General features: G+C 72.2%; 108 protein-coding genes and 2 pseudogenes (1 of these 110 only partly in view). 61 read left to right on the plus strand and 49 right to left on the minus strand.

The genetic code is table 11. The features are described from left to right. The 4 genes in view from ABD978_RS17810 to plsX are tightly spaced (each overlapping or abutting the next) and all read left to right on the plus strand, a layout consistent with a single transcriptional unit that may run on beyond the window. Positions 1-21 carry the 3' portion of a DUF998 domain-containing protein gene (locus tag ABD978_RS17810; RefSeq protein WP_345354975.1) on the plus strand. 738 nt of this gene lie to the left of the window's left edge, so 21 of the gene's 759 nt are visible here — the last part of the coding sequence; its start codon lies off the left edge, out of view; its stop codon occupies positions 19-21. Next, on the plus strand, positions 18-866 hold the full coding sequence (locus ABD978_RS17815; protein WP_345354978.1) for an alpha/beta fold hydrolase: 849 nt from the start codon (positions 18-20) through the stop codon (positions 864-866). The genes ABD978_RS17810 and ABD978_RS17815 overlap by 4 nt, the downstream gene beginning before the upstream one ends. After that, on the plus strand, positions 863-1,225 hold the full coding sequence (locus ABD978_RS17820; protein ID WP_345354981.1) for a hypothetical protein: 363 nt from the start codon (positions 863-865) through the stop codon (positions 1,223-1,225). The genes ABD978_RS17815 and ABD978_RS17820 overlap by 4 nt, the downstream gene beginning before the upstream one ends. Then, a complete protein-coding gene (plsX, locus tag ABD978_RS17825) occupies positions 1,222-2,400 on the plus strand; it encodes a phosphate acyltransferase PlsX (RefSeq protein WP_345354984.1) in 1,179 nt (392 codons plus the stop codon). The genes ABD978_RS17820 and plsX overlap by 4 nt, the downstream gene beginning before the upstream one ends. Before the next feature lie 165 nt (positions 2,401-2,565). Here plsX and ABD978_RS17830 read toward each other — a convergent pair whose 3' ends face one another. Beyond that, entirely contained in the window at positions 2,566-3,717 is a 1,152-nt protein-coding gene (locus tag ABD978_RS17830) for a saccharopine dehydrogenase family protein (RefSeq protein WP_345354986.1), read from the minus strand. A gap of 207 nt (positions 3,718-3,924) precedes the next feature. Here ABD978_RS17830 and argS point away from each other — a divergent pair, with 207 nt between their 5' ends. From argS to ABD978_RS17845, 3 genes are all read left to right on the plus strand, one after another. Then, a complete protein-coding gene (argS, locus tag ABD978_RS17835; RefSeq protein WP_345354989.1) occupies positions 3,925-5,661 on the plus strand; it encodes an arginine--tRNA ligase in 1,737 nt (578 codons plus the stop codon). A gap of 97 nt (positions 5,662-5,758) precedes the next feature. Further along, positions 5,759-7,309, plus strand: a complete 1,551-nt coding sequence (locus ABD978_RS17840; protein WP_345354992.1) for a hypothetical protein — start codon at positions 5,759-5,761, stop codon at positions 7,307-7,309. Positions 7,310-7,359: 50 nt separating this feature from the next. Further along, positions 7,360-8,832: a glutamate-cysteine ligase family protein gene (locus ABD978_RS17845; RefSeq protein WP_345354995.1), complete on the plus strand. Its 1,473-nt coding sequence runs from the start codon at positions 7,360-7,362 to the stop codon at positions 8,830-8,832. A 4-nt stretch (positions 8,833-8,836) separates the two neighbouring features. Here the strand turns inward: ABD978_RS17845 and ABD978_RS17850 are convergent, their stop codons facing one another. Continuing rightward, complete coding sequence (locus ABD978_RS17850) at positions 8,837-9,082, minus strand: DUF2630 family protein (protein ID WP_345354998.1); 246 nt, start codon at positions 9,080-9,082, stop codon at positions 8,837-8,839. Positions 9,083-9,227: 145 nt separating this feature from the next. Between ABD978_RS17850 and ABD978_RS17855 the strand changes: the two genes are divergently transcribed. After that, the gene (locus ABD978_RS17855) at positions 9,228-9,617 is read left to right on the plus strand and encodes a hypothetical protein (RefSeq protein ID WP_345355001.1); all 390 of its coding nucleotides are present in this window, start codon (positions 9,228-9,230) and stop codon (positions 9,615-9,617) included. Positions 9,618-9,742: 125 nt separating this feature from the next. Here the strand turns inward: ABD978_RS17855 and ABD978_RS17860 are convergent, their stop codons facing one another. Then, positions 9,743-10,063: a hypothetical protein gene (locus ABD978_RS17860; RefSeq protein WP_345355004.1), complete on the minus strand. Its 321-nt coding sequence runs from the start codon at positions 10,061-10,063 to the stop codon at positions 9,743-9,745. Positions 10,064-10,163: 100 nt separating this feature from the next. Between ABD978_RS17860 and ABD978_RS17865 the strand changes: the two genes are divergently transcribed. From ABD978_RS17865 to ABD978_RS17880, 4 genes are all read left to right on the plus strand, one after another. Next, entirely contained in the window at positions 10,164-11,195 is a 1,032-nt protein-coding gene (locus ABD978_RS17865; protein ID WP_345355007.1) for a CaiB/BaiF CoA transferase family protein, read from the plus strand. 112 nt (positions 11,196-11,307) lie between these two features. Continuing rightward, positions 11,308-14,184 (plus strand): helix-turn-helix transcriptional regulator, encoded by a 2,877-nt coding sequence (locus tag ABD978_RS17870; RefSeq protein ID WP_345355010.1) that lies wholly within the window; start codon positions 11,308-11,310, stop codon positions 14,182-14,184. Between the two features lie 146 nt (positions 14,185-14,330). Then, positions 14,331-14,480, plus strand: coding sequence for a hypothetical protein (locus tag ABD978_RS17875; RefSeq protein ID WP_345355013.1), 150 nt, complete (start codon positions 14,331-14,333; stop codon positions 14,478-14,480). A gap of 9 nt (positions 14,481-14,489) precedes the next feature. Beyond that, positions 14,490-17,384, plus strand: a complete 2,895-nt coding sequence (locus tag ABD978_RS17880) for an ATP-binding protein (protein WP_345355016.1) — start codon at positions 14,490-14,492, stop codon at positions 17,382-17,384. A gap of 42 nt (positions 17,385-17,426) precedes the next feature. Here ABD978_RS17880 and ABD978_RS43905 read toward each other — a convergent pair whose 3' ends face one another. Then, entirely contained in the window at positions 17,427-17,525 is a 99-nt protein-coding gene (locus tag ABD978_RS43905) for a DUF397 domain-containing protein (protein ID WP_425550734.1), read from the minus strand. Between the two features lie 24 nt (positions 17,526-17,549). Next, positions 17,550-18,398, minus strand: coding sequence for a helix-turn-helix domain-containing protein (locus ABD978_RS17885; RefSeq protein ID WP_345355019.1), 849 nt, complete (start codon positions 18,396-18,398; stop codon positions 17,550-17,552). A gap of 178 nt (positions 18,399-18,576) precedes the next feature. Between ABD978_RS17885 and ABD978_RS17890 the strand changes: the two genes are divergently transcribed. Further along, the gene (locus tag ABD978_RS17890; RefSeq protein WP_345355022.1) at positions 18,577-19,071 is read left to right on the plus strand and encodes an ATP-binding protein; all 495 of its coding nucleotides are present in this window, start codon (positions 18,577-18,579) and stop codon (positions 19,069-19,071) included. Between the two features lie 154 nt (positions 19,072-19,225). Here ABD978_RS17890 and ABD978_RS17895 read toward each other — a convergent pair whose 3' ends face one another. Together ABD978_RS17895 and ABD978_RS17900 are read right to left on the minus strand one after the other, a co-directional pair. After that, the gene (locus ABD978_RS17895; RefSeq protein WP_345355025.1) at positions 19,226-19,534 is read right to left on the minus strand and encodes a winged helix-turn-helix domain-containing protein; all 309 of its coding nucleotides are present in this window, start codon (positions 19,532-19,534) and stop codon (positions 19,226-19,228) included. After that, positions 19,531-19,992, minus strand: a complete 462-nt coding sequence (locus tag ABD978_RS17900; RefSeq protein WP_345355028.1) for a hypothetical protein — start codon at positions 19,990-19,992, stop codon at positions 19,531-19,533. The genes ABD978_RS17895 and ABD978_RS17900 overlap by 4 nt, the downstream gene beginning before the upstream one ends. Before the next feature lie 217 nt (positions 19,993-20,209). On the opposite strand from ABD978_RS17900, the gene ABD978_RS17905 reads away from it, so the two are divergent. Beyond that, positions 20,210-20,863: a Uma2 family endonuclease gene (locus ABD978_RS17905; protein ID WP_345355031.1), complete on the plus strand. Its 654-nt coding sequence runs from the start codon at positions 20,210-20,212 to the stop codon at positions 20,861-20,863. 66 nt (positions 20,864-20,929) lie between these two features. Here ABD978_RS17905 and ABD978_RS17910 read toward each other — a convergent pair whose 3' ends face one another. Further along, the gene (locus ABD978_RS17910; protein ID WP_345355034.1) at positions 20,930-21,730 is read right to left on the minus strand and encodes a class I SAM-dependent methyltransferase; all 801 of its coding nucleotides are present in this window, start codon (positions 21,728-21,730) and stop codon (positions 20,930-20,932) included. Positions 21,731-21,990: 260 nt separating this feature from the next. Further along, on the minus strand, positions 21,991-22,737 hold the full coding sequence (locus tag ABD978_RS17915) for an IclR family transcriptional regulator (protein ID WP_345355037.1): 747 nt from the start codon (positions 22,735-22,737) through the stop codon (positions 21,991-21,993). Between the two features lie 163 nt (positions 22,738-22,900). Between ABD978_RS17915 and ABD978_RS17920 the strand changes: the two genes are divergently transcribed. The 8 genes from ABD978_RS17920 to ABD978_RS17955 all read left to right on the plus strand — a co-directional run bounded on the left by ABD978_RS17920 (position 22,901) and on the right by ABD978_RS17955 (position 36,718). Further along, a complete protein-coding gene (locus ABD978_RS17920; RefSeq protein WP_345355040.1) occupies positions 22,901-23,383 on the plus strand; it encodes a hypothetical protein in 483 nt (160 codons plus the stop codon). A gap of 217 nt (positions 23,384-23,600) precedes the next feature. Then, positions 23,601-24,287, plus strand: coding sequence for a response regulator transcription factor (locus ABD978_RS17925; RefSeq protein ID WP_345355043.1), 687 nt, complete (start codon positions 23,601-23,603; stop codon positions 24,285-24,287). A gap of 25 nt (positions 24,288-24,312) precedes the next feature. After that, positions 24,313-25,686, plus strand: a complete 1,374-nt coding sequence (locus ABD978_RS17930; protein WP_345355046.1) for a sensor histidine kinase — start codon at positions 24,313-24,315, stop codon at positions 25,684-25,686. Positions 25,687-25,721: 35 nt separating this feature from the next. After that, positions 25,722-27,608, plus strand: coding sequence for an acyl-CoA dehydrogenase family protein (locus ABD978_RS17935; RefSeq protein WP_345355049.1), 1,887 nt, complete (start codon positions 25,722-25,724; stop codon positions 27,606-27,608). A gap of 153 nt (positions 27,609-27,761) precedes the next feature. Further along, entirely contained in the window at positions 27,762-28,307 is a 546-nt protein-coding gene (locus ABD978_RS17940; RefSeq protein WP_345355052.1) for an RNA polymerase sigma factor, read from the plus strand. Then, a complete protein-coding gene (locus ABD978_RS17945; RefSeq protein ID WP_345355055.1) occupies positions 28,300-29,391 on the plus strand; it encodes a CU044_5270 family protein in 1,092 nt (363 codons plus the stop codon). The genes ABD978_RS17940 and ABD978_RS17945 overlap by 8 nt, the downstream gene beginning before the upstream one ends. A 122-nt stretch (positions 29,392-29,513) precedes the next feature. After that, the gene (locus tag ABD978_RS17950; RefSeq protein ID WP_345355058.1) at positions 29,514-35,252 is read left to right on the plus strand and encodes a hypothetical protein; all 5,739 of its coding nucleotides are present in this window, start codon (positions 29,514-29,516) and stop codon (positions 35,250-35,252) included. Continuing rightward, positions 35,249-36,718, plus strand: coding sequence for a hypothetical protein (locus tag ABD978_RS17955; protein ID WP_345355061.1), 1,470 nt, complete (start codon positions 35,249-35,251; stop codon positions 36,716-36,718). The genes ABD978_RS17950 and ABD978_RS17955 overlap by 4 nt, the downstream gene beginning before the upstream one ends. Positions 36,719-36,755: 37 nt before the next feature. Here the strand turns inward: ABD978_RS17955 and ABD978_RS17960 are convergent, their stop codons facing one another. Further along, on the minus strand, positions 36,756-37,586 hold the full coding sequence (locus ABD978_RS17960) for an alpha/beta fold hydrolase (protein ID WP_345355064.1): 831 nt from the start codon (positions 37,584-37,586) through the stop codon (positions 36,756-36,758). 49 nt (positions 37,587-37,635) lie between these two features. Between ABD978_RS17960 and ABD978_RS17965 the strand changes: the two genes are divergently transcribed. Together ABD978_RS17965 and ABD978_RS43910 are read left to right on the plus strand one after the other, a co-directional pair. Next, positions 37,636-38,217, plus strand: coding sequence for a CGNR zinc finger domain-containing protein (locus ABD978_RS17965; protein ID WP_345355067.1), 582 nt, complete (start codon positions 37,636-37,638; stop codon positions 38,215-38,217). A 38-nt stretch (positions 38,218-38,255) separates the two neighbouring features. Further along, positions 38,256-39,205: pseudogene (locus ABD978_RS43910) on the plus strand (DUF6891 domain-containing protein). A gap of 25 nt (positions 39,206-39,230) precedes the next feature. Here the strand turns inward: ABD978_RS43910 and ABD978_RS17980 are convergent. After that, entirely contained in the window at positions 39,231-39,584 is a 354-nt protein-coding gene (locus ABD978_RS17980) for a MerR family transcriptional regulator (protein ID WP_345355076.1), read from the minus strand. Positions 39,585-39,783: 199 nt separating this feature from the next. Between ABD978_RS17980 and ABD978_RS17985 the strand changes: the two genes are divergently transcribed. Further along, positions 39,784-40,254 (plus strand): hypothetical protein, encoded by a 471-nt coding sequence (locus ABD978_RS17985; protein ID WP_345355079.1) that lies wholly within the window; start codon positions 39,784-39,786, stop codon positions 40,252-40,254. 63 nt (positions 40,255-40,317) lie between these two features. On the opposite strand, the gene ABD978_RS17990 is transcribed toward ABD978_RS17985, so the two are convergent. Continuing rightward, positions 40,318-41,463 (minus strand): acetyl-CoA C-acetyltransferase, encoded by a 1,146-nt coding sequence (locus tag ABD978_RS17990; RefSeq protein ID WP_345355082.1) that lies wholly within the window; start codon positions 41,461-41,463, stop codon positions 40,318-40,320. Between the two features lie 250 nt (positions 41,464-41,713). On the opposite strand from ABD978_RS17990, the gene soxR reads away from it, so the two are divergent. Then, positions 41,714-42,229: a redox-sensitive transcriptional activator SoxR gene (gene soxR, locus ABD978_RS17995; RefSeq protein WP_345355085.1), complete on the plus strand. Its 516-nt coding sequence runs from the start codon at positions 41,714-41,716 to the stop codon at positions 42,227-42,229. On the opposite strand, the gene ABD978_RS18000 is transcribed toward soxR, so the two are convergent. Next, entirely contained in the window at positions 42,217-42,594 is a 378-nt protein-coding gene (locus ABD978_RS18000; RefSeq protein WP_345355088.1) for an ArsR/SmtB family transcription factor, read from the minus strand. The genes soxR and ABD978_RS18000 overlap by 13 nt on opposite strands. Before the next feature lie 62 nt (positions 42,595-42,656). Between ABD978_RS18000 and ABD978_RS18005 the strand changes: the two genes are divergently transcribed. The 3 genes from ABD978_RS18005 to ABD978_RS18015 all read left to right on the plus strand — a co-directional run bounded on the left by ABD978_RS18005 (position 42,657) and on the right by ABD978_RS18015 (position 45,670). Continuing rightward, the gene (locus ABD978_RS18005) at positions 42,657-43,646 is read left to right on the plus strand and encodes a quinone oxidoreductase family protein (RefSeq protein ID WP_345355091.1); all 990 of its coding nucleotides are present in this window, start codon (positions 42,657-42,659) and stop codon (positions 43,644-43,646) included. 65 nt (positions 43,647-43,711) lie between these two features. Then, the gene (locus ABD978_RS18010; RefSeq protein WP_345355094.1) at positions 43,712-44,944 is read left to right on the plus strand and encodes an MFS transporter; all 1,233 of its coding nucleotides are present in this window, start codon (positions 43,712-43,714) and stop codon (positions 44,942-44,944) included. Between the two features lie 477 nt (positions 44,945-45,421). Beyond that, positions 45,422-45,670, plus strand: a complete 249-nt coding sequence (locus tag ABD978_RS18015) for a hypothetical protein (RefSeq protein WP_345355097.1) — start codon at positions 45,422-45,424, stop codon at positions 45,668-45,670. Between the two features lie 49 nt (positions 45,671-45,719). Here the strand turns inward: ABD978_RS18015 and ABD978_RS18020 are convergent, their stop codons facing one another. Beyond that, the gene (locus ABD978_RS18020) at positions 45,720-46,286 is read right to left on the minus strand and encodes a DUF4142 domain-containing protein (protein ID WP_345355100.1); all 567 of its coding nucleotides are present in this window, start codon (positions 46,284-46,286) and stop codon (positions 45,720-45,722) included. Positions 46,287-46,420: 134 nt separating this feature from the next. Between ABD978_RS18020 and ABD978_RS18025 the strand changes: the two genes are divergently transcribed. Together ABD978_RS18025 and ABD978_RS18030 are read left to right on the plus strand one after the other, a co-directional pair. Next, on the plus strand, positions 46,421-46,591 hold the full coding sequence (locus ABD978_RS18025; protein ID WP_345355103.1) for a hypothetical protein: 171 nt from the start codon (positions 46,421-46,423) through the stop codon (positions 46,589-46,591). A 73-nt stretch (positions 46,592-46,664) separates the two neighbouring features. Next, positions 46,665-47,300: a class I SAM-dependent methyltransferase gene (locus ABD978_RS18030; RefSeq protein WP_345355106.1), complete on the plus strand. Its 636-nt coding sequence runs from the start codon at positions 46,665-46,667 to the stop codon at positions 47,298-47,300. On the opposite strand, the gene ABD978_RS18035 is transcribed toward ABD978_RS18030, so the two are convergent. After that, positions 47,260-48,261, minus strand: coding sequence for a zinc-dependent alcohol dehydrogenase family protein (locus tag ABD978_RS18035; protein ID WP_345355109.1), 1,002 nt, complete (start codon positions 48,259-48,261; stop codon positions 47,260-47,262). The genes ABD978_RS18030 and ABD978_RS18035 overlap by 41 nt on opposite strands. Before the next feature lie 160 nt (positions 48,262-48,421). Here ABD978_RS18035 and ABD978_RS18040 point away from each other — a divergent pair, with 160 nt between their 5' ends. The 3 genes from ABD978_RS18040 to ABD978_RS18050 all read left to right on the plus strand — a co-directional run bounded on the left by ABD978_RS18040 (position 48,422) and on the right by ABD978_RS18050 (position 50,745). Then, positions 48,422-48,898, plus strand: a complete 477-nt coding sequence (locus tag ABD978_RS18040; protein ID WP_345355112.1) for a VOC family protein — start codon at positions 48,422-48,424, stop codon at positions 48,896-48,898. A 103-nt stretch (positions 48,899-49,001) separates the two neighbouring features. Continuing rightward, on the plus strand, positions 49,002-49,559 hold the full coding sequence (locus tag ABD978_RS18045) for an RNA polymerase sigma factor (RefSeq protein ID WP_345355115.1): 558 nt from the start codon (positions 49,002-49,004) through the stop codon (positions 49,557-49,559). Continuing rightward, positions 49,552-50,745, plus strand: coding sequence for a hypothetical protein (locus ABD978_RS18050; RefSeq protein ID WP_345355118.1), 1,194 nt, complete (start codon positions 49,552-49,554; stop codon positions 50,743-50,745). Before ABD978_RS18045 ends, ABD978_RS18050 begins: the two co-directional genes overlap by 8 nt. Before the next feature lie 56 nt (positions 50,746-50,801). Here the strand turns inward: ABD978_RS18050 and ABD978_RS18055 are convergent, their stop codons facing one another. Next, on the minus strand, positions 50,802-53,030 hold the full coding sequence (locus ABD978_RS18055; RefSeq protein ID WP_345355121.1) for a SpoIIE family protein phosphatase: 2,229 nt from the start codon (positions 53,028-53,030) through the stop codon (positions 50,802-50,804). Positions 53,031-53,129: 99 nt separating this feature from the next. Then, positions 53,130-53,843 (minus strand): iron-dependent transcriptional repressor DtxR, encoded by a 714-nt coding sequence (locus ABD978_RS18060; protein ID WP_345355124.1) that lies wholly within the window; start codon positions 53,841-53,843, stop codon positions 53,130-53,132. 163 nt (positions 53,844-54,006) lie between these two features. Between ABD978_RS18060 and ABD978_RS18065 the strand changes: the two genes are divergently transcribed. Continuing rightward, a complete protein-coding gene (locus tag ABD978_RS18065; RefSeq protein ID WP_345355127.1) occupies positions 54,007-54,654 on the plus strand; it encodes a UdgX family uracil-DNA binding protein in 648 nt (215 codons plus the stop codon). Positions 54,655-54,821: 167 nt separating this feature from the next. Here ABD978_RS18065 and ABD978_RS18070 read toward each other — a convergent pair whose 3' ends face one another. From ABD978_RS18070 to pdxH, 3 genes are all read right to left on the minus strand, one after another. Further along, positions 54,822-56,093, minus strand: a complete 1,272-nt coding sequence (locus tag ABD978_RS18070) for an FG-GAP and VCBS repeat-containing protein (RefSeq protein WP_345355130.1) — start codon at positions 56,091-56,093, stop codon at positions 54,822-54,824. A 199-nt stretch (positions 56,094-56,292) separates the two neighbouring features. Continuing rightward, on the minus strand, positions 56,293-57,615 hold the full coding sequence (locus ABD978_RS18075) for an MFS transporter (protein ID WP_345355133.1): 1,323 nt from the start codon (positions 57,613-57,615) through the stop codon (positions 56,293-56,295). Next, on the minus strand, positions 57,612-58,268 hold the full coding sequence (pdxH, locus tag ABD978_RS18080; RefSeq protein WP_345355136.1) for a pyridoxamine 5'-phosphate oxidase: 657 nt from the start codon (positions 58,266-58,268) through the stop codon (positions 57,612-57,614). Before pdxH ends, ABD978_RS18075 begins: the two co-directional genes overlap by 4 nt. Before the next feature lie 175 nt (positions 58,269-58,443). Between pdxH and ABD978_RS18085 the strand changes: the two genes are divergently transcribed. From ABD978_RS18085 to ABD978_RS18100, 4 genes are all read left to right on the plus strand, one after another. Continuing rightward, positions 58,444-59,550, plus strand: coding sequence for a citrate synthase 2 (locus ABD978_RS18085; RefSeq protein WP_345355139.1), 1,107 nt, complete (start codon positions 58,444-58,446; stop codon positions 59,548-59,550). A 73-nt stretch (positions 59,551-59,623) separates the two neighbouring features. After that, positions 59,624-59,905, plus strand: coding sequence for a hypothetical protein (locus tag ABD978_RS18090; protein WP_345355142.1), 282 nt, complete (start codon positions 59,624-59,626; stop codon positions 59,903-59,905). An 85-nt stretch (positions 59,906-59,990) separates the two neighbouring features. Then, on the plus strand, positions 59,991-61,097 hold the full coding sequence (serC, locus tag ABD978_RS18095) for a phosphoserine transaminase (RefSeq protein WP_345355144.1): 1,107 nt from the start codon (positions 59,991-59,993) through the stop codon (positions 61,095-61,097). Positions 61,098-61,131: 34 nt separating this feature from the next. Continuing rightward, positions 61,132-61,743: a hypothetical protein gene (locus tag ABD978_RS18100; protein WP_345355147.1), complete on the plus strand. Its 612-nt coding sequence runs from the start codon at positions 61,132-61,134 to the stop codon at positions 61,741-61,743. A 7-nt stretch (positions 61,744-61,750) separates the two neighbouring features. Here ABD978_RS18100 and ABD978_RS18105 read toward each other — a convergent pair whose 3' ends face one another. Together ABD978_RS18105 and ABD978_RS18110 are read right to left on the minus strand one after the other, a co-directional pair. Further along, entirely contained in the window at positions 61,751-63,196 is a 1,446-nt protein-coding gene (locus ABD978_RS18105) for an ATP-binding protein (RefSeq protein ID WP_345355150.1), read from the minus strand. 180 nt (positions 63,197-63,376) lie between these two features. After that, on the minus strand, positions 63,377-64,741 hold the full coding sequence (locus ABD978_RS18110) for an NsdA family TPR-like regulatory protein (RefSeq protein WP_345355153.1): 1,365 nt from the start codon (positions 64,739-64,741) through the stop codon (positions 63,377-63,379). Positions 64,742-64,875: 134 nt separating this feature from the next. Here ABD978_RS18110 and ABD978_RS18115 point away from each other — a divergent pair, with 134 nt between their 5' ends. Continuing rightward, positions 64,876-65,268, plus strand: coding sequence for a hypothetical protein (locus ABD978_RS18115; protein ID WP_345355156.1), 393 nt, complete (start codon positions 64,876-64,878; stop codon positions 65,266-65,268). Beyond that, the gene (locus ABD978_RS18120) at positions 65,265-65,750 is read left to right on the plus strand and encodes a winged helix-turn-helix domain-containing protein (RefSeq protein WP_345355159.1); all 486 of its coding nucleotides are present in this window, start codon (positions 65,265-65,267) and stop codon (positions 65,748-65,750) included. Before ABD978_RS18115 ends, ABD978_RS18120 begins: the two co-directional genes overlap by 4 nt. Positions 65,751-65,853: 103 nt before the next feature. Here the strand turns inward: ABD978_RS18120 and ABD978_RS18125 are convergent, their stop codons facing one another. From ABD978_RS18125 to ABD978_RS18145, 5 genes are all read right to left on the minus strand, one after another. After that, positions 65,854-67,032, minus strand: coding sequence for a CU044_5270 family protein (locus ABD978_RS18125; protein ID WP_345355162.1), 1,179 nt, complete (start codon positions 67,030-67,032; stop codon positions 65,854-65,856). Continuing rightward, complete coding sequence (locus ABD978_RS18130; protein WP_345355165.1) at positions 67,032-67,565, minus strand: RNA polymerase sigma factor; 534 nt, start codon at positions 67,563-67,565, stop codon at positions 67,032-67,034. The genes ABD978_RS18125 and ABD978_RS18130 overlap by 1 nt, the downstream gene beginning before the upstream one ends. Positions 67,566-67,777: 212 nt before the next feature. Continuing rightward, the gene (locus ABD978_RS18135) at positions 67,778-69,715 is read right to left on the minus strand and encodes a hypothetical protein (RefSeq protein WP_345355169.1); all 1,938 of its coding nucleotides are present in this window, start codon (positions 69,713-69,715) and stop codon (positions 67,778-67,780) included. Between the two features lie 34 nt (positions 69,716-69,749). Beyond that, on the minus strand, positions 69,750-70,769 hold the full coding sequence (locus tag ABD978_RS18140) for a hypothetical protein (protein WP_345355172.1): 1,020 nt from the start codon (positions 70,767-70,769) through the stop codon (positions 69,750-69,752). Between the two features lie 151 nt (positions 70,770-70,920). Next, entirely contained in the window at positions 70,921-71,496 is a 576-nt protein-coding gene (locus ABD978_RS18145) for a Uma2 family endonuclease (RefSeq protein WP_345355175.1), read from the minus strand. Positions 71,497-71,605: 109 nt separating this feature from the next. On the opposite strand from ABD978_RS18145, the gene recD2 reads away from it, so the two are divergent. Next, positions 71,606-73,825, plus strand: coding sequence for an SF1B family DNA helicase RecD2 (gene recD2 / locus ABD978_RS18150; RefSeq protein WP_345355178.1), 2,220 nt, complete (start codon positions 71,606-71,608; stop codon positions 73,823-73,825). A 115-nt stretch (positions 73,826-73,940) separates the two neighbouring features. Here the strand turns inward: recD2 and secY are convergent, their stop codons facing one another. Both secY and ABD978_RS18160 read right to left on the minus strand, forming a co-directional pair. Further along, positions 73,941-75,239: a preprotein translocase subunit SecY gene (gene secY, locus ABD978_RS18155; RefSeq protein ID WP_345355181.1), complete on the minus strand. Its 1,299-nt coding sequence runs from the start codon at positions 75,237-75,239 to the stop codon at positions 73,941-73,943. Between the two features lie 179 nt (positions 75,240-75,418). Beyond that, positions 75,419-76,051, minus strand: a complete 633-nt coding sequence (locus tag ABD978_RS18160; RefSeq protein WP_345355184.1) for a hypothetical protein — start codon at positions 76,049-76,051, stop codon at positions 75,419-75,421. A 431-nt stretch (positions 76,052-76,482) separates the two neighbouring features. On the opposite strand from ABD978_RS18160, the gene ABD978_RS18165 reads away from it, so the two are divergent. From ABD978_RS18165 to ABD978_RS18175, 3 genes are all read left to right on the plus strand, one after another. Continuing rightward, positions 76,483-76,935 (plus strand): nuclear transport factor 2 family protein, encoded by a 453-nt coding sequence (locus ABD978_RS18165; RefSeq protein ID WP_345355187.1) that lies wholly within the window; start codon positions 76,483-76,485, stop codon positions 76,933-76,935. Between the two features lie 41 nt (positions 76,936-76,976). Beyond that, on the plus strand, positions 76,977-77,717 hold the full coding sequence (locus ABD978_RS18170; RefSeq protein ID WP_345355190.1) for an SDR family NAD(P)-dependent oxidoreductase: 741 nt from the start codon (positions 76,977-76,979) through the stop codon (positions 77,715-77,717). Positions 77,718-77,919: 202 nt separating this feature from the next. Further along, a complete protein-coding gene (locus tag ABD978_RS18175; protein ID WP_345355193.1) occupies positions 77,920-78,753 on the plus strand; it encodes a phosphoribosylaminoimidazolesuccinocarboxamide synthase in 834 nt (277 codons plus the stop codon). Between the two features lie 160 nt (positions 78,754-78,913). Here the strand turns inward: ABD978_RS18175 and ABD978_RS18180 are convergent, their stop codons facing one another. Then, a complete protein-coding gene (locus ABD978_RS18180) occupies positions 78,914-79,885 on the minus strand; it encodes an NAD(P)H-quinone oxidoreductase (RefSeq protein WP_345355196.1) in 972 nt (323 codons plus the stop codon). Between the two features lie 87 nt (positions 79,886-79,972). Next, positions 79,973-80,851: a LysR family transcriptional regulator gene (locus ABD978_RS18185; protein ID WP_345355199.1), complete on the minus strand. Its 879-nt coding sequence runs from the start codon at positions 80,849-80,851 to the stop codon at positions 79,973-79,975. A 127-nt stretch (positions 80,852-80,978) separates the two neighbouring features. On the opposite strand from ABD978_RS18185, the gene dmpI reads away from it, so the two are divergent. Further along, the gene (gene dmpI, locus ABD978_RS18190) at positions 80,979-81,161 is read left to right on the plus strand and encodes a 4-oxalocrotonate tautomerase DmpI (RefSeq protein WP_345355202.1); all 183 of its coding nucleotides are present in this window, start codon (positions 80,979-80,981) and stop codon (positions 81,159-81,161) included. A 66-nt stretch (positions 81,162-81,227) separates the two neighbouring features. Here dmpI and thpR read toward each other — a convergent pair whose 3' ends face one another. The 3 genes from thpR to ABD978_RS18205 form a co-directional block, all read right to left on the minus strand. Continuing rightward, positions 81,228-81,767, minus strand: coding sequence for an RNA 2',3'-cyclic phosphodiesterase (gene thpR / locus ABD978_RS18195; RefSeq protein WP_345355205.1), 540 nt, complete (start codon positions 81,765-81,767; stop codon positions 81,228-81,230). A gap of 155 nt (positions 81,768-81,922) precedes the next feature. Beyond that, positions 81,923-83,167, minus strand: a complete 1,245-nt coding sequence (locus ABD978_RS18200; protein ID WP_345355938.1) for an MFS transporter — start codon at positions 83,165-83,167, stop codon at positions 81,923-81,925. Then, a complete protein-coding gene (locus tag ABD978_RS18205; protein WP_345355208.1) occupies positions 83,164-83,595 on the minus strand; it encodes a MarR family winged helix-turn-helix transcriptional regulator in 432 nt (143 codons plus the stop codon). The genes ABD978_RS18200 and ABD978_RS18205 overlap by 4 nt, the downstream gene beginning before the upstream one ends. Positions 83,596-83,910: 315 nt before the next feature. Between ABD978_RS18205 and ABD978_RS18210 the strand changes: the two genes are divergently transcribed. Continuing rightward, the gene (locus ABD978_RS18210; RefSeq protein ID WP_345355211.1) at positions 83,911-84,165 is read left to right on the plus strand and encodes a DUF2530 domain-containing protein; all 255 of its coding nucleotides are present in this window, start codon (positions 83,911-83,913) and stop codon (positions 84,163-84,165) included. Between the two features lie 133 nt (positions 84,166-84,298). Here the strand turns inward: ABD978_RS18210 and ABD978_RS18215 are convergent, their stop codons facing one another. Beyond that, positions 84,299-85,141, minus strand: coding sequence for an NAD(P)H-binding protein (locus ABD978_RS18215; protein ID WP_345355214.1), 843 nt, complete (start codon positions 85,139-85,141; stop codon positions 84,299-84,301). 83 nt (positions 85,142-85,224) lie between these two features. On the opposite strand from ABD978_RS18215, the gene ABD978_RS18220 reads away from it, so the two are divergent. Next, entirely contained in the window at positions 85,225-85,827 is a 603-nt protein-coding gene (locus ABD978_RS18220; RefSeq protein ID WP_345355217.1) for a TetR/AcrR family transcriptional regulator, read from the plus strand. A 98-nt stretch (positions 85,828-85,925) separates the two neighbouring features. Here ABD978_RS18220 and ABD978_RS18225 read toward each other — a convergent pair whose 3' ends face one another. Continuing rightward, entirely contained in the window at positions 85,926-89,072 is a 3,147-nt protein-coding gene (locus ABD978_RS18225; protein WP_345355220.1) for a sacsin N-terminal ATP-binding-like domain-containing protein, read from the minus strand. A 287-nt stretch (positions 89,073-89,359) separates the two neighbouring features. Then, positions 89,360-90,172 carry a DUF3027 domain-containing protein gene (locus ABD978_RS18230; RefSeq protein ID WP_425550725.1) on the minus strand — a complete coding sequence of 271 codons (813 nt, stop codon included), beginning with the start codon at positions 90,170-90,172 and terminating at the stop codon, positions 89,360-89,362. 60 nt (positions 90,173-90,232) lie between these two features. Between ABD978_RS18230 and ABD978_RS18235 the strand changes: the two genes are divergently transcribed. After that, positions 90,233-91,636 (plus strand): MFS transporter, encoded by a 1,404-nt coding sequence (locus ABD978_RS18235; RefSeq protein ID WP_345355223.1) that lies wholly within the window; start codon positions 90,233-90,235, stop codon positions 91,634-91,636. Between the two features lie 108 nt (positions 91,637-91,744). Here the strand turns inward: ABD978_RS18235 and ABD978_RS18240 are convergent, their stop codons facing one another. Then, positions 91,745-92,131, minus strand: a complete 387-nt coding sequence (locus ABD978_RS18240) for a cold-shock protein (RefSeq protein WP_345355226.1) — start codon at positions 92,129-92,131, stop codon at positions 91,745-91,747. 45 nt (positions 92,132-92,176) lie between these two features. After that, positions 92,177-92,800 (minus strand): HAD family hydrolase, encoded by a 624-nt coding sequence (locus tag ABD978_RS18245; protein WP_345355229.1) that lies wholly within the window; start codon positions 92,798-92,800, stop codon positions 92,177-92,179. Between the two features lie 242 nt (positions 92,801-93,042). On the opposite strand from ABD978_RS18245, the gene ABD978_RS18250 reads away from it, so the two are divergent. After that, on the plus strand, positions 93,043-93,447 hold the full coding sequence (locus ABD978_RS18250) for a hypothetical protein (RefSeq protein ID WP_345355232.1): 405 nt from the start codon (positions 93,043-93,045) through the stop codon (positions 93,445-93,447). 103 nt (positions 93,448-93,550) lie between these two features. Next, positions 93,551-94,168, plus strand: coding sequence for a TetR/AcrR family transcriptional regulator (locus ABD978_RS18255; protein WP_345355235.1), 618 nt, complete (start codon positions 93,551-93,553; stop codon positions 94,166-94,168). A 126-nt stretch (positions 94,169-94,294) separates the two neighbouring features. On the opposite strand, the gene ABD978_RS18260 is transcribed toward ABD978_RS18255, so the two are convergent. Genes ABD978_RS18260 through ABD978_RS18270 form a run of 3 tightly spaced genes read right to left on the minus strand, consistent with a single transcriptional unit; the run spans position 94,295 to position 96,469 of the window. Then, positions 94,295-95,167, minus strand: a complete 873-nt coding sequence (locus tag ABD978_RS18260) for an ABC transporter permease (RefSeq protein ID WP_345355238.1) — start codon at positions 95,165-95,167, stop codon at positions 94,295-94,297. Next, positions 95,079-95,903, minus strand: a complete 825-nt coding sequence (locus ABD978_RS18265; RefSeq protein WP_345355241.1) for an ABC transporter ATP-binding protein — start codon at positions 95,901-95,903, stop codon at positions 95,079-95,081. The genes ABD978_RS18260 and ABD978_RS18265 overlap by 89 nt, the downstream gene beginning before the upstream one ends. Next, on the minus strand, positions 95,900-96,469 hold the full coding sequence (locus ABD978_RS18270) for a MarR family winged helix-turn-helix transcriptional regulator (RefSeq protein WP_345355244.1): 570 nt from the start codon (positions 96,467-96,469) through the stop codon (positions 95,900-95,902). Before ABD978_RS18270 ends, ABD978_RS18265 begins: the two co-directional genes overlap by 4 nt. A 261-nt stretch (positions 96,470-96,730) precedes the next feature. Here ABD978_RS18270 and ABD978_RS18275 point away from each other — a divergent pair, with 261 nt between their 5' ends. Both ABD978_RS18275 and ABD978_RS18280 read left to right on the plus strand, forming a co-directional pair. After that, complete coding sequence (locus ABD978_RS18275) at positions 96,731-97,984, plus strand: MFS transporter (protein ID WP_345355247.1); 1,254 nt, start codon at positions 96,731-96,733, stop codon at positions 97,982-97,984. Positions 97,985-98,049: 65 nt separating this feature from the next. Continuing rightward, complete coding sequence (locus ABD978_RS18280; RefSeq protein ID WP_345355250.1) at positions 98,050-100,386, plus strand: helicase-associated domain-containing protein; 2,337 nt, start codon at positions 98,050-98,052, stop codon at positions 100,384-100,386. A gap of 22 nt (positions 100,387-100,408) precedes the next feature. Here ABD978_RS18280 and ABD978_RS18285 read toward each other — a convergent pair whose 3' ends face one another. Both ABD978_RS18285 and ABD978_RS18290 read right to left on the minus strand, forming a co-directional pair. After that, on the minus strand, positions 100,409-100,846 hold the full coding sequence (locus ABD978_RS18285; protein ID WP_345355253.1) for a pyridoxamine 5'-phosphate oxidase family protein: 438 nt from the start codon (positions 100,844-100,846) through the stop codon (positions 100,409-100,411). Between the two features lie 106 nt (positions 100,847-100,952). Further along, on the minus strand, positions 100,953-101,693 hold the full coding sequence (locus ABD978_RS18290) for an AraC family transcriptional regulator (protein ID WP_345355256.1): 741 nt from the start codon (positions 101,691-101,693) through the stop codon (positions 100,953-100,955). 77 nt (positions 101,694-101,770) lie between these two features. Here ABD978_RS18290 and ABD978_RS18295 point away from each other — a divergent pair, with 77 nt between their 5' ends. The 3 genes from ABD978_RS18295 (at position 101,771) to ABD978_RS18305 (ending at position 105,281) form a co-directional block, all read left to right on the plus strand. Then, positions 101,771-103,015, plus strand: a complete 1,245-nt coding sequence (locus ABD978_RS18295) for an MFS transporter (RefSeq protein WP_345355259.1) — start codon at positions 101,771-101,773, stop codon at positions 103,013-103,015. Between the two features lie 74 nt (positions 103,016-103,089). Then, positions 103,090-103,554, plus strand: a complete 465-nt coding sequence (locus ABD978_RS18300; protein ID WP_345355262.1) for a hypothetical protein — start codon at positions 103,090-103,092, stop codon at positions 103,552-103,554. 74 nt (positions 103,555-103,628) lie between these two features. Then, complete coding sequence (locus ABD978_RS18305) at positions 103,629-105,281, plus strand: DNA repair helicase XPB (protein ID WP_345355265.1); 1,653 nt, start codon at positions 103,629-103,631, stop codon at positions 105,279-105,281. A 311-nt stretch (positions 105,282-105,592) separates the two neighbouring features. Here the strand turns inward: ABD978_RS18305 and ABD978_RS18310 are convergent, their stop codons facing one another. After that, entirely contained in the window at positions 105,593-106,039 is a 447-nt protein-coding gene (locus ABD978_RS18310; RefSeq protein ID WP_345355269.1) for a nitroreductase family deazaflavin-dependent oxidoreductase, read from the minus strand. Positions 106,040-106,160: 121 nt separating this feature from the next. Between ABD978_RS18310 and ABD978_RS18315 the strand changes: the two genes are divergently transcribed. Continuing rightward, positions 106,161-106,859, plus strand: a complete 699-nt coding sequence (locus tag ABD978_RS18315) for a TetR/AcrR family transcriptional regulator (protein ID WP_345355272.1) — start codon at positions 106,161-106,163, stop codon at positions 106,857-106,859. 134 nt (positions 106,860-106,993) lie between these two features. After that, a pseudogene (locus ABD978_RS43915) lies at positions 106,994-107,092 on the plus strand (type II toxin-antitoxin system RelE/ParE family toxin); the annotation flags it as partial. A gap of 196 nt (positions 107,093-107,288) precedes the next feature. Here ABD978_RS43915 and ABD978_RS18325 read toward each other — a convergent pair. Next, positions 107,289-108,218: an EamA family transporter gene (locus ABD978_RS18325; protein ID WP_345355276.1), complete on the minus strand. Its 930-nt coding sequence runs from the start codon at positions 108,216-108,218 to the stop codon at positions 107,289-107,291. 106 nt (positions 108,219-108,324) lie between these two features. Here ABD978_RS18325 and ABD978_RS18330 point away from each other — a divergent pair, with 106 nt between their 5' ends. Next, positions 108,325-108,459 (plus strand): hypothetical protein, encoded by a 135-nt coding sequence (locus ABD978_RS18330; RefSeq protein ID WP_345355279.1) that lies wholly within the window; start codon positions 108,325-108,327, stop codon positions 108,457-108,459. Positions 108,460-108,532: 73 nt separating this feature from the next. Here the strand turns inward: ABD978_RS18330 and ABD978_RS18335 are convergent, their stop codons facing one another. Both ABD978_RS18335 and ABD978_RS18340 read right to left on the minus strand, forming a co-directional pair. Further along, positions 108,533-109,123 (minus strand): LURP-one-related/scramblase family protein, encoded by a 591-nt coding sequence (locus ABD978_RS18335; protein WP_345355282.1) that lies wholly within the window; start codon positions 109,121-109,123, stop codon positions 108,533-108,535. Positions 109,124-109,158: 35 nt separating this feature from the next. Next, the gene (locus ABD978_RS18340; RefSeq protein ID WP_345355285.1) at positions 109,159-109,731 is read right to left on the minus strand and encodes a TetR/AcrR family transcriptional regulator; all 573 of its coding nucleotides are present in this window, start codon (positions 109,729-109,731) and stop codon (positions 109,159-109,161) included. Positions 109,732-109,790: 59 nt separating this feature from the next. Here ABD978_RS18340 and ABD978_RS18345 point away from each other — a divergent pair, with 59 nt between their 5' ends. Together ABD978_RS18345 and ABD978_RS18350 are read left to right on the plus strand one after the other, a co-directional pair. After that, on the plus strand, positions 109,791-110,273 hold the full coding sequence (locus ABD978_RS18345) for an HXXEE domain-containing protein (protein WP_345355288.1): 483 nt from the start codon (positions 109,791-109,793) through the stop codon (positions 110,271-110,273). 251 nt (positions 110,274-110,524) lie between these two features. Beyond that, a complete protein-coding gene (locus tag ABD978_RS18350; protein ID WP_345355291.1) occupies positions 110,525-110,665 on the plus strand; it encodes a hypothetical protein in 141 nt (46 codons plus the stop codon). A gap of 95 nt (positions 110,666-110,760) precedes the next feature. Here the strand turns inward: ABD978_RS18350 and groL are convergent, their stop codons facing one another. Beyond that, positions 110,761-112,392 (minus strand): chaperonin GroEL, encoded by a 1,632-nt coding sequence (gene groL / locus ABD978_RS18355; protein WP_345355294.1) that lies wholly within the window; start codon positions 112,390-112,392, stop codon positions 110,761-110,763. Positions 112,393-112,524: the final 132 nt, after the last annotated feature.

Consider the following 112,524-nt stretch of genomic DNA (forward strand, 5'->3'; position numbering starts at 1 on the left):
GAGCAGGCCGCCAGCCCGTGAACGACCGCCTGCCCGGCGATCTCATGACCGTCGGCGGAGACCACCTGCACGTCGTCGCGGAGGGTACGGGGAAGCCTCCCCTGCTGCTCAGCGCGGGGCTCGGCGGCGCCTGGTTCGACTGGATCCCGGTCGTCTCCCTCCTGCGCGACGCGTACCGCGTGATCGCCTTCGACCGGCCCGGCCTCGGCGGCAGCCCGCCCGTACGGCGCGCCGCGACCCTCCGCGCGGAGGCCGACCGGCTGGCCGAGCTGGCCCGGTGGGCGGGGGCGCCGGTCGTCCTGGTCGCGCACTCGTTCGCCGGGTTCCACGCCGAGGCGTTCGCCCGGCTCCACCCGGAGCTGGTCGGCGGCATGGTGCTGGTCGATCCCAGCGCGGAGCCGCGCCCGCCGAAGTACTCCCGCCCGCTCACCCGCCTCGAGCCCCTCGCGCGCCTCGCCGGCACGGTCGCCGGCGCGACCGGCGTCGCCCGGCTGGCGGGCCCCGCCGCGTACGGCCTGGCGATGCGGCTGCTGACCACGCGCGGGAACGTCGCGCCTCCGGAGTACGTCCAGGTGGTGTGCACACGCGGGCACGTCCTGGGCACCCTCCTCGCAGAGGACTCCGTCTACCGCCAGATGGCCGTGGACCTGCTCACGCTGCGGTGCCACCGGGAGTTCCCCGACATCCCGCTGCGGGTGATCACCGCCCTGGGCGACATGCGGGGCGGCCGGGACGCGTGGCGACGCGCGCACGCCGACCTCGCGGCGCTCAGCCCGCGCGGCCGGCAGGTCGTCCTGCCCGACGTCGGGCATCTCGTGCAGATCGACCGGCCCGAGGCCGTGGCAGAGGCGGTCCGGGACCTGTGAAGGCCGTCATCCTCGCCCTGATCCCGCTGCTCATGGTGGGGAGGTGCGAGAACCCCGTCCGCAAGGTCGCGGAGAGCTCGCTGCGCAACGCGACGGCCCGCGGCGCGGCCGACGAGCTGCGCGGCCTCGGGTACACGGTCCGCCCGGGGATGCGCTGCCGTACGCTGTCGGCCGACACGCTGTCGGTCGTCCGGGTGCAGTGCGTCGGCCGGACCCGCCGCGGCGAGCCGGTCCGGGTGAACGCCGTCGCCTACCAGGCGAACTCCCCTCATCCCCGTCAGGAGTACGTGATCACGGTGAGCGGCCGCGAGGTCGTACGCAGACCCTGCCTCGGCCAGGGCTGCCAGGACCCGCAATGACGGGACCGGTCGAGGGGCGCGCCGGGAAGCGGCCGAACGCGCCAGGCGAGGGCCGGCTGGACGCGCGGGCCGACCGGCCCGGCGAGCCGGCCGGGGGCCCGCGGGTCGCGGTGGACGCGATGGGCGGCGACGACGCCCCCGAGCAGGTGGTGGCCGGCGCCGTGGCCGCGGTCCGCGAGCACGGCGTCCGCGTCGTCCTGGTCGGCCACGCCCGCCGCGTCCGGGACCTGCTCCGCGAGCACGACGCGCTGGGCGAGGTCCCGATCGCGCACGCCGAGGACGCCCTCGCCATGGACGCGGGCGCGCTGGCCGGGTGGCGGCGGCCGCGTTCGTCCGTGGCGGTCGCCTGCCACCTGATCCGGCGCGGGCACGCCGCCGCGCTGGTGTCGGCCGGGTCGACCGGCGGCGTGGTGGCGACCTCCCGCCTGCGCCTGCGCGGGCAGCCCGGGGTCATGCGGCCGGCGCTCGCCGTGGTCCTGCCCACGCGCCCGCGCCCGACGGTGCTCCTCGACGCCGGCGCGACCGCCGACGCCAAGCCCGAGATGCTCGTCCAGTTCGCCACGCTCGGCACCGCGTACGCCCGCATCCGGCTCGGCGTGCCCGCACCACGGGTCGGGCTGCTGACGATCGGCGAGGAGGCCGGCAAGGGCAACAAGCTGACCCGCCGCGCCCACGAGCTGCTGTCCGGGGACCTGCCGGGCGTCGACTTCGTCGGCAACATCGAGGGCGGCGACCTGCTGGCCGGCGCGGTCGACGTGGTCGTCACGGACGGATTCACCGGCAACGTCGCGCTCAAGACCGTCGAAGGGGCCGTACGGCTCGCGGTGACGGAGATGCGCGCGGCGATCGGCTCCGGCCTGCTCGCCCGCGTCGGCACGCTGCTGCAGCGCCGCCAGTTGCGCCGGCTGCGGGACCGCCTGGACCCGGAGACGCACGGCGGCGGCGTCCTCCTCGGCCTGAACGGCACCGTGGTCATCGCCCACGGCGCCTCCCGCGCGCCCGGGATCGCCGCGGCCTGCGTCCTCGCCCGCGACCTGGCCGCCGGCCGGATCGTCGAACAGATCGGCGAAGGCCTCGCCGCCACCCGCCAGAACCGCTTCTCCCGCCGCCCCCACACCGAACCGGACCCCGGCGCCCCTCCTGATATCACAAGCCCGACACCTGGCCCTGGCTGATGATCAAGCACAATCCCACCAGACGTAAGACGTAATGTCTTACACAGCCCGTGGTTCCAGGCCGCTTTCGGGCGGTTCGGCGGCTCGCGTGGGGTCGTTCGCCGAGCGTTTCGCCTGCTGCCGGATGGTCGGGCGAGGTCAGCGGCCTGCGATGTCCGTGTCTCGTCAGCCGGTCGAGCCGACGACCGTGAACTCCAGGCCGGCGCGCTGGAGGCGGGCCAGGAGGGGGTCGCCCATCGCCTCGGCCGTGGTGACCTGGCCGGCGGTCTCGGGCAGGTCGTCGAAGGCCAGGCACAGGGCGGACTCGGCGAGCATCTTGGCGGTCTCCTCGTAGCCGGGATCGCCGCCGGAGACCTTGGTCACGACCTTCCGGCCGCCGCCCTCCCCGGCGAAGTGCACGCTGAACCAGCTCCTCGCCCGTCTCTCCGGCGACGGGCCGTCTCCGGAGACGAAGCGGTCGAGCAGCCGGTCCCGTACGGGGCCGAGCCGGGCGGCCGCCATGAGCCCCGCCGACCCGGCGGCCAGGCCGACGGCGGACGTCAGGTGCCGGACCCCCGCGAAGTGGCTGTAGGCGAAGTCGGGCCCGTAGCGATCGAGGGCGGTCGCGGAGCGCCGGACCACGTCGGGATCCAGGGTCGGCAACGGCAGTGCCCAGGCGCCCAGCCCGGCGTTGCGGTGCGGGCGCCCCTGAACGGCGCGGATCCGGCGGCCCGTCACGGAAGGTTCCGCCCGGAGTCGTTCGCGGTGGAGCCTGGCCGCCTCGCGCAAGTGCGCCGCCGCCATGATGGCGGAGTGCACGGTGCCGCTGGACGGCACGCCGCTGGCCCGGACGTACCCGCGCACGCTCAGCGGGACGTCCTCGGGGAGCCGCTGGACGGTGAAGTAGACGCCGAGGTCGTGCGGCACCGAGTCGAACCCGCACGCGTGCACGAGCCGCGCCCCGGTCTCGGCCGCTCGCGCGTGGTACTTGAGGTACATCAGGTCGACGAACTCCGGCTCCCCGGTGAGGTCGACGTAGTCGGTGCCGGCCTCGGCGCACGCGGCCACGAGCGGCTCACCGTAGGTGACGTACGGGCCGACCGTGCTGATCACCACCCGGGCGGCCGCGGCGATCTCCCGGAGCGAGGCGGGGTCGGTCACGTCGGCGCGCAGCAGCGGCAGGTCCACGCCGAGGCGGTCGCGCAGCGCCTCCAGCTTGGCCGGGTTCCGCCCGGCGACCGCCCAGGTCCCGGTCCCGTGGGCCGCGAGGTACTCGGCGGTGAGGGCGCCGGTGAACCCGGTGGCGCCGAAGAGGACGATGTCGTACGGCCGGTCCATGGGTTTCCCTCCGTCGGACGTACCTGATTGCTTACCGCGTGCGCCGGGCTTCGTGAAGCGGCCCGCGCCGACTGTGGCGCAGGTCGCACGATCACCGGCGCGCCATCCGGTCGAGGGGGATATTCGGATGGGGCTACGGCCGCTCGCCGATAGGCTTTGAAGACGTCGCAGCCGCAGCTGCCGAAGCCGTACTCCACGAGGATCCCGATGTCCGACCCGCAGCACGTTCTCGCCGCCCGCGTCCAGGCCGCCCTCGGGGCGGCGTTCGGAGAGCCCGACGCCGACCCGGTGATCCGCCCGTCGCAGTTCGCCGACTTCCAGGCGAACGTCGCGCTTCCGCTCGCCAAGCGGCTCGGCCGCAAGCCGCGCGACATCGCCGCCGACCTCGTGGCGCACCTCGACGTGTCCGACGTCTGCTCGAAGGTCGAGATCAGCGGTCCGGGGTTCGTCAACCTGACGCTGAGCCCGGAGTGGATCGCCGGGCAGGCGCAGGAGATGCACGGCGACGAGCGGCTGTCGGTGGAGAAGACGGACGCGCCGCGGACCACGGTCGTGGAGTACTCCTCGCCGAACATCGCCAAGGAGATGCACGTCGGTCACCTGCGGACCACGATCGTCGGCGACGCGCTCGCGCGGGTGCTGGAGTTCCTGGGGCACCACGTGATCCGGGACAACCACGTCGGCGACTGGGGCACGCCGTACGGCATGCTGATCGAGCTGCTGCTCGACGTCGGTGAGGGTTCGGCGGAGGCCAGGCTCCTGGAGACCGACCCGAACGCCTTCTACCAGATGGCCCGGCAGCGGTTCGACTCCGACGCCGAGTTCGCTCAGCGGTCCCGGGAGCGGGTCGTGAAACTGCAGGCCCACGACCCGGACACCATCCGGCACTGGGAGCGGCTGGTCGACCTGTCAAAGATCTACCTGCACAAGGTCTACGGCCGGCTCGGCGTGACGCTCACCGACGAGGACATCCGGGGCGAGAGCTTCTACGACGACATGCTCGGGGTCACCGCGGACGAGCTGCGGGACAAGGGCGTCGCGGAGATCAGCGAAGGGGCGCTGTGCGTGTTCCCGCCCGGGTTCACCGGCCGGGAGGGCGACCCGCTGCCCGTGATCATCCGGAAGAGCGACGGGGGTTACAACTACTCCACCTCCGACCTGGCCACGGTCCGGTACCGCGTCGACAAGCTGAGCGTCGACCGGATGATCTACGTCGTCGGCGCGCAGCAGGCGCTGCACTTCCAGATGGTGTTCGCGGTGGCCCGGATGGCGGGCTGGCTGCCGGAGAGCGTCAGCGCCGAGCACGCCCAGATCGGCAACGTCCTGGGCCCCGACGGAAAGATCTTCCGGACCCGGAGCGGCAAGTCGGTCAAGCTGACCGAGCTGCTGGACGAGGCCGTCGAGCGGGCCGGCGTGGCGTTCGACGAGGTGCCGCACGAAGAGGCGTTCGACGACGAGACCCGGCGGCGGATCGTCGAGGCCGTCGGCATCGGCGCGGTCAAGTACGCCGACCTGTCGGTCGCCCGGGGCAGCGAGTACATCTTCGACTTCGACCGGATGATCTCCTTCCGGGGCAACACCGGGCCGTACCTCCAGTACGCCGCGGCGCGGATCCGGTCGATCTTCCGCAAGGGCGGGCTGTCCCCGGAGGAGGCGGCGGGGCCGATCGCGCTCGGCCACGAGGCGGAGCGGGCGCTCGCCCTGCACCTGCTGGGGTTCGGCACCGCGCTGCGGCAGACCGGCGAGGCGACCGAGCCGCACCGGCTGTGCGCGTACCTCTTCGACCTGGCCTCGGCGTACACCACGTTCTACGAGAACTGCCCGGTGCTGCGGGCGCCGGACGAGGCCACGAAGGCCTCGCGGCTGGCGCTGTGCGCGCTGACCCTGCGCACCCTCACCAAGGGCCTCGAACTGCTCGGCGTGGCGACTCCGGAGCGGATGTAGCAGTCCTCTCCCTCCGCCCGCTCGTTCGCGAGGAACGGGCGGGCGGTGCCGTACGTCGGACTTCGGGCGACGGTGATTCAGAGACGCGGGAGGCTGCGTGAGCGACTGGTGGATCGACGCACGGCAGGCCCGGCAGATCCGCGGTCTGCAGGAGGAGGTCAGCGAGGCCTACCACTACGCCGATCGCAGGTCGCGGACGCTGCAGTCGAAGCTCACGGAGGTGGAGGGCACGCTGGAACGCCGGATCGACCGGCTGGCCCGGTCGTTCGACGCGTTCGTAGAGCTCTCGGACCTGCGGATGGAGATGGCGGCCTTCGACCGGGAGGCCGCCATCCGCAAGGAGACGCGGCGGCTGCTGCGTTCGCTCGCTCGGGACGCCGCCGACCCGCCCCGCCTCGACCCGGGTGACTGCCCCGGCTACTGGCTGGGGCCGGCCGCCGAGGCCCTGTCGGCGCTGCTCCGGGGGGACGAGGTGACCGCGGAGACGTACGCCGCCGAGGCGAGCCGGCGCGACGAGGCGCGGACCGCCCTGTTCCTGACGCTGGCGCTCGCGGTCGCGGGCCGGGACGCCGAGGTCGTGCCGTGGCTGGCGCGAACCCTGCCGCCCCTTGGCGAGACCGTCACCCACGTGCAGCGACGGCTGTGGGTCGCCTGCGCCGAGGGGATCTTCGGTGAGCCGGGACGGTCCCACGTCGAACGCCGCCTGGCCGAGTTCGTCGAGGGCCTTCCGGCCGCCGCTGCCGCCGCGGAGGGCCGGGCGTGGGCTGAGAAGATGTCCGCCGCGGGCGGGAGCGGGGAGACCTCCCGACTGCCGCGGCTCCTGCGAAACCAGACGGCCCTGACCGCACCGCCGGCGGACGCCGCGCGCCTCGCCCGCCTGCGGGCCCGGATCGAGGAGACCCTCCCCGCGGCCGAACCCCCACCTCGTACGTCGGATGACGCCGGTTCGGCGGAGTTCGCCGCGCTGCTGGTCACGCTCGTCGACGAGGGAAGCCCCGACGAGGCGCCGCTCATCGCCCGGGCCCGGGAGCTGCGGCAGATCATCGAGAACGGCGCGGCCGCACCGCCGAAGGCCTGGGACGCCCCGGGGGGAGAGACCCGGGCCCTGCTGCGCGGCGACATGTTCGACGGGAGATCGCCGGCGCTGCGCCTGCTCGCCCTGAACGCCGGACGCCGCTGGATCGCCGGGGCGGCCGACGACCTGGCGGAGAAGGCGTCCCGTCCGCTCCCCGCACGGATACAGGTCGGGGTGCGCGGCTGGGGCCTGTCGATCGGCCCGGACGGACCGGACTCGACGGCGGAGGCCGAGGCCGGGATCGACGCCCAGTACGCGATCAGCCCGACGGCGGAACGAGCCGGTCTGGCCCTGGCCGGCGCCGGCGTCCTGGTCTTCATCGGGACGATCGCCGCCGGGCTCGGCGTCCTGGCGATCATCGCCGCGGTGGTCGCCGTCAGCGGGGCGGTCCTGTGGATCATGCAGCGGCTCGCTCGTCGAACGGCCGTGGAGGGCGCCGTAGGGGAGAAGGACCGCCTCGTCCGCGAGGCGCGGCAGATCGCCGACACCCTTCGGGAGCATCGGTCCCGGTATGAGACTCTCGCCACGTCGGCCGCGAAAGACCGGGAAGCGATCCATACCTTCGTCGACTAGGGGTATGCCCCCTTCGGGAACGGTGGGACGAACACGCCCGGAGGGTTGGCATGGGCAGGGACGTGGCGGCGGTCGCCATCACCAAGGAGGACCGGCGGCGCTACAGGGACAAGGTCCGGCGTTGTCTGGAGGCCCTGTCGGCGATGCTGCGCGACGGCCGGTTCGAGGAGGACCGTGCCAGCATCGGGATGGAGGTCGAGCTCAACCTCGTCGACGAGACCGGTCGGCCCGCGATGCTGAACGCGGCGGTCCTGGAGTCGATCGCCGAACCGGGCGCGTGGGCGACCGAGCTCGCGCAGTTCAACATCGAGATCAACCTGCCGCCGGGGTCGCTGGCCGGCAAGGCGCTCGCGATGCTCGAACAACGCATCCGCGACAACCTCAACCACGCCGACGGCCGTGCGCGGGCGGTGGGCGCCGAGCTGATGATGATCGGCATTCTGCCGACGCTGCGCGAGTCCGACGTCAGTGAGGCGACGCTGTCGTCGAACCCGCGGTACAAGCTCCTCAACGAGCAGGTCCTCGCGGCCCGCGGGGAGAACCTGCCGCTGGAGATCGAGGGCGTCGAGCTGCTGCGGACCTCATCGGACTGCATCGCGCCCGAGGCGGCGTGCACGAGCGTCCAGTTCCACCTGCAGGTCCGCCCGGAGCACTTCGCGGCGTGCTGGAACGCCGCCCAGGCCATCGCCGGCGTGCAGGTCGCGCTCGGCGCGAACTCCCCGTACCTGTTCGGCAAGGAGCTGTGGCGGGAGACCCGGCTGCCGCTGTTCGAGCAGTCGACCGACACGCGGTCGGAGGAGCTGAAGGCGCAGGGCGTACGGCCCCGGGTGTGGTTCGGCGAACGCTGGATCGACTCGGTGTACGACCTGTTCGAGGAGAACTCGCGGTACTTCTCCGCGCTGCTGCCGATGTGCGAGGACGAGGAGCCCATGGAGGCGCTCGCCCGCGGCGAGACCCCCGAGCTGGCCGAGATGTCGCTGCACAACGGCACGATCTACCGCTGGAACCGCCCGGTGTACGCCGTCGTCGACGGCCGCCCGCACCTGCGGGTGGAGAACCGCGTCCTGCCCGCCGGCCCGACCGTCGCGGACACCATGGCCAACGCCGCCCTCTACTACGGTCTGGTACGGGCCCTGGCGGAGGAGGAGCACCCGGTCTGGGAGCGGATGTCCTTCGCGGCCGCCGCCGACAACGCGCGCCGGGGCGCGCGGTACGGCCTGGACGCCCGGCTCTACTGGCCCGGGGTCGGCGAGGTGCCGGTCACCGAGCTGGTGCTCGATCATCTGCTGCCCCTCGCCGCCGCCGGCCTCGACGGGTGGGGCGTCGACACGGTGATCCGCGACCGGCTGCTCCGGATCATCGAACAGCGCTGCGCCACCGGCCGAAATGGTGCGACCTGGCAGGTCGCGGCCGTCCGCGCGGCCGGTGGCGACCGCGAGGAGGCGCTCCGGCTGATGACGCGCCGCTACGTCGACCACATGCACACCAACGCGCCCGTGCACACCTGGCCGATCGAGGACTGACCACTTACTGGAGGTAGCCCTCGACCTCGCCGGTCGGCCGGGACTGGGCGCCGTCGGGGTCGTCTCCCGCGTCCCGCCGCGCCCTGCGCTGGCGCAGGAGGTCCCAGCACTGGTCGAGCTGCTCTTCGACCGTGCGCAGCCGCTGGTGCTCTTCGTCGGCGGTCAGCTCGCCCTTCTGCAGCCGCTCGCGGAGCGTGTGCTCCTCGTCCACCAGATCGTTGATATGACCGAAGATCTCGTTGTCCTGCATCCCTGCATCACCTCTCGACGACAGTGTGGCAGTTCCGCGTCGCGAGTGGCGTTCGGGAGGGGTCTGTGCCCTTCCGGCAGGTCACCGCCGCTTGCGGCCGCCGACCCGCCCGGTCAGGAACCCGACGACGCGTACCGGTACGGCCGTGATGGGCGACCTGGCGGCGGTGACCACCGCGCCGGCCGCGACGGCCGTCATCTTCGACGCGGCGGACGACACCTTCGTGACGGCGGTCGGCGTGGCCGATTTCCTCTTCGCCGTGCTCGCGGGCCTTCTCGCCTTGCGCGCGGGTTTCTTGGCGGCCGGCTTCTTGGCTGCCGGCTTCTTGGCCGCCGGCCTCTTGGCGACCGCTTTCTTGGCCGCCGGTTTCTTGGCGGCGGCGGTCTTCGCGGCGCCGGCCTTGGCCTTGCCGGTCTTCGTGGCACCGGCCTTCGCCGTACCGGCCTTCGTGGTGCGGCCCGAGCTCGCCGTGGAACGGCGGGCGGTCGACCGCGTCGTCGTTTTCGTGGGCACTGATCCATCCCCCCGGTATTGATCAGGTACGAAGGGATGCATTCCACAATCCGCGACCATCCACACACCGAACGTAGGCATTCGAACCGGTTGAAGCGACGGGGGCGCCCGCCGTGCCCGGCGGACGCCCCCGAAATCCCGGCGGGCTCAGCGGCCGTACTTGACGATCACGTCGGCCTTGTCGATGTCATCGCCGCCGACCGGCGCGGTCAGCGTGCCGACGCCCCAGACGGAGGTCGCCCCCTTCACCTGGGCCAGCGCATTGATCTGCGTCTTGTAGCCGGTGCGCTGCGGCAGGGCCGCCAGGCTCCAGTGCCCGGCACGGTAGCGCAGGAGCCGGGTCCCGTCCGCGACCGCCCACAGCCCCTTCGAGCCGTCGGAGACGAGGGAGGCGATGCGCCCGACCCCGGACACGGGCGAGGCGGACGCCCACTTCTTGCCGTTCCAGTGCAGGATCACGCCGCTCATGGCTCCGGACACGCGAGACGACCATTCGCGGCGACGGCATTCGGCGTGGATCGGAACTTCCGGGCCAGCGAGCCGAGCAAGTGCTTGGTATAACGGTTTCATGGGTCTGCTCGACGGGTTGCGGGTGCTGGATCTGACGCGGTGGCGCCCGGGGCCGTACGCCACGCAGTTGCTGGCCCAGCTCGGCGCGGACGTGCTGAAGGTCGAGCCGCCGGGCGGCGAGCCGATGCGCGCCTTCCCGAGCCACTTCGAGCTGCTGAACCGGAACAAGCGCAGCACCGTCATCGACCTGCCGGCCGGCGCGGCGGGCTGCCTGGAGCTCGCGGCCGGCGCGGACGTCTTCGTCGAGGGCTACCGTCCCGGCGTCGCCGACCGGCTCGGCGTGGGCTACGACGCCGTACGAGCGGTCAACCCGCGGATCGTCTACTGCTCGATCTCCGGGTACGGCGCGAGCGGCCCGCTCGCCGCGCTGCCCGGCCACGACGTCAACTACCGCGCGTACACGGGCACCGCGCCGCCGGACGACGGCGGGCACGAGTTCCCGGTCGCGGACATGGCCGCCGCGATGATGGCCGCGTTCGCGATCACGGCCGCCTGCCACAAGGGGCGGGGCGAGCGCATCGACCTCGGGATGGCCGACGTGCTGGCCAACTGGATGAGCACCGTCCCGGTCTCCACGGCGGCGGAGGCACCGGAATCCCGGGGACCCGTGCCGGGCTACGGCGTCTATCCGGCCCGGGACGGCGCGCGGGTGAGTCTCGGCGTCGTGTCGGAGGATCGGCTGTGGGCGGCCACCTGCCGGGCCCTCGGACTCGACCACCACGCCGGTCTGTCCTTCGCCGAGCGGCTGCGCCGCGCCGGGGAGCTCGACCGGGACCTCGCCGGCCGGATCGCCGAGCTGCCCCGCGACACGGCCGTCGCCCGGCTGGCCGAGGCGGGCGCGCCGGTCGCGCCGGTGCTGTCCCCCGCCGAGATGAGGACCGTCGACCATTTCCGGAAGCGCGGCGTCCTCGACGGCACTCCCGTACGGACGCTGCTCGACCCGCCGCCGCCTCCGGGCCGCGCGCCGGACCTGGGCGGAGCGCGCGGGTGGGCGCGGGCACGCCCGGAGCCCCCGCCCGAACGCGCCTGATGGCCCTACGACCTACGTCCCTACGGCGGCCACGACGTACCGGCGACGGTCTCGGCTAAGCCAAGGGAAAAATCACGTCTGTTTTGTCCCGCCCTGATGGCATTCTTGGGGAGTGCAGAGTCAGCAGGGGGTCAGCGCCGTCCTGGCCGGAAGAGGGGATGAGCTCGCCTTCCTGAACAGGGCTCTGCGGGAGGCGCCCGGCACCGTGCTCGTCGGCGGCGAGGCGGGCGTGGGCAAGAGCCGGCTGATCAGGGAGTTCCTGGACGCGAACCCCGACGTACGGACCTTCTGCGGCGGCTGCCTCCAGATCAGCGCGGAGGGTCTGCCGTTCGCTCCGTTCAGCGCGATGCTGCGCCGCCTGGTCCGGGAGATCGGCGTCGAGGGCGTCGCCGCGCTGCTGCCCGGCGGAACGCCGGCGGGGCTGGCCCGGCTGCTCCCGGAGTTCGGCCGGCCCGACACCGAGAGCGGCACGGCGGAGGCGCGCATCCGGCTGTTCGACCACGTGCTGCTGCTGTTCGAACGACTCACCGAGAAGGACCCGGCCGTCCTGGTCATCGAGGACGTGCACTGGGCGGAACGTTCCACCCGCGACCTGCTCAGCTACCTGATCCGCAACCTCCCCGCCGGCCTGCTGGTGATCGCGACGTACCGCTCCGACGAGCTCCACCGCGACCATCCGCTCCGCCCGCTGCTCGCCGAGCTCGGCCGGGTCGACTGGGTCCGGCGGCTCAACCTGGACCGCCTGCCCCGCCGCGCCGTGGCCGAGCAGGCCCGCGGCATCCTCGGCCGGGACCTCGACCAGCCGAACCTCGACACCGTCTACGAACGGAGCGAGGGGAACCCGCTGTTCGTCGAGGCCCTGCTGAGCTGCGACGGCCAGATCAACAGCGAGCTCCCCGACTCGTTGTGGGACCTGATCCTCGGCAGCGTGCGCAAACTGCCGGAGGAGACCCAGGACGTCCTGCGCGTCACCAGCGCGGGCGGCGACCGCGTCGAACACGCCCTGCTCGCCGCGGTCACCGGCCTGGACGACGGCGCGCTGTCCCGGGTGCTGCGGCCCGCCGTCGCCGCGAACGTCCTGGTCGTCGACGGTGAGGCGTACGGCTTCCGGCACGCCCTGATGCGCGAGGCCGTCCACGGCGACCTGCTGCCCGGCGAGCACACGCGCACGCACACCCGGTTCGCCGAGGCGCTGGAGAAGGATTCCTCGCTGGTCCCGATGGGCCGCGCGGCCGCCGAGCTCGCCCACCACTGGTACTCCGCGCACGACGCCACCTGGGCGCTGGTCAGCGCGTGGAAGGCGGCCCAGGTCGCCAAGGAGGCCACCGCGTACACCGAGTGCCTGCGCATGCTCGACCGCGTCCTGGAGCTGTGGGAGAAGGTTCCGGACGCCGCCGAGCGGCTGGGCGTCGACCACGTCACGGTCCTGGAGCGGGCGATCGACGCCTCCGACCTCGCCGGGGAGACCGAGCGTGGCGTGGCCTTCGCGAAGGCGGCGCTGAAGGAGGTCGACGACCCGATCCGGACCGCCGAGGTCCTGGAGCACCGCGGCCGGCTCAAGATCCACCTCGGCCATCCGAAGGCGCTGGACGACCTGCGGGAGGCGGCCCGGCTCGTGCCCGCCGACCCGCCCAGCGGGGCGCGGGCGCGGGTCCTGTCCACCCTCGCCCAGCAGCTCTACCTGCTGCCGACCGGCGCCGAGGAGGCACGCGCGCTCGCCGTCGAGGCCCTGAACACCGCCCGCGCGGTCGGTGACGCGACGGTCGAGGCGCACGCGCTGACGACGATCGCCGGCTGCGACTTCTCCGACTCCGACGGCGAACGCCACCTGGCCGAGCTGGCCAAGGCCGAGGCGGTGTACATGCGCGGCGGCGCGGACGACTCGGCCATGCTGCGCATCGCCACGAACCTGTCACACGTCCTGGAGGGGATGGGCGAGCACGAGCGCGCCGTCGAGGTGGCGCGGCGCGGCGTCGCGCTCGCCGGTAAGCACGGCTTGGCGCGCACCTCCGGCGCGTTCCTGAGCATCAACCTGGCCGAGCCCCTGGTGTCGCTCGGCCGCTGGGACGAGGCACTGGAGGTCGTCGAGCACGCCCTGGAGCTCTCTCCACCTCCGCTGACCCGCGCCTCGCTGCACCACATCATCGGCGTCATCGCGCTCGCTCGCGGCGACCTCGACACCGCCGCCCGGGCCATCGCCACGCTCGACGCGGTCCTCGCCCCGACGTTCTCCCGTACCCAGGAGCTCTTCCCCTCCGAAGGCCTCCGGATCTGCCTGCGGGTCGCCCAGGGCGACCTCGACGGCGCCCTGGACGCCGTCGAGTACGTCCTGACGGAGCTGCAGCCGTCGGTCAGCGCGCGCTACGGCCTGCCGCTGCTGTGCGCGGCGGCGCGGGCGTGCGCGGAGGCCGGCGGCGAACGCGCCGCGGGTCTGCTGACCCGGATCCGGGCGGCCGCCGAGAAGACCACCGACGGAGACAGCGTCCAGCGAGCGTACCGGCTGCGTTTCGAAGCCGAGGCGGCCCGCGCCGAGAGTGTGCTCGACCGGGCGGCGTGGGCGGCCGCAGCGAGCGCCTTCGAAGCCCTCAAGGAGCCGTACTCCCTCGCGTACGCGCTGCTGCGGACCGCCGAGGCGAGCGATCCGCAGGACGGCGACGGCCGGGAGGACATCGCCGCGCGGCTCCGGCAGGCGGCCGAGATCGCCGACGACCTCGGCGCCCGGCCGCTGCGGGAGCGGATCGAGGCGCAGGCCCGGCGGTCCAGGATCGCGCTGGGGGGCCGGACCGACGCCCCGGTGCTCGGCCTCACCCCTCGGGAGCTGGAGGTCCTCCGGCTCGTCGCGGACGGCCGCAGCAACCGCGAGATCGCCGGCCGGCTGTTCATCTCCGCCAAGACCGCGAGTGTCCACGTGTCCAACATCCTGGCGAAACTGCAGGTCGCGAGCCGCGGCGAGGCCGCCGCGGCCGCGCACCGCCTGGGCATCGTCTGAGCGTCTGAGTCCCTTAGGGCCGCTTAGTACGAGGATGTACGCCGGATAGGCGGGTGAGGGGCGCCGGATAGGACGTTCACCCGATGTGCCGGGTCCCGTCTTAGAACGAACCTGGATGGTGTCAGCGACTCACGCAGGAGGACACCATGCACCCCGACATCATGTACGCGCTCAGCACCGAGCGCTCGCGGGACTGGCGGCGGGAGGCCGCGCGGGAGCGCCGGGTCCGGCGCCTCCCCCGCGCCCGGCGGCTGTCCCTCCGGACGCCGCGGCCGCGTGCTTTCAAGGCAGCCTGAGATTCCGACATGCGTGGCATTCTGGACGGCGTGCGCGCGCATGAGGTCAGCCCCGCCTTCGTCGGACGGCAGCCGGAGATCGCCGTCCTGACCGACGCCCTCCGGCGGGCCGAGGCCGGGACTCCCGGGGCCGTGTTGATCGGCGGTGATGCGGGCGGCGGCAAGACCCGCCTGGTCGGCGAGTTCGTCGACCAGGTACGCCGCGACGCCCTCATCCTCACCGGCGCGTGCCTGCAACTCAGCACCGTCGGCTTCCCGTACGCCCCGTTCACCGCCGCGCTCCGCCAGCTCGTACGAGAGGCGGGCGCGGCGGAGATCGCCGCGCTCATGCCCCGCGACGGCGCCCGCGACCTGGCCCGCCTGCTCCCGGAGTTCGGCGAGCCGGCCGCCGACCCGGACCCCGACAGCGCACGGGTCCGGCTGTTCGAGCAGATGCTGGTGCTGCTGGAACGGCTGGCCGACCGCCGCCCGCTGATCCTCATCGTCGAGGACGCCCACTGGGCCGACCGGTCAACGCGCGACCTGCTCACCTTCCTGCTGCGCAACCTCCGGCACACCGCCGTACTCCTCGTCATCACCTTCCGCTCGGACGAGCTGCACCGCTCCCACCCCATGCGCCCGGTGATCGCGGAACTCGAACGCATCGAGGGCGTGGTCCGGCTGGACCTGCCCCGCCTGACCCGTACGGAGACCGCCGGGCAGCTCGCCGGCATCCTCGGCCGCGAGCCCGAGCCCAAGGTCGTCGACGCGGTGTACGAGCGCAGCGCCGGCATCCCGCTGCTGGTCGAGGCGACCGCCGACTCCCCCGACTGCGGCATGTCCGAGTCCGTACGGGATCTCGTCCTCGTCGCCGTCGACCGGCTGCCCGAGGAGACGCAGGACCTGCTCCGGCTGGCCTCCACCGCGGCGGGGGTACGGTTCGGGCACGCGCTGCTCGCCGCGGTCAGCGGGCTGGACGACAGGGCGCTGTCATCGCTGCTGCGCCCGGCCGTCGACGGCAACGTCCTGGTGACCGACGAGCGGACGTACTCCTTCCGGCACGCGCTGATCTGGGAGGCCCTGCACGATCAACTGCTCCCCGGGGAGCATGCCCGCGCCCACCAGCGGTTCGCGGAGGCGCTCGAGGCGGACCCGGCACTGAGCGTCGGGGACCGGCCCATCGTCGAGATCGCGATGCACTGGGCGAACGCGCACGACCCCGAACGCGCCCTGCGGGCGGCCTGGCAGGCGTCCCGCGAGTCCGAGGCCGCGTTCGCCTACGCCGAGCAGTTGCAGATGCTCGAACGCGTCCTGGAGCTGTGGGAGCGGGTACCCGACGCGGCGGAGCGGACGGGCCTCGACCACGTCGGCGTGCTCCGGAAGGCCGCCCAGGCGGCCGACGCGAGCGGCGAACCCGAACGCGGACTGGCGTTCGTCCGCGCCGCCCTCGCCGAGGTCGACGAGGAACACGACCCGGAGCAGGTCGCGCTCATCCTCCAGCGCCGCGCGCGGCTCAAGCGGGACCGGGGGCACGCCGGCGGCCTGGACGACCTGTGGCGCGCCGAGCGCCTGGTCCGCGATCCCTCACCGGCCCGAGCCTCGGTCCTCGCCCCGCTGGGCCGGATCCTCATGCTGCTGGGCCGGGGCGACGAGGCCCGGCCGATCATCGAGGAGACACTGGAGCTCGCCGAGCGGTTCGCCGACGACTGCGCCGCGGCCGACGCCCTGAACAACCTGGCCATCGCCGAAGCCCATCAGGGCCGGTTCGCCGACGCCATGGAGACCCTGCGGAAGGCGACCGCTCGGGCCGAACGCGTCGGAGACGATGACGCGCGGCTCCGCTCGCTGGTCAACGCCTCTGACGGCCTGCAGGCCCAGGGCCGGTCCGAGGACGCGGTGGCGGCGGCGCAGAAGGCCCTCACGATGGCCGAATCCCTCGGCCGGGCCCGTACGCACGGGGTCTTCGCGGCGGGCAACCTGGCCGAGTCTCAGTTGTCGCTCGGCCGCTGGGACGACGCGATCGAGACGCTGGAGCGGGCCGAGGAGCTCTCCCCCGTCCCGGGCCTGCGCGGGCAACTGCTGCTGAGCCGCGCGCGCATCGCCATCGCCCGTGGGGACGGCGAGGTGGTTCCCCCGATCGTCACCGAGCTGACCTCGTTGTGCGCGGTCGGCGATCCGTATCCGCAGCAGGTCCTTCCGCTGGCCGGGCTGCTGATCGAGTGGCGCCTTGCCGAGGGCGACGGCCCCGGCGCGGTCGCGGCCACCGAGCGCGCCGTCACCGAGCAGGAGCTGGACGGGGACCCGCGGCTCAGCTGGCCGATCCTTCTCGCGGGCATCCGTGCCTGCGCCCTTCATCCCGCCGACACGCTCGCCGCCCGGCTGCGCGAGATCGCCGCGGCGACGCCGGCGCACGGCCCGGTGACGGCCGCCCAGCGGGCGACCTTCGAGGCCGAGTCCGCGCGGGCGGCGGGCGTGCTCGACCGGACGGCCTGGACGGCCGCCGTGGCCGCGTGGGACGCGCTCGGCTGGCCGTACCCGCTGGCGGAGGCGCTCCTGCGGACCGCCGAGGCCGCCGTCGCCGAAGGGGACCGCGACGACGCGTCGACCCTCCTGTGCCGCGCGGCGGACCTCGCCGACCGCCTGAAGGCGAGGCCGCTGCGCGCGGACATCGACCAGGTCGCCCGGCGCGCCCGGCTCCGGCTGGACGGCGGAACGGCCGGTCAGGCGCCGCTCGGGCTCACGCCCCGCGAACAGGAGGTGCTGCGCCTCCTCGCGGAGGGACGCAGCAACCGGGAGATCGCCGAGGAGCTGTTCATCTCCGCGAAGACCGCCAGCGTCCACGTCTCCAACATCCTCGCCAAACTGAACGTCCCCACCCGAGGCGCCGCCGCAGCCGCCGCCCACCGCCTCCGCCTGACCGAATAACAGGAAAACCCCCGGTCACCGACCGGGGGCCTCCTCGTTCGCTCAGCTCTTCACAACGGCGACTTCGACGCAGGCGCCCTGCTGTTCAGAGCGACGGGACTTGCGCCAGTCGAGGACACGGAGAGGATCATGCTGGGTCATGAGCACCGTCTCTCGTCTGAGGGGTCATGAGCCGATCATTCGGCCGATCAGCGCGATCGTATCTTCGGTCGACAAGGCATCGGCATTGAGACGGCGGAAGACCCGCTGATACTGGGCCACTCCCTCGCTCTCGATCAGGAGTTCACCACCGATGGTCTCGATATAGACCGCGTCCGGATCCTGGCCCGGAAAGCTGATGATCGTGAAGCGTCCGCCTGTCGCGGGATGCGGGCCGGCTTCGAACGGAATGACCTGAAGGGTGATGTTCGGCCGGGCCGCCATTTCCATCAGGTGCTTCAACTGAGCCCGCATCACCGCAGGACCACCGACCGTACGACGCAGCGCAGCCTCGTCGATCACGGCGAACAGCCGCACAGGATCGTCGCCCTCGAGGATGCGCTGCCGTTCGGCCCGAATCCTCACCCGCTTCTCGATCTCGTCCGCATCGACCTCCGCGGGCCCGGCCTGGTTCAGCGCACGTGCGTAGTCCTCGGTCTGGAGGAGGCCGGGGATGACGGCCAGTTCGAAGGTCAGCAGCTCGTCGGCGTCACCTTCGAAGGCGATGTACGTCGAGTAGGCCTCGGACAGCATCTTCCGGTACGGATGCCACCAGTCCTTCTGACCGCCTTCCCGAGCGAGCTGCATGAGGTACTCGCGGAGCCGTTCGTCGGTGACGCGGTACCGATCAAGCAGATCCCGGACGTCCCGCCAGCGTGGCCGGTTCCATTCGCCCCGTTCGATCCAGTGAATCTTGTCGATGGAACAGCCGAGCGCTTCGGCAGCCTCGGTCGCGGTCACGCCGGCCGCTTCGCGAAGCTCTTTCAACCGCTTCGACAATTCACGTCGTCGCAGGGTGGGGCTGGTCCGAGGCATGAGGCCGATCGTAGGGGGACAGCGGTACGGGCGCCGTGGAACTAGACATTAGCGTCATAGCGTTCAGAAAAGATTCTTCAGCTTGAAGAATCTGAATGGCAGGTCCATGCTGAGGCGACACGCGAACCCGTACGCCGGGTCATTACGCCCGGCACTCACTACAGGGAGTGATCGCCCTGTGACATCCGACCCGGCGGCGACCGTCACCGCCGCATCCCCCATCGCGCCGCCTCGGCCGTCGTGGCTGGCACTGCGCGCCCGACCCGAATGTGTCGCCAAGGCGCGTTCGTTCGCCTCGACCGCCGTCTTCGGCCACCCCTTCGACGCCTACGAGATCGGCTTAATCGCCAGCGAGATCGTCACCAACGCGATCCGTGCAGCCTGCGCACTGCGCACCTGGCCGGACGACCTCTGGCCGATCGGCGTGGAGATGACCGTCACCGCCCGATGGGCACACCTGGCCGTCACCGATCCCGACCACCGCCCCATGCCCGGCAGCGACGAAGGCGGGCAACTCGCCGAGAACGGGCGCGGCCTGTCCATCGTCGACCACCTGGCCACCTCCCGGTGGGTGACCTATGTCGAGCGCGGCAAGACCGTGCACGTGGTCGTCGCCGCACCCGGCATCGAACTGACGACCGCTGAACTCGCCGAAATCCGGCGACTGGAATGAGCGGGACGGTGATGGCGGCCACCGCCTGAGCAGAACGCTCGGTGAACCGGCCGTTCGGCTCGCCGTATGCGGCATTTGCCAGGGTCGGCGGTCGCGATCACCGAGCATTCAGTACGCCGCTCGAAGCGGCGTGCTCTTCGCACCGCGACTGCGGTCATCGGCCGTCGCGTGGGAGGTCGGCGAGGGGCTGGCCGACGATCCGCTGGAGTGTGGCGACGTACTCACGGAACGCCTGGCGGCCCTGCGGGGTGAGTTTGAGCCAGGTCCGGGGGCGTTTGCCGACGTGGCCCTTGCGGATCTCGACGTAGCCGGCGGTCTCCAGGGCGCTGGCGTGCTTGGACAGGACCGAGTCGCTGATCTGAAGGTTGTCGCGCACGAAGGCGAACTCGGCCTCGGTCGCCGCGGCGAGCAGCGAGACGATCTGCAGGCGCGCAGGCGCGTGGATCACCGGGTCGAGATTCACCGGACCACCTTGCCCGCCGAGTGGGCCAGCACCTGGTTCTCGACCCAGCGGGTGGTCGCCGCCGCGTAGATCGCGGTGACCACGCCGGCGATGGCCTTCTGCCAGAGCGCGGAGTCGGCGAACGAGCCGACGACCACCGGCACCACGCCCCAGACGGCGCAGATCGAGAGGAGCCACAAGGCCATCCATACTCCGGCGCCCACCGTCCAGGTACCCGGTCGCCATTTGACGCGCATGCGGGCGGCCAGCGTGGCGGTCAGTGCCCCCAGGCCGGCGACGTCCGCCACGGTGAGAACGATCTGTGCGGCGCCGTCGAGTTCGACGGCGATCGCGGCGATGGTGACCAGGGCGATCACGCTCGGCAGGTACCAGAGCGAGAGCCGCTGCGTCGCGTAGGCCCGCTGCTGCGTCCGCTCGATCTCGGCGAGCGCCTCGGCTGGGCTGGGGACGTGGTCCACGGGAGATACCTGCTTCCTCGTCAAGTACTTTCCATGTCGGGAAATACTTTCCATGTTGGGAAATACTTTCCACTTTCCAACCCGTCAAGTACTTACCCCACGGAAGGTCCGCGCCGTCCGCCGACAAGAGACGCCAGGGAATGTGCGGTTCTGCGTACGGACAGTGAGCGGGTCCCTACGATGACCGGAGCTGATCGTGAAGGAGGAGTCACGCAACGTGAGTGCGGTGGCCCATTACTACACGCTCCCGGACACTCCGTACGACCTGTGGGTCCGCGGTGAGCTGGCCGACTTTCTCCACCTCCCTGACGACGGCACGAGGGTCGAGGTCATCGGAGGGGAGATCGTCGTGTCGCCCGGACCGACGTTGGCGCACGACCTGGTCGTCAGCGATATCAGTGATCGCTTCGCGGAGGTCCGCGCCACCCGGCCAGGCTTCACCTGGCGCTGCGTGCAGACGACCGATCTGAACCTCATCCGGCTCGGCGACGGATATGTGCCCGACCTGCTCGTGATCGACGCCGACGTCGCGCGCGAGGCATGGCAGACCGGCGCGCGTTACCTCCTGCCGCCGCAGGTCGACCTGGCCGTGGAGGTCACGTCTCCGTCGAACGCCGCGAATGACCGGGAGCCCGGCCGATTGGGTCGAAGGCCCACGAAGTGGGGCGGGTACGCGTCGATGGGAATCCCGTACTACCTGCTCGTCGACCGCGACCCGCGGACGCCCCGCACCACGCTGTACGCCCGCCCGGACGTCCACGCGGGGACGTACGAGGTCCTGACCACCTGGAAGTTCGGGGAAACGATCCACCTACCGGAGCCGTTCGGACTGGACATTCCGACCGACGGGTGGGAGCCGTGGGACCGCTGAAAGATTTACGCCCTGGGTTTTGGTCGTCTGGACGACCAGAACCCAGGGCGTTGAGCGCTGCGAGGCTTACTTCGGGACGCGGGCGACGCAGAAGACGGTCTGGCCGAAGGGCGGGCGGACGACGCGCTCGATGAGGCGGGTGGTCGGCACGACCGTCCGGTCGTAGATCTTGACGAGCTTCGGGTCGGGGTAGCCGGCGCCGCCGCGGCGGACCGCGGCCCACCAGGCGATGCCGCCGAGGAAGTTGATCGGCTTGAGCACGTCGATGCCGAGCCCGGCGCCCTTGACGGTCGCGGCCAGGGTCTTCGGCGTGTAGCGGGTCACGTGGCCGACCTTGCGGTCGAAGTCGCCGTACAGCTGCATGTAACCCGGCACCCAGATGACGATGCGCCCGCCGGGCTCGACCACGGCGGCGAGGTCCTTCAGCGCCTGGACGTCGTCCTTGATGTGCTCGAGGACGTTCATCATGACGACGGTGTCGACCTTGCGCTTGATCTTGATCTCGGCGGGCAGCGCGAGGTCGAGCACCTCGACGTCATCGTTGCCCTGGTAGCGCTTGGTCAGCTGCTCGACGCAGTAGGGGTCGTTGTCGCTGACGACCAGGTAGTCGAGGCGGCCCGCGAACTGCTCGGAGAAGTGGCCGAGACCGGATCCGACCTCGAGGAGTGACCGGCCGACGTGCGGGGCCACCGTGTCGTACTCGTACTGGCGGTAGTTCTTCGCCTCATCGCCGCCGAGGTGGTTCTCCAACTGGCCTTCGCCGGCGGCCGGCTGGTCATCACCTTCGAAGGTCTCCGGTGCCGGCCGGCCGCTGCCGAGCAGGCCGAGCAGGGAACGTGCGATGGAATTCTTCTGCGCTGGTGGCATGCGATCACTCGCTGAATGTCGACGACGGGCCCAGGTGGGTGAGAAGTCTATCCACAGCCGGTACTCATGCGAGCACCGTGAACCCGTCGAGGAGGTACCCCGCCCCGGGCCATGATGGCCGGAAGGCCGTGACCCTTCGACAGCCGTGGCCATGAGCACATCGAGGTCGGACCATGGCCCGGGACGGGAATCTGTGGGGGCCGCCGCCCTCATTGCACAAAGGTTCACGATAACGGGCGATAGCCGCAAGATGACTGTTTTCAGATGGTGAGCGCCAGATTGATCCGTGCGGCGGCGTCCCGGATGCGCGGCGCGAACGCCTCCACTTTCCCCAGTTTCGCCGGGCTGCAGGAGACCGCGACGGCTCCGACCGTCTCCCCGGCCGCGTCGGTCACGGGGACCGCGGCGCATCCGGTGCCCAGGAGGTACTCCTCGCGGTCCAGCGCGAGTGGTGAGTCGAGCCGGCGTTCGAGCTCGCCCTGGTGGGTGATGGTGTGGGGCGTCAGGCCGATCAGCGGGTGCCGGGACAGGTGGTCGCGGCGGGCGAGCGGCGGGAGCTGGGCCAGAACGCACTTGCCGATCGCGGTGGCGTGCGCCGTCTGGCTGAGGCCCACCGACAGGTCGACCCGGGGCGTCCGGGGACCGTCCGCGATCTCAACGACGCGGATCTCGCCGTCCTCGTACAGGCTGAAGTACGCCGCCACCCCGAGCTCGTCTCGGAGCGCCCGCAACTCCACGCGAATGCGGGCGACGCGGTCCTGGGCGCGCCGGTCGTCCTGGAGGGGGTCCACCCGGTCACCGAGGAGGTAGGCCCCCTCCGTCGTGCGCACCAGATATCCCTCGTGGACCAGGGTGCGCAGCAGGTGGTACGTCGTGGCCAGCGGCAGTCCGACCTGGCGGGCGAGCTGTTTGGCGGGCGCGCCGCCGGGATGCGACGCCACCGCCTCCATGAGACGCAGCGCGCGCTGCACCGAGACGATGAGAGTCGGCCTCCGTGTCTCTTTCATCACGGACAGCGAACCCCGCCTTGACCCCTCGGTCAAGCGATTCGCTCAATCTCTCGCCCTTGGACCGTTCCTGGCCACTTCCCATGGATTTCCCAGAATCCTCCCCCAGGTTCTTCAAAGTCTTCCTTTTGACTGGATGACGGCAACCTGAAAGGAGGCCGAGTTGAACAAGAAGATTCTGGGCGGTGTGTCCGCGCTGGCCGTCGGGGTCGTCGGCACGGGCGTCTACCTGGCGGTTCCGGCGTCGGCCGGTCCGTCGCCGAGCACCACCACCAAGGCGGCGAAGCAGCATCCGGGGCACCGCGCACGTCGCGTCCGCGCCGTACGCGGGATCCACGGTCAGGCCACCGTCCGTACGAAGAAGGGCTTCGCGCAGGTCGACTGGCAGCGGGGCACGCTGACCGCGACGAGCGGCGGAACGCTCAGCGTCCGCAGCGTCGACGGCACGACCTGGCAGTGGAAGACCGACGGCACCACGAAGGTCCGCAAGGACGGCGCCAAGTCCGCCGTGTCGAAACTGGCCTCGGGCGACTTCGTCGTCATCCTCGGCCGGGACGCGAGCGGCGCCCGTACGGCGAATCGGGTGGTCGTGCCGAAGAAGGTCCCGGCGAAGGCGACGACCTCGCCGACCCCCTCGCACGGCTGAACCGGCGTCCCGGGCCGGGACGGCGGCGCGCGCCCGCCCGGCCCGGGACCGTCCCCCGAGCCGGAAACGGTTCGCAAGCCGGGCATGGCCGTGGGCCGTTCCGGGACGGGGACGGCTGCCCCGGGCCACGGGCGCGGCCGTGGCCCGTCCGGGATGAGGATGGCCGCCCCCGGACCGCGGGCCGTTCCGGAGCGGGCATGGCGCGATGATGGAGCCGATGGACGATCCCCGAGTGCTCGTCGTCGACGACGAGCCGAACATCCGTGATCTCGTGGAAGTCGCCCTGCGCTTCCACGGATTCGCCGTCGTGACGGCGGCGACGGGAGACGAGGCGCTGCGCCGGGTGCGCGAGGACCGGCCGGCGCTGATCGTGCTCGACGTCATGCTGCCCGACCTGGACGGCTTCGAGGTGTGCCGCCGCCTGCGCGGTGACGGCGACGAGACGCCGGTCATCTTCCTCACCGCCCGGGACACCTCGTCGGACACGGTGACCGGCCTGGCCCTGGGCGGGGACGACTACGTGACGAAGCCGTTCGCGGTGGACGCCCTGGTCGCCCGCGTGCGGGCGGTGCTGCGGCGCGCCCGGCCGCCGGCCGCGTCCTCCTCAGCCGACGAGGTGCTGCGCGTCGCCGACCTGGAGGTCGACGTCGCCCACTGGACGGTGCGCCGGTCCGATACCGAGATCGAGCTGTCGCCGACCGAGTTCCGGCTGCTGACCTACTTCATGCGCAACCCGGGCCGGGTGCTCAGCCGCGCGCAGCTGCTGGAGAACGTCTGGGGCTGGGACCATTCCGCCGGCTCCCCGGTCGTCGAGACCTACGTGAGCTACCTGCGCCGCAAGCTCGGCTCGGATCTGATCCACACCCAGCGCGGCGTCGGCTACGCCCTGCGGCCGCCGGCATGAGGCCCCAGCCAATGAGGCGGCGGGCATGAGATCGCTCAACACCCGGCTCGTCGCCGGGCTGCTCGCCGTAACCGCGGTGGGGCTGACGCTGATGGGCCTGGTCAGCGCGGTCGTGCTGCGCGGTTACCTGCTGCACCGGGCCGACAATCAGCTCGAGGACGTCCGCCGGCGGCCCGCCCCCGCGCACGCCGCCGACACGGTGGCCCCCGGCCGGTACATCGTCCTCACCGCGACGCGGGACGGCCGGGTCCGCGCGGCCGCAGGCGGGCCCGACCCGGCGCGCGCCCTCGACCGCGCCGTACGGCTCGGTCCCGGTCCGCTGTTCGCCGAGGGGCGGCGGGGCAGGCCGTTCGGGTTCGGGGGGATGCGCGCGATCGCCCGCGTCAACGCGCGCGGGAACCTCACCGTCGTCGTCGATCCGCTCACCGAGGTGCACGCGGCCCTCGCGGGCCTCCTCGTCGTCGAGGCGGCCACGGGGGTGGTCCTGCTCGGCCTGGTCGCCCTGCTCGGCCGGGGGCTGGTCCGGCGCGGGCTGGCGCCGTTGTCGCGGATGGCGGCCACGGCGCACGGCATCGCGAGCGGCGGCGACCTGAGCGCCCGGATGGAGGAGTCGCCGTCGGAGGTCGGCCGGCTGGCCGGGGCGATCAACGTCATGCTGGGCCGGATCGAGCAGGCGTTCCTGGCGCGGCTGCGGTCGGAGGCGAAGGTACGGGAGTTCGCCACGGAGGCGTCGCACGAGCTGCGTACGCCGCTGACGACCATCCGCGGCTACTCCGACCTGTACGAGCAGGGCGCGGTCAGCGCCGAGGAGGCGATGCGGCGGATCTCCGGGGAGGCCGCGCGGATGGGACGCCTCGTCGACGAGCTGCTGGAGCTGGCGCGCCTGGACAAGGGCTCGGCGCTGGCGACGGCGCCGGTCGATCTGGCCGTGCCGGCGCGGGACGCGGTGGCGGACGCGGCGGTCGTCGAGCCGGACCGGCCGATCACCCTCGACGCGCCGGACTCGCTGGTCACCGTGGCCGACGAGGCCCGGATCCGGCAGGTCCTGGCGAACCTGCTGGCCAATGTGCGCGCGCACACGCCGCCGCGCACGCCGGTGACCGTACGGCTGGCGCCGACCGACACGACGGTCGTCCTCGAGGTCGCCGACGAGGGTCCGGGAATGGCGGCGGAGGAGGCCGCGCGCGCGTTCGACCGGTTCCACCACGCGCAGGGCAGCGACGGCAGCGGACTGGGCCTGGCGATCGTGGCGGCGATCGCGGCGGCGCACGGCGGGCATGCCGCGCTGCGCTCGGCGCCGGGGGCCGGCACGGTCGTACGGGTGGAGCTGCCGCGGCTGGCACCGGTGGTCCCGGGGCCTGCGGACAACCCTCCGCATACCGGGCCTACTGGCGGGTAGAACCAGGGAGTAACTTCCTACGGAGGTGATTCCTCATGGCGCACGTGGACGAACGCACCGCCCGCCGCGTCGCCGAAGAGGCCCGCGAGACCGCGTGGCGGCTGCCCAGCTTCGGCAAGCAGCTCTTCCTCGGCGACTTCCGGCTCGACCTCATCCACCCCCATCCACGGGCGGATGAGGAGGCCCGGGGCAAAGGAGAGGAGTTCCTGGCCCGGCTCCGGGAGTTCTGCGAGACGAAGGTGGACCCCCAGACCATCGAGCGCGAGGCCCGCATCCCGGACGACGTGATCAAGGGGCTGAAGGCCCTGGGCGCCTTCGGCATGAAGATCCCCGAGGAGTACGGCGGCCTCGGCCTGAGCCAGGTCTACTACAACAAGGCGCTCATGCTCGCCGGGTCCACCCACTCCGCGCTGGGCGCGCTGCTGTCCGCCCACCAGTCCATCGGCGTACCGCAGCCGGTCAAGCTGTTCGGCACCGACCGGCAGAAGCGGACGTTCCTGCCCCGCTGCGTCAACGAGATCAGCGCGTTCCTGCTCACCGAGCCCGACGTCGGCTCCGATCCGGCCCGGCTGCGCACCACGGCCGTCCCGGACGGCGACGAGTACGTCATCGACGGCGTCAAGCTCTGGACCACCAACGGCGTCGTCGCCGACCTGCTCGTCGTCATGGCCCGCGTACCCGAGTCGGAGGGCCACCGCGGCGGGATCACGGCGTTCGTCGTCGAGGCGAACAGCGAGGGCATCACCGTCGAGAACCGCAACGCCTTCATGGGCCTGCGCGGCATCGAGAACGGCGTCACCCGCTTCCACCAGGTCCGCGTGCCCGCGGCCAACCGCGTCGGCAAGGAGGGCCAGGGCCTGAAGATCGCGCTGACCACGCTGAACACCGGGCGCCTGTCCCTCCCGGCCATGTGCGCCGGGGCGGCCAAGTGGTGCACCATGATCGCCCGCGAGTGGTCGAAGGAGCGCGTCCAGTGGGGCCGCCCCGTCGGCGAGCACGAGGCCGTCTCCGCCAAGATCTCCTTCATCGCCGCGACGGCGTACGCGCTGGAGGCGATGGTCGACCTGTCCAGCGCCCTCGCGGACGACGAGCGCAACGACATCCGCATCGAGGCCGCGCTGGCCAAGCTGTACGCCTCGGAGATGGCCTGCCGCGTGGCCGACGAGCTCGTGCAGATCCGCGGCGGGCGCGGGTACGAGACCGCCGAGTCCCTGGCCGCGCGCGGCGAGCGCGGCGTCCCCGTCGAGCAGCTCCTGCGCGACCTGCGCATCAACCGCATCTTCGAGGGCTCCTCGGAGATCATGCGGCTCCTCATCGCCCGTGAGGCGGTCGACACCCACCTGTCGGTGGCCGGCGACATCATCGACCCCGACGCCGACCTGAAGGCCAAGGCCAAGGCCGTCGGCCGCGCCGGCGGCTTCTACTCCACCTGGTTCCCCACGCTCCTCGCCGGGGCGGGGCAGCGGCCCGGGTCGTACGCCGAGTTCGGCCCGCTGGCCCGGCACCTGCGCTACGTCGAGCGCTCCTCCCGCAAGCTCGCCCGCTCGGTGTTCTACGCCGCCGGACGCTGGCAGGGCGGCCTCGAACGCCGGCAGGGCTTCCTCGGCCGCATGGTCGACATCGGCGCCGAGCTGTTCGCGATGAGCGCCGTGTGCGTCCGCGCGAAGGCCGACGACCGGCCCGAGGCGTACGAGCTGGCGGAGGCGTTCTGCGCCCAGGCGCGCGTCCGGATCGGCGAGCTGTTCGACCGGCTGTGGCACAACACCGACGCCCTCGACGGCAGGCTGGCCCGGAAGGTCATGGACGGCCGCTACACGTGGATGGAGGAGGGCGTCCTGGACCCGTCCATCCCCGGCCCGTGGATCGCCGAGCCCGAACCCGGCCCGAGCCGGCGCAAGAACGTCCGTCACACCGTCGCCTGAGGGCACCTGCCGAGATCCCCGGCCGGCCGCCGCGCCGTACGATGCGGCGACCGCCGGGGATCGCTCATGTGGCGGGGAAAGCGTTCGGGACTTCGTCGGAGTACCGGTGACAGATCTCGCTCACCGGAAGGTGCCCACGATGGACGACCGACCATGAAGGGCGTGCGGGTCGCCGAGCCCGCCGTACGCTCACCCGACGCGTTCGCGGCGCTCTACGACGAGCACTTCCCGTCGATCTACAACTATGTCGCGAGCCGGCTGGGCCGCGACGTGGCCGACGACGTCGCCGCCGACACGTTCGTCATCGCCCTGCGCAAGCACGGGGGTTACGACCCGGAGAGGGGCGCCGTACGGCCCTGGCTCTTCGGCATCGCGACGAGGCTCGTCGCGCAGCACCGGCGGCAGGAGACGCGCCGGTACCGCGCCCTGGCCAAGGTCGGCCGGGAGGAGATCACCGACAGCCACGAGAACCGGGTGATCAACTGGGTGCGCGCCGAGGGCCTCCAGCCCCGCCTCGCCACGGCGCTGGCCGCACTCCCGCACGGCCAGCGCGACGTCCTGCTGCTCAGCGCGGTCTCCGAGCTCTCGCACGAGGAGATCGCGCAGGCGCTCGGCATCTCGTACGGAACGGTCGGCTCGCGGCTGAGCCGGGCCCGCAAGAAGGTGCGCTCCGCACTCGGGGAGGACAACGATGAATGACGAGCGCATGATCCGCAGCCTCCTGCGGGAGGCTCCGCCGTCCGCCGACGTCGTCGCCGAGGGCCGGCGCCGGCTGTACGCCGCGCCGCCGCGCCGTCGGCGGTGGCGGGTACCCGGGCTGGGCATCGCCGGGCTGGGCCTGGCGGCCGCCGCCACGGCCGCCGTGGTCGCCGTCACCGCGAGCGGCCCGCCGCCCGCGTCGGAGCACGCGCCGCCGAAGGCGATGACCGCCCGGCAGGTGCTCCTCGCGGCCGCGGAGAAGGCGGCCGGCGAGCCGGTCGGACGGTACTGGCACACTCACGTGATCAGCGGCCAGGCCTACCACGTCGCGAAGGGCGACTACGTGATCGACGGCGCCCGGCACGAGCTCGACCAGTGGACCGCGCGCAGCGCCGAGGACGACGACGTCTTCCGCAGCCGGTTCGCCGGTGCGATCCCGCAGACGGCGGCCGACCGGGCGGCCTGGCGGCGGGCCGGTTCGCCGACGGTCTGGCGCGTTCTCTCGAACGGCCAGTACATCCGGCAGACCGCCGCCCCGGACCGGTGGGATCTCGTCCGGATGACACCCGCCGAGAAGAACGGCTACGAGAAGCTGGTCGCCCGCGCACGTAAGCAGTGCGCCGGTCACCCGCAGGGCTGCCCGCAGCAGCAGCTCACCCAGGCCCAGCGGGAGGCGCTCGCCGACGACCCGGCGGCGCTGCGGCAGCGGCTGCTCACCACCTCGGGCAAGGGCGGTCCGAGCAACGTCCTCGCCCAGGCCGGCGACTTCCTCGCCCAGCCCGGCTCGCCGAAGCTCAACGCGGCCGTCTTCCGCGTCCTGGCGGACACGCCGGGCATCCGCAACGCCGGGTCGGTGACGGACCTTCGGGGACGGACCGCGATCGCGCTCACGGCACGCGCCACGGATACCAGTGGCGTGTTCGACACCCAGCTTCTGCTGCAGCCCGGCACGTACCGCGTGCTGGGCACCCAGACCGTGCTGGTGGCGGGCCGGGGGGCCGAGACGGCGGGGATCAAGCCGGGCACCGTCTACACGGAGCAGCTCTTCCTCGAGATGGGCTGGACGGACTCCGCTCCGCGCTGAGCCGCCGGGATGATCCCTGCGGTCGGCCGTTCCGGCGGCCGGCCGCAGGGATCAGCCCGTGGACCGGTTACACCGCTCGCACCCCTCTTGGCGGTGCGTGACCGCTCTGGCAGTATCCCGGCATGGGGACGCCGGAGGCAGGACTCAGGGCATGGTTGATCGGCCTGGACGATCGGTCGCTACGGGCGTTACTGCTTCTCCCCGGCCCGCTGCCGACGCTCTCGGGCATCGGCGCCGCCCGCAACGGCGCCGCGCTGCGCGTGGGGCGCCGTGAGCTGCGCTCCGCCCATGTGGCGCTGAACCGTGCCCAGAGCCGCGAGCTCGAAATGATGGCCGGAGCCGCTGTCGCGTACGCGGCGTACACCCTGCAAGAACACTTCGGCTACTCGGAGTCGGAGGTCGCCGGACCCGACCTGCCGACGCTCACCGCGATGTTAGAGCGCCTCGAACCCGTTCTGGCCCGGCTGACCATGTACGGCATCGTCATCCGCGAGGCACCGGCGAGCCGACTGGTACGAGAGCACTGGGACGAGCTCCTCGAGGCCGCTGCCGGGCCGGGCGAACCCGGCGGGCCCGGTGGGTCCGCGCAGGACGAACACGACGAGCAGGGCGAGACCGCCTTGCACGGGCTTCCTTCATCGACGCCGCCGGAGCGGACCGCGGAAACGGAAGAGGACGACGCTGTGCCGGACGAGACCACCGGAGCCGACCTGACCGCCGCGGCCGAGGCGCTTCGCGCTCGGGCGGACTCTCTGGCGATGACACTGGACCAGGCGGCGGCACGGGTCCGCGCCGGTTCCCGGGTCCCGGACGAGCTCGTGGACGAGCTGTCCGCGTGGTCGTCGGAACGGACGGGCCTGGCCACCCGGCTCGCGGAGGCCGGTCGCCCCTGGTCGGACGAGGAGGACTTCGCGGAACTGCGCCGGCTCATCGCGGAGATTCGGGCCGAGGAGGACGCGAAGACCAGGCGGGCCAAGGAACTTGCCGGGTTGCGCGTCCAACATGAGCAGCTCTCCGGGGCCCTCGCGACGGCGTCGCCGGGCGCACCTCATCTCGGACCGCTTCGCGAGTCCCTCTCCCTGCTGGAAGACCGGATATCCGCCCTGCTCGGCGGAGTGACCGCGGCCGACGTGGCCCCCGCGGACGAGCGCGCGCCCGCTCCAGAAGGTCCAGCCGCCGATCCTCCCGGGCCATCCCAGGCCGGCGAACAGGCGGAGAGCCCGCAGACGTCCGCCATCCTCGATGAACCGGTGGCGACGCCGACCGCCCCGCAGACGTCCGCTGCCCTCGACGAACCGCCCGCCGCACCCGGCGAACCGGAGCCCGCGCCCGTGGGGCGCGTGGACGAGTACCCGCCCGGTACCGCGTCCGCGGCACCGCACGACGAGGATGCGCACCCGTCCGGCACCGGGTCCACGACGCCGCACGACGAGGAGGTCGCGGCCGCGCCCTCCGGCCCGTCACCCCGCGCGGCAGAACCCGCCTCGGGTGAGGAGCAGCCGCCGGAGACGGAGTTCCTGCCCTGGCGGCCCCTCGCCGCGACGGCCGACACCGCGCATCCGGTGACGCAGGACTCACCGGTGGCGCGGCTCGTGCGGGAGGGCCGGTTCCAGGAGGCCTACTGGCTGACCGTCGGCTCGAGCGAGAAGACGCATCGGGCCGACTGCCTGGCCTTCTCCGACGCCGCCTTCTCGTGCGGCGGTGAGGATGAGGCGACCGCGGTGTTGACCGGCTTCGTGCCGGATGTCGACGCACTCCGGTCCGACCGGTCGGCGCTCGTGCTGACCGCCGCCGCGTCCGTACGGGCGGGCATGCTCGTCGGCTGGCAGAACGACTTCCTCCTTCAGACCGACCTGTCGACCATGATCTCCGGTCCGTGGGGACGGTTCCTCGAGAGCGCCGTCGGCGTACTGCGCCATTTCGAACAGATCGATCCCGTGGGGGACGGGCTGAGCACCACCAGGGAGCCGGTGCTCACCCGGGAGCGCCTGGGGGACGAGGCCACCGAGCTCGTGACCGACCTGCCGCGCCAGCGGGTCGGGTACGCGCGCGCCACCCACGTCCGGACGCGGCTGCTCCGCCAGGAACAACCCCTCGGGAAGGCCCTGACCGTCATCCGCGCCTGGGCCGACGGTCAGGCCGACGCGGCGGCGCTCGAAACGGTCTGGGAGCTGTTCCGCAAGCGCGGCTCGGCGGAGCGCATGATCGAGGAGGCGGACGCGGCGATCCGTACTCCGAAACAGGCCAAGGAACCGATCGAGGCGGCGGCGAAACGGGCGCTGCTGCGCAGCATCGATCAGGTGTCCGACCTGCTCTCCCGGGCTCGGGCCCTGGCCGCGCCCGCCGTCGGCGACCGCGCCGACTGCATCACGGCCCTGCGCCGGTCCCTGGAGCAGGTCCGCGACGTGGCACCGCTGCCGGGTGTCGATGGAGCCGCCCTCATGCGGCTGCGCACCTGGCTGCTCGGCGCGGACCGGCCCATCGTCCCGGTGCCCGTCCTGGAGGCCGAGGCCGGACAGCCCGACGGGCAGCCGGGCGCGGAGTCGCTGCTGGCGGCACCGGACCTGCCGCGTTCGCACGAAGGCGCGCCCCTCCCCGACGCGGACGGGTTCACCGACGCTCTCCTGGCACTGCTCGATCCCGTCGACAGCCGCGCGGTGCTGCGCGCCTACTCCCAGAACGGCGACCTCCACCTGGCCGACGCCTTCGTGGCCGCCCTCGAACGCGACCTGGTTCCGTGCGTGCCGGCGGGCCGCGACGCGATTCCGGGCGACTGGCGTCAGTCGCGCGAGATCGAATGGGCACGCTGGTCGAACCGGCACCGCGAGACCCACCGGGCCGCGGCGGGCCTGCTGGCCGAGCTGCGCACCCAGCAGAACCTCAGCCCGGAGACGGAACGCGACTACGCCGGACGGCTCGAGCAGTTGGGACGGCCCGCGCCGGAGGGGGCCTTCGGCGGCACGATCGACCAGATCCGCGCGCTCCAGGAGGAGCTGCGTTCGCGGGTCGACGAGTACGTCGAACGACTGCGGGGCAGCCTCAGCGCGCTCAACCTGCACGCGGACGAGCGGGAGCGGCTCACCGCACTGCTCGACGCGGGTGACACCGTGACCGCCGAAGAGTGCCTCGCGCTGCTGCGCAAGGGTGACCCCCTGCCCGATTGGAGCGGTACCGACTGGGGTGCGGAGCTCGCCGCGTTCACCGCCGGGCTGGAGCTCGACACGGCGGTCAAGACCGGCCAGGGTTACTCCGCCCGGTCCTGGGCCGATCACTTCCTCGGCGGGCAGCCGCTGACGTCCGGCGCCGAGGTCGCGCTCGACGCCTGGGACGCGCTGTGCGATCCGACGAAGCGGGGCTCGGAGTGGCAGCGGCACGTGCCCTCGGTGCTGCGCCTGCTCGGCCTGGAGTGCGAACAGACGCCGGTACGCGACGACCGCCGGGTGCGCGGCCTGCTCCGCCTGACCGCCCGCGCGACGCCGATCGAGTCGGCGCCCGGCTACGTCGCCGCGCTCGGCTCCGCGGCCTCCGCCTACACCATCCTGGTGGTCTCGGACGAGCAGCGCGGGCGGAGCCCGCTGGACCTGCTCGACAGCGGCGACACGGGTGCCTGCCTCATCATCTACCTCTACCCTCTCGGCCTCGGTGGCCGCCGGGCGATGGCGGAGAAGGTGCGCACGTCGTCCCAGCAGGCGCTCGTGGTGGATCCGGCCGTCTTCGGGTGGGTCGCCGCGCGGTCGCCTCGTTCCTTCCGCGCGGCTCAGCGGCTGACCCTGCCCTGGACGGCCTTCACCCCGTACACCCCGTTCGTCGCCGGGCTCGTGCCGCCGGAGGTCTTCTACGGCCGCGGGCAGGAGATGGCGACCGTCACCGACCCGCTCGGCGCCCTCTTCCTGTACGGCGGACGCCAGCTGGGCAAGTCGGCGCTGCTCCGCAAGGTGGAGGCGACGTTCCCCGACACTCCCGAGCGGAAGGCGATCTACCTCGACCTGAAGGCGCGCGGGGTCGGCGAGGCCGAGCCGGCCGAGCGCATCTGGCCGGTGCTCGCCGGTGAGCTGCAACGCGTGGGGGTCCTCGGCCGCAAGGTCTCGCCCGAGGCCGGGCCGGACGTGATGCTGAGCCAGGTGCACCGCTGGTTGGAGGAGAATCCCCAGCGGCGGATCCTGGTGCTCGCCGACGAGGCGGACGCCTTCCTGACCGCCGACTCGAAACCCGTGCCCGGTCGCGGCGGCGACGGAACGTTCGCCAACGTCGTCCGGCTCAAGGGCCTCATGGACCGCACCGACCGGCGCTTCAAGATCGTGTTCGCGGGCCTGCATCAGGTCCAGCGCTTCAGCCACCTGTCGAACGTGCCGCTCACGCACGGCGGGCCCGACGTGCTGATCGGACCGCTGAAACCGGCCGAGGCGCAGCGCCTGGTGGTCGAGCCGATGGCCGCCTTCGGCTACCGCTTCGAACGCCCCGAACTCGTCTGGCGGGTTCTCGCCGCGACGAACTACCAGGCGTGCCTCGTCCAGATCTTCTGTGACCGGCTCGTCGCGGCGCTGCGCGAGAAGCCGCTGGGGTCCGCGCAGTGGCCGATCGCCGTGACCGACGAGGACGTCCGCGCGGTCGCCAGCTCCGCGCAGGTCCACCGCCACATCGCCGAGCGGCTCCGGATCACGATCAATCTCGAGGACCGCTACCGCGTGCTGGCCCTGGTGATCGCGCTGCGCAGCCAGGCGGACGGCTTCGCCCGCGGCTACAGCGCCGACGAGCTGCTGAGCGCCGCCAAGCAGCACTGGCGGGAGGGTTTCAGCTCGCTCACCGCCAGCGACGTACGGATCTACCTGGACGAGATGGTCGGACTCGGTCTGCTCATCCAGCAGGCCGACCGGCGGCGTTACGCCGTACGCAGCCCGAACGTCGTGCACATGCTCGGCACCCGCGAAGACCTCGAGCTCGAGCTGCGGCAGACCGAGTTCGACCTGCCGTACGACTACAACCCCCGCTTCTCCCGGCGCCTGGTCGGACAGGACAAGGAGGGCATCGCCCGCTACAGCCCGCTGACCGAGGACCAGCTGCATCTCGCCACCGGCCGGGGACTGTCGGCCGTCTGCCTGACCACCGCGTTCGCCCCCGCCCTCGTCAAGGAGGCGGTGCGGTCCTATTCCGACGCCCGGGGCCTGCGCGTGCGCGTCGCCGGGGCGGACGACCTGGCCGACGTGCTGGCCAACGACGCGCGGGACCGCAAGCCGAGCATCGTCCTGGCCGATCTGCACGGCTGCGCGAAGGCGGAGCTGGAGAGCTGCGTCGAACGGCTCGGCCGGCACACCTCGCCGGACGACCCGCACCGGGCCGCCGTGCTCCTGGTCGATCCCGTGACGTGGGACGGCCGGCAGGACGAATCGGTCACCAGCGTGGTGCACCCGCAGCGGTGGAACGCCGACAGCCTGCGGGCCTGGCCCGAATGTCCCTTCGACACGCCGGACAAACGCCGGAACCTGGTCGAGGTCACCGGAGGGTGGCCGAAGCTGGTGGAGCGCACGGTGCACCGCACCTCCCGCCAGGGGGCCACGCTGAAGACGGCGCTGGACGAGATGCTCCTGTACACGGGACGGATCGAGTTCGCCCGCGCCCACCTGGAGGACGTGCAGCTCGACGACCGGCAGATCGAGCTGCTCTCCGAATGGACCGCGTACCTGGAGCCGGGCGAGGCGTCCAGCCCCGCCGACATCGCCTCCGTCACCGGCCTCGGCCTGGAGCAGGTCCACGCGCTGACGCGGCGGCTGGTCGAGCACGGCGTGCTCGACGACGGGGACGACGGGTACACGCTCGACTGGGTGACCTTCCGCACGCTCGCGTCACTGCGGAACTCTTCGTGAGTCTCGCCTCGACCGTCGATCCGACCGCCCTGCCGGGCGTACGGGTCTGGGTGCGCCGTGTCCTGGAGGATCTTCAGCGCGGCAGGAGCTGCCTGTGCCTGCTCCCCGACTCCCAGGTCCGGCCGACGGACGCGCCGGCCGAGAGGCTCCTGGGCGAGCTGCTGCACGAGCTCGGCGACTTCCTGCTCCTGCCACCGGCGGAGCGGGATCGCGTCGCGCGGGTCCCACGGCCGCGCGCCCCGCAGGCCGCACCGGCCGGCCGGTGGACGCCGAGTGAGCCGCTGCTGGACTATGACGACGGCCTCTCGGACTTCGAGCACCACACCCGGCCGCTCCCGGCGACGCCGGCGATCACGGCGCCCGCCCCCTCGGTGCCCATGCGGACCGCCGCGGCCGACCTGCTGGAACGGCTGGCCAAGGAACTCCAGGGTCCCTACTCCGCGGGCGGTCCCGCCGCCGAGGGGCTGGACGACGTACTGGCGCGGTTGACCGAGGACCGGCCGCCGTCCCGCGGTGGACAGGTGATCGTCGTACGAGCCTGGCGGGAGGCGTCTTCCACCGCCGCGACCGACCTGCTCCGGCGGCTGACCGCGGCCGTCAAGGAGGCCGGACTGACCCCCACCCGGCGCCCGCGCATGCTCGTGGTCGCCACGCCGTCGGGGCTGCCCGCGGAGCTTCCGGACCAGATCTCCCGGGAGGACACGGCCGTGCACTGGTGGTGGGGGGTCCTCGGCCGGTTGGACACCGCGACCGTCGTCTCCGTGGCCCGGCCGCACTCCCCCGGCCCGGCGGCACATCATCAGCTCCTGGAATCGGTCGTCCAGGCGGCCGTGGTCGAGGTGTGCGGGCCCTTTCTCGACCTGGCGACGGAGCTGGCCACCCGCTGGGACGGCGTTCCGGCGACCCTCCTCGATGAGCTGAGGCACGTGGTCGGTGCCGTGACCGCGGAGCCCGCCTCGGCGGGGTCCGCTCGCCGGGGACGTCGCTCCGCGCTCCAGCCGGACAACACGCTGCGCCCCGGCTGGAATCAGGGGCTGCTCGACGCGTGGGACGGGCAACTGCGCTGCCACCCGGGGTACGAGCCCGATCTGGAGCACACCGTGCGGACCAGGCTCTGGCTCGCCCAGAACCGTGTTCTTCTCCCCCTGCTGGACGACGCGCGCGAGGAGTTCACCGAGGTGATCCGCCGCCGGTCCCGGCTGCCGCCCGGCCGGCTCGCCGAGCGCTACCGGTCGGGCCCGGTGGGCACCGCGTCGGCGCCGCCGGCGGACGGCGGCACCGCCGAGGCGCTGATGGGGATGGAACTCGGCGCGATGTGGGGCGCCCACCTCAACAGTCACGTCCGGCTGACCCGTGAGGAGGCCGACCGGCTTCGCGTGTTGTGGGACGCCCGCAACCGCCTGGCCCATCGCGCCGCGCTCGACGACCACCGGTTGAAACGGCTGGTGACGGAGCTCTGCCGGTGATCGATTCGCGGTCCGTCGCAGGTGGCCACGGCGGGCGTCAGAGCCCGGGCAGGAATCCGCGGAGCTCCGCCAGGACGGCCTCGGGGCGTTCCTCGGCGAGGAAGTGGCCGCAGTCCTCGATCATCGTGCCGGTGACGTCCTCGGCGTAGTCGCGCCAGACCGCCACGGTGTCGATCGTCTGCAGGAAGCTGTGCTCGCCCCACAGCGCCAGCAGCGGCATCGGGATCCGCCGGCCGGCGTCGGCCTCGTCGTGCGCGGCGTCCTCGTCGGCGGCGCGGTAGTCGTCGAACCCGGCCCGCAGCGCGCCCGGCCGGGAGAACGCCCGGACGTATTCGGCGATGTCCTCCTCCGGGAGCGGCACGTGCGCCCAGTCGTCGATGAGGTACCGCAGGTAGGCATCGGGGTTCGCCCCGGCCAGCAGTTCGGGCAGGTCGGGCCGCAGGTGGAACAGCCAGTGCCAGGTGCCGCGGGCCAGGCCGGCGTCCATCCGCCGCCACATCTCGCGCGTCGGGATGATGTCCATGAGGACGAGCCGCTCGACGTCGCCGGGATGGTCGAGCGCCCAGCGGTGCGCCACCCGGGCGCCCCGGTCGTGGCCGATCACCGTGGCCGACTCGTGGCCGAGGGCGCGGATCAGCCGGTGCAGGTCCTCGGCGCGGGTGCGCTTGTCGTGCCCGTCCCTCGGCAGGTCGCTGCGCCCGTAGCCGCGCAGGTCGGGAACGACGACCGTGTACGCCTCGCTGAGCGGCCCGACGAGGTGCCGCCAGCAGTGCCCCGTCTGCGGCCAGCCGTGCAGAAGGACGAGCAGGGGCCCGTCACCCACCTGCCGGTAGTACATGCGGATGCCGTTGACCGTTGCGATCGCCATCTCTAACCCCCTTATATGGTTATAGCCAATCTAACCATATGATGGGGTTATGGGGGACTGGCTCTGGGACGGCGGCCGGCCGAGCGTCGACCTGGTCAACACGATCCGCGACCGCAAGCTCGGCGGCCGCGAGACCCTGCGCACGCCCGCCGACCTGGGCGCCTGGCTGCGGACGGCGGATCTGCCCGGCGACCCGGACGACGCCGGCCTGCGGGCCGTACGGCGGCTGCGCGAGGCGATCGACCTCCTCGCGTTCCCGGACGTGAGCGCGGCCGGCCGGGGGGCCGCGGCGGAGGCCGACGACGCGCTCCCCCGGACCGCGCGGGAGGCGGTCGACATCGTCAACGCGGCCATCGCGGCCGCGCCGCCGGTCCCCCGGCTGGCCCTGGACGACGCCGGGCGTCCCGTCGCCGCGCCGCGCGAGGAGTCGACGGCGGCCGCGATGGCCCGCCTCGCCGTCGACGCGATCGGCCTGCTGACCGGCGACGACCTGCTGCGCGTCTGCGCGGCGCCCGACTGCGGCGTACGGTTCGTGGACCGCTCCCCCGCCCGGAACCGCCAGTGGTGCTCGATGCGGCGCTGCGGCAACCGGAACAAGGCCCGCCGGCACTACGACCGCACACGGTCCTGAGCGCGTGAGATGTCGTCCCGCCCTGCGATGATCGCCCTGTGATCGACACAGCGGACCAGGACGAACTCCGGAACACCATCCGCGAGGCCCTCGCCATCGGGGATCTCGACTTCGACGCGATCATCGAGGACTGCGTCGAGTACCTTCACGGGGTCGTGGAGGCCGACACGGTGCGCGCGGCCGCCACCGAGATCGCGGCGGAGGAGTTCGCCGCCTACCGCTCCGACCAGAAGACCTGGCCGGACGTCCTCGACGCCGACCGGCTGATCCGGGCGTTCCGGGAGCTGGAGACGGCCGGATCATCGCCCGCGAGAACTTCACGTGCTGCCAGAGCTGCGGCACCGCCGAGATCGGTGGAGAGGCACCGGAAGGCGCCGATCCCCGCGGCTACGTCTTCTGCCACCACCAGGACGTCCAGGCCGCCGTCGGCGGCCATGGGGTGTACCTGTCGTACGGCACCTTCGGCGGAGACGAGGCCGCGACCACCCGGATCGGCGAGGAGGTCGTCGCCGTGCTGCGCCGCCACGGCCTCGCGCCGGACTGGAACGGCGATTCCGGCCGGCGGATCGAGGTGCCCCTGACGTGGCGGCGGCGGCGCTTCGGGCGGCTCGCCGCCTGGCCCGGCGGTCCCGAGCCGGAGAACGCCGGCCCGCTCAAGGTGACCTACCGCGACTACGCGCGAGGGCGTGGCGAGGACGACGCGATCCCGATGCCGCTCGCCGCGGCCCGCCGGACCCTGCTCGACCTGACGCCGCGGAAGGGCAACTTCGCGACGTTCGAGGGCCGGTCCGGCGCCATCGTGCAGATGATCTGGGAGGACGGGCCCCGGCTGTGGCTGGAGAGCCCGGACGTCGCGACGCGGAGCTCGCGCGGCCGCCACGTCACACCGGCCGAGGCCGAGGACCTGATCCGCGTCCTCGCCGAGGAGGACCGCGCGGACCTCGCCCGCCTCGGCGACATCGAGGTCCGCCCCTGGTCCACCGGCTGAGCCGTCGAGGTCGCCGGGTGGGCCGTCAGAGCGGCGGGATCCGCTCGCGGCGCATCCGCGGGATCACCGGGCGTTTCTCCATCTGGAAGACGCGGTCCCAGGCGGCGTCGAGCTGGGCCTCCAGCTCCCGGACGCGCTTCTCCAGTCCCATGATGTGGCGGATGCCGACCAGCGTGACGCCTTCGTCGGCCAGTTCCATGACGCGGCGGATCCGGCCGATCTCGTACGCCGAGTAGCGCCGGTGGCCGCCCGGTGTGCGCCGGGGTTGAACGACGCCGTGCCGGTCGAGACGGTGCAGGAACCGGCGGCGCGTCTCGAGCATCTCTGCGGCCTGCCCGACGGAGTACAGCGGCCGGTGTTCTTCTTCAGTGAGGACCATGACGCGAGCCATCGTGGGGCACGGCACACCACTCGGATGCCCCGTACACGCCCAGGTTGTGGGCTTCTTTACGCACGGAGGGCGGGCGCGTCGGTTCCTTCATGCGCACCGTCCTTATGGACGGACGGTCAGCGTTACCGGCAAAGGACCGGGACCGGGTGCACCAAGCACCCAAAAGACAGTCGAGAGGACCGGAACCATGTTCTTTCTTGCGCTGCTCGCCCTCCTCGGAATCGAGGAAACGGCGAAAGAGACCCGGCTGCGTAAGGCCAGGCTCGCCAAGCTGACCGAGGAGGCCGTCGAGGCTCCGCTCGACGAGGCGCGGTATGTCGCGCTGGAGTCCGAGCTCAGGGAGCTGGCGCGAACGGCTGCGACAGCAGTACAGAAGGCGCACATCATCAAGGCCGCCAGGAAGCTCGCGAAGGCCGCGCTCTCCGCGCGGAGGACTCCTTCGCACCGGGCGGCACTGGCGAAGTTGGCCGCAGTGGCGCCGACTCCGCTGATGAACGGGCGCCCGGTGACCCAGGCCGCGGTGGAGTGCGCGGAGGCCGCCGTGAGGACGGCGAACGAGGAGTGGAAGATCAGCCTCGTCGAGGTGTCCGCCAAGACGATGCTCCGGGGGACGCGAGCGTCCTCGATCCGTGCGCTGCGGAAGGCCGGGCGCATCTGATCATCAACGGGCGGGGTGCTCCGCACCCCGCCCGTTCGTTCGGTGGCCGCCCGCGGTCCGTGCTCAGATGCGCTCGATGATGGTGGCGTTGGCCTGGCCGCCGCCCTCGCACATCGTCTGCAGGCCGTAGCGGCCGCCGGTGCGCTCCAGCTCGTGCAGGAGCTTGGTCATCAGGATGCTGCCGGTGGCGCCCAGCGGGTGGCCGAGCGCGATGGCGCCACCGTTCGGGTTGGTCTTCTCCAGGGAGGCGCCCGTCTCGCGCGCCCACGCCAGCGGGACCGGCGCGAACGCCTCGTTGACCTCGAACACGTCGATGTCGTCGATCGACAGCCCGCCCCGCCGCAGGGCCTTCTCGGTGGCGGGGATCGGCCCGGTCAGCATGTACACCGGGTCGGAACCCTCGACGACGAGCGTGTGGATGCGGGCGCGGGGCGTCAGGTTGTGCTCCCGTACGGCCTCCTCGGAGGCGATGAGGAGCGCGCCGGCGCCGACCGAGATCTGGGAGGCGATCGCGGCGGTGAGCTCCCAGCCCTCGCGCAGCGGCTGCAGGCCGGCCATCTTCTCCAGCGAGGTGTCCGGCCGGGCGCCCTCGTCCTTGGTCACGCCGGCGATCGGCGCGGTCTCCCGGTCGAAGTAGCCGTTCTCGATCGCGTTGACGGCGCGCCGGTGGCTCTCCAGCGCGAACGCCTCCAGATCACCGCGCTTGAAACCCCACTTCTCGCACATCAGCTGCGCGCCGCGGAACTGCGAGATCTCCTGGTCGCCGTACCGCGCGGACCAGCCCTCGCCGTACGGGAAGGGCATGCCCTTCTCCAGCGCCATGGCGACGCTGGAGCCCATCGGGACCATGCCCATGTTCTCCACGCCGGAGGCCACGACGAGATCCTGGGTGCCGGACAGGACGCCCTGGGCGGCGAAGTGGATCGCCTGCTGCGACGACCCGCACTGCCGGTCGATGGTCACGCCGGGGACCCGCTCGGGCAGGCCCGCGGACAGCCAGGCGGTACGGGCGATGTCGAGCGACTGCGGGCCGACCTGCATGACGCAGCCCATGATCACGTCGTCGACCGCCTCGGGGTCGACGCCCGTGCGCTCGACGAGCTCCTTGAGAACGTGCGCGCCCAGGTCGGCCGGGTGCACGGCCGCGAGGGCGCCCTTCTTGGTGCCTACGGGGGTACGGACCGCTCCGACGATGTACGCCTCGGCCACGACGCCTCCAAGTATCTTCCCGGGTTCCGTCCCAACAAGAACCGAACAACATTCGGTCAGTACGAGGTTACCTCGCTCGGTCCATCCGTCGATATGACCGAGCCCACTCTCGGACACGAACCTGCCACCCCGGAGACGACGCCATCGCCGCGTCGTCAGTTCGACGCCGGGCGGGCCGGCGACGACCACGTGCATGGAGCCCGGCCCGGCCCTGTACCTGAATCATTGTCGAGGTTCTAGAGTGGCGCGCATGGAGCATCCCCGATGGGACGTGTGCGAGCTCACCGTGGGCCAGGTCGCGGAGCGGAGCGGGGTCGCCGTCTCCGCACTGCGCTTCTACGAGACTCAGGGCCTGATCCGCAGTCGCCGTACCGCGGGCAACCAGCGCCGCTACACCCGCGATGTGCTGCGACGCGTTGCGTTCATCCGGGTCTCCCAGCGCGTCGGCATCCCGCTGAAGCAGATCCGCGACGCCATGGCCCGGCTTCCGGACGAGCGGACGCCGACCCGGAAGGACTGGGCCGCGCTGTCCGCCTCCTGGCAGAGCGAGCTCACGGCCCGCATCGAACAGCTCCAACGGCTGCGCGACGACCTGACCGACTGCATCGGCTGCGGCTGCCTGTCGCTGAGCCGGTGCCGCCTGTCCAACCCGTTCGACGAGCTGGGCGAGCAGGGCCCGGGCCCCCGGCGGCTGCTCACCGAGACGGCGGCGCAGGCGGCGTCCGCCGCCGGGCCGGACGCCTGCGATGGGGATCACTGCGGCTGAGGTGACGGCGCCCCGAGCTGCCGTTCGTACGCGGTGACCAGGGCGTCGAGCACGCCGGGGAAGCGGGCGTCGAGGTCGTCGAGGCGCAGGGCGGTCCAGCGCCGGTTGCCGTCCTCGCGCTGACGGATCACGCCCGCCTCACGGAGCACCCGGAAGTGGTGGGTGAGCGTGGACGGCGCGACATCCACGGGGAACGTCCCGCAGGCCCGCTCCGGGTCGGCGTGCAGCGTCCGGACGATCGTCATCCGGGTGGGGTCCGACAGCGCGTGCAGGACGTCCAGCAGGTCGAACTCGTCGACGTCGGGGTGGGTGAGCGCGCGACGCTGCGATCGGGGCATGGCGATGTCCTCTCTTTCGACAACCATCGTACAACCGTGGTATGACTTTCGTCGTACGACGAACGTCGAACGTCGAAGGAGAAGACGTCATGCGTGCTCTGGTGATGACCGCGCCGTCGGAGGGCCCGGACCGTACCGAGGTCCGCGAGGTCGAGGCGCCCCGTCCCGGTCCCGGTGAGGTGACCATCGACGTGACCCACGCGGGGATCAACTTCATCGACGTGATGGCCCGGCGCGGCGACGCCGGCTACGTCCCCGCGTGGCCGTACACGCCGGGCAAGGAGGTCGCCGGGACGGTCCGCGAGGTGGGCGACGGCGTGCCGGACCTGGTCGTCGGCCGGCGGGTCGCGGCGTTCGCACGCGAGGCCGGCGGCCTCGCCGAGGTCGTCCGCGCGCCGGCGGCGCTCACCGTCCCGATCCCGGCCGCGGTGCCGTCGGCCACCGCGGCGGCGACCCCGCTGATGCTCGCGACCGCTCTGCTCCTGCTCACGGACGCCGCCAGGTTCAGCCCCGGCGAGACCGTACTCGTGCACTCCGCGAGCGGTGGTGTCGGCGGCGCGGTGGCCCGGCTGGTGCCCGCGCTGGGCGGCGGACGCCTGATCGGCACCGTCGGCCACGCCGACAAGATCCCCGCCGCGCGGCAGAGCGGCTATGACGTCGTCGTCTCCCGCGACGACGACCTGGCCGAGGCGATCCGCGCCGACGGCGGCCAGGTGGACGTCGTCCTCGATCCCCTCGGCACCGCGATGCTGGAGACCGACCTGACGGTCACCGCGCCCGGCGGGCGCATCGTGCTGTTCGGCAACGCGGGCGGTGGGCGATCCGCCGGCCTGCCCGAACCGCGGCGCCTGATCGGCGGCAACGTCGCCGTCGCCGGGTTCAGCATCAGCTCCCTGGCGGTCACCGCGCCGGAGCGCGTGGCGAGGGCGCTGCGCCGTCTCCTGGATCTCATCGCGGACGGCCGGCTGACGTTCCCCGTCACCGAGGTCGGTTCGCTGGCCGAGGTTCCCGAGATCCACCAACTGCTCGCCGAGCGCCGCGGTGACGGCAAGTACGTCGTCCGGGTCGCCGAATCCTGACAGGAGATGTCAGCCGGGCCGGGTGATGATCGGAGCGGCCGCCGACCGTACCGACCGAGGACGCCGTGACCCCCGACGACGCGCGGGCTCAGCGCCTGCTGATCCCCGCCACCTTCATCACTTCACTGGGCAACAACATCCAGCTGATCGCCGCCGCCCTGCTCCTCGTCCGCGCGGAGCGGACGATGCTGGCGGTCGGCTGGCTGTTCATCGCGGTCGCCGCTCCGCAGGCGCTGCTGTCCCCCTTCTTCGGCCGCCTGGCCGACCGGTTCGACCGCCGTACGCTCTGGGTCTGCTGCGACCTGGCCGCCGCGCTGGCGGCGCTGGCCCTGCCGGTCGGGCTGGCGGCCGGGGCTCCGACGGACACGATCGTGTACGCCGCCAACCTCGCGCTGGCGGTGGCCGCCACCCTCTTCGTTCCGGTCAGCGCGGGCCTGATCAAGGAGCGCGTCCGGCCCGCCGAACTGCGCCGGTTCAACGCCGACTACGAGATCGCGATGCAGGCCGGGATGCTGCTGTCGGCGTCGGTGGGCGGTTTCGCCGTCCAGTGGTTCGGGGCGACGCCGCTGTTCGCGTTCAACGCCGGGACGTTCGTCGCCTCGGCGCTCTGCGTGCTCGCGACCGGCCGCCGTCCCGCGCGCCCGGCCCGCGTGGCGGAGTCCGACCGGCGGGAAGGACCCGCCGGGGAGCGCGGGCGTGCGCGGACCGGCTGGCTCATCCTCCTGTACGCGCAGGGCAGCGTTATCGTGACCGTCTTCAACGCGCTGCTGCCCGTCCTCATCGTCGGCGAACTGCGCCGCGGCAGCGCGGTCCTCGGCGTGGTCGACGCCCTGGGCGGCGCCGGTTTCCTGGTCGCGGCGGCCGTGTACCGGCTGGTCGGCCACCGGCTGGGCGACCTGCGCGTGGCGCTGGCCGGGTTCCTGCTGTGCAGCGTCCTGCTGGTCTTCCAGCCGCGGTACGGCATCGCCGGGCTGATGCCGCTCGTCCTGGTCGCGGCGTGCGGATTCGGGCAGGCGCGCATCGCCGCACGGGCGCTCCTGCTCGCCTCGGCCCCCGAACACCGCGTGGGGCGCGTGTTCGGCGTCGCGAACGCCTGCGCGCTGGCCGGCACCGTCGCCGTCATGCTCGTCGTGGCGACCGTCACCGATCGTTCGGACACGCGGTACGGCTTCGCGACCCTCGCCGCCATCAGCGCCCTCGCCGTCGCCCTCCCGGCGGTCGCGCTGAGCAGGCGGCACCGGCCCGTACCGGAGGCACCGGGTTCGGTGACGTCTCCTGCCCCGCAGGTCACGCGTTGAACGACCGCCCGATCCGGGCACCACTTGGCGGATGCGGCACAGTCCCCCCGCCCGGTTGCCCCGGCCACGGCCCCGGAACCTGGTGCGCTCCGCCGAGAGCGCCGCGCGCCACCCCGGCCGGGAACGGCACATCGTCGTGCAGTCCCTCGAGGCGGCCGGGGCCGCGCTGCTCGCCTGGGTGATCGCCGCCCTCTGGCTCGACGCGCCGCTGGCCTGGGAGACGGCCGCCAAGTGGCTCCGCAAGGCCGAGCGGACGTCCGCACGCGCCGAGGACGCCTGGGCGGCGATCGACCGGGGCCGGGAGAGCCTCCGGCTCAACCCCCGTCGGCGGCGGGCAGAGGATCCGGACCCGGCCCCCGCCCTGCTCCCGCTGGAGGTCGTCGCCAAGCGGACGGCGAGCCTGCAGCGCTCGCTCGTCGACGCCTTCGAGGCCGGGACGCCCAGGCCGACGGAGAGCTCGTCGCGCTGCACTGCGACGTGCTCGACCACGCCGCCGACACCGTACGGGCGTTCCGGTGCCGGCATTTCGCGACGCCCTGGTCGCCACCGGCCGGGACGGACACGCTGCGGGAGACGGACGGCAGGCTCCGGGACCGGCTGCGCGCCCGGCGGTCCGGCCCGCAGGGGCGGGCGGTCGACGAGGCCCTGTGCATCCCGATCGACCGGCTCCTCACCGCGCTGGACGACCTGCTCGCCGAGTCCGCCTCCGCCGACACGAACCGGTGACCACCCCCGCCGACACGAACCGGTGACCGGGACGCCGGCCGGTGGGCCGTCAGCCGGAGGACTGGGCCTTCCGCACCATGGCCAGGTGCTCGCGCAGGTGGGGCAGCGCCTGCTTGGCGAGGGCGATGACCTGTTGCGACGATCCCTGGGAGATCTGCGTCTTGGTGTCGGCGATGGCCTTCTCGTGCCCGCTCGCCATCGTGGCGAGGTAGTCCTGGTCGAAGGCCTTCCCTGATTCCTCCTTCAGCCGCTTCGCCACCTCGGCGTCGGCGGGCGCGACGGATCCGGGGAGGGAGACACCGACCCGGCGGGCGACGCTGGTCACCTTGTCCTCGAGGTGGGTGTGGTCGTTCGCCAGTCTCCGGCCCACGGAACGGACCGCCGAGGTGGCGCCCTTCTTCTCGGCCAGGTTCCCGAGCTCGACCTCCGCGAGGTTGACCTGGTGGATCTCGGTCAGCCAGCTCCGGTCCTGCTGGGACAGTCGGCCTTCGCCCGTCGGCGAGGTGGTCGGCGAGACGGTCACCGTCGGCTGGGCGCCGCCGGTGCCGCACGCCGTGCCCACCGTGGCGATGACGGCCGCCGCCGAAAGCGCGAGCAGGTACGGATGACGCTGCATTGACGTGCCCCCTGTTGGTAGTCACTGCGTCACTTTCCGTGACGCTCTTCGCCGTACCCGCGGATGAGCGGCGTCATGCAACGGCGGCCTCCACCGGGTTACGCTTGACGCGGGTCGGACCGGAGGAGAGAAGCGTGAGTGGGGTCGTAACGCTCGCCCTGTTGGCGATCCTGGTGGCGTTCATCGTCAGCCGCGTCGCGAAGAAGGTCGGGCTGGGCATGTCCCGGGACCGCGTGATCGGGCTCATCGTCGTCTTCGTCATCGTGGTGTTGATGGTGTGGGGGCAGAAGACCGGCGGAAAGTAGCGTCCACCCTGAACCGAAGAGGCCCCTGGGACGTCTTACCGCGTACGAAGCACTCTGCCGCCGGGAGACATCCATGCCACAAGCCAGCGCGCACGCCAGCGACGCCACCTGTCACCTGCGCAGGCTTGTGGACTTCGCCGAGCCCCGGCCGGACGACACCTGTCTCGACCTCGGCTGCGGCGCCTCGGACGTCCTCGGCCCGTGGGTCCACCGGGTGACCAGCACCGACGCCGCGTCTCTGCCCGAAGGGCCGTTCACGCTCATCACCGCGAGCCTGACTCCGACGCTCGACGCCGACCCCGTCGACCTGCTCCGGCGGCTCCTGGGCGTCTGCGCCGGACGGCTCGTCATCGCCGACGTCGTACGGACCCGTGCCGGCGACAGCGGCCGTGTCGAGCGCGTGCGCGACCCCGCCCGTACGACGACGCGCTCCTTCGACGAGCTGGTGGACCTGGTGCGCCAGGCCGGCGGTGCGACGCGCCGCCTCGACGTGTTCACCATCGAACGGCCGGTCGAGCCGTGGCTCGCCCAGGCCGGCGGCTGCGCCGACCTCCGCGCGGAGCTGACCGCCGAGCTGGACGGCGGCCCGAAGACCGGTGCGCGCCCCCGCCTGATCGGCCGGGAGCTGTGGTTCACCCAGTCGTGGGCGTACGTCGCGGCCGAGCCCGTCAGCGAGGAGCAGGCGGAAGCAGCACCGCCGCGCCGTTGACCCGGTCACCGGCCAGGTCCGCCAGAGCGCGGTCCGCCTCGGCCAGGGGATAGGGCGTCACCGTGACCTTCAGCCCGAGCCGGTCGGCGAGCCGGAGGAACTCCTCGCCGTCCGCCCGCGTGTTCGCCGTGACGCTGCGGAGCCGGCGCTCCTGGAACAGGTGCGCCTGATAGTTCAGCGCCGGGATGTCGGTGAGGTGGATGCCGGCGATCGCGAGGGTGCCGCCCCGGTCGAGGCGTTCGAGGGCGGCCGGCACGAGCTCGCCCGCCGGCGCGAACATGATCGCCGAGTCGAGGGGCTCCGGACTCGGGTCGAACGAGTCCTGCGCCGACGCCGCGCCGAGGTCGAGCGCGAGCTCGCGGGCCGCCGCCGCCCGGGTGAACACGTGGACCACGGCGCCCTGGGCGATGGCGACCTGCGCCGCCAGGTGCGCCGACCCGCCGAAGCCCCAGATGCCGAGTCGGCCGGCCGGCGGGAGCGCGGCGCCGCGCAGCGCGCGGTAGCCGATGATCCCCGCGCACAGCAGCGGCGCGAGCTCCGTGTCGGGCCGGTCGCCGGGCAGCGGGTAGACGTACGCCTCCGGGGCGACCGCGAACTCGGCGTACCCGCCGTGCGCGTCCCAGCCGGTGTAGACCGAGCGAGGGCAGAGGTTCTCGTCGCCGCGCCGGCAGTACGCGCACCTGCCGCAGGTGCCGCGCAGCCACGCGACGCCGACCCGATCCCCCGCCGCGAACCGGTCTCCCGGGGTGACGACCTCGCCGACGATCTCGTGGCCCGGCGTCACCCCGGGCAGGTGCGGCGGCAGATCACCCTCGGCGACGTGCAGGTCGGTCCGGCACACGCCGCAGGCGCGGACGCGCACCAGCACCTCGCCGGGCCCCGGCTCGGGAACCGGCCGGTCCACCGCCCGCAGCGGCCCCGTTCCGATCGGCCCGGGCGCGCGGACCTCCCACGCCAGCACCCCTCCACCCTAGGCACGCCCGCCGCCGCCGTGAACGCGGACCGCGCCGAGTACCGATGCGCCGCCTCCCATCGCCGCACGAGATCGACAGGGGTACGGGGAACGGTATGGCCGGCCCGTCGGTTCGGATAGAGATCACGCCGATCCGATGGGAGCCATCATGACCGAGAATCGCGGGCCGTCGCCCGTCCGTCAGCTTCGCCTGGTCGTCGAGGCGGAGGACTACGAGGCGGCACTCGCCTTCTACCGCGACGCGCTCGGCCTGCCCGAGCAGGCGGCCTTCTCCGAGAACGGAGACGCCCGGGTGGTGATCCTCGACGTGGGCCGGGCCACGCTGGAGATCGCGAACCCGGCGCACAAGCGGTACATCGACGAGGTCGAGGTGGGCCGGCAGGTGGCGCCGAAGATCCGGGTTGCGTTCGAGGTGGACGACGCCCAGGCCACCGCGGACCGTCTGGTGACCGCCGGCGCCGAGCAGGTGGCGCCGCCGACCCTCACGCCGTGGAAATCCCTGAACGCCCGGTTCGACGCGCCCGCGGGCCTGCACATCACGGTGTTCCAGGAGACGATCACCGAGGACGAGCGCCGGTCGCTCGACGGCTTCGCGACCGAGACGGCAGGACCTGCCGAAGACTGATCCCCCATTAATGGCCGGGAGCTTTCCTCGCGGAGCGGGAAAGCGGCGGCCGGGAGCGGGTGATACCCAGGTGACCGCCATCCGCGCCATGGAAAGGCACCACATGACAGGGGACCCCCCGCCCGACCCGGCCGAGCGTTTCGATGAGGTCTTCGACGCCTACTTCGCCGAGATCCATCGGTACGCGGCCAAACGGCTCGGCCCGGACGCCGCCGCGGACGTCGCGGCGCAGACGTTCCTGGAGGCGTTCCGGCACCGTCGGCGTTACGACCCGATCCGCGCGAGCGTGCGCACCTGGCTGTACGGCATCGCGACCAAGGTGGTCGGCAGGCACCAGCGGACCGAGACGCGCGCGCTGCGGGCGCGCGCCCGCCTCGGTCCCGGCCGCGACGCCGAGGAGCACACCGAACGGGTCGACACGCGGGTCAGCGCCCAGGGCCTTCGCGGCGAGCTCGCCGGGGCGATCGCGGCGCTGCCGCGCGGGCAGCGCGACGTGCTGCTGCTCGTGGCCCTGGCCGACCTCAGCCACGAGGAGGTCGCGGCGGCGCTGGGGATCTCCTATGGCACGGTCGGCTCCCGACTGAACCGTGCCCGAACCAAGCTGCGCAAGGCGCTGGGCGGGACCAATCCGATGCTCACTCTGGAGGAACAACATGGATGAGGTGCGGATGGTCCGGGACGCCTACCCCGAGCCCGCTCCACCCACCGCCCGGGACATCGCCCGGGCGAAGGCCCTGCTGACCAGGGCGCCGCGCCGTACGGCACCCCGCCTGTGGTGGGGGCTCGGCGGCGTCGTCGCGGCGGGCACGGCCGCGACCGTGGCGATCACGCTCGCCGGAGGCGGCACACCCGGTGGGGGGAACACGCCCGCGCCGACCAGCACGGTGCGACTCGACGCCAGGAGCGCCTTCCTCGCGGCGGCGACGAAGGCCGCACAGCAGCCGGTCGGAAACTACTGGCACGACGACGACGTGCTCGGCCAGTCCTACGTCATCCGGGCGAAGACCGGAACCTACACGATCACCGGTGCGCTCACCGAGGGGTTCGACTGGTGGGGCACGCAGCCCGGCGTGGGGAACGCCTTCTACAGCCGTGAACTCCCGTCCCGTACGCCGACCAAGCAGGACACGGCGCTGTGGCGCAAGGCCGGGTCGCCGTCGAACATCCGCGTCTGGTCCTCCGACCACTACTGGACCTACAGCACCGAACGGGTGACGAAGTGGCATCTGGACGGCAAGGACAACCGTCGCGCCGGGCAGCTCCCGGGCGGCCTGTCGGTGAAGGATCTGCAGAACCTGCCGACCGACCCGGCCGAGCTCGCCAAAAGGTTCCTGAGCCAGGCGGCGCTGAACAGCATCGCGATGGGTCTCCCGCCGGGGGCGAAGATCACCCCGGAGATGGCGCGTCGCCTGAAGTCCCGGCCGGTACTGCCCCAGCAGAAACTCGCAAGGGTGTCGGGACTCTTGCGGGCCCCGCTCCCATCGAAGGTCCGGGCGGGCCTGATGCGGGCGCTGGCCGACCAGCCGGGCGTGCACTCGATCGGCCACGACACCGACGCGCTGGGCCGCCAGGGCGTCGCGCTGGCCACCGACTACAGCCCCGTGACGGTCACCGGCGAGTACGGCGCGCCGAAGGCCGTGCGGGGGACCTACCGCTCCCGCTCCGTGGCCATCTTCGATGAGCGGACCGGCGCGCTGCTGGGCAGGCAGGAGGAGCTCACCACGCCCGGCGGCCCGTACGCGGAGATGAAGCCGGGCTTCATCATCAACTACTCGGTCGTCCGCTCCTCGGGGTGGACGGACACGGCGCCGAAGCCGCCGGCCGAGCTCCCGTTCGACCGACCCTAGGGGCCGCTCCATCGGGCTCGGAGGCCGTCCTGGACGGCTTCCGGGCCCGACGTGGGTCAGGAGGACTTCAGGGGGATCTCGAACCAGACGGCCTTGCCGTCGCTGGTGGGGCGGGAGCCCCAGCGGGCGGCGAGCTGGTCGACGAGGTAGAGGCCGCGGCCGCCCTCGTCGGTCTCCCCCGCGCTCCTGATGCGGGGCAGGCGCATGTCCTTGTCCAGCACCTCGACCCAGACGGCCTTCTCGCCGCGCCGCAGCCGGAGCGTGAACTCCTTGGTCACGGGCTCGCGCCGGCGCAGGTCGGGCAGGTCCCAGGTGTCCTCGAAGCCGCCCGGGCCGTCGAGGCCCAGCGCGCCCTCGAGCACGAACTCGCGCCGGGGCGCCGGGGTGTTGGCAGCGTGCAGCACGACGTTGGTGACGACCTCGGAGACCAGCAGGCAGGCGAGCTCGGACTGCTCGTCCAGCATCCCCCAGTCGGCGAACGTCTCGGCGGCCAGCCGGCGCGCCTCCGACACCATGATGGGCTCGGCGGGGAAGGTGCGCTCCTCGACGTACAGCCGGCTCGGCGCGGTGCGCACCACCACGATGGCCACGTCGTCGTCGATGTCGCCGGGCACGGCCTCGTACGCCGCGTTGGCGATCGCCTCGACGCCGCCGCGCGCCGCCTTGCGGACCGCTTCGTACAGGAGCTCGCGGGCCTCTTCGCGGCTGTGGTGGTCGCCGTCCTCCTTCGGGCGGCGCTCGATCAGGCCGTCGGTGTAGAGGACGAGGGTGCTGCCGGGCGGCAGCTCGCGGGTCTCCTCCTCATACCGGATCTCGCCGCCCAGGCCCGGCTGGCGGACGCCGAGCATGGCGCCCCGGCCGGTGGCCTCCAGCTCCCCCACCTCGCCGTCGAGGACGAGCAACGGCGGCTGGTGACCGGCGTTGGCGAAGGACAGGATCCGGGACCACGCGTCGTACACGAAGTAGGTGACGGAGACGAGCGGGGTCTCCTCGCCCTCGGAGGCACCGGAACGGACCGGGGTGCTCATCGTGCGCACCCACTCGTCCAGCTTGGTGAGGATGTCGGCCGGCGGCTTGTCGTCCTGGGCGAACGCGCGCAGCGCCGCCCGCAGCTGCCCCATCACGGCGGCGGCACGGGCGCCCCGGCCCTCGACGTCGCCGATGACCAGGCCGACCCGGCCCGCGGACAGCGGGATCACGTCGTACCAGTCGCCGCCGACCTGCGTCTGGATGCCCTGCCCGTGCGACTCCAGGGGACGGGCCGGCTCGTAGCGCCAGGCGATCTCCAGGCCGTCGAGCGCGGGCGGCCGGTCGCCCGGCAGGAGGTACTTCTGGAACGCCAGCGCCGTCTCCCGCTCCTCCTCGAACAGCATCGCGTTGTCGATCGCGAGCGCGACCCGGCTGGCGATGGCGCCGACGAGGTCACGGTCGAACCCGTCGTAGTGCGGATCGGGCCGGACGGTGACGCCGGACAGTGCCAGGCTCATCACGCCGAGCAGCTCCCCGCGCGCGAGCAGGGGGGCCGAGATGATCGACGTCACGCCGACCTCCTCGGCGAGCCGCTTGCTCGCCGGGGTCGGCGCCTTGATGTAGTCGGCGACGACGTCCTCGACCAGCACCGCGTCCCGGCGGGCCATGGCCTTGGCGTTGAAGTGGCCGGGCGGGTACTCGACGACCTCGCCGGGGTCGGCCCAGGTGCCCGGCGGCGGGGTCCAGGTTCCGGCGTGCCGGGACACCCGGCGGACGAGCTTGTCCCCGCTGAACAGGTCGATGAAGCAGTGATCGGCGAACTGCGGGACCAGCGTGTCGGCGACCCGGCGGAGCGTCTGCGGCAGCTCCAGCGAGGCGGCCAGCCGCTCGCCGACGCGCTCCATCAGGCCGTAGCGGTCCTGGTCGCGCTGGTTGCTGCGCAGTGCCTCCCGGCCGAAGATGACGATGCCCTCGATGCCGCCCGAGGGGTGGCGCAGGGGGACGGCGTACGCGCGCGTGTAGATGGTGCTGCCGTCGGCCCGGACGTTGCAGAAGGTGCCCTCCCACACCGCGCCGCGAAGCACCCGCCGGGCCAGGTCCTTGGCCTGCTCGTGGTCCTCCTCGGCGACGCCGAGGGACAGCCACGACCGGCCGATGTACTCGGGGCCGCCGAATCCGAGCAGGGTCTCGGTGAAGGCGTTGGTGTAGAGGACGTTGCCGAAACGGTCACAGACGATGACCGCCATCTCGACGGCGTCCAGCACGGTCTTCGGCGGCAGGAGCGCATCGACGGGTAGGTCACCCCAGCGCTTCATGAACGTGTCACCTTGCGATCGCTCACTCGGCCCCCCGGATGTGGTCCCCCCGGACTATTGAACGACGAACGCCGCGCCGGGATACGTCGAACCGGCAACTCAGCGCTTCGATACGAAGACGTGAGAGGCGACAAGGCGCGAGATCTCGACCGGGTGGCTGTCGGCTGTGTCGTCACTCGTCACTCGGATACCGTCATCGGCGGCCGCAAGCGTCACCTCTCGTCCCGGTTGGATACCGATCTCCTTGAGTTGCGCCATCAGCGCGCGGTCGCCCTGCACCTGCTCGCTGATCCGCTGGACGACCACCGGCACGCCGCCCGCGGTCGCGACCTCGGTCATCAACTCCAGCGGCTCCGCCGTCCGCGCGTCCGCCCACGCCTTGACGTCGGCGCCGAGCTCGGCCAGGCCGGGGATGGGGTTGCCGTGCGGGCACGTCGACGGGCCGTCGAGCAGGGTGACCAACCGCCGCTCGACCTCCTCCGACATCACGTGCTCCCAGCGGCACGCCTCGACGTGGACGTCCTCCCAGGGCAGGCCGATCACGTTGACGAGCAGGCACTCGGCGAGGCGGTGCTTGCGCATGACCCGGACGGCCAGCGACCGGCCCGTGTCGGTGAGCTCGAGGTGGCGATCGCCCTCGACCTTGAGCAGGCCGTCGCGCTCCATCCGCGCGACGGTCTGGCTGACCGTCGGACCGCTCTGCGAAAGCCGCTCGGCGATGCGCGCGCGAAGGGGGACGATGCCCTCCTCTTCGAGCTCGAAGATCGTCCGGAGGTACATCTCCGTGGTGTCGATCAAGCCGTGTGCGGTCAAGGCTTCCTCCAGTCTCGCCCCATGCTACGGCGGATCAGCGACGGTTGGGGAACCGAAGACGGCGGGGGGCGATCCACTTACTCTCTTTGGTGAAGAACGTCCGTTGCGGACCTGGTCTTCCCACCGGGTTCAGGCCCCCCACCCTGGGTAGATTGAGCGCGCCATGACACGTTTCGAAGGAGCCGAGCGCTACGTCCCGGCGGGGACGGATCTCGACGGTCTACGGCGCGCGGTCCAGGACTGCCGAGGCTGTGACCTGTACGAGAACGCCACCCAGGCGGTGCTCGGGTCGGGCACCGCGGCGGCGCGGGTGGTGCTGGTCGGCGAGCAGCCCGGTGACCAGGAGGACCGGCAGGGGGCGCCCTTCGTGGGCCCGGCCGGCCGGCTGCTGGACAGGGCGCTGGCCGATGCGGGCATCGAGCGGGGCGACGCATATGTCACCAACTCGGTGAAACATTTCAGATTCCAGCAGTCCGGGCCCGGGAAGCGCCGTATCCACCAGACGCCGGACGCCGCCCACATCTCGGCCTGCCGGCCGTGGCTCACCACCGAGCTGCGGATCATCGACCCCGAAGTGATCGTGGTGCTCGGCGCGACGGCCGGCAAGGCGCTGCTGGGCCCCTCGTTCCGGGTGACGAAGCAGCGCGGCCAACTGATCCCGCGCCCGCCGCTGGACGACGAGTCGGCCACGCAGAACGGCTTCTACGTCCCGACGATCCACCCGTCGGCCGTCCTGCGCGCCGACGACCGCGACGCGGCCTTCGCCGGCCTGGTCTCCGACCTCAAGGTCGCCGCCCAGGCCCTGCACTGACCCTAGGCCCGGCGGCCCGTACGAGCGGGGCGACCTGCGGGGGACCCGACCGATCGGCCGATCGCGAAGCGGGCCGGTCAGCCAGTCACGGAGCGAGGCGGCCTGCGGGGACCCGACCGGTCGGCCGGTCGCGGAGCGGGCCGTCTGCCGGTCGCGGAGCGGGCCGGTCAGCCGGACAGGGCGGCGCCGAAGGCGGCCTTGGCGGCGGACAGGCCGGCGGACCTGCCGCCGAACACCGTCATGCCCGCGATGCCCTGCCCGGGGTAGATCGAGACACCCCCGTCGCCGCCGTTCTCGCCGGGGGCGCCGACGGCCAGGTCCAGCTTCGTGTCGCCGTCGAGGTCGGCCAGGGACAGCGCGGCGCCGTACCGGTCGCCGGTCTCGGCGACGCCGGGCACGCCCTCGGTGTCCTGGCTGAACGAGGTGGAGCCCGCGGCGAGGTTCCAGTGGGCGTCGCCGTGCAGGACGGTGACCGCCCCGGCGTCCCGGTGTTTCCCGATGTCCTCGCCGGGGGTGCCGACGACCACCTCGGCGCGCCCGTCGCCGTCCCGGTCGCGGGCGACGACCGCGGCGCCGAACTCGTCGCCCCGCTCGCCCTTGCCGGGCACGCCCTTGGTGTCCTGCCCGTACGCCCGAGGGTGCCGCAGGTCCCCGCCCGGGTAGATCTTCACGACGCCCCCGTGGGCCCCGGCGGGGTCGCCCGCGACGACGTCCCCGCGGCGGTCCCCATTGACGTCCGCGATCGCCAGGCCGCCGGTGGACCCCACGCTCGCCGTCCCGGACACCGCGCGCAGGCCGGTCTTCGAGCCGTGGAGGAGGCGGAGGATCCCGTCGGCGTTCCAGGCCGCGTCCGCGTACCCGTCGCCGTTCAGGTCCCCGGCCGCGATCGCGACCTTGCGGGCGGTCCGGCCCCTGACGCTGGCGACGACCTTCGGGGTGCCGGCGGCGAAGCCGATGACCAGGAGCGTGGAGTTCCCTGCCGCGAGCAGTTCGGGACGCCCGTCGTGGTCGACGTCGCCGACCGCCAGGGCCCGGCCCGCCCCGTCTCCGGGGGTCAGAACGGCCCGGCGGCTCAGGCCCGACCTGCTCCCGGTGAAGACCTCGATCGTGCCGCGGCCGGGCGCGCCCACCGCCAGGTCCGTACGCCCGTCCCCGTCGAAGTCCGCCGTCGCGACCGCCGTCCCGAACGCCCCTCCGGACCGGAGCGGGGCGAGGACCTGGTGGTGCCCCAGGTCGACGCCGTCTCGTGAGCCGTACACGACGGTCACCCGGCCGCCGCCGCTCGCGGCCGGCGCCCCGATCACCAGGTCGCCGTGGCCGTCGCCGTCGAAGTCGGCGACTCCGGGGGTACGGGCGGCCGCGTGGGCGGGGGCCGTGCCGAGCGCCGCGGGCAGGCCGATCAGGGCGAGCGTCATCGCCGCTCGCATGCGTCGCTGCATGAGGGTCCTCGGTTCCGGGCGGGTCGGAAGATCACTTAGGCGGTGCGAACGGTAGTGCGCCGGTCGCGCACGGGCAACGCCCCGCCACGGCGAGTCCTCTCAACACCCGGCCGCGGCGAGACCGCTCACCGCCCGGCCGCGGCCGGTCCCCGCGACGCCCCGCCGCGGCGAGTCCCCTCAGCGGCCCGCGGCCGCCCGGTCATCCGTCCGTGGTGTACCGGAGGAAGGACGGGACGGCCAGTCCGACGAGGACGACGAGGATCGCGCAGGCGAGGCCGCCGCCGACCCAGGACGCGGTCGCGCCGGCCGCGGCGCCCACGGCGCCGGCGCGCAGGTCGCCCAGCCGGGGACCGCCCGCGACGACGACCGTGAACACCCCCTGCAGGCGGCCGCGCATCTCGTCGGGGGCGTACGTCTGCAGGATCGTCTGCCGGAACACCGCCGAGACGAGGTCGGCCGCGCCGCCGAGGGCGAGGAACAGCAGGGCGAGCCAGAGCGCGTGCGCGAGCCCGGCCGCCGCCACGGCCAGTCCCCAGGCCGCGATGACGGCGATCAGGGCGATGCCCTGGCGGCGGATGCGGCCGATCCAGCCGGACAGCAGGCCGCCGACGACGGCGCCGACGGCGATGGCCGCGACGAGCCAGCCGACGGCCTCCTCGCCGCCGAAGCGGGTGTCTGCGACCTCCGGGAACAGCGCCCGCGGCATGGCCACGCCCATCGCGATGATGTCGACGACGAAGGACATCAGCAGCACCGGCCGGGTCAGGAGGAACCGCAGGCCCTCGATGACCGAGCGCAGGCCTGCACGGCCGGTCTCGTTTCCGAGGGGCGGCATCGCCGGCAGGCGGATCGCGGCGTACAACCCGACCGTGAAGAGCGCGGCGTCGATGCCGTACGCCAGCGCGTACCGGCCGTTCCCGATGACGACGCCGGCCAGCACGGGGCCGATGAAGGTCGCGGTCTGCGACGCGGTGAAGTTGAGGGTGTTGGCCGCCGGGACGAGCGTGATCGGCAGCAGACGCGGGATCACGGCGCCACGGGTCGGCGAGGTGATCGCGAACCCGACCGACTGCACGACGACCAGCCCGATGATCAGTGGAACGTTCCTGACGTGGAGCAGCGCCTGGACGAACAGCCCCAGGGTGGACGCCCACGTGACGAGGGAGGCCAGGACGAGCAGCCGCCGGCGATCCATGGCGTCGGCGACCGCACCGCCCCACAGCCCGAAGACGATCAGCGGGACGAGGTTGGCGGGACCGAGCAGCCCGACCCACAACGAGGACTTCGTCAGGTCGTACACCTGGACGGAGATCGCCACCGAGGTGAGCTGGAAGCCCGTGAAGGAGACGGCCTGCCCGAGCCAGAGCCGCCGGTACGCCGGGTGGGCGAGCGGACGCGTGTCGATGGCGGCCCGCCGCGCCAGTCCGCCCAGCCGTGAGGACCGGGCGGGGCGCGGCGCCGGAGAGGGGGCGTCCTCGGCGCGGGAGTCGAGCTCGGAGGGGGGATCGGGGTTCGGACTCACGGCCTAAGTCTCTCGATGACCCATTCGACCCCCTCGTCCGGGTGCGCGCGGCGGTAGCGAAGCCGGTCGTGTAGGCGGTTCGTACGCCCCTGCCAGAACTCCACGGACGCCGGGAGCACCCGGTAACCGCCCCAGAAGTCCGGCATGGGCACCTCATCCGGCCAGCGCGTGGCCAGCTCGGCGAACCGGCTCTCCACCTCGTCGCGGTGGGCGACGACCGCGGACTGGTACTCGCTCGCCCAGGCCCCGAGCTGCGAGCCGTGCGGCCGGGTGCGGAAGTACTCCTCCGACTCCTCCCGCGACAGGCGCTCGGCGACGCCCTCGACGATCACCTGCCGGCGCAGCGGGTGCCACGGGAACAGCAGGGCGACCCGGGGGTCCGCCTCGATGGCCCGCGCCTTGCGGGACCGATGATTGGTGAAGAAGCGAAAACCTTCCGGGCCGTACCCCTTCAGCAGGACCGTCCGCGCGCTCGGCCTCCCGTCGGCGTCGACGGTGGACAGGATCATGGCGTTCGGCTCGGGCAGACCGGCGCCGACGGCGTCGGTGAACCAAGATCCAAATTGCGTCAGCGGGTCGGCCGCGAGGTCGCGGGCATGTAGGCCCACACCGGAGTACGACTCACGGAGGGCGGCGACATCAAGGTGCTCCACGACAGGACATCCTCTCGCGAGAGACCATGGACGACGAGACAAGGTTCCCGCGAGAGTTGCCCAAACGGAAAGAATTGCGCATCTCACACCCCCCCGGGTACGGCTCACCGAGGATGAAGCGGTTCAATTACCAGTTGGCGTCTGTACATCAAGGGGACGAAAGGCAGGACAGAACATGTCCGACTTCAAACCCGGCCTCGAGGGTGTTGTGGCCTTCGAGACTGAGATCGCTGAACCGGACAAGGAGGGCGGGGCTCTCCGGTACCGGGGAGTGGACATCGAAGATCTCGTTGGCCGCGTCTCCTTCGGTGACGCATGGGGGCTGCTGGTCGACAACAGCTTCACCCCCGGCCTGACTCCGGCCGAGCCGCACGTGCTGCCGGTGCACTCCGGCGACGTGCGCGTCGACGTCCAGAGCGCGCTGCCGATCATCGCCCCGGCGTACGGCATGCGCCCGCTGCTGGACATCAGCGACACGCAGGCTCGCGAGGACCTGGCCCGTACGTCCGTGACCGCCCTGTCGTTCGTGGCGCAGAGCGCCCGCGGCCTCGGCCTGCCGATGGTCCCCCAGAGCCGCGTCGACGAGGCTGGGACGATCACCGAGCGGTTCATGGTCCGCTGGCGCGGTGAGCCGGACCCCAAGCACGTGAAGGCCATCGACGCGTACTGGGTCTCCGCCGCCGAGCACGGCATGAACGCCTCCACCTTCACCGCCCGCGTCATCGCCTCCACCGGCGCCGACGTGGCGGCCTCGATCTCCGGCGCGATCGGCGCGATGTCCGGCCCGCTGCACGGCGGCGCCCCGGCGCGCGTCCTGCCGATGATCGAGAAGGTCGAGCAGCTCGGTGACGCCCGCAAGGTCGTGACCGACATCCTGGACAACCACGAGCGGCTCATGGGCTTCGGCCACCGCGTCTACCGCGCCGAGGACCCGCGCGCCCGCGTGCTCCGCCGTACGGCCAAGGAGCTGGGCGCGACCCGCTACGAGGCGGCCAAGGCCCTGGAGGACGCCGCGCTGGCCGAGCTGCGGGAGCGTCGTCCCGACCGTCCGATCGAGACGAACGTGGAGTTCTGGGCCGCGGTGATCCTCGACTTCGCCGAGGTTCCGCCGCACATGATGCCGGCCATGTTCACCTGCGCCCGTACCGCGGGCTGGGCCGCGCACATCCTGGAGCAGAAGCGCACCGGCCGGCTGGTCCGTCCGAGCGCCCACTACGTCGGCCCGGCGTCCCGCCCGGTCACCGACGTCGCAGGCGCCTCCGAGGTGCTCGACAAGCGCTGAAGAAGTCCCGCTCCGTACGGCCCGTGATGCTCCCCGCGCCACGGGCCGTTTCGCGCGGAGGGAGGATCAGGCCGTGTACACCGGCCCCCGCGACGAGGAACCCGACGAGCGCGACCTCGAGCTGCTGCGGTACGAACGCGAGCGGCGCGAGCGCGCCCGGCGGCGCGACGCGGCCTCCTGGCGGATCATCGCCTGGGTGATGGCCGGGGCCCTGGGGCTGCTGGCGTACGACTCCGGCGGCGCGGCACTGGACGCCCACCGGGCGGGCAGACCGTGGCTCTACCCGGCGACCGTCTCCGCGGCCTGCGCCCTCGGCCTGCTCGCCCTGATCGCCTGGGCCCTCCGCCGCCGCTGAACCGGAGCCGGCCCGACCGGTCCGGCGTCTCAACCTCTGAAAAGGTCCGCTGCGGAACGCCGGGGCTGAACTAGGCTTGCTGCACGTGACCGACATCGTGATCCCCGACAGCCTCAAGCCCGCCGACGGCCGCTTCGGCTCCGGGCCGTCGAAGGTCCGTCTCGAGCAGCTGGCCGCCCTGGCGGAGTCCGGCTCGACCTACCTCGGCACCTCACACCGGCAGCGGCCGGTCAAGTCCCTCGTGGGGCGGGTCCGTACGGGACTGGCGGAGCTCTTCTCGCTGCCCGACGGGTACGAGGTCGTCCTCGGCAACGGCGGCACCACGGCGTTCTGGGACGCCGCCGCGTTCGGGCTCGTACGGGAGCGGTCCCAGCACCTGGTCTTCGGGGAGTTCTCCTCGAAGTTCGCCAAGGTCACGAAGAAGGCGCCCTGGCTGTCCGACCCGTCGGTGATCCAGAGCGAGCCCGGGGCCCACCCGGCCCCGGTCGCGGACGACACGGTCGACGCGTACGCCTTCACCCACAACGAGACCTCCACCGGCGTCGCCATGACGATCGAGCGGCCGTCGGGCTCGGGCCTGGTGCTCGTCGACGCGACCAGCGGCGCCGCGGGCCTGCCGGTCGACGTGGCCGACACCGACGTGTACTACTTCGCGCCGCAGAAGGGCTTCGCGTCCGACGGCGGCCTCTGGCTGGCGCTGATGTCCCCGGCCGCGCTCGCCCGGGTCGAGGAGATCGCCGCGTCCGGCCGCTACATCCCGGACTTCTACGACCTCACCGTCGCGATCACCAACTCCCGCAAGGACCAGACCTACAACACCCCCGCCGTGGCGACCCTGCTGCTCATGGCCGAGCAGATCGAGTGGTTCCTGGAGCGGGGCGGCCTGGACTGGTCGACCGGGCGCAGCGCCGACTCCGCGCGCCGCCTCTACACGTGGGCGGAGAAGACCTCCTACACCACGCCGTTCGTCGCCGACCCCGCCCACCGCTCGAACGTCGTCGGCACGATCGACTTCGAGGGCGTCGACGCCGCCCAGGTCGCCAAGGTGCTGCGCGCCAACGGCATCGTCGACACCGAGCCGTACCGCAGCCTCGGCCGCAACCAGTTGCGCATCGCGATGTACCCGGCGATCGACCCGGACGACGTCGAGGCGCTCACCGCCTGCATCGACCACGTCGCCGAGCGCCTCTGACCCACTGATGGGAGCACCTGACACGGCTCCGCCCATGACGACCGCGACGGAGCGGCCCCTCTCCCCCGCCCGCCGACTGCTCGGCTCGTCGGTCTGGGCCTGCGCGATCCCCGTCGGGTTCGTCCTCGGGGCGTGGCTCGCCCAGTATCCCCACGGCCTGATCGTCATCGGCGTGATCGTCGCGCTCGCCGCCTGGGCCGTCGCCGCCGTCCTCACCGGCGGGATCTGGCACCGCGCCGGCGCCGCCGTACTGGTCTCCTGCACCGGCCTCGCGCTGACACTGTTCGCCGGACCCGGCCTGTACGAGGCGTACATGAAGACCATCGGCACCCCGGCGCCCGCCACCGTCACCAAGGTGGAGGACCGGGGCAACAAGCACGGCGCGGACCTGTACTGCACCGTCGCCGAGCCGACGGGCACGGTGCACGTGGTCTCCCAGCAGGAGAACTGCTTCGACCACATCAAGCCCCTGCAACGCGTCACGATCCGCAAGGACCCGCTCGGACTGCTGGACCCCCGCCTGCCCGACGGCCCCGACCAGCCCCCGCTGAGCGTCACGGTCTGGAGCGCGGCGGCCCTGTTCGCCCTGACCGGCGCCACGATGCTCTACGCCGGCCAGCGCCGACGCCCCGCCAAGACCGCCTGACGCCGCGTCACTCCTCGGCCGCGTCCGCGCCCGGCCGCCATGCGGCGAGGAGATCGTCCGGGCCGAACACCGAGACGCCGGTGACGTCCGCGTCGACACCGTTCCGGGAGATCGTCAGCAGGGGCGTGGAGTCGTCGGCGCCGGGCAGCTTCGACCGATGCACGATCAGCCGCCCGAGATCCGCGCCACCGAACGGCCGGTTCTCGAGCCACTTGATCGACCCGACGCAGGTGACGACCTTGGCCACGGGCGCACGGTCGGCGCCCACCACGTCGATCTCCGGGTCGTTCGTGCGCGTCCAATAGCCGCCGATGGCCTGCGTGCCCTCGGGAAGGCGTTCCGGCAGGCGGCGCAGCGCCTCCCGGATCACCGGCTCGATGGCCCGGCCGCGCCACGTCGTCCACGATCGACGGATGCGCCCCATGACCAGGTCGCCACGCCCCCGCTCGATCTCCGCCACGTACGGTCCGAGGTGGGCCAGCCAGAACCGTAGGTGCGGATCGGCGACCGAGTACCGGCTCTCCCGGGACGGCTTCACGGACAGCGGAACGGCCACGTCGACGATGCGCTTGGTGACCAGGAGGTCCAGTGCCCGGTTCAGCGAGGCGTGCGCCAGGTCGCCCGCCGCCCGGCCGATCTGCGTGAAGGTTCGCTCCCCCGACCCGATCGCGCCCAGCACCAGCCTCGCCTGAGAAGCGGCGGGGAACTCGGCGGCCAGCGACCGCTCACCGCTGACCAACAGGGCCGAGGTGGGATCGGTGACCGCTTCGGCCAGGTAGTCCAGCGCGGAAAGCCCGCTCGGCCACTCGTCCAGGATCAGCGGCAGACCGCCGGTCACGAGGTACGCGTCGAACGCCTCCGCCGCCGGCAGGTCGAGCATCGTGGCCGTGTCCGCCGGGCTCAGCGGCGGCACCACCATCTCGGTCGCCCGCTGGTGAAAGGGCCGGCCGTACTCGTTCAGCGCCTCCATCATCGCCAGATCCGACCCGACACAGATCAGGAACACCGGATGCCGGGCCAGTTCTCGATCGAAGATCTTCTGCAGGGTGCCCTCGAAACCTGGATCGTTCGCGATGAGGTAGGGCATCTCGTCGATGACGACCACGCTGGGCCGGTCCGGCAGCCCCCCGGCGAGCAGGCGAAGGGCCGCGTCCCAGGTCCGTGGCGACTGATCGGCGAACAGTGCTGCGGCCGGCAGATCGCTCCCGGCGACGGCCTCGGCGAAGAGCGCCAGATCGGCCTCGACGCTCGGCTGGGCCGAGGCCGTGAAGTAGACGTACGGCACTCCGGCCCGGTCCACGAACTCCTCGACGAGCCGCGACTTGCCGACCCGCCGCCGCCCGCGCATCAGCAACGCCCGCCCCGGCCGCCCGGCCCGACCCCCGCGGCCGACCCGCCCCAGCATCCGATCAAGCAACGCGAGCTCACGCTGACGCCCGATGAAGTGATCCACACATGGATGATACTTCCACCGCTGGAAGTATCAACGATGAAAGTCTTACTGGTTAACGTAGGGCTGCTCTGCGGATCATTACTTTCCGCGCCGTCTACTGAGGCGCACGCCGCTTCGCGGCATCCACCCCTCCGTGATCACTGGCGTTCACTGCCGATAGAGAGCAGTGACGGCCAGTGATCACGTCGGCTGCTCTACCGGCACCCTCCTCAGGTCCACGTATCGCTCGTGGAAGTCCCGCGCGTACCCCGTCTCGGCGTATCGGGCCGTCAGCACCGCATCCAGGTCCCCGGCGCGAGAGCGCAGTGACTCGAAGACACGCGGCGATGCGAGTGCGATCGCGCCGGCTGCGCCTGCCTCGTCCGGGGCACCGAGGTGACACAGCGCGATCCCCAGGTCGATCCGCGCGATGGCCACGTGGCCTGGAGACGGGTCCGTCGACGGAGTCAACGCGTGCACGGCCACCGCGCGTTCCGCGTGACGTCTCGCCTGCTCGTAGTCCTCAAGCCAGATGTACGCCGAGGCGGGATAGGCCGTCACGGCGTAGTCGGCGAGCGGACCGGTGTCCGCGCCGAAGCGGGTGGGCGGCCTGGCGGGCAGGCGATCGTGCAACTCTTCGGCTCCTCGGAGTAGGTCCTCGCACTCGGCCCCTTGGCCGAGACAGGCGTAGGCCCGGGCCGCCTTGGCGCGCAGGCGGATGGCGATGGGGTGGCGTTCGGGGGCTCTGGTGATGCCTTTGTGAGCGACTGCGACGGCCCTGGCGGGGCGGTCGGTGTAGGTGGCGATCGAGGCGAGGGCGTCGGCGGCCCAGGCGCATAGTTCGTCGTGACCGGCCTGGTCGGCGTGCTCGAACGAGTCGATCGCGTATGCCTCGGCGGTCAGCGGATGGCCCAGGTCGTGGGCCAGCCAGGCCAGCAGTTCCGACAACCAGGCCGCCCAGACATACAGCTCACGCCCCTGCTTGAGCGTGTGCGGGCCACGGATCAGCTCCTGGACGCGGACCCGGTAGGCACGTGCCACGGCGAAGACCTCGGCGGGCGGCTCGGTCACATAGGACCGGTCGATGGCGGCGACCGCCGCCTGCAGATGGTCGAAGGTCCCGGTCCCGACCGCTGAAGCCCCGGCGAGCCGGGTGAACTCCATCGCCTCGGCCGCCGACTCACCGAGCACGGCCGCCAGCGCGGCGGGCGCGACCGTGGCGGCGAGACCGACGCGTAGGGCGTCGCGGCGCTTCGTGGCATCCACCTCCCAGCCTGAGCCTGCGCCGCCCTCACCGCATCCGACCAGACCCAAATGCGGTGGATGCCCGAACAGTTCCTCCTCGGTCATGCCGTACGCCGTGGCGTAGGCCGCCGTCCAGTCGCGGGGGAAGTGTTCACCCTTCTCCCAGCCGAGGATCTGCCGGACCAGCGAGGTCACGGGCGGATACGGCACACCGGCGGCCTTATGCAGCCGACGCGCCATCTCGTGCTTGTTCCACGAACGTCGCTCTCGCTCGGTTCTTAACCGTTCCGCCCACCACGGCAGCGCCTCTTCACCGGCCATGACCCCGTCCTCCGGCCCACCCCTAGCCCGGACACCCTCAGTGTCCATGCAATGTCGCCCAGTATCGGTCTTCTGGCGGATCAGCACAGCGGCTTCACTCAAGGTCATCGGCGAACACGAAAGGTGACGCATCAATGTCGAGTTCTCCCTCCGTGGGTCCGGTGACGCCGGCGTCCGTCGACGCGCGTACGGCGCAGCTCACCGAACGGCTGGCGGACGCGTTGACCGCTCGCGGATTGCGCGCCCGCGTCGGGCAGGGTGCCCGGGTGCTGGCGAGCAATCCCGCCGGTGAGCCGCCGGACGACGATCACCGTGCGAAGGTCCTGAGTCCCGGGCTGCGGCAGACCGTGGTGTGCGGGGTCGGCCGTGACGGGCGGCTGATGTGGTTCTGGCAGTGGTCCGGCCCCACTCGCGAGTCGCCGCCGGAATACGAGCCGCTCTGCGCGGCGGACGACATCTCCCACGCGGCGGACAGGATCGCCCGCGTCCTAAGGCTCGGCGACGCGTCGCGGGAGGAGGACCGGTGACGCGCGCGGTGGCCCGTACCCGGCGGCGTTCCCGAGCGTCGGGTGGCGCACACCGGAACACCCGCGCGGAGGCGGTCGCGGCGAGTCTGCAGAGCGCGTACGGCGGATGGGTCATCATCTGGTCGCCCTGGCGGCGGGCGTTCAGCGCGTTCTGCGCGGTCAGTACCGACTCGATGATCATCGATGAGGCGTCCGTGTCCGGGCTGCTGCGGCGGATCGGCGAGGTCGAGCTGGCCGCGAGGACGCCGGGCCGCGGCGCGGACGACGCGGCCCGGCGGGCGGCCGAGACGATGCGGGACCGCATCGTCGGCGGCGACTGGCCGCCCGGCCGGAAGATCCTGTCCGGCGACGAGCTCGCCCCGATCCTCCGGGTCGACCGGCCGACCGTGCACCGGGCGCTGTCGCACCTCGAGCGGGTCGGGTACCTGAGGACGGTCCCCGGCAAGGGCACCTACGTCCGGCCGCCCGCGGACTGGCCCTGACGGCTTCGTCACGATCGCCGACGGACTTCCTCCTCCGGACGTATGGCGCGGCGCGTACGCAGTCGCCGCCCCGGGGCCTGATCCTCGGGGCGGCGGCTGCGGCTCACTTGAAGGGGAGTGAGGTCGGCGGGGACGGCTTCTTCTGCGTCCAGCCGGAGCTCCGTGCCAGCCAGTAGTTGATCACGAATCCCGGCTTCCGGGTGCGGTACTCGGCACCCGGCTTCACCAGGACCCGCTGGTCGCCGAGGTAGGCGCCGGTGTGCGGGTCGAAGAGCAGTTCCTCGCGGGCGGTGTAGCCGATCTTCTCCCAGCGCGGTTTCCTGTCCTTGCCGAGGCCCGCGATACGGCTGTCGGACCAGTCCGCGCCGATCGCGATGGCACGCCGCCCCAGCGGGTCGGTGACCGTACCGAGGCTTCGCACGCCGGGCTGTGCCGCGACGGTGCGCATCAGGGCGGCGTGCACCTTCGGCGGCAGCGGAGCATTGGCGAACACATTGCCGGCCTGCAGGATCAGGTGCGCAGGGTCGGTGAGCCACCTCGCCACGGCGGGGTCGGAGTTCGCCCGCACCTTGCCCACGACAGGGAGGAACGTCTTCTTGAGCGTGGCCGAGTCCGTCGGCAGGTTCTGCAGCTCCGCCGGGCTCAGCTCACGACCGGTGCCGGGGACGAAGAACTTCCCGCCCGTTTCGTGCGGCCGGTCCGCACTCCACGAGCCTGCCTTCGTCGTGTACGTGCCGTAGTGGTCGTTGGACCAGACCCGGAAGCTCGTCGGCGCGCCCGCCTTGCGCCAGGCGGCCTCGTCCTCCTTGGTCAGCGGCCGGGCGGGCAGGTCACGGCCGTAGAACAGGTGGCCTCCGCCGACCTTCGCCGCGGTCCACTCGAACGTCTCGGAGTGCGCGCCGGTGATCGCGTAGCCGGCCTTGACGAGGTAGGACTGGCCCTGGATCTGATCGGTGAACCAGTAGTTCCCGGTGGGCAGCTTCTCCGCCTCGTCCGCGGCGGCCAGCAGGACGGACCTGCCGTCGAGGGGCGCGGGCCGCGACCCGCCCGGGGCGGGCGAGTGCCCGCCGGCGCCGACCGCCAGCGCGACCGCCGTGACGGTGGCCGTTCCGGCCAGGACGGCCGGGATCAGCACCCGTCCGCGTCGCCGCCTGCGCGCGGCCTCGCGCGGCTGGGTGAACGCCCGGTTCAGTTCCGCGGTCCGGACCGCGTCGTCGATCGGTCCGTCGCCGCCGAGGTGGGCGGGCCGGACCTCGGCCAGCCGTCGCATGAGGTCGGTCATCACCACTCCATCTCCATCGCCGTGGTCTGCCGGTGCTGTCGCTGTGGCGCCGGGGTGCTCATCGCCGCGGCCAAACGCCTGCGCGCCCGGTGCAGCCGTACGCGCAGCGTGGCCGTGCTGCAGCCGACGACGCGGGCCGCCTCGCGGGGGCTCAGTCCGTGCCAGGAGACGAGCGTGAGCACCTCCCGGTCGCCGTCGGACAGTTCGGTGAGCGCGCGCAGCATCGTCATGCGGTCGACGACGCCGTCGGCGACGTCCGACTCGGCGTCTCGCGTCCAGGTCCGCAGCTCGGCGGCGAGGGAGTCTCGCCGCGTCTGCGCCCGTACGGAGTCACGGATGACGTTCCGGGCCACGCCGAGCAGCCATGGCAGCGAGGCCGCCGGCATCTCCGCGAAGCGCCGCCACGCCACCATGAACGTCTCGCTCACGACCTCATCGGCGGCCTGACCGCCGACACGGGAGGCCGCGTACGCCCACACCCGCATCCGATACGCGTCGTACAGTTCGGTGAACCGTGCTCTGTCGTCATCCACTCGCTCTCCCGTGACTGGGGGCTTGTTCACGACGAAGTGGCCGCAGAACGACGAGAGTTACGGCGATGTTCGAGAAACCGGCCGGGCCGGGACGTCTCCCATGATCACTGGCATCTGCCGCTCATAGAGGGCAGTGATGGCCAGTGATCACGGCGACCGGCGTCGGCACCGTGCGGCACCGGTGGACCGGCTCTAGCGCGGGGGTATGGCGGTCAGAGCTCCGGGGGTGGGGCGGCGCCGTGGTCGGCGTCGGGCGGGCCCCAGGGGAGGCCGTGGCGCTCGCAGGCGCGGCGCAGCTCGCCCAGGTCCGGCGGGAAGGACACCCGGCGCAGCACCCGGCCCACCGGGCTCCACACGACGAGCCGGGGTGCCTCGGACTCGTCGATGCCCACGCCGCCGAGCGCCTGTCGTGTCACGCTCCATTCGGTCCGTCCGAGGCGCGTCACCGAGGAGATCCCCGACGCGGAGATGCGCAGCTGGGGCCGGTTCCGGTCGTACAGCCACGTGCCCGCGAGCCCCAGCACCAACCCGGTCGGCGCGGCCCACGACAGCGAGGTCCAGAACCCGCCGAGGTCGCCGCGCAGCCAGATCGACCCGAGGACGGCGACGAGCTCGCAGAGCGTCGCGGTGACGGCATAGGCCAGCACGCGGGTGCGCCGGGGCACGTCGAGCTGCACCGGCGGCAGGGTCTCGTCCTCCTCTGGCGTCAGGGTGATCGAGGGGTCCAGGGCCGCCTCGATGCGGGTCATGGAGCCGTGGAAGGCCGCGTTGACGTACGCGTCGTACTCCGCGTCGGTGATCGGCAGCCGCATCCGCCGCGCGGATTCGCGCAGGTCCGTGCGGGAGATGCGCAGCATCGACAGCGGCGCGGCGAGGAACTCGTCGCCGTCGTCGTCGTACATGCGCAGCCAGGCGTGGCCGTCGACGGTGAGGAGCTCCATGCCGCCGATGCGGTCGCGCGGCATCCGCAGGATGACGTCGCCCGCGCCGTCGGCCCAGCCGATGCCGTCCTCGTCGACGACGAGGCGGCCGCCGGGCACGCGCGCGAAGATGTCCGGCAGACCCGCCAGCCCGTACTGCGACGGCCGGCGTGCGCCCTGGTCGGGCGTGACGACCTGGTAGCCGCGTTCGCTGAGCGCGTGCGTGAGCTGGAAGACGTCCAGGCCCTGGGCGGGGAGCCGCGCCAGCACCTGCAGCCGGTGGCCGAACACGGTCACGACGGTGTGCCGTCCGGTCAGCGCGCCCGACACGGGGTCGACGGCCGTTCCCGGGCCGACGACGACGGCGGCGACGTGGTCGGCGCGGACCCGCCACTCGGCGACCGTGGCGTGCCGGACCCGCAGCTCCGTGGGGCTGATGGACCAGGACAGCGGCGCGCTGGTCAGCCGCCGGCGGCGGGCGCCGAGGACCGCGACCGCGCCGACGACGGCCCACAGGCCGCCCATGACCCGGTCGCCGAGGCCGAGCGCGCCGTCGAGCGCGATCCGGGCGAGCATCGTCAGGGCCAGCAGCGCGAGGAGGAGCCCGAGCGCCACCGCGCGGCGCCGGCCGGTGACCGGGTTGCCGAGCGTGGCGCGCGTGGTCTGCACGGCCGGATACGGCTCGTGCGCGACGGCCAGCAGCGTCGCCTCCTGGTCGCGCAGGCGCTGTTCGGCGCGGCGGCCGAGCGCGCGGGGCGCGTCCTCCTCGGCGGGCAGGTCGCCCTCGTCGAACACCGAACGGTCACCGTCGATGACGTGGGTGGTGATGCCCAGCCGGCGGGCGGTCATGTAGAACGTCAGCGGGTCGAAGCCCATGTCGGTGAGCGTGCCGGCGGTGGTCGACCCGAACTTGTGGAAGATCGTCAGGATCTCGTCGTCGGCGGTGACGCTGAACTCCTCGATCCGGTCCCGTTCGTACGCCTCGACCACCGAGCCGTCGGCCGCGAGACGTTCGAGGCCCGCCGCGGACAGCCGCCAGACACCGGTACGGCGCGCCCGCAGGCCGAGCAGCCACGGCATGGCGTTGCAGGCGACGATGACGCCTGCCCACACGGCGGGGTTGGAGATCGGCAACAGGGCCACCAGCAGGGACAACAGCGCGAACGGGCCGGGGGCGACCGGACGCGACCGCCGTACGGGGGCCCGAAGGCCGATCAGCTCGAGGTCCACGAGAAGAGATCGTGACACGTCACCGTCCCATTCGTCATGACGCTCGTCTGCGAGCGAACACCACAACACCGGCCAGGGCGAGCGCCCCGACGACCACTAGGCCCAGCATTCTGCGGCCCGGCTTCATTCCGTCCCCGGTCCCGTCCGCGGGGCTCGCGTGCCCTTTGGACTTCGGCGTCGGGGACGGCAGCGCCTCCTTCGGCACGGGCTCCCGCCACAGCGGCTGCCGTACGCCCTCGCCGCTGAACAGCAGCGACCTGCCGTCGGCGGTGTACGTGATCCCCTCGCCGAGCTTCTGGTCCGGCACCTTCACCCCGGTCAGCTCCTTGCCAGGCGCGGTATAGATCTCGGCGTCCCAGTAGCCGCGGATGACGAACGTCCGTCCGTCGGGGGCGTACGCCCCGTCGGTCGCGTACAGCGGGGCGTCACCGACGTGGCGCATGACGTTGAAGCCGCTCGTGCTGAGCTTCTTCGGCCCCTCGTACAGCGATCCGCCGAACTCCTTACTCGCGACGTAGAGCCGGTTCGTCCGCGGATCGATCATCAGCGTCTCGGCGTTGTGCGGCCCGTCCTCGAACTTGATCCGGTACGCGGTGGCGCGCACGGTCTGCGTGCGGATCGTCCTCGGCTCCGGGATGCGGTAGACGGTGGAGTACGGCTGGCCCTTGAGGTTGTCGCCGATGTCGCCGACGTACAGGTCGCCGTCGGCGCCGATCGCCATCGCCTCCCAGTCGCGGTTGCGCGCCCCGCCGAGGGTGATCGCGGCCCGGACCTTGCAGTCGTCGATCCCGAGCGCGAAGAGCCGCGGCGACCCGCCCGAGTCGTTGAACGTGTAGACGATGCCCGGATGGCGCCGGCTCGCGGCCAGGCCGCTGGACTCGTCGATGCGCGGGTCGTCGATCGTGCAGAGCCGCTTGGCGCCCTCGGCGACCGCCCGCGCGTCGGCCTGGGCGGGCACGGCCCACAGCAGCGGGCCGCCCGCCGCGACGACGGCGGCGAGCGTACGTGCGCGCGCCTCTCGTGCGGGGGACCCGCCCCGGCGCGGCCGCCTCAATGGAGCAGCGTGCCCAGTACGACGGCGAAGACGAGCGCGGCCAGAACGGTCGGCAACAGCCATCGAGGAGCACGGTTCACACGCCGAGCCTATGCGCTCCGGCGCGAGATTCGAGCAGCCACCACCCCCGGTGTCGCCACCGGACGGCCGGTCAGCGCGCCCTCACCCTGCGCAACCGGGCCGGATCGATCTCCACGGCGAACGGCCGCGTCAGTCCGACCGGCTCCGGCGAGGCGACGACCTCCCGGTACGCCCCGTCGACCAGTTCGAAGACGGTCAGCCTTGGGACGGGTACGAGCTCGGCGACCCAGTAGTGCGGGATGTCCGCCTCGGCGTAGGCCTCGAGCTTCTCTCCGAAGTCGCGGTTGCGGCTCTGCCTGCTCCCGCTGATCTCCACCACGAGCGCCACGTCGGCCGCGTCGTACGCCTCCGGCTCCGCCTCGAAGGCGTCCAAGGTCACCGCCACCAGGTCGGGGACCTTCAGCCAGTCGTCCCGCCGATGAGTGACGACCTCCACCATCGGCAGGACCTGGTATCCGGCGGTCCGGGCGGGCGCCTGGAGGACGAAGGCGAGGTGCAGCAGGGCCGCCTGGTCGGGGGACGCGGGAGGGGGACTGACGATCAGGACCCCGTCGTCTATCTCGTACCGGTAGAGATCGTCCTCCGCAGGTCGGCGGAGGTCCTCGACGGTCCACCGACCGCAATGCTCCGCGAACGAAATCGACACCCCGTGTACCCTCTATACGACTCGTTGTGATTGGTGCGCTACAGAACGTACCGGAGAATCGTTCGGTGGGTCGGCCGGACCTGTCAGTGATTTCGGGCAGTATGACGACGTGGCGGACGCAGAGGCGGCTTCACCGGGAACGCGGGTGCTGGAGGCCGTACTCGAGCGGATCACCTTCGCCAGCGAGGACACCGGGTACACCGTCGCCCGAGTGGCCACCGACAGGAGCGGCTCGGAGCTGCTGACGGTCGTGGGGCCGCTGCTGGGCGCGCAGGTCGGGGAGAGCCTGCGGCTGACGGGGCGGTGGACCTCACATCCGAAGTACGGCCGCCAGTTCGAGGCGGTGTCGTACACCACCGTGCTGCCCGCGACGGTCCAGGGCATCCGCAAATACCTCGGGTCCGGCCTGATCAAGGGGATCGGCCCGGTCATGGCGGACCGGATGGTCGAGCACTTCGGCACCGACATCCTGCGGGTGATCGAGGAGGAACCCGAGCGCCTGGTCGAGGTGTACGGGCTGGGGCCGAAGCGCTCGGGCCGCATCGCCGCCGCGTGGGAGGAGCAGAAGGCCATCAAGGAGGTGATGGTCTTCCTCCAGGGACACGGCGTGTCCACGTCGCTGGCGGTACGGATCTACAAGCAGTACGGGGACGAGTCGATCTCGGTGGTGCGGAAGGAGCCGTACCGCCTGGCCGCCGACGTGTGGGGCATCGGGTTCAAGACCGCGGACACGATCGCGCAGGCCGTCGGCATCCCGCACGACAGCCCGGAGCGCGTCAAGGCGGGGCTGGCGTACACGCTGTCCCAGGCGGCCGACAACGGGCACTGCTACCTGCCCGAGCCCAACCTGATCACCGAGGCGACCAAGATCCTGGAGGTGCCGCGCGAGCTGGTCGGCCCGTGCCTGGAGGAGGCGGTCGCGGCCGAGGAGGTGATCCGCGAACGGGTCACGGCCGAGAACGGCGAGATCCCGGCGGTGTACCTGCCGCCCTTCCAGCGCGCCGAACGCTCCCTGGCCACCGGGCTGCTGGAACTGCTGCGCACCGGCACGGACCGGCTGCCCGGCTTCCGCGACGTCGACTGGGACAAGGCGCTCGGCTGGCTGCGGCAGCGGACCGGAACCGGCCTCGCCCCCGAGCAGGAGGACGCCGTACGCCTGGCGCTGACCGAGAAGGTCGCCGTGCTGACCGGCGGCCCCGGCTGCGGGAAGAGCTTCACCGTACGGTCCGTCGTCGAGTTGGCCCGGGCCAGGCGCGCGAAGGTCGTGCTGGTCGCGCCCACGGGACGGGCGGCGAAGCGGCTGGCCGAGCTGACCGGCCACGAGGCGGCGACGGTGCACCGGCTGCTGCAATTGCAGCCCGGCGGCGACCCGAAGTTCGACCGCGACAACCCGCTCGACGCGGACCTGGTCGTCGTCGACGAGTCCTCGATGGTCGACGTCATCCTCGCGAACAAGCTGGTCAAGGCGATCCCGCGCGGCGCGCACCTGCTGCTCGTCGGCGACGTCGACCAGCTCCCGTCCGTGGGCGCGGGGGAGGTGCTGCGCGACCTCCTGGCCGCCGACGCGATCCCCCGCGTACGCCTCACCAAGATCTTCCGGCAGGCGCAGCGGTCCGGGATCGTGGTCAACGCGCACCGGATCAACGCCGGGCAGTCCCCGCAGACGCGCGGCTTCCCGGACTTCTTCCTGTTCCCGTGCGAGGAGGCCGAGAAGACCGCGGAACTCACCGTGGAGATCGTGGCGGAGCGGATCCCGCGCAGGTTCGGACTGGACCCGCGCCGGGACGTCCAGGTGCTCGCGCCGATGCACCGCGGCCCGGCCGGCGCGGGCAACCTCAACACGCTCCTGCAGGAGTCGCTCACGCCGCACCGCGACGGGCGGCCCGAGCGGCGGTACGGCGGGCGGGTGTTCCGCGTCGGCGACAAGGTCACCCAGTTGCGGAACAACTACGACAAGGGCGCCGCCGGGGTCTTCAACGGCACAGTGGGCGTGGTGACCGGCCTGTCCCTGGAGGAGCAGACGCTCACCGTGCGCACCGACGAGGACGAGGAGGTCGACTACGACTTCGCCGAGCTGGACGAGCTCGCCCACGCGTACGCGGTGACGATCCACCGCTCCCAGGGCAGCGAGTACCCGGCCGTGGTCATCCCGCTGACGACGAGCTCCTGGATGATGCTGCAGCGCAACCTGCTCTACACCGCCGTCACCCGCGCCAAGAAGCTGGTCGTGCTGGCCGGCTCCCCCAGGGCCCTGGCCGCCGCCGTCCGCACGGCGGGCGCCGGCCGCCGCCACACCGCCCTCGACCACCGCCTCCGCCCCGACGCCTGACGCGCCGCTGTGAGCGGCGCGAAGGCTCGGCGAAGGAGCGGCCGAAGCGGTGATTCTTCGCGAATCTCCGCTACTACCGGCTCCTTCGCCGAGCATCGCGTACGCCGCCCGGCCGCTAGCGCAGGAACCCCTCGTAGGAGTGCTGCTGCAGCCGGCTCTCGATCTGCTTCACGGTGTCCAGCGCGACGCCGACGACGATCAGGAGGCTCGTCCCCCCGAACGGGAAGTCCTGCGTGGCTCCGAACAGCGACAGCGCGAGCATCGGGATGAGCGAGATCAACCCGAGGTAGAGCGCGCCGGGCGCGGTGATCCGGGTGAGCACGTAGTCGAGGTATCCGGCGGTCGGCCGTCCCGGCCGGATCCCGGGAACGAACCCGCCGTACTTCTTCATGTTGTCGGCGATCTCGGTCGGATTGAAGGTGATCGCGACGTAGAAGTACGTGAAGAACACGATCAGCCCGAACAGCGTGACCATGTGCCAGGGGTCGTCCTGCCGGGTGAGCGGGGCGAGCGTGCGGTTCAGGAAGGCGTTCCCGGGCCAGAGCCGCGCCGCGAGCGTCGGTACGGACAGCAGCGACGAGGCGAAGATCGCCGGGATCACGCCGGCCTGGTTGACCTTCAGCGGGATGTAGGTCGACGTCCCGCCGTACGATCGCCGGCCCACCACCCGTTTGGCGTACTGCACCGGGATGCGTCGCTGGGCCTGCTCGACGAAGACCACTCCGGCCATCACCGCCAGGCTCGTCAGCGTCACCAGGGTGAAGGTGAACCCGCCCTTCCTGGTGTAGATGTTCCAGAACTCCGTCGGGAAGACGGCGACGACCTGAGTGAAGATCAGGATCGACATGCCGTTGCCGATGCCCCGCTCGGTGATCAGCTCGCCGAGCCACATGATGACGGCCGTACCGGCGACCATGCAGGTCACCATCGTGACGACGGTGAGGACCCCCATGTCGTGCAGGATCCGCTGCCCGCAGCCGGGGAAGAGGTTCCCGGACGCCGCCATCGCCATGACCGTGGCGCCCTGCAGGACCGCCAGCGCGACCGTGAGATAGCGGGTGTACTGAGTGATCTTCGCGGTGCCGGCCTGCCCCTCCTTCTTCAAGGTCTCCAGACGCGGGATCACCGTCGTCAGCAGTTGCAGGATGATGCTGGCGGTGACGTACGGGTAGATGCCCAGGGCCATGACCGAGAGCTTGAGCAGGGCACCCCCGCTGAACAGGTTGACCAGGCTCAAGACGTCGGCGCGGTCGCCATGGGCCGCGGCCTGCGCGCACGCCTTCACGGCCGACACGTCGACGCCCGGCGCGGGCAGGTTCTGGCCGAACCGGAACACCACGATGATGCCGAGCGTGAACAGCAGTTTCCGGCGCAGGTCAGGGGTCCGGCAGGCCCGCAGGAAGGGGGTCAGCATCCTTCCTCCCGGGAAGAGCAGGCCCCAAGGCCGGTACGGCGGGCGGACGACGATCGGGGGAACGCGAGTGATCCGGCGAGCACCGAACGCGCTCGCCGCAGGGTTGTACGAGAGATGACATGCCTCCACACGGGAACGCCGCGGCCGTCGAAGGACGCCGCGGTCGACGAACGGGAACGTCAGGAACCCGTGTGCGGAGGAGGACCGCGGAGACTGACCGCGGACAGGAAGACGGCCGGCGGCGTGACCGTGCGCGCCGCGACGACGGCGGTGATCGCGCGCCGGACCGTGCGAACGCGATCCGCGACCGCCGGTACCGCCGCGCCCGGCCCGGCCCCACCGGCCTTCGCCGAGACGGCGCGCGGGCAGTCCCGTCCAGCGGTGGTCGACGCGGTATCGGACGGAGAGCGTGCCGAGGCGGTCCGGTGTTCGCCCGCCGCGCGGTCCGTCGTCGGGGAGCCGGGAGCGACCGCCTTCGTGAACGGCCGCCGCCCCGTCGTGTCCGCCGTGCCGTCCTCGTCCGGAACGGCGAGGGCGCCGGCGCTCGACGTACGAGAGGGGACCGTTGCTCCTCGGTCGCCCGGCGTGTCCACCGGGGCCGCGCGGGAGTGTTTGGAGCGCCGGCTTCGGTCGAGGGCGGCCACGGTCGCCGCCGACCCACCGGTCCCAGCGGCGTTGGCGGTCTCCCCGACGCGGATGACCTCGGCGACGGCGGTTCCCGGAATCGCCGAGAGCACGACGGTGATGACGAAACCGAAGAACCCGGCCAGTAGCGTCAGTAGCCGTCGCCGGAGCCCGGTGTGGCTCTTCACGCCCACCCCCGCCGGCCGTCCGCCCTGCCCTGTTCCGACCGGCGGCATTCAGCGCGCGCATCGGCCGATCGTCGATCACGATAATCCGCGATCGCGCGCAACGTCCACGTTTCACGCGAGACCCGAATGAACCACCAGGTGGCGACCACCCCTGGCGGCGGCCGCCACACGACGGGCCGTTGGCCGCCGTCCTGCCACCGCGAGCCGTTTTTCGGGCCGTAGCCGAGCGAAACGCTCGGTGAACAGGCCACCGGACCGGGCGTTTTCCGGCGTACCGCCGCCGATCGGCACCGCTTCACCGAGATTCGGGTCCGCCTCTGGGCCGACGGTGCAACCGATCCCGGCCCGCTGGGGTTCTTGGGACGACAGCGCACCACCGGCGCACCAGAAGGGTGCACCGGCGCTGACACGACAAGAAGGGTCTGGATCCCATGAGCGCTCACGGAGACGTCCGCGCCGTGCTCGATGAGTTCTTCGCGGCGGAGGCCGCCTATATCTCCGCGGGCGGTCCGGGCGTCGCCGACTTCGGCGGCATGGCCGCGCATCTCGACCCCGACGTCGTGATGCACCAGGCGCCCACGCTGCCCTACGGCGGCGTGTGGCGTGGTCACGACGGCATGGAGCGCTTCATGGCTGCGATGAGCCGGGCCTGGCGGTCGCTCGAGTTCCTCGACAGACGGCAGTGGACGGACGGTGACACCGTCATCGTCTCCAACCACGGCAGGCTGGCCGCCCGCGCCACCGGCCGGTCGATCGAGACGACGGTGCTCCAAGTGTTCACCGTCCGCGACCGCCTCATCACGGAGATCCGCCCCTTCTACTGGGACACCGCCGCGGTCAACGAAACCCTGCGGACGGCCGTGTCCACCGGCGTCACGGCGTGACGTCGACTCCCCCACTCACCAGGAACAGAAAGAGGATGAACATGTCCCGTCTTACCGGCAAGGTCGCTCTGGTCACCGGCGGCAGCCGCGGCATCGGCGCGGCGGTCGCCTACCGGCTCGCCCACGAGGGCGCCGACGTGGCGATCACCTACGTGAGCTCCGACGAGCAGGCCCAGCAGGTGGTGACGAAGATCGAGGCGACGGGGCGGCGCGGGATGGCCGTCCAGGCCGACGCGGCGGACCCGCAGGCGGTCGTGGGCGCGGTGGACCGGGTCGCGGCCGAGATGGGCCGCCTCGACATCCTGGTGAACAACGCGGGCATCGGGGTGATCGGCCCGCTGGAGGACCTGTCGCTGGAGCAGGTCGACCAGGCGCTCGCCGTGAACGTCCGAGGTGTGTTCCTCGCGTCGCAGGCGGCCGCCCGGCACCTCGGCGACGGCGGCCGGATCGTCAACATCGGCTCCAGCCTGACCTCGCACGTGCCCGGCCCGGGAATGAGCGTCTACGCCATGAGCAAGTCCGCCCTGGTCGGCCTCACGAAGGGCCTGTCGCGTGAGCTCGGCGGGCGCGGCGTCACGGTCAACGCGCTGCACTGCGGGGCGGTGGACACCGACATGAACCCCGTGGACGGCCCGTTCGCCGAGGGACAGCGGTCCCTCACCGCCGTCGGCCGCTTCGGCAGCCCCGACGAGATCGCCGGAATGGTCGCCTACCTCACCGGCGACGAGGCCGGATACGTCACCGGCACCGCGCTGACCATCGACGGCGGCCACGCCGCCTGACCCACCGCCGCCCTCCGGCCAAGGCGGGCGGCGCCGTTTGAAGGCGGGCGGCACCGCTTGCGGCCGTATCGCCTTCCGCGCTCGGGCCGGGCGGGCGGCCGTCGTGGCCTCCCCCGCTCGGGCCGTTCACCTGCTGAACCGATACGTTCTCAGTAGCGGTGAGTAGGCCCGAGCGGGGCCGCGGGTGAGATTGTGAGAGCGCATGGAGCTGGTGCATTCGGGCAAGGTCCGCGACGTCTACGCGGACGGCGACGACCTGATCCTCGTCGCGACCGACCGGGTGAGCGTGTACGACGTCGTGCTCCCGACGCCCATCCCCGACAAGGGGAAGATCCTGACCCAGCTGTCGCTGTGGTGGTTCGAGCGGCTCGCCGACGTCATGCCCAACCATGTGATCTCCGCAGACGACGTGCCGGCCGAGTGGGCCGGGCGGGCGATCCGCTGCCGCCGACTGGAGATGCTGCCGGTCGAGTTCATCGCCCGGGGCTATCTGACCGGTCTGGGCCTGAAGGAGTACCAGAAGCAGGGGACGGTGTCCGGAGTGGCGCTCCCGCCGGGGCTCGTCGAGGCGTCCCGGCTGCCGGAGCCGGTGTTCACGCCCACCACGAAGGCGACGGCCGGGCACGACGAGTTCATCACCTTCGACGAGGTCGTCCGGGAGATCGGCGCGGAGACCGCCGAGCGGCTGCGGGACGCGACTCTGGAGATCTACCGGCGCGGAGCGGAGCTGGCCGCCGAGCGGGGCATCATCATCGCGGACACGAAGCTGGAGTTCGGCCGCGCGCCGGACGGCACGCTGGTGCTCGCCGACGAGTTGCTGACCTCCGACTCCTCCCGCTTCTGGCCGGCCGACGAGTGGGAGCCCGGCCGCCCGCAGCACTCTCTGGACAAGCAGTTCGTCCGCGACTGGTCGTCGACGGTGACCGGCTGGGACCGCACCCCGCCGGGCCCGGAGATCCCCGACGACGTCGTCGCCGCGACCCAGGCCCGCTACATCGAGCTGTTCGAGAAGCTCACCGGCCGCCGGCCTGAGTAGGTGCTGCGGCGCCGACGCCGCCTCCAACGGTCTGATCCGAATCGCCCACAGCACGGGCGATCCGGCTGTGTGATCTGCGGAGATCGTCCGTTCTTCTCCCCCGGACGGTCGGGCGGGGCCGTACCGAATGCTCGGGAAAGACCCCACACGTGATCAGCTCCTAGGCGGTCAGCAGGATCTTTCCAAAGGTGCCGCCCTTCTCCATCAGGCGATGCGCCTCGCCCGCTTCTCGGAGCGGTACGGCGTGGCCGATGATCGGACGGACGGTGCCGTTCTCGACCAGCGGCCACAGGTTCTCTCGTACGGCTGCCACGATGCGCCCCTTGTCGGCCACCGATTGGGGACGCAACGCGGTCGAGGCCACGGTGGCTCGTTTGGCCATGAGCCTGCCGATGTCGAGCCGACCGGTGAGCCCGCCCTGGAAGCCGATGATCATCAGTCGGCCGCCGGTGGCCAGCGCGTCGATGTTGCGCTCCAGATAGGCGGCTCCCATGTTGTCCAGGATCACGTTCGCGCCACCGGTCCGCGCCTGGATCTCGGCGACGAAGTCCTGTTCCCGGTAATTCACGAGGATGTCCGCGCCGAGCCGCCGGCATTGTTCGAGCCGTTCGGCGGAGCCCGCGGTGACCGCCACGGTCGCCCCGAGCGCCTTGCCGACCTGGATGGCGTTGCTGCCGATGCCGCCCGCACCGCCGTGGACGAGCAGCACCTCGCCCGCGCGCAGGTCGGCCTCCATGGCGACGGTCAGCCACACCGTGCACGCCGCCTCGGGCAGCGCGGCGGCGGCGACCAGGCCCACCCCGGCGGGCACCGGCAGCAACTGTGCGGCCGGCACGGCGACACGCTCGGCGTAGCCGCCGCCTGTCAGCAGTGCGCACACCTCGTCGCCGACCCGCCGGTCGTCGACGCCCTCACCCAGTTCGACGATCGTGCCGGAGCACTCGAGCCCGAGGATCTCGCTCGCACCGGGCGGCGGCGGGTACAGGCCCTGGCGTTGCAGCACGTCGGCTCGGTTCACCGCGGTGGCGGCGACACGCAGGACCACCTCGCCGTACCCGGGCCGTGGGTCGGGCGCATCGGTCCACTCCAGGACTTCCGGGTCGCCGTACTCACGGATGGTGATCGCATGCATGAATGCTCCTCGGAGGCGTTCTCGGGGTCGGCTCCAGTCCACCGGGAGACGGCGGCCGGACCAAGGAGCAGTCGGTGCTCGCTGCGTTCACGAATCGTGATCGCAGGCGCGCAGCAGTTCGTCCAGGCACCAGGGCGGGTTGGTCGCGGACACCGCGAGCAGCGTCGTCATGGTGATCGGTTCCGCCGTCGCCCGGAACGCCAGCCGCGGCGCCGGCATTCGGCGCGCCTGTGCCTCGTACAGCACCGTCCAGGTATCGCGGCTGCTGCCCACCATGGCCAGGGTGTCCTGCAGAGTCGTGAACGGTGGACCGAGTACCGGGTCGAAGCCGGCGGCCCGGCACGACGAGACCATCAGGTCGTGCAGGGGCGCGTTGCGAGAGCGGTCGGCCAGCCGCAACGGCATTCCCGCCAGTCGGGCGAGCTCGATCACCGGAGCCTCGGCGAGTGGATGATCGGTCGGCAGGGCGATGACGAGCCGATCCCGCCACAGCGGGATCAACCGTAGTTCGGGTATCTCGGTGACACCCCGGACGAAGGCGGCGTCCAGGCCCTGCGTCCGTACCTGGTCCAGCCTCGCCTGGGTGGCCGCCGAGACCAGCTCCACGCTGATCTGCGGAACGAACCTGACCAGCTTGTCCAGGACCTGGTCCAGGTGCTCGCCGAGCCCGTTGCTGGTACCGAGCCGCAGCGCGGTGGGCCGGACGGCCACCAGCTCGGCGATCTTGGCTCTCGCCCGCCCTTCGGCGGCCAGTACCGCACGCGCCTCGGGCAGGAAGATCTGGCCGGCCGTGGTGAGTCGTACCGTCCGCGGCGAGCGATCGAACAACTCGACGCCCAGCTCCCGTTCGAGCCTGCGGACCTGCTGGCTCACCGCGGCCTGCACGATGTGCAGCCGCTGGGCGGCCCGCCCGAAGTGCAGTTCCTCGGCCACGGTCACGAAGTACCGCAGTTGGCGGAGCTCCACCGTCCCAGTGTCCTTCCTCGATCACGATTCCTGATCACAGCCGGCACGATCCGCTTCTTGGTCCGGCCGCCTGCCTGCTGTGGACTGGCAACGGTTCGGGCAACGGCCGAGACGAGGAGATGATGACATGCCGATCGTGACCGTCCATCAAGGACCACGCACCGTCGATGACAAGCGTGAGCTGGTCAAACGGATCACCGACGCGTTCGTCGACGCCTACGGGCTGCCGGCCGAGACGGTCGAGGTGTGGATCCATGAGGTATCCGCCGACAACCGCGGCAAGGCCGGCGGGCTCGTCGCCGACAGGTGACCGCCGGGTGGTGCCCGTCGCGCGACGGGCACCACTCGGCAGAAGACCGCCCGCGCCCTTCACGGCTCAGGCGAGAGGCCAAGCGGCGAGGGTCTCGTAGCGCGCCTCGCGGCCGAGGTGGCTGCGGATGAGGTGGATCTCACCGGCCGTCCACAGGCTGCCCTCGTAGTCGCCCAGCTCGGAGACGAGGGGCCGCAGGTCCACGGGGCCGCGGGCGCGGGCCATCGTGAGATGCGGGTGGAAACGCTTCCCCTCGTCGACGTCGACGCCCTCCCGGCGAGCGGCGGCCGCGCAGGAGTCGGCGAGGCGCCGCAGGTCGGACTCCAGACCGGTCCACAGCACCCGGGCGGACGCCGGACGCGGGAAGGCGCCCGCGCCCGCGAATATCGCGGTCCGGCGCGGGTGCCGACCGGCGGCGCGTTCGAGCCGGGGCAGCAGCCGCGGCACGATCCGCTCGTCGACCTCGCCGTAGAACGCCAGCGTCACATGCCAGGACGGGCGGCGCGTCCAGCGCAGGTCCGGGTGGGCGGCCCGGTGCGGGGCGAAGGCGGCCTCCACCTCGTCGAGGACGGTCTCCGGCGGCAGCAGCGCGACGAAAAGCCTCACGGGGGCCAGCCTCTCACCCCGTCACCGGCGGCTCTCTCGGCCCGTCCACAGGGCTACCCCGCGGCGAGCAGCCGATCCCCCGTACGGTCACCTCGTGGCAAGCGGCCGGCCCGCCCGTACGGTCACGTAGCGAGCGGCCGGCCCGCCCGTAGGGCTCACCTTGTGGCGAGCAGTTCCCGGAGGCGGCCCGCTCGTACGGCGTCGAGCGCGGGGCGCGGGGCCATGAGGATGATGACCCCGATGACGGCCGCGAGGGACACGACTCCGCCGATGATCAGGCTCGACCGCGGTCCGAAGATCTCGGCCAGCCATCCGATCAGCGGCGAGCCGATCGGCGAGCTGCCCGCGAACACGAGCATGTACAGGCCCATGACCCGGCCGCGCATCTCCGCCGGCACGCTGAGCTGCATGACGGCGTTGGCGGCAGTGTTGAAGGTCAGCAGCGCCATGCCCGTGGGGACCAGCAGGACGAGGAAGGACACGTAGTTCGGCATCAGGCCGGACGCGATCTCCAGGACGGCGAAGAGCGTCGCGGCGCCGAAGAGCAGGCGCATCCGCAGGTTCCTGCGGCGGGCGGCCAGCAGCGACCCCGACAGCGCGCCGACGGCCAGCATGGTCGAGGCGAAGCCGAACGAGGAAGCGCCGCTGTGGAACACCTGGCGGCTCATCAGCGCGGTCGTCATCTGGAAGTTCATGCCGAACGCCGCGACGAACAGCACCAGGGTCAGCACCATGACCAGGTCGCGGCGCTGCCGGACGTACTGCAGCCCTTCGCGCAACTGGCCCTTGGCCCGGGGAACCGGCGCCTTGAGGTGGAGCTCATCCTCGCGCATCAGGTAGAGGCCGAGCAGCACGGCGCCGAAGGATCCGGCGTTGACGAGGAAGACCGGAGCGGTGCCGATGGCGGCGATCAGTACGCCGGCGACGGCCGGGCCGAGGATCCGCGCCATGTTGAAGATGGCGCTGTTCAGCGCGATCGCGTTGGACAGGTCGGCGGGGCCCACCATCTCGACGGCGAAGGTCTGCCGGGTCGGATTGTCCACGACGGTGGCCATGCCGAGGCCGAACGCGAGGGCGTAGACGTGCCACACCTGGGCGGTGCCGGTGAGCGCGAGCAGGCCGAGCACCAGGGCCAGCGCGCCCATCACCGCCTGGGTGACCATGAGCACACGCCGCTTGCGGTACCGGTCGGCCAGCACGCCGCCGTACAGCCCGAACAGCAGCAGCGGCAGGAACTGCAGGCCGGTGGTGATGCCGAGCGCCGCGCCGCTGCCGTGGGTCAGGTCGAGGACCAGCCAGTCCTGCGCGACCCGCTGCATCCAGGTGCCGGTGTTGGAGACGACCTGGCCGCCGGCGAACAGCCGGTAGTTGCGGTTGCGCAGCGACCGGAAGAGGCTCAGACCTTGCTGAGGCGCTCCAGGATCGGCGCCGCCTGGCGCAGGATCTCCTGCTCCTCGGGGGTCAGCTCCGCCAGCCGCTGGGCCAGCCACGCCTCCTTGCGGCGCCGCTCCTCCTTCAGGAGCCGCTCGCCCTCCTCCGTCACGTTCAGGATGACCTGACGCCGGTCCGTCGGATGCGGGCTGCGGGTCAGCAGGCCGCGCTCCTCCAGCGCCGCGATCACCCGGGTCATCGAGGGGGGTTGCACCTTCTCGTGCTCCGCCAACTCGCCGGGTGTCAGCGAGGCGTGCCGCGAGACCGCGCCGAGCGCGGCGAGCTGGGTGACGCTCAGCGACCCCGCCTGAGCTCGCATTCGTCGGGACAGCCTGCTTACGGAGACGCGCAGGGCGGCTGCCAGGCCCGCACGGCTTCTGGTCTGTGAAGTTGGCATGTTCTTTAGCATGAGTCATTACTTTTGCTAACGATACGCGCGTGTCTCGCATTCCGCAATCTCGTTAGCAAAGCGTACGACTCTGCCCTCCTCCCGGAGAACGGCACAACGTGCCACCGATCACCGAGCCCTGCCGTCGACGAACCGCCCCGGCGAGCACCTTGCCCCGGAAGGTAACGCACCAGGTCACCGCGTAACAGAGCAGGGTTCGACAAAACCGGCGACACGCCTCGATCTCCCCCGACCGCCCACGTCACCCGGCGGCGTCGGACCTGGCGATCGAAGTGATCAACTGGGCCGGTTACGCTGATTGCCATGAGTCCCGAGCGGCGTCACGTCCCGGAACCGATCAAGACCAACGACGTCCTGACCGCCGCCGCCGGCGCGGCGGCGTTCGCCGTGGCGTTCATCGTGCTCCTGCTCGTCCCGCTGCCCGCCCGCGACCACTGGTGGCGCTGGGTCTGCGTGACCGGCTTCGCGATGGGCGTCTTCGGCTGCTGGTACATCCCGCGCCTCCAGCGGGCCCGTGAAGCCGCCGCCCAGCGCCACGCCCACACGCCCGAAACCTGATCCCCGGTCGTCGCGTCGGCGCGCCACGCACCGCCCGATACCCGTCAAGGGCGGGAACGGCCGCCTGAGATGCCGTTCCCGCCTACGTTGAGTACCTACCCGATCGACCGACGGTATTCCTCCGAGTCGTACGTCAGCGGAAGGCGGCGGCGTTGCGGTGCGCCCAGGCCGCGAAGGGACGGGGCGCGCGGCCGAGGACGCGCTCGACGTCGGGGCTGACGCGCTGCTCCTCGGGAGTCGGCTCGCCGAGGATGGCGAGCGTCGTCTTGGCCACCGGCTCGGGCATGAACCGCACCATCTGCGCGAGGGCCTCGTCGCGGGTCTGCTCGACGAACCGGATCGGCTCGCCGATCGCGGCGCCGATCGCCTCCGCCTGCTCCTGGGGCGTGACGGGAGCGGGGCCGGTCAGCGTGTAGACCCGCCCGGTGTGGCCGTCCTCGCGCAGGACCGCGGCGGCGACCTCGGCGACGTCGTCCGGGTCGACGACCGGCAGGCCGACGCCGGCGAACGGCGCGGCGATGGTCCGCTGCGTGCGGACCGGCTCGGCCCAGGCGTACCTGTTGGAGTCGAGGCCGCCGGGTCGCAGGATCGTCCAATCCAGGCCCGACTCCCGGACGGCGTCCTCGATGGACCGCATCACGGCCCCGTGGGAGGGCGACTCCGGCCGGGTCGCGACGCCCTGGGAGGACAGCAGCACCACCCGCGTGACGCCGCCGGCCTTGGCGGCGTCGAGGATGTCCTGCGGACTGATCAGGTGCGCGCCGGAGCCGCTCTGCAGGAACAGCGCGTCGGCGCCGTCGAAGACAGGACGGAGACCGTCCGGAGCGGTCAGGTCCGCCCGGCGGTGCCGGACGCCCTGCGGCACGTCGGCCTCCGAGATCCCGCGGGACGTCGCCAGCACCTGCTCGCCGGCCTCCGCGAGGACCCGCACGAGGGATCGGCCGACGTTGCCCGTTGCGCCTGTCACCACGATCATTTCGATCTCCTACAAGTTAGTTAGTTGGCTGACTGAAAAAGACGGTAGCACGAGCCCCAGGGTCGCTGTCTATAGTCAGTTGGGTGACTGACTCAACGAAGTCCCGGGCGCGCGGAGCGGACAAGCGCCGCCGCCTGACGGCGGCGGCCGCCGAGGTCCTCCACCGGCAGGGCGTCGAGCGCACCACCATCGCCGACATCGCCGAGACCGCCGACGTGCCCGTCGGGAACGTCTACTACTACTTCAAGACCAAGGACGAGCTCGTCCAGGCCGCCCTGTCCGAACACGAAGGGAACCTGGCCGAGCTCACCACCGAGCTGGACAGGCTGCCCGACCCCCTCGACCGCCTCAAGGCCCTCGTCCACGCCTGGGTCGGCCAACGTGACATCGCCGTCCGCTTCGGCTGCCCCACCGGAACCCTCGCCGTCGAACTGGACAAACGCGCCGACGGCACCCTCGACCAGGAGGCGGGCCGCGTCATCCGCGTGCTGCTGGACTGGGTGGAGCACCAGTTCCGCGCGCTCGGCCGCCCCGACGCCGGCGACCTCGCCGTCACGCTCGTCGCCGGTTACCAGGGCATGTCGCTCCTGGCCAACGCCCTGCGCGACCCCGACCTCATGACCCGCGAAGGGAACCGCCTGATCCGCTGGCTCGACACCCTGGCCGCCGGCGGCGCCGCCTCCTGATCGACGGGACTCCCCGCGCCGCCCGGATCGGCCCGTGAGGAGCAGTGAAGCCGACTCCGGCCGCGACGGCATCTGTTGCAGACGGCCCCACAGGTCGATCAGGCTCGGCGGATCTCCCGGGCCAGGTCCTCCTCGGCGAGGAGGTCCGGAAGGCGTTCCGGCTCGCGCAGGGCCGCCTCGGCGAGGAGGCGGTCGGGCCAGCGGTCGCAGGCCCAGGCCAGGCCCCGCGCCAGGCCGGCCGGGCCGCTCGCGTGCACGGTGCCGTCGGCGTACCACCAGGGGATCTCCTGGCCGTCCACGATGAGCCGCTCGTGGTGGACGTAGGACGCGGGCGCGCCGGGCAGCACCGCGCGCGCCGCCTCCGGCACCGGGCGCTCCTCCCCCGCCGACCCGAGCAGGCCAGGGACCTCCTCGCTCCCCAGCGCCAGCTCCAGGAGGTCCGCGAGGTGCGGCGGCACGAACAGCAGCGGCTGGCCGCGCAGGAGCGGCAGCAGGTCCGGGCGGTCGACGACGATGGCGTCCTCGGCCGGGACGATCTCCGGCTCGCCGTCCACCAGGGCCCGTACGCGGTCCGGCGGCTCGACGTCCAGGTCCTCCGTACGGGCGAGCGCCGCCCACAGCTCGCGCAGCCGCTCGCGGGACAGCGTACGGGCCGGGTCGGCGAGACGGTCGAGGAGCTCGGCCGGGCCGTCCGGCTCGGCGAGCAGCGCCGCCACGGTGGTGCGCACGCCGAGCGCCCTGGCGATCCCCGGGTCCAGGCGCGGCGGGGCCGGGTCGTACAGGTCGGCCAGGTCCTCGCCGAGGCACAGCTCGTCGGGGCGCCGGCCGTCCAGGACGGGATGCCGGCCCAGCCACCACGCGGTGTACGAGGGGGCGTCCACCTGGCGGCCGTCGGCGAGCACGACGCGGGCCGGTCCGACAATGGCGGCCCGCAGATCCGGCTCGGCCAGCAGCCGGAACGCGCCCGCCCAGTCGGCGACGAACTCCAGGTCGCGGACCGCGGTGAACTCCGGAATGACGTACCCGGCGCCGAACCGCTCCGCCCACAGCTCCTCGTCGTCGAGGTGGAACTCCGGCTCGATGACGTCCTCGGCCCGGACCAGCGCGAACGTCCGCAGCACGCCGGCGGCCTCAAGGACCTCCGCGCCGTACCGCTCGACCAGGTCGGCGTCCGCGACCCCGAACGGCGCGTCCTCGGCGATCACCTCGGCCAGCGGCGCGCCCGGCAGCAGGAGTTCCCCGGCGGGGTACGGCTCGCCGTCGTCGCCGGGCAGCGCCAGCTCGGCCAGCCACGGCTCCTCGCCCGGCCGCAGATGGGCGCGGCCGACGAGGGTGAGGACGGCGTGCCAGATCGGCTCGGGGTCCTCCTCGTCGTACGACGCGGTGACCGCCGCGCGCGTCGCCGGGTCGGTGAGCACGGCGCGCGGGCCCGCCTCGACCGCGCCGAGCCGCAGCAGGAGCGGATGCGCGGCCTCCGGGTGGACGACGCGCAGGCCGAGCGCGTCCAGGCCCTCCGGGTCGGTGACGAGGAGCCCGCGCGGCCCGCGTACGGTGCGGCCGTCGGCGAGAGGCACGGGCAGCCCGGCGAGCGCGTCCCGGTCGGCGCCGTCCAGCGCGGCGTACAGCCGCCGCCACCAGGCCGGCTCGCGGTCCAGGCCGGCGAGCGCGTCGGCGACGTCGGCGAGGCTCAGGCGGCGGACGCCGAGCGCGGCGAGGGCCGGGTGGCGGGCCGGCCAGCCGGCGGGCAGCAGACCGGGCAGGACCTCCGACAGCACGGCGGGCAACGCGCCGGGACCGTCGACGACCACGGCGTCCCGCCCTCGAACCCGGATCCGCCCGGCTCCGGGCTCCACGTCGGGTTCGAAACCCGGCTCGCCCCTCAGACCGCCGCCGGGTTCGGCACCTGGCGCGGCCCACGGCCCGCCCGGACCGGCACCCGGCTCGATCCCCGGCTCGCCGCCCGGACCGGCCCAGGGACCGCCGTCCGATCCGGAATCCGGCCCGTCGGCCGGGCCGGCGCCTGGCGCGGTCGGCCGCTCACCGTCCAGGCCGATGCCCGGCTCCACACCCTGGTCCGTAGCCGCGTTCTCGACGACGGGCAGAAGCGGGAGGTCGGGGAGGCGGGTCAGGATCGCGCGGCGGAGCCGGGCGTCCAGCTCGCCCTTGGCGACCGGGCCGGGCACGAGGTCGAGGAGACGCGGGGTCGGCGGCAGCAGCGCGGTGTACGCCTCGGCCGCCCGCTCGACCAGGAAGTCGGTCAGCGGGCCGGGGGCGACGTGCCGCCGGTCGGGGGCCAGCGGGAAGGACGCGATGAGCAGCGCGGGCAGGCCGAGCGGCTCGTCGCTGGGCGTGGGCGCGTGAATGACGGCCGGTACGTCGTCCGGCAGCGGCTCGTCGGTGATCGCCCAGCGCACCTGCCAGTACGGCCGTTCCTCGACCGGGCGGTCCGCCAGCAGCTCCGCCGCGACCGTCCCGTGGGCCTCGGCGGTGCGCCAGGTCGTGCCGTTCACGGTCACCGCGCCGGTCACGGCCCCCTCCGCCGGGGTGTCCCAGGTGGCGCGGAGCGTGTGGACGTCACCGTCGACGTCGATCGTGATCTCGGCGAGGGCCGGCAGGGACAGCAGCAGGGCCGGTCCGGTCTCCGCCAGCAGCCGCCGGACCAGCGCCTCGGCGTCCGCGTCGCGCAACGGCAGCCGTACGAGCGTGTCGTAGCCCTCGGGGACCGGGACGGCGGGAGCGGCGAACGGCAGGCGCAGGACCGGCACGTGACCGCCGCGCCGGTCCAGCTCGGCGGCGAGCGCGGGCACCGGCTCGGCGGCGGCGCGGGTGCGCTCGGCGGACCAGGCGACCGCCGGACCGGCGCCGGAGACGATGGCGGGCTCGTCGCTGACCGCGACCACGGCGGCGAAGCCGACACCGAACCGGCCGACCGCGTGAGCGTCGTCGCGTTTGGCGGAGGCGCGGAGCGTGCTCAGCGCCTCGACCCCGGCGGCGTCCAGCGGCGCGCCGACATTGGCGGCGCTCAGGACGCCGTCCCGCAGGGTGAACCGGATCCGGCCGGGCACCCCGGCCCGGGCGGCGGCGTCGGCGGCGTTCTGCGCCAGCTCGACGATCACCCGGTCCCGGTAGCCGCCGCGCGTGTGGTCCTCTTCGGCGTTGGCGTCCTCACGGAACCGCGCCGGCGACGCGCTCCAGGCGGCCAGCACCCGCTCCCGGATCGCCGTGGTGCCGAACGGATCGTCCATTTTCTGCCTCTCCACGGCTGCTCCGGTGCCGGCCGCCGTCACTTGCGGCCGGTCATCTGCGCCGGTCACCTGCGGCCGGTCGGCTGTGCCCCGTCGCGCTGGGGCAGATCGTTCGCGGCCCGTCACCCGCCCCGGTCGCGCTGCGGCCGGTCGCCTGCGCCGGTCGCGCTGCGGCCGGTGCAGCCGGGCCGGCCACCTGCGCCGGTCGTTCGCGGCCGGCCACCTGCGCCGGTCGTTCGCGGCCGGCCACCTGCGCCGGTCGGCTGTGGCCGGTCGGGCTGGGCCGGTCAGCTGTGGCCGAGGGCCTCCTCCTCGGTGAGCGTGGCCGACGGCACGACGTCGTAGCCCAGCTCGTCGACGATCGGCGGCGCGGCCTCGGTCGCGGGCGGCGTCACGACGGCCTCGGAGTGGGCGCCGCACCCGTGGTCGACGGCGACGACCTTGCCGTCGTCGGGCGCGTACTCGTTGGCGCACACGCCGAACGCCTGCCGCAGCGAGCCCGCGATCGGCAGGAAGAACCCGCAGGTCGCGCACTGCGCGGGGGCGGAACGGGCGATCGGGGTGTCGGGGCCGGCGTCTCCGGCGTGCCAGCGGACCGCGGCCTCCTCGCGGCCCTCGGCGGACAGCACGCGGGCCTTGCCGAGGCCCAGCTCCCAGCCGAGCTCCGCGCCGACCTCCTCCGACGGCGCGAACCCGGGCGCCAGGCGCGGGTCGTCCGGCGGCGTCGGCAGCAGGTCGCCGGGGCCGAGATCGCCGGGGCGCAGCCGGTCGCTCCACGGCACCCACTCGGGGGCGAGCATGGCGTCCTGGCCGGGCAGCAGCACGGCCTCGCTGACGGTGGCGTGTTTGGCCCGGGCGGCGCGGACCACCGAGACGGCCCACCGCCAGCCGCGGTACGCCGGGTCCAGGCAGGCGAAGTAGTGGGTGACGACCCGGTCCCCTTCGGGAACCATCCCGACGTGGTCGCCGACGAACTCCGGCCGAGACGTCTCCCCGGCTGCCGCGCGTGCCAGATCAACGGCCTCGGCGGCGATGGCGTCGATCACGGGGGTACGGCTGCGCCGGTTGGCGGCCGGACTGGTGGAACGCACAGGACTCACATACACGATTGTCGCCCATGGACGGGCATGGGTTTGCCGCGAAGAGGCAGACTGGACGGCATGAGTTTGTGGTCACGTACGGGTGCCGCCGGGCGGGCGGTGCGCGCGGTGGCCCAGAGGATGGGGCGGGCGACGCGCAGGGCCACTCATGCCGGGGGCGCGGGCGGCAGCGGCCTGGGCGCCCTGATCGAGCTGAACGCGCTGAACAGCGCCGGTGACGCCCTGATCGCGGTGGCGCTGGCGGGCACGATGTTCTTCAATCTGGACGTTCAGCAGGCCCGCGGTCAGGTGGCGCTTTACCTGCTGGTGACGATGGCGCCGTTCGCGCTGGTCGCGCCGTTGATCGGCCCCGTCCTCGACCACATGCGCCACGCCCGCCGGATCGCGATCGCGGGCACGATGCTGGCCCGCGGCCTGCTGTGCTGGGGCATGGCCGGGGCGGTGCTGCACAAGGATCCGGTCACGCTGATGCCCGCGGCGTTCGGCGCGCTGGTGCTGTCCAAGGCCTTCGGGGTGTCACGGAACGCCGTCACGCCCCGCGTGCTGCCACCCGGCCTGGCCCTGGTCACCGCGAACGCCCGCGCCTCCTTCACCGGCCTGGTCGCCGCGTCGATCATGGCGCCGCTCGGTGCCGGGCTGGTCGCCGTCGCGAACGCGGGCTGGGCGCTGCGCGCCGCCACGGTCCTCTTCATGGTCGGCGCGATCTCCGCCATGCGGCTGCCGTCGCACGTGGACACGCCCGAGGCCGACGTCGCGCAGGCCCGGAGCGAGGAGGGCGAGGCGACCGGCGGGGCCGAGGAGCGTACGGACGGCCGGGGCCGATGGCGGACCCTCCTGCGGGTCGGGCCGGTGGTCGCCGAGGCGATGCTCGCCAACGCCGCCCTGCGGGCGTTCAGCGGGTTCCTGATCCTGTATCTGGCATTCCTGCTGCGGACCAAGGGCTTCGTCGACGCCGTCTCGCCGAACATCGCGCTCGGCATGCTCGCCGCCGCGGCGGGCGCGGGCGGCCTGGCCGGCACCGGTCTGGGCGCTCTGGTCAAGGCGCGGGCGCCGCGGGCGATCGTGTTCGGCACGCTGCTGGCGGCGACCGTGACCGCGGCGGTGTGCGCGGCGTTCTTCGGGCTGATCGCCGCCCTGGTGGTGGCGTTCGTCGGCGCGCTCGGCCAGTCCCTGGGCAAGCTGGGCCTGGACGCGATCGTGCAGCGCGAGGTCGGCGAGGAGATCCGCTCGTCGACGTTCGCGGTGACCGAGACGGTGCACCAGCTCGTCTGGGTGGTCGGCGGGCTGACCGGCCTGGGCATGTCGATCGTGGCCGCCAACGGCCACATCGCGCTCGCCGTGGTCGCGGGCGCGCTCGCGCTGTCGCTGGTCACGCTGGCGGCTCCGCGCAGGAGCCGCCGCGCCGTACGACGCCGGGAACGCGCCGCGGAGAGCGAGCCCAGCGTCGCCGACACGACCGCCTGACGCGGCGGGTTCACTGCCGCGCCCGCTACGCGGCCGGCTCGTCCCTCACCGACCACGTATCAGCGACCGGCCCCTCTCGGGGGCCGCTCCCAGCCGCTCGCTCGTCGGCTACTGCGGGTCCAGGTCGTCCGCGACCGCGCGCAGCACCTCGCCGATCTTCTTGGCGACCCGGCCCTCGGGGTGCTTGCCCCGCCGGTACGTCGTGGAGACGCCGTCGAGAAGCTTGATGAGGTCCTCGACGATCGGCACCATCTCGTCGGGCTTCTTGCGCTTGCCCTTGACCACCGACGGCGGGTTGTCGAGCGCGCGGACGCTCAGCGCCTGCTGCCCCTTGCGGCCCTCGACGACCCCGAACTCCACGCGCTGCCCGGGTTTGAGCGAGGTCACGCCGCCGGGCAGCGCGGAGGAATGAACGAACACCTCACCGCCGTCATCGCGGGTGAGGAAGCCGAATCCCTTGTCGGCGTCGTACCACTTGACCTTGCCAGTGGGCACAGGGGACCTCGTTGCTAGCTCTTGTCCGGGCGAGTCACATCAAGGCTATTGCCTCGACGGGGAACCAGGATTGATCAGTTCGTTCAAAGTGTCCGGGAAACCCCGCAAATCGGGCAACACGATATCGGCTCCGTAGGCTCGGAGCGCCTCCGAATCGTACGGCCCGGTGGCGATCGCGACGCTGCGGGCGCCCGCCGCCCGCGCCGCGTCGATGTCGGCGACGTGGTCCCCGGCGTACGCCGTGGCGCCGAACCTCCTCAGCGCCTCGCCCTTGCCTGCGGCGTAGAAGCCGCCGGCCACCTCATCGACCTGCAGGTCGAGGAATCGGACGGTGGCCTCGGCGTCGTGCTGGTTCTTGGCGGTGACGACGATGACGCGCCCGCCCCGGTCCCGTACGGCGTCGACGGCCGCGCCCGCGCCGGGCATCGGCAACGTACGGGGCACCGCGATCTCTTCGTAGACGGCGCGGTATCGGGAGGCCATCTCCGGAACGTGCTCGGGCGGGAACCAGTGGGCCAGCTCGAGCTCCAGCGGCGGGCCGAGCCGCGAGACGACGGCGGCGATGTCGATGAACACCCCCGTCTCCGCCGCCAGCCGGTCGTAGACCGCGGCGATGGCATCCCGGGTATCGGCGAGTGTCAGGTCCAGGTCGAATCCCACAGCGAGCACGCGCCATAGGGTACGTACCATGCGCAGACACGCGTGCCCGCGCCCTCCCGGTAGTGGCGATGCGACGGGATCCGAGTGGGAGGGCGCGGAGTCTGCGCGAAATCTGGATCTATTGATTTGGTCACCGGTCGAGCCCGCATTAATTACAAGCCCGTAACTGCGGTTACGTGTTGCGGATATACCCAGTGACCACGCTCCGAACCGCACAGACGTCGATCCGCTCCCGAGAGTAAGAAAAGAAAATGGCGAGATGGCGTAGTAAGTCTGGAAATGTCGTCGAGGATTCCGGCCAGGACACCGCCGAGCGGACCGTTCCGCACTCCGGACGGCACCGGCCCGACGGCGAGCGGCTCCGGAACGGCCTGGGCAGGGCCACGGGCGTCCTGGCGACCCTGGTCGCGGTCGCGGCGACGGTCATCGCCGTCGTCCTGGCCCTGCACATCGCCTTCGTGGTGTTCTCGGCCAACCAGGCGAATCCCATCGTGCGCACGGTGAACGACTGGTCACGCGGACTCGCCTGGGAGTTCCGGGACCTGTTCACGCCCAAGGACAGGCGGGTGGCGGTGCTCGTCGACTACGGGATCGCCGCCGTCGTGTACCTCATCGCCGGAAGGGTCGGCGCCGGGCTGATCCGGCGGATTCGCTGAACCCGCGCCCGTAACCGCCGGCGCGGTGCCACATACGGCCGTTCCGTCGGACATCGGCCGACCGCTCGATGGCCTACGCTCTTTCTCGGAGGAGCTACCGAAAATGCAAAGATCGACCCGAGAACGGATCGTCGCCGAGGCGCTCCGGCTCTTCGCGGAGCGCGGATACGCCGCGACGTCCGTCGCGGAGATCGAGGCCGCGGCGGGCCTGTCCCCCGGGGCCGGCGGGCTCTACCGCCACTTCCGCTCCAAGGAAGAGGTCCTGGGCGCCGCCGTGCGCGAGCACATCGCCCGTACGGCCGAGCAGATCGCCAAGACCTTCGAGCAGTCGGCCGCGATCCGCGAGCAGCCTCTGGCGGACCGGCTGCGCCTCGCGGCCGCCGCGGGCCTGCGCAAGATGCGGGAGGAGGCCGATCTCATCCGGGTCCTGTTCCGTGATCTCGACAAGTTCCCCGGCCTCGTGACCGAGATGCGTGAGGGCATCGCCAACCCCCTGTACGACCTGTTCGCCAAGTGGCTGTCCGGCCAGCCGGAGATGGCCGGGATCGACGAGGACTGGGACGCCGTCGCCCTCGCGCTCGGCGGGTCGATCGTCAACTACTGGCTGGCCCAGGACGCCCTGTACGAACCGCCGAACCGGATCGACGAGGAGCGTTTCGTGGCCGGCTGGACCCGCCTCGCCATGGGCCTCGTCGGCACCACGGCGGAGGCGGTCCAGTAACCCCGGGCCGGCGGGTCGACCGGCTCAGCGGTTCAACCGGCCCAGCCGGCCGGCGGACCGACCGGCCCAGCCGGTCCAGTGGACCGGCCGGACCAGCGGTTCGGTCGGCTCAGTGGTTCGGTCGGCTCAGCGGACCAGGCGGCCCAGCAGCGCCGACGCGGCGGCGATCCCCGCGATCGCGGCGACCACGAGCACGCCGATGTCGAGGAGCAGGTGCCCCGGCGTGCCGATGAGCAGGTTGCGCAGCGCGTCGACCTCGTAGCTCAGCGGGTTGATGTGGCTGATCGCCTGGAGCCACCCCGGCATCAGGTCGACCGGGTACAGCGCGTTCGAGCCGAAGAACAGCGGCATGGTGATCGCCTGACCGATGCCCATCAGCCGGTCGCGGGACATGGCCAGCCCGGCGATGGTCATGGACAGGCAGGAGAAGAACGCCGTGCCGAGCATGACGACCACGACCACCCCGAGCCACCGCAGCGGGTTGACCGTCAGGGCCACGCCGAGCAGCGCGGACAGCACGAGGATCGCGACGGCCTGCGCCAGCGAGCGCACCCCCGCGGCGAACGCCTTGCCGGTGACCAGCGCGGCCCGCGGAGTGGGCGTCACGAGCAGCTTGGCCAGCACGCCCGCGTCCCGCTCCCAGATGATCTGGATGCCGTAGAAGATCGCGATGAACAGCGCGGACTGGGCGAGGATCCCCGGTGCGAGGTAGTCCAGGTAGGGAACCTTCCCGGTCGGTATGGCCTTGATCCGGGAGAACGTCTCCCCGAAGATCAGCAACCACAGCGCGGGCTGGATCGCGCGGGTGTACAGCTCTGTCCGGTCGTGCCGCATCTTCTGCAGCTCGACGATGCACATCGCGGCGACCCGGGCGAGCAGCAGCCGCCAGGGGGCGCGAGGGTGCGCCGGCTCAGCCGAGCCGGCCCGCGGTGCGCCGAGTTCGGCGGGCGTCGCGGAAGCCGTCCCCCGGCTCGTCGAGCCGGTCTCCGGTGTAGGCACGGAACACCTCCTCCAGGGTGGCGCCCGGTTCGAGCCCGGACTTGAGTTCGGACGGGGAGCCGAGCGCCTGCACCCGGCCCCGGTGCATCAGGGCGATCCGGCCGCAGTGCTGGTCGGCCTCGTCCATGTAGTGGGTGGTGACCAGGACGGTCATGCCGGTCGCGCGCCGTACCTCCTGGATCCGCTCCCAGACGCCGTCGCGCGCGACCGGATCCAGGCCGATCGTCGGCTCGTCCAGGATCAGCAGGCGCGGCGCGCTGACGAGGGCCTGGGCCAGCTCGAGTCGCCGGATCATCCCGCCGGAGTACGTCTGGGCGCGCCGTTCGGCGGCGTCGGCGAGCCCGACGGCGGCCAGGACCTCCTCGACGCGTTCCTTGCGCTCCCGGCGCGGCACGTCGAACAGCCGGGCGAACAGCTCGACGTTCTCCCGCCCGGTCAGCGCGGCGTCCGCGGACAGTTGCTGGGGCAGGTAGCCGATCGCCCGGCGTACGGCCATCCGGTGCCGTGCGACGTCGAGCCCGAACACCTCCACCATGCCGGGCTGGGCCGGCAGCAGCGTGGTGATCAGCCGGATCGTCGTGGTCTTGCCGGCTCCGTTCGGCCCCAGCAGGCCGAAGATCTCTCCTTCTGCCACGTCGAGGTCGACCCCGTCGACCGCGACCTTGTCGCCGAACGCGTGCCGCAGCCCCCGACATACGACCGCATGTCGATCGGCCGGTCCGCTCTCGCCGTTCATGCCTCACCCCCGTTGTCGGAAGATGGGTGTTCCTGTGCGCCGTCCGGGCCATCGTTCGCGGCACCGCCCCCGACACCGCCCGCCTCGCCGTTCGGGACGGCGCGCGGGGCGCCGTCCGTGGGCTCGGCCAGGCGGCCGAGCAGCCGGCGCAGGGCGGGCAGCGCCGCGGTGATCGTCTCCCGGTCCTCCTCGGACAGCTCCTCGAGCCGGGCTCCGACGAGGCGCGCCCGCCGGTCGCGCCAGTCCGCGATGCGACGGCGCGCCGCGTCGGTGACCTCCAGCCGGGCGGTCCGGCGGTCGTCCGGGTCCGTCTCCCGGCGCAACATCCCGGCCCGTACGAGCTGGTTCACCAGGGTGCTGACCGAGTTGTCGGCGAGCCGGAGTTCGCGCGCGGCCGCCGCCACGCTCATCCCGGGGTTGCGGTCGACGACCACCATGAGCTCGACCTGCGCCGGACGCAGGTCGGGCGGTGGCGACGCGTCGCGCAGCCTGCGCCGTACGAGGCGGCGCATCGCCATGGTCACGTCCATGAGGTCGCCGCCCAGCCGGACGCCATCACTACCCATAAATCCGGATATTACCTCCTTAGCAGAGGTAATCAACTCGGCTGGGGTTCCCGGGACACGCGTGACCGGTGAGGATGTGGCGACGAGGGAAGTGACCTCCGCCCATCGGGTTACTCGTCACGGATGGTAAAGCGGACGCTCCATAGAGTGGTCGGCCATCAGGCGTGGCCGACGCGGACCCCAGGCCCGGACCCCCCGCCCTGCCTCCGGCCCGCCCCGACATTCGGATCGGAGCGCCATGTCCGTACGAAAGGAACAGCAGTGATCGCCACGGTGCGGGGGTTCGTGGCTCTGGGCCGTCCCGCCAAGATCCTGCTGGTCAACGAGATCGGGGAGATGGCCGGGCTCCTCATGATCGCGCCGTACCTCGCCGACCACCTCACGCACCACATCGGGCTGGCGGTCTGGCTCGTCGGCCTCGTCCTCGGGCTCCGCCACTTCAGTGAGGGCCTGTTCGCCATGACCGGGACCCTGGCCGACCGCATCGGCTACAAGCCGGTCCTGGTGGTCGGATGCGGGCTGGAGGCGATCGCCTGCGCGCTGTTCGGCCTGTCCGCGGCGGTGCCGTGGCTGATCGGGGCGTCGATCTTCAGCGGGCTCGCCCGCGCGCTGTTCGTCCCCTCCCGGCGCGCCTACCTCGCCCAGGTCGAAAGCGAGCGGAAGGCCGAGGCGTTCGCCCTGGCGGGCGTCTGCCGCCGGATCGGCGTGCTGGTCGGCCCGATCGCCGGCATCCCGATGATGCACGCGGGGTTCGAGGCGATGTGCCTCACGTCCGCGGCGATCTTCGCCGTCCTCACGCTGGTGCAGTGGCGGCTGCTGCCGTCCTGCCCCGGCACCCACCAGGGCTCGGATCGCCCATTCTGGTCCGAGTGGAAGGACGCTCTCAGCGACCGCGTCTTCGTCGCCTTCGCCCTCACGATGTTCGCGTCGTACTCGCTCGTCCACCAGCTCACGTTCGGGCTCCCGATCGAGGTACGCCACGTGTCCGGTGGGCGGGCCGGCATCACCGCGCTGTTCGTCGTGTCGGCGATCCTCGGCCTCGCCGGGCAGGTCCGGCTCACGCTGTGGTGCGAGCGGCGCTGGACGCCCGGTCAGGCCATGGTGCGCGGCCTCGTCATCATGGGCGTCGCGTTCGTCCCGCTGATGCTGCCGCCCGCGCACGGCGGGACGCTCGTCCGGCTGTTCCCGATCATGCTGTGCGCGGCGATCCTGACCATCGGCACGATGATGGTCTTCCCGTTCGAGATGTCCACCATCGCCGACCTCGCCGGTGACCGCGGCGTCGGGACGTACTACAGCGTCAACAACCTGCTGTCCGGGGTCGGCTCCGTCTTCGGCAACCTGCTCAGCGCCGCCGCGATCGGTCTGTCCCACACCCTCGACATGGCGGGCCTGCCGTGGCTCGTGCTGTTGCTGCTCGCGCTGGCGTCCGCCACCGCGCTGACCTTCGTGAACAGGGGAGACCGGCTCTCCGCCGGCCGCCTGGCCGGCGCCGAGGTCGGCGCGACCCCCTGACGACAGGTCGATTCGATCCCGCGCTCGGGACCATCAGGTCGTCATCCGCGAATACCGTTGTGGTCGTGAGCACGGACACCTACGCCGACTGGCTCAGGGCGCGCGACGACGAGGATCTGCGCGCCCTGTTCGCGGCCCGTCCCGAGCTGATCACGCCCGTGCCCGCGGACATGGGAGCGCTGGCGGCCCGGGCCTCCGCGGCATCCGCCGTGTCGCGGGCGCTCGACCGCCTGGACCGGCTCGCCCTCGACCTCTTCGAGGCGTTCCTGGTCCTGCCCTCGCCCGTCGCGTACGGCGACCTCCTGGCCGCCGTCTCCGCCGGGCCGTCCGACGCCGCCCGGGTCCGGGAGACCGTCGATCGGCTGCGCGTCCTCGCCCTGGTGTGGGGCGAGGACGACGCGCTGCGGGTGGTGCCCGGTGGGCGGCAGGTCATCCCGCACCCGGCCGGTCTGGGGCCGCCGCTCCGGGAGGCCTTCGCGGCCTACCCGTCCGACCGGCTGGCCGAGCTGCTCGGCGACCTCGGCCTGGAGTCGGTGGACGAGCTCCCCGGCCGGGTCGGCGCGCTGATCGAGGACGCCGGCCCGGAGGCCGGGGCCGCCCTCGACCGGCTCACGTGGGGACCGCCGGTCGGCCGGGTCGAGGGCGCCCGCCGGCCCGTCACCCTCGCCACGGCCGCCTCCCCCATCGAACGCCTCCTCGCGCGCGGCCTGCTCGCCGCGACCGACGACCGCACGGTGACACTGCCCCGCGAGGTCGGCCTGCACCTGCGGAGCGGCCGCGTGTTCACCGAGCTGCGGACGGCGCCGCCGCGGCTCGGCGGCACCGCGCGCGCCGCCCGGCTGGTCGACCGGACCGCCGGCGGCCAGGCGTTCACCTTCGTGCGCACCGTCGAGGAGCTGCTCGAACGCTGGGGCGTCGACCCGCCCGGCGTGCTGCGCGGCGGCGGTCTCGGCATCCGCGACCTGCGCGCGACGGCCACCGGGCTGGACGTGCCCGAGTGGACGGCCGCGCTGCTGATCGAGGTCGCGTACGCCGCCGGGCTGCTCGGCCGCGACGGCGACCACGACGGGCCCGCGGGCGCGTGGTGGCTGCCGACCCAGGCGTACGACCTGTGGCGGCTGCGCGACGTCGAACGCCGGTGGAGCGACCTGGCCGCCGCCTGGCTGCTGACCGACCGCGCGCCCGGCCTCGCGGGCGAGCGCGACGACCGCGACCGGCTGATCAACGCGCTGTCCGACGAGGCCGTACGGGTGAGCGCGCCCCAGGTGCGCCGGTCGGTGCTGGGCGCCCTGTCCGATGCCGAGCCGGGCACGGCGCCGAACGCCGGGGAGGTCTTCGCCTACCTCACCTGGCAGCAGCCCCGGCGCGGCGGAACGCTGCGCGAGCGCCTCGTCGGCTGGACGCTGCGCGAGGCGGAGACGCTCGGCGTCACCGGGCTCGGCGCGCTGTCCGGCCACGCCCGTGCCCTCCTGGCGGGCGCCGACGCGGGCAAGGTGCTGGCCAAGGTGCTGCCCGAGCCGGTCGACCACGTGCTGATCCAGGCCGACCTGACGGCGGTCGCCCCCGGCCCGCTCGTCAGCGACCTGGCCCGCGAGCTGGCGCTGGCCGCCGACGTCGAGTCGACCGGCGGCGCCACCGTCTACCGCTTCACGCCCACGTCCGTACGCCGGTCCCTCGACGCGGGCCGTGGCGCGGCGGAGCTGATCGACCTGCTGAAACGGCATTCGGCGACCGACGTGCCGCAGCCGCTGACGTACCTCATCGAGGACGTCGCCCGGCGGCACGGCCGGCTGCGGGTCGGCGTCGCCTCGGCGTACGTCCGCTGCGACGACCCGGCCGTGCTCGACGAGATCCTCGCGGACCGGCGGTCGGAACAGCTCCGGCTGCACCGCCTCGCGCCGACCGTCCTGGCCTCGCGCGCCTCCCGGGGCGAGCTGCTGGAGTCGCTGCGCACGCTGGGGTACGCGCCGGTGGCCGAGTCGCCGGAGGGCTCGGTCGTGATCACTCGTCTCGACGCGCGGCGCGCCGAGACGACCCACGGCACGTACGAGCCGGCGCACCACTCCCAGATCAGCGTCGCGGGCCCGGACCAGTCGGTCGTGACGGCCGCCGTACGCGCGCTCCAGGCGGGCGAGCGCGCCTCCCGGACCACCGCCCCGGCCGGCGCGCCGCCGCGCTCCCCCGCCATGGCGATGGTCAAGCAGCTACGGCAGGCCGCGGACCGGGGCGCACGCGTGTGGATCGGCTACCTCGACCAGCAGGGCCAGGCATCCAGCCGCATCATCGAGCCGGCCCGGGTGGAGGGCGGGTTCCTCACCGCGTACGACGCGACACGGGCCGCCGTCCAGCGGTTCGCGCTACACCGCATCACCGGCGTCGCGGAGGTCGACGGGTCGTCCTGAGCGGGTCGGTCACCCGGGTCGGTCACTCCGAGCGTTTGCCGAAGTCGGCGCTGCACCAGTGTTCCGGGCGGACCCGGAAGAGCGCGAGACCCTCGTCGCTGGTGCTCCGCAGGTAGCGGTCGCCGAGCTCCTGTCCCAGGTAACGGTGGGCCAGTTCGGCGCGCTCGGTCTCGCCGGCCGGCTCGTCGACGGCCGTGACCGGTCCCTCGACGGTGACGTACCGGTAGGGCGGGTCGTCGTTGTGCACGCAGAGCGAGACCCGGCCGGCCTCCCGGATCGACTCGGCCTTGCGGCTGTGCGCGCCGGTGATGAAGTACAGCTCGCCGCCGGGCCGGTAGGTGTACCACAGGGGCATCGTGACCGGCCCGCGGTCGCCGCCGTCGTCGGCGACGCTCAGCACGCCGATCCGCACGCCCGCCAGGAACGCCTCGCGCTCCTCGACGCTCATCACCTGGCTCACGCGGGGATCCTTGCCGCGCCGCGCCCATCGCCAACGCCCGCGGCGGCAAAGATTCGGCGCGGGTTCCCGGGCGTGTCCGGTGGGTCTTCGTCCGCCGCCCGGCCTCCTAGCCGCCCGCGTACCGGCCCGGGGTGACGCCGAAGGCGTGCCGGAACACCTCGATGAACGCGCTGGGGCTGCGGAAGCCGCTGGCGGTGGCGACCTCGGTGACCGAGGCGCCGGTGGCCAGCAGGGTGAGGGAGTGGTGCAGCCGTAGCTGGGCGCGCCACTGCGGGAAGGTCATCCCGGTCTGTTCCCGGAAGAGGCGGCTGAGCGTGCGTTCGGACGCCCCGACGGCCCGGCCCAGCTCCGCCAGCGTGCGCCGGTCCGCGGGGTCGTCGGTGAGGATGCCGGTGAGGTCGCGCAGCCGCGGATCGGCCGGGGAGGGCAGGCGCAGGGCGAGCGACTCGACCCGGCAGAGCTGGTCCAGGGCGACCGCCTGGAGGTTGCGCCGCTGCGGGTCGGTCAGTCCGGCGTCGTCGGTCAGCGCGACGATCACCTCGCGCATCAGCGGGGTGACGGCCAGGACCGTGGGCTCGTCGAGCCGGAGCGGATTGACCTCGGGCTCGAACAGCAGGGTGCGCATCTCGGTGGGGCCGTGCGCGCGGTGGGAGTGCGCCACCGTGGCGGGGATCCACACGGCGCGGTGCGGCGGGACGACCCAGGTGCCCGCGCCGGTCGAGACCTCCAGCACCCCCCGGCTGGGATAGATCAACTGGTGCCGCGAGTGGTCGTGCCAGTCGATCCGGGAGCTGTGCGGCAGAGACTTCCGGGTCGAGCCCTCGAGCTCGAGGCGGGAAACCGACATCGATCGGCAGAATAGCGGAAGCCCGCCGAGGCCACCGCTCGGGATCCTGTGGTCATGTCTCACTCAGGACCTCGATCATGACCGCCGACGAGCACGACTCCGGCGCGGAAACCCTCGAGCGGCCGCCCGGCGACCCGCCCTCGCGCCCCTCGCCGTGGCGCCGCATGTGGCTGTGGGGGGTCGCGCACGCGGTCGACGATCTCTACCAGGGGCTGGTCCCCGCGAGCGTGCCGTACTTCGTGCTGGACCGGCACTACGGGTACGTCGCGGCGTCCGGGCTCACCATGGCCGCGACCCTGGGCAGCGCGGTGCCCCAGCCGTTCATCGGCCTGGCGGTCGACCGGATGCGGCTCGGCTGGCTGGCCGCCGCGGGCGTCGCGATCGCGGGGACGGGGCTCGGGCTCGCGGGCCTCGCCGGTTCGTACTGGCTCGTCTGGACGCTGATCCTGGTCTCGGGGCTGGGCGTGTCGATGTTCCATCCGGCGGCCGGCAAGGGGGCCCGCGAGACGGCCGGCGACAGCGCCGCCGCGATGAGCGTGTTCGCGGCGGGCGGCAGCGTCGGCTTCTTCATGGCGCCGGTGCTGGCCACCCCCGCGCTCGTGTCGATGGGCGTCGGCGCCCTCGCGCTGTTCATCCCGCCCGCCCTGCTGGTCGGCTTCGTCCTGTTCCGGCGGCGGCACCGGCAGGGGGCCGACGCCGCCGCGGCGGCCGCCCGCACGGGCACCGACCGCTGGCCGCCGTTCCTCGTGCTGACCGGCATCGAGGTCGTGCGCTCGGTGGCGTTCTTCGGCGTGAACACGTTCATCGAGCTGTACTGGATCCGGCACCTGCACGCGTCGCGGGAGGTCGCCGGCGCGGCGCTGGCGTGCTTCCTCGTCGGCGGCGTCGGCGGGACGCTCCTCGGGGGCCGCATCGCCGACCGGATCGGCCTGGTCCGCACGGTCCAGCTCGGCGGGGTCGTGGCCCTTCCCGCGCTGGTGGGTCTCCGCCTGGTCCCCGGGGCCGCCTTCCCGCTGCTGTTCGCCGTGCTGAGCGGCGTCGCGCTGAACATCCCGTTCGCGGTGCTCGTCAAGCTCGGCCAGGACTACCTGCCGACGCGGCCCGGCACGGCCGCCGGGGTCACCCTCGGCCTGGGGGTCAGTGTCGGCGGTCTGATCTCACCGGTGTTCGGCCTGGTCGCCCGGGCGTACGGCCCGCAGGGCGTCTTCGTGGCCCTGTGCGGGGTCCCGGTCGCCGCCCTGGTGCTGGGCCGGTTCCTGGTCGAACCGGGCGGGGCCAACGGCAATTCACCTTCAACACGGCAAGATGGAACCAAACGGTGATCGGATGAGTCGGATTTATCCGCCATGCTTGGCGTGTCGATTACATCCCTCGACCTACGAGCTGGGGGGCTCCCGTGACATGGCAGGACCCGTACGGGCAGTACGGCCAGAGCGGCCAGAACCCCTACGGCCAGGACCCTTACGGTCAGCAGGGCCAACAGGGGTGGCAGAACACCCAGCCCGGCTGGCAGGACCCGTACGCCCAGCAGCAGAACACGTACGGGCAGCAGCAGGGGTACGGCTACTACGGGCCGCCCGGAGCGCCACCCGCCGGCTCGAACGGGAGCGCGGTCGGGGCGCTGGTCGCCAACATCGTCTCCGCCCTGCTGTGCTGCGGCGGCATCGCCTGGCTGCCCGGGATCATCCTCGCCGCCATGTCGATGAACCGGAACAACACCGACCCGCAGTCCGCCAGGCAGCTCAGCATGTGGTCGTGGATCTGCTTCGGGATCAACATCGTCCTGGCGATCATCCTGATCGTGGTGCTGTTCGCCATCGGCACGTTCAGCAACACGGGCGGTAGCACGCCCACATACTGACCGATCGGGCGTGGGAAGCCTCACGGGGTCTCCGGCTGTTGGACACTGAGACCCCACCGCCAGAAAGGCATCACGTGACCGACGGCCCGCTGATCGTCCAGTCCGACAAGACCCTGCTGCTCGAGGTCGACCACGACGCGGCGAACGCCTGCCGGAAGGCGATCGCGCCGTTCGCCGAGCTGGAGCGCGCGCCCGAGCACGTCCACACCTACCGGATCACCCCGCTCGCGCTGTGGAACGCCCGCGCCGCGGGCCACGACGCCGAGCAGGTCATCGACGCGCTCATCACGTACGCGCGGTACCCGGTGCCGCACGCCCTGCTCGTCGACGTCGCCGACACGATGGGCCGGTACGGCCGGCTGCGGCTGGAGAAGCACCCGACGCACGGCCTCATGCTCGTGTCGTCGGACCGTGCGGTGCTCGAAGAGGTGCTGCGGGCCAAGAAGCTCAAGTCGATGTTCGGCGAGCGCGTCGACGACGACAGCGTGGCCGTGCACCCCAGCGAGCGCGGCGCGCTCAAGCAGGCGCTGCTCAAGCTCGGCTGGCCCGCCGAGGACCTCGCCGGGTACGTCGACGGCGAGGCACACGCGATCAGCCTGGAGGAGAACGGCTGGGAGCTGCGGACGTACCAGCGGGACGCCGCCGAGTCGTTCTGGCACGGCGGCTCGGGCGTCGTCGTGCTGCCCTGTGGCGCGGGCAAGACGATCGTCGGCGCCGCCGCGATGGCGCACGCCTCCGCGACCACGCTGATCCTCGTCACCAACACCGTCTCGGCCCACCAGTGGAAGCAGGAGCTGCTGCGCCGCACCTCGCTGACCGAGGACGAGATCGGTGAGTACACCGGTACCAAGAAGGAGATCCGGCCGGTCACCATCGCGACGTACCAGGTCCTGACCACCCGCCGGAAGGGCGTCTACGCCCACCTGGAGCTGTTCGACGCCCGCGACTGGGGCCTGATCCTGTACGACGAGGTGCACCTGCTGCCCGCGCCGATCTTCCGGATGACCGCCGACCTGCAGACCCGCCGCCGCCTCGGGCTGACGGCGACGCTGGTGCGCGAGGACGGCCGGGAGGGCGACGTGTTCTCGCTCATCGGCCCGAAGCGGTACGACGCGCCGTGGAAGGAGATGGAGGCGCAGGGCTGGATCGCCCCCGCCGACTGCATCGAGGTCCGCGTCACGCTCACCGACTCCGAGCGCCTCGCCTACGCCACCGCCGAGCAGGAGGAGCGCTATCGCTTCTGCGCGACCACCGCGACCAAGACGGAGGTCGTGGAGGCCCTCGTCGGCCGCCACCGGGGCGAGCAGCTCCTCGTCATCGGCCAGTACATCGACCAGCTCGACGAGCTCGGCGAGCGCCTCGACGCGCCGGTCATCAAGGGCGAGACCAAGATCAAGGAGCGGGAGCGGCTGTTCGACGCGTTCCGCAGCGGCGAGCTCCAGGTCCTGATCGTCTCCAAGGTCGCGAACTTCTCGATCGACCTGCCCGAGGCCGCGGTCGCCATCCAGGTGTCGGGGACGTTCGGGTCGCGGCAGGAGGAGGCGCAGCGGCTCGGCCGCGTCCTGCGCCCGAAGGCGTCGGGCAAGGGCGCGCGGTTCTACTCCGTCGTCGCCCGCGACACGCTGGACCAGGACTACGCCGCCCATCGCCAGCGCTTCCTGGCCGAGCAGGGCTACGCCTACCGCATCGTCGACGCCGACGCCGTCCACAGCGACGAGGACATCTGAGCGGGGGCCGGCTCCGGGCCCAGGGCCCGGAGCCGGCCCGCCGTGGTCACAGCACCGAGAAGGCGTACAGCTTGTCGTTGTGCGCGCAGTCGTAGGTGCCCGTCACAGAGGCCGAACCATTGACGTGCTCCCCAGTCTGAGACCCGAGGATTCACGAGGAGGAGCTTTCGGCGCATCTGATCACCTCTTCCAGAGGTTGAGATCCGCCTCTGGCGGAGTCGCGTACGCGACTCCAAGTCGGCCCGCCAGGCCCTGCATCGGCGATTTCACCGGCGTTGCCCGTGTCGCCGGTCTCGCCGGGCTCGCCGGGCTCAGTCGATGCGGAAGACCGGGACGGTGGCGGCGATGGCCTGGAGCCGCTCGCCGTCGGCCTTCTTGATGTCCTCCTCGAAGAACCGGGCGACCTCCCAGCCCCACCGCTTGAAGTACTGGCGCAGCAGCGCCGGCTTCTCCTCGTCCGGCACCTCGGTGACCGTGATCGCCTCGGTTCGCCGGCCGAGCCGCAGCTCGCCCCCGCCGGCGACGCGGATGTTGCGCACCCACTGGGTGTGACCGCGCGGCGCGACCAGGTACCGCGTGCCGTCGTAGGTGAGCACGTTGACCGGGTTGGTGCGCCACTCGCCGCTGGCCCGCCCCCGTACGGCCAGGATGCGCGTGCCGAGAAGGCTGATCCCCTTACGGGTCAGGAAGTGCACGAACCTGTTGAAGTAGACCTCGAAACCGGCGGCCTGGACGTGACGCGGCTGAACGGCGGTCATCTCGACTCCCTTATGTGAGCAGTGCTCTCGTCTGAGAGCAGTGTGCATCCAGAGAGCAGTCGAATGCAAGAGCAGTGCTCTCGTATTTGTGCACCGATCTGTCCGCTGCCAGACTGGGGACATGAACGCGAGCCGCACCGCACGCGAGCGGGCCAGGTCCGAGCTGATCAGCGAGATCAAGGAGGCCGCCCGCCGCCAACTCTCGATCTCCGGCGCCCAGGGACTGTCGCTGCGCGCCGTCGCCCGCGAGCTCGGCATGGTCTCCTCGGCCCTGTACCGCTACTTCGCGAACCGCGACGAGCTGCTCACCGCGCTGATCATCGACGCGTACGAGGCGCTCGCCGCCGAGATCGAGGCCGCCGACCGCGCCGTCCTCTCATCCGACTTCCGGGGCCGCTGGGAGGCGGCCTGCCGGGCCACGCGCCGCTGGGCGACCGCGCATCCGCACGAGTACGCCCTCGTCTACGGCTCGCCCGTGCCGGGCTACCACGCCCCCGAGGCGACCATCGCCCCCGGCTCCCGCGTGCCCACGGCGCTCCTGGCCATCGTCCGCGACGCCCACGAGGCCGGCGCGCTGACCGTCCGCACGGACAAGGCGCCCCTCCCACCGACCCTCATCGACCAGGCGGACCGGATCGCGGCCGTCCTCGCGTCCGCCATCCCGCACGGCGTGGTCATCCGCAGCGCCACGGCCTGGACCCAGCTGTTCGGCATGATCACCTTCGAGCTGTTCGGCCAGTACGCCAACAGCCTCGACCCCGCCGACGCCTTCTTCGACTACAGCGTCGCCCGCCTAGCCGACCTGATCGGCCTCCCATAGCCATTTCCGCCCCGGTTTCCCGTCGCTCCAGCGACAGAGAACCGGGGCGCTCACCCGCAGTTTCCGCTCGATAGCGCGGCATGTATCACTTGCTCGAAAAGCCTGACCGAATCAAGGGCTCCCGCCACCACAACATGAAGGAACTTCGCCCGGCCTCGGGAGGCGGCAGCGAGATACGGATTCTGTTCGCCTTCGACCCGAGACGATGCGCCGTGTTATTGCTCGCGGGAGACAAGGCAGCCGACTGGCGGGGATGGTACCGAACACACGTACCGATCGCGGATGACCGCTACGACGCGCACCTGAAGGCACTCACCGACGCTCCCCGAAGAACCTCGCCCCCTGGTCCCGCCGCCCCCTTGACCACGACGGGCACTGGTCGAACCTTCCGGCCGGTGGCCTCATCGGCACCGAGACCCGGACTTGCGGCTATGAACCGACCAGGTCGGCCGAAGCGGGCGCGGCGGGATCGGCCTCCTCGACCGTCGCCGGTTCCTCGGATGACGTCTCGGCATCCGGGCCGTGCTCGTGCACAGCGACACCGAGCACGACGGCCGTCAGGCCAATGATCTCGGAGAGCGAGGGCAACTGCCTCAGCACCACCACGCCGACCACCGTGGCCGTCGCCGGCAGCAGCGAGAGCAGCAGGGCGTAGGTCGACCGCGCCATCCGGGCCATCGCCATCTGGTCGCAGACGTACGGCAGCACCGAGGCGACACCGACACCGATCGCGGCGGCGAGAGATCGCGGGCCGGCGAGCGCCGGCACGACGTCCCGTGCCGCGAACGGCGCGGTGACCACGCAGGCGACCAGCATCGCCGCCGCCAGCCCGTCGATGCCTCCAAGCCGCCCGGGCAGATGCCGCGCGGCCCGGTGGGCGACCACGATGTAGAGCGCGAACATCAGCGCGTCGGCGAAGGCGAAGAGGAACCCGAGCGGCGCTCCGGTCAGCCGTGCGTCGGTCAACACCGCGACGCCCACGGCGACGGCGAACACCGCGGCGAGGTTTCGCGGTGTGCGGGCGCCGAATGTCGCCAGACCGATCACCGGGAGGAACTCGATCGCGGCCACGGTGCCCAGCGGCAGGATGGCGATCGCCTGATAGAAGGCGATATTGAGCAGAGCGAGGACGGCGCCCCACGCCAGGATCATGCGACGGCCGGCCGGGCCGGCGTCCCTGAGAGTCCGCCACGGCCGCCTCCACACCGCCAGCACGAGAGCGCCGCTCCAGATGCGGAGCGCCGCAGTGCCGACGGGAGCGAGCCGCACGAAGATCACCATCGTGAGCGCCGGACCAAGGTAGCTGGACAGCGCGGAACCCACGAAATACGACCACGTGACGGCCTTCCGCATGATCATGGGAGGATTCTGACGATAACGTCGCCACTCCGGAGTGAAGACGAGGAAATTGACGCTGTACGCCGGGATAAGTCAACCGAACCAGCGGGTTACACGACTGTGCGTCGTGAACGAGTCCGGCTCCGAGCACGGCGACATGAACGAGGTCGAGGTCGCCGTGCTGCGCTCATACGTCGAGGCGCTCGGCGGGAGGCTCCGGATCATCGCCGACTTCGGCGACGACTCCCGCATCGTCACGTGAGCCGGAACCGTGCGGATCACTGGCGATCGCTGCGCTCTATCGGCAGCGTTCGCCAGTGATCAGGTGGTGACGGCTACTTCTTGTTCTCCCTCAGCACCACGTCGATCGTGATGGCCGTCGAGATGACCAGGCTGCGCAGCGGGTCCGGGAGCTGGTACGGGATCTGGACCGCGTAGCGGTCGGCCGTCGTGAACCAGGCGGCGGCCAGCCCCTCCCACTGCTTGTTCACCCGGGCGACCTCGACGCCCTGCCAGTCGGTGATCGTGAAGTCCCAGGCGAAGAAGTCGCCGCGGATCTCGCCGAGCTGGCGATCCTGCGGGTCGAGCAGCGTGAACCGAGGCCGGAGGCCGAAGTGGCACTGGATCGCGCCGATGGGCGCGCCGTTCGGCCAGCTGATCTGCACCTTCGGCGTCATCAGGGCGAAGGGCTTGTCGATGATCAGCATCGGCATGCCGTCGGGCCGTACGACGTGCAGGGTGTGCCGGGTGTTGCCCGAGTACTCCGAGAACATGAAGCGCATGGCCTTCTTGCCACCGGAGAGGTTGGGCTCCCCCACCGTGGCGACCGGCTGGCCCTGACCGTTGAAGACCGTGTACCGGGACTCGACGGCGAAGACCTTCTTGGGCTGCTCGACGAGCAGGACGGGGGAGTTGAAGAGATCCACGGCCGGAAGCTTACGACCTTGATCGGACCGATGTCCTAATGATTCCGCGCTCCGTGGATCACCAGGTCGAAGACGGCGGAGGCCGACCCGGCGGGGGCCGGGACGCCCAGGGCGATCGGCCGGTACAGGGACGGACCCGCCACCGCGTCCATGAGGAGGTCCGGGTCGACGTCGCTCCGCAGCAGGCCCTGGTCGATCGCCCGGCCGATCAGCGCTCGCGCGCGCTCCCGGAGCGGGTGGACGAACCGGCGGCGGTACTCCTCCGCGAGGCCCGCGTCCCCCATGATCTCGGCGGCGAGGGCCGGGAGCGCCCGGCCGGCGACGGTCTCGGCCAGTCGCTCGTACGTGACCTCGAGCAGCCGGCGAAGGTCGTGTAGGGGGTCGCCGGTCTCCTCGATCGACCGGTCCCCCAGTTGTGCGGCGATGGCGTCGAGGACCATCTCCCCCTTGGACGGCCAGCGCCGGTAGATGGTCGTCTTGGCCACTCCGGCCCGGCGTGCGACCTCGTCGATCCGGAGGGCGGGGTACCCGGCCTCGGCCAGCAGGTCGAGCGTCGCCACGAGGATCGCGCGGTCACGCGCTGCGTCACGCGGCCTTCCGATACTCACGGTTGCGTATTATGCCAGCCGCCATTTACGCTACCGACGGTTTCGTTAAGGAGGCGGGGATGGTCGGGTGGAGACGGTGGTCGTGGGCGCTGGCGGGCGCCTTCGCCCTGCACAACGCCGAGGAGGCGCTCACGATGCGCCGCTTTCCCGGGGCCGCCGGCCGGCTCGATCAATCCTCGCTGAACGGGCTCATGGCGGCGATCTCCGGACTCGGGGTGGCGGCCGTCGCCGTCGGAACGACCGGCCGCCCCGCCCCGTGGAAGCCGTACCTGCCGGCCGGGATGGCCGGGGTCATGCTGCTCAACGTGGCGCTTCCGCACGTCCCCGCGGCCGTCGTCGCGCGCGGCTACGCCCCCGGCCTCGCCACCGCGGTCGGACTCAACCTGCCGATCGGCCTCGCGGTGCTGCGCGGCGCGGTACGGGAGGGCGCGGTCACCCGGCGCGGCCTGCGCCGCACCGTGCCCGTGGCACTCGGCGTGCTGGCCTGCGCTCCCCTCGCCGTGGCCGCCGCCCGGGCGGCCTCGGCCCGAGGCGGCGGCTGAGCCCCCGCCGCTTGTCCGATATCCCCATGAAGTGCTCCTCGTCTAACGCCGAGACGCGATGACCCGAACGCTACGGAGTGGCGGCGAAGCCGTCCACTACACCGAACACGCCATGGCCCTGGGCGTACCCCGCTCCGCGAGCATCGTCGAACCGTGCGCGAAGAACACCGGCGACAACATCACCCTGTCCCGACAAGCACTCCAGCAGGCGGGTGTCGAGACCTCCTCGGTGCTGTTGATCAGCAAGCCGTATGCTCGTCGGCGACCTCCAGCGCATCATCGAATATCCCGAACTCGGCTTCGCCATCGCCCAACAGCTCTCCGACCAGGTGACCGCCGCCTACCATCGGCCTGTGGACGCCGGATTCGACAGCAGACTCCTGAAACGCTGATCGCGGGCGGTGCCTGCCCACGAAGCGGCGGCCGAGCCCTGGGCATGCGAAAGGGGCGGTTCCAGCACCGGGAACCGCCCCTCAAGCGAGTGGACTCAGAAGTCCATGCCGCCCATGCCACCGTCGGGAGCGCCGGCCGGAGCCTTCTCCTTCTCCGGCTTCTCGGCGATGACCGCCTCGGTGGTGAGGAACAGCGCCGCGATGGACGCGGCGTTCTGCAGCGCCGAGCGCGTCACCTTCGCCGGGTCGATGATGCCCGAGTCGAACATGTTGACGTACTCGCCGGTCGCGGCGTTCAGGCCGAAGCCCGGCTCGAGGTTGCGAACCTTCTCCGCCACGACGCCGCCCTCGAGGCCGGCGTTCACCGCGATCTGCTTCAGCGGCTCCTCCAGCGCACGGCGCACGATCTGCGCACCGGTCGCCTCGTCGCCCTCAAGGTCGGTCTTCTCGAACGCCCTGACGCTCGCCTGCAGCAGCGCCACGCCACCGCCGGGGACGATGCCCTCCTCGACGGCCGCCTTCGCGTTGCGCACGGCGTCCTCGATGCGGTGCTTGCGCTCCTTCAGCTCGACCTCGGTCGCCGCGCCGGCCTTGATGACGGCCACGCCGCCGGCCAGCTTGGCGAGACGCTCCTGGAGCTTCTCGCGGTCGTAGTCGGAGTCGGAGTTCTCGATCTCCGCGCGGATCTCGTTGACCCGGCCGGAGATGTCGTCGGGGTTACCGGCGCCATCGATGACCGTGGTCTCGTCCTTGGTCACCACGATGCGCTTGGCCTGGCCGAGCATGTCCAGCGTGGTGTTCTCCAGCTTGAGGCCGATGTCCTCGCTGATGACCTGGCCACCGGTCAGGATCGCGATGTCCTGCAGCATGGCCTTGCGGCGGTCGCCGAAGCCCGGGGCCTTGACGGCGACGGACTTGAAGACACCGCGAATCTTGTTGACGACCAGGGTCGCCAGGGCCTCGCCCTCGACGTCCTCGGCGATGATGACCAGCGGCTTGCCGGCCTGCATGACCTGCTCCAGAACCGGAACCAGGTCCTTGTTCGCCGAGATCTTCGAGCTGACGATCAGGATGTACGGGTCGTCGAAGACGGCCTCCATACGCTCCGGGTCCGTCACGAAGTAGTGCGAGATGTAGCCCTTGTCGAAGCGCATGCCCTCGGTCAGCTCGAGCTCCAGACCGAAGGTCTGGCTCTCCTCGACCGTGATGACGCCTTCCTTGCCGACCTTGTCCATCGCCTCGGCGATCATCTCGCCGATCGAGGTGTCGCCGGCGGAGATCGAGGCCGTGGAGGCGATCTGCTCCTTGGTCTCGACGTCCTTGGCGATGTGGGACAGCTGCTCGCTGACGCGCTCCACCGCCGACTCGATGCCCCGCTTCAGGGACATCGGGTTGGCGCCGGCGGCCACGTTGCGCAGGCCCTCACGGACCAGCGCCTGGGCCAGCACGGTCGCCGTCGTCGTGCCGTCACCGGCTACGTCGTCGGTCTTCTTCGCGACCTCTTTGACGAGCTCGGCCCCGATCTTCTCCCACGGGTCCTCGAGCTCGATCTCCTTGGCGATGGAGACACCGTCGTTGGTGATCGTGGGAGCGCCCCACTTCTTCTCCAGAACGACGTTACGGCCCTTGGGACCGAGGGTCACCTTCACGGCGTCGGCAAGCTGGTTCATGCCGCGCTCGAGGCCGCGTCGCGCGTCCTCGTCGAACGCGATCATCTTTGCAGCCATAGGCTCCAGATCCTCCCGGAACGGGGTGGCTTTCACGCGGATCGAGTCGACGCCCGCGACGGACGACCCCACCCGACGACTTCCATTCCGTCGCCGGATGCGAGGCCTCATCGCCTCGATCACTTGGTTGGC

It is taken from the genome of Actinoallomurus liliacearum, assembly GCF_039542035.1.
Lineage (GTDB): Bacteria > Actinomycetota > Actinomycetes > Streptosporangiales > Streptosporangiaceae > Actinoallomurus > Actinoallomurus liliacearum.

Bases quoted from the DNA above. Each gene is read 5' to 3' on its own strand.
- ABD978_RS18325 (WP_345355276.1), bottom strand. From the start codon at position 108,218: ATGATCATGCGGAAGGCCGTCACGTGGTCGTATTTCGTGGGTTCCGCG.
- ABD978_RS18055 (WP_345355121.1), bottom strand. From the start codon at position 53,030: ATGAAGCGCTGGGGTGACCTACCCGTCGATGCGCTCCTGCCGCCGAAG.
- ABD978_RS18165 (WP_345355187.1), top strand. From the start codon at position 76,483: ATGAGCGCTCACGGAGACGTCCGCGCCGTGCTCGATGAGTTCTTCGCG.
- ABD978_RS18000 (WP_345355088.1), bottom strand. From the start codon at position 42,594: ATGGTTGTCGAAAGAGAGGACATCGCCATGCCCCGATCGCAGCGTCGC.
- ABD978_RS17940 (WP_345355052.1), top strand. From the start codon at position 27,762: ATGAAGGGCGTGCGGGTCGCCGAGCCCGCCGTACGCTCACCCGACGCG.
- ABD978_RS18255 (WP_345355235.1), top strand. From the start codon at position 93,551: ATGCAAAGATCGACCCGAGAACGGATCGTCGCCGAGGCGCTCCGGCTC.
- ABD978_RS18315 (WP_345355272.1), top strand. From the start codon at position 106,161: ATGAACGCGAGCCGCACCGCACGCGAGCGGGCCAGGTCCGAGCTGATC.
- ABD978_RS17965 (WP_345355067.1), top strand. From the start codon at position 37,636: ATGGGGGACTGGCTCTGGGACGGCGGCCGGCCGAGCGTCGACCTGGTC.
- ABD978_RS18065 (WP_345355127.1), top strand. From the start codon at position 54,007: ATGACACGTTTCGAAGGAGCCGAGCGCTACGTCCCGGCGGGGACGGAT.
- ABD978_RS18040 (WP_345355112.1), top strand. From the start codon at position 48,422: ATGACCGAGAATCGCGGGCCGTCGCCCGTCCGTCAGCTTCGCCTGGTC.
- ABD978_RS18205 (WP_345355208.1), bottom strand. From the start codon at position 83,595: ATGCCAACTTCACAGACCAGAAGCCGTGCGGGCCTGGCAGCCGCCCTG.
- ABD978_RS17910 (WP_345355034.1), bottom strand. From the start codon at position 21,730: ATGCCACCAGCGCAGAAGAATTCCATCGCACGTTCCCTGCTCGGCCTG.
- soxR (WP_345355085.1), top strand. From the start codon at position 41,714: ATGGAGCATCCCCGATGGGACGTGTGCGAGCTCACCGTGGGCCAGGTC.
- ABD978_RS18170 (WP_345355190.1), top strand. From the start codon at position 76,977: ATGTCCCGTCTTACCGGCAAGGTCGCTCTGGTCACCGGCGGCAGCCGC.
- ABD978_RS18345 (WP_345355288.1), top strand. From the start codon at position 109,791: ATGGTCGGGTGGAGACGGTGGTCGTGGGCGCTGGCGGGCGCCTTCGCC.
- ABD978_RS17945 (WP_345355055.1), top strand. From the start codon at position 28,300: ATGAATGACGAGCGCATGATCCGCAGCCTCCTGCGGGAGGCTCCGCCG.
- ABD978_RS18210 (WP_345355211.1), top strand. From the start codon at position 83,911: ATGAGTCCCGAGCGGCGTCACGTCCCGGAACCGATCAAGACCAACGAC.
- ABD978_RS18045 (WP_345355115.1), top strand. From the start codon at position 49,002: ATGACAGGGGACCCCCCGCCCGACCCGGCCGAGCGTTTCGATGAGGTC.
- ABD978_RS18085 (WP_345355139.1), top strand. From the start codon at position 58,444: ATGTCCGACTTCAAACCCGGCCTCGAGGGTGTTGTGGCCTTCGAGACT.
- ABD978_RS18270 (WP_345355244.1), bottom strand. From the start codon at position 96,469: ATGGGTAGTGATGGCGTCCGGCTGGGCGGCGACCTCATGGACGTGACC.
- ABD978_RS18175 (WP_345355193.1), top strand. From the start codon at position 77,920: ATGGAGCTGGTGCATTCGGGCAAGGTCCGCGACGTCTACGCGGACGGC.
- dmpI (WP_345355202.1), top strand. From the start codon at position 80,979: ATGCCGATCGTGACCGTCCATCAAGGACCACGCACCGTCGATGACAAG.
- ABD978_RS18225 (WP_345355220.1), bottom strand. From the start codon at position 89,072: ATGGACGATCCGTTCGGCACCACGGCGATCCGGGAGCGGGTGCTGGCC.
- ABD978_RS18235 (WP_345355223.1), top strand. From the start codon at position 90,233: ATGAGTTTGTGGTCACGTACGGGTGCCGCCGGGCGGGCGGTGCGCGCG.
- ABD978_RS18290 (WP_345355256.1), bottom strand. From the start codon at position 101,693: ATGTCGGTTTCCCGCCTCGAGCTCGAGGGCTCGACCCGGAAGTCTCTG.
- ABD978_RS18180 (WP_345355196.1), bottom strand. From the start codon at position 79,885: ATGCATGCGATCACCATCCGTGAGTACGGCGACCCGGAAGTCCTGGAG.
- ABD978_RS18110 (WP_345355153.1), bottom strand. From the start codon at position 64,741: ATGGCCGGTGAAGAGGCGCTGCCGTGGTGGGCGGAACGGTTAAGAACC.
- ABD978_RS17985 (WP_345355079.1), top strand. From the start codon at position 39,784: ATGTTCTTTCTTGCGCTGCTCGCCCTCCTCGGAATCGAGGAAACGGCG.
- ABD978_RS43905 (WP_425550734.1), bottom strand. From the start codon at position 17,525: ATGACCCAGCATGATCCTCTCCGTGTCCTCGACTGGCGCAAGTCCCGT.
- ABD978_RS17935 (WP_345355049.1), top strand. From the start codon at position 25,722: ATGGCGCACGTGGACGAACGCACCGCCCGCCGCGTCGCCGAAGAGGCC.
- ABD978_RS17980 (WP_345355076.1), bottom strand. From the start codon at position 39,584: ATGGTCCTCACTGAAGAAGAACACCGGCCGCTGTACTCCGTCGGGCAG.
- ABD978_RS17960 (WP_345355064.1), bottom strand. From the start codon at position 37,586: ATGGCGATCGCAACGGTCAACGGCATCCGCATGTACTACCGGCAGGTG.
- ABD978_RS18070 (WP_345355130.1), bottom strand. From the start codon at position 56,093: ATGCAGCGACGCATGCGAGCGGCGATGACGCTCGCCCTGATCGGCCTG.
- groL (WP_345355294.1), bottom strand. From the start codon at position 112,392: ATGGCTGCAAAGATGATCGCGTTCGACGAGGACGCGCGACGCGGCCTC.
- ABD978_RS17925 (WP_345355043.1), top strand. From the start codon at position 23,601: ATGGACGATCCCCGAGTGCTCGTCGTCGACGACGAGCCGAACATCCGT.
- ABD978_RS17860 (WP_345355004.1), bottom strand. From the start codon at position 10,063: ATGAGCGGCGTGATCCTGCACTGGAACGGCAAGAAGTGGGCGTCCGCC.
- ABD978_RS17880 (WP_345355016.1), top strand. From the start codon at position 14,490: ATGCGTGGCATTCTGGACGGCGTGCGCGCGCATGAGGTCAGCCCCGCC.
- ABD978_RS18295 (WP_345355259.1), top strand. From the start codon at position 101,771: ATGACCGCCGACGAGCACGACTCCGGCGCGGAAACCCTCGAGCGGCCG.
- ABD978_RS18215 (WP_345355214.1), bottom strand. From the start codon at position 85,141: ATGATCGTGGTGACAGGCGCAACGGGCAACGTCGGCCGATCCCTCGTG.
- ABD978_RS18100 (WP_345355147.1), top strand. From the start codon at position 61,132: ATGACGACCGCGACGGAGCGGCCCCTCTCCCCCGCCCGCCGACTGCTC.
- ABD978_RS17915 (WP_345355037.1), bottom strand. From the start codon at position 22,737: ATGAAAGAGACACGGAGGCCGACTCTCATCGTCTCGGTGCAGCGCGCG.
- ABD978_RS18030 (WP_345355106.1), top strand. From the start codon at position 46,665: ATGCCACAAGCCAGCGCGCACGCCAGCGACGCCACCTGTCACCTGCGC.
- ABD978_RS17875 (WP_345355013.1), top strand. From the start codon at position 14,331: ATGCACCCCGACATCATGTACGCGCTCAGCACCGAGCGCTCGCGGGAC.
- ABD978_RS17950 (WP_345355058.1), top strand. From the start codon at position 29,514: ATGGGGACGCCGGAGGCAGGACTCAGGGCATGGTTGATCGGCCTGGAC.
- ABD978_RS17885 (WP_345355019.1), bottom strand. From the start codon at position 18,398: ATGCCTCGGACCAGCCCCACCCTGCGACGACGTGAATTGTCGAAGCGG.
- ABD978_RS18310 (WP_345355269.1), bottom strand. From the start codon at position 106,039: ATGACCGCCGTTCAGCCGCGTCACGTCCAGGCCGCCGGTTTCGAGGTC.
- ABD978_RS18265 (WP_345355241.1), bottom strand. From the start codon at position 95,903: ATGAACGGCGAGAGCGGACCGGCCGATCGACATGCGGTCGTATGTCGG.
- ABD978_RS18050 (WP_345355118.1), top strand. From the start codon at position 49,552: ATGGATGAGGTGCGGATGGTCCGGGACGCCTACCCCGAGCCCGCTCCA.
- ABD978_RS18250 (WP_345355232.1), top strand. From the start codon at position 93,043: ATGGCGAGATGGCGTAGTAAGTCTGGAAATGTCGTCGAGGATTCCGGC.
- ABD978_RS18115 (WP_345355156.1), top strand. From the start codon at position 64,876: ATGTCGAGTTCTCCCTCCGTGGGTCCGGTGACGCCGGCGTCCGTCGAC.
- ABD978_RS17845 (WP_345354995.1), top strand. From the start codon at position 7,360: ATGGGCAGGGACGTGGCGGCGGTCGCCATCACCAAGGAGGACCGGCGG.
- ABD978_RS17830 (WP_345354986.1), bottom strand. From the start codon at position 3,717: ATGGACCGGCCGTACGACATCGTCCTCTTCGGCGCCACCGGGTTCACC.
- ABD978_RS18125 (WP_345355162.1), bottom strand. From the start codon at position 67,032: ATGACCGACCTCATGCGACGGCTGGCCGAGGTCCGGCCCGCCCACCTC.
- argS (WP_345354989.1), top strand. From the start codon at position 3,925: ATGTCCGACCCGCAGCACGTTCTCGCCGCCCGCGTCCAGGCCGCCCTC.
- ABD978_RS17930 (WP_345355046.1), top strand. From the start codon at position 24,313: ATGAGATCGCTCAACACCCGGCTCGTCGCCGGGCTGCTCGCCGTAACC.
- ABD978_RS18350 (WP_345355291.1), top strand. From the start codon at position 110,525: ATGCTCGTCGGCGACCTCCAGCGCATCATCGAATATCCCGAACTCGGC.
- plsX (WP_345354984.1), top strand. From the start codon at position 1,222: ATGACGGGACCGGTCGAGGGGCGCGCCGGGAAGCGGCCGAACGCGCCA.
- secY (WP_345355181.1), bottom strand. From the start codon at position 75,239: ATGCTGACCCCCTTCCTGCGGGCCTGCCGGACCCCTGACCTGCGCCGG.
- ABD978_RS17850 (WP_345354998.1), bottom strand. From the start codon at position 9,082: ATGCAGGACAACGAGATCTTCGGTCATATCAACGATCTGGTGGACGAG.
- ABD978_RS17865 (WP_345355007.1), top strand. From the start codon at position 10,164: ATGGGTCTGCTCGACGGGTTGCGGGTGCTGGATCTGACGCGGTGGCGC.
- ABD978_RS18005 (WP_345355091.1), top strand. From the start codon at position 42,657: ATGCGTGCTCTGGTGATGACCGCGCCGTCGGAGGGCCCGGACCGTACC.
- ABD978_RS18020 (WP_345355100.1), bottom strand. From the start codon at position 46,286: ATGCAGCGTCATCCGTACCTGCTCGCGCTTTCGGCGGCGGCCGTCATC.